Annotated in this window: 104 protein-coding genes and 1 tRNA gene (2 of these 105 running past the window's edge); 38 read left to right on the top strand and 67 right to left on the bottom strand. The window is 62.7% G+C overall.

From position 1 onward, the window contains the following. Nucleotides 1-994, bottom strand: partial view of a cadmium-translocating P-type ATPase gene (gene cadA, locus KF821_01695; protein MBX3004524.1) — the beginning only. It extends 1421 nt beyond the left edge of the window; the window shows 994 of its 2415 coding nt (coding positions 1-994); the start codon lies at nt 992-994; its stop codon lies off the left edge, out of view. A gap of 66 nt (nt 995-1060) precedes the next feature. Further along, complete coding sequence (locus tag KF821_01690) at nt 1061-1441, bottom strand: winged helix-turn-helix transcriptional regulator (protein MBX3004523.1); 381 nt, start codon at nt 1439-1441, stop codon at nt 1061-1063. A 58-nt stretch (nt 1442-1499) separates the two neighbouring features. On the opposite strand from KF821_01690, the gene KF821_01685 reads away from it, so the two are divergent. Then, the gene (locus KF821_01685; protein ID MBX3004522.1) at nt 1500-2294 is read left to right on the top strand and encodes a YaaA family protein; all 795 of its coding nucleotides are present in this window, start codon (nt 1500-1502) and stop codon (nt 2292-2294) included. A gap of 216 nt (nt 2295-2510) precedes the next feature. Next, entirely contained in the window at nt 2511-4898 is a 2388-nt protein-coding gene (locus KF821_01680; protein ID MBX3004521.1) for a hypothetical protein, read from the top strand. On the opposite strand, the gene KF821_01675 is transcribed toward KF821_01680, so the two are convergent. Genes KF821_01675 through KF821_01660 form a run of 4 tightly spaced genes read right to left on the bottom strand, consistent with a single transcriptional unit; the run spans nt 4895 to nt 11783 of the window. Beyond that, nucleotides 4895-7210 (bottom strand): GAF domain-containing protein, encoded by a 2316-nt coding sequence (locus tag KF821_01675; protein MBX3004520.1) that lies wholly within the window; start codon nt 7208-7210, stop codon nt 4895-4897. The two genes, KF821_01680 and KF821_01675, sit on opposite strands and share 4 nt — an antisense overlap. Nucleotides 7211-7263: 53 nt before the next feature. After that, nucleotides 7264-8445: a sigma-54-dependent Fis family transcriptional regulator gene (locus tag KF821_01670; GenBank protein ID MBX3004519.1), complete on the bottom strand. Its 1182-nt coding sequence runs from the start codon at nt 8443-8445 to the stop codon at nt 7264-7266. Between the two features lie 18 nt (nt 8446-8463). Then, nucleotides 8464-10371 carry a PAS domain S-box protein gene (locus KF821_01665; GenBank protein ID MBX3004518.1) on the bottom strand — a complete coding sequence of 636 codons (1908 nt, stop codon included), beginning with the start codon at nt 10369-10371 and terminating at the stop codon, nt 8464-8466. Further along, nucleotides 10368-11783 (bottom strand): hypothetical protein, encoded by a 1416-nt coding sequence (locus tag KF821_01660; protein ID MBX3004517.1) that lies wholly within the window; start codon nt 11781-11783, stop codon nt 10368-10370. Before KF821_01660 ends, KF821_01665 begins: the two co-directional genes overlap by 4 nt. A gap of 265 nt (nt 11784-12048) precedes the next feature. On the opposite strand from KF821_01660, the gene trmFO reads away from it, so the two are divergent. The 7 genes from trmFO to KF821_01625 all read left to right on the top strand — a co-directional run bounded on the left by trmFO (nt 12049) and on the right by KF821_01625 (nt 21081). Continuing rightward, nucleotides 12049-13425: a methylenetetrahydrofolate--tRNA-(uracil(54)-C(5))-methyltransferase (FADH(2)-oxidizing) TrmFO gene (trmFO, locus tag KF821_01655; protein MBX3004516.1), complete on the top strand. Its 1377-nt coding sequence runs from the start codon at nt 12049-12051 to the stop codon at nt 13423-13425. After that, nucleotides 13403-14335: a M28 family peptidase gene (locus KF821_01650; GenBank protein MBX3004515.1), complete on the top strand. Its 933-nt coding sequence runs from the start codon at nt 13403-13405 to the stop codon at nt 14333-14335. The genes trmFO and KF821_01650 overlap by 23 nt, the downstream gene beginning before the upstream one ends. A 144-nt stretch (nt 14336-14479) precedes the next feature. Then, a complete protein-coding gene (locus KF821_01645; protein ID MBX3004514.1) occupies nt 14480-15073 on the top strand; it encodes a cupin domain-containing protein in 594 nt (197 codons plus the stop codon). Between the two features lie 227 nt (nt 15074-15300). Then, entirely contained in the window at nt 15301-16473 is a 1173-nt protein-coding gene (locus tag KF821_01640) for an aminotransferase class I/II-fold pyridoxal phosphate-dependent enzyme (GenBank protein ID MBX3004513.1), read from the top strand. Beyond that, complete coding sequence (gene hflX, locus KF821_01635; protein ID MBX3004512.1) at nt 16473-17825, top strand: GTPase HflX; 1353 nt, start codon at nt 16473-16475, stop codon at nt 17823-17825. The genes KF821_01640 and hflX overlap by 1 nt, the downstream gene beginning before the upstream one ends. Then, nucleotides 17825-20761, top strand: a complete 2937-nt coding sequence (locus tag KF821_01630) for an FAD-binding protein (protein ID MBX3004511.1) — start codon at nt 17825-17827, stop codon at nt 20759-20761. The genes hflX and KF821_01630 overlap by 1 nt, the downstream gene beginning before the upstream one ends. A gap of 107 nt (nt 20762-20868) precedes the next feature. After that, nucleotides 20869-21081 (top strand): hypothetical protein, encoded by a 213-nt coding sequence (locus tag KF821_01625; GenBank protein MBX3004510.1) that lies wholly within the window; start codon nt 20869-20871, stop codon nt 21079-21081. Here KF821_01625 and pgl read toward each other — a convergent pair. The 3 genes from pgl to KF821_01610 are packed head-to-tail and all read right to left on the bottom strand — an operon-like array spanning nt 21078 to nt 24118. Further along, nucleotides 21078-21800: a 6-phosphogluconolactonase gene (pgl, locus tag KF821_01620; GenBank protein MBX3004509.1), complete on the bottom strand. Its 723-nt coding sequence runs from the start codon at nt 21798-21800 to the stop codon at nt 21078-21080. The genes KF821_01625 and pgl overlap by 4 nt on opposite strands. Beyond that, the gene (rpiA, locus tag KF821_01615; protein MBX3004508.1) at nt 21801-22487 is read right to left on the bottom strand and encodes a ribose-5-phosphate isomerase RpiA; all 687 of its coding nucleotides are present in this window, start codon (nt 22485-22487) and stop codon (nt 21801-21803) included. Further along, nucleotides 22484-24118, bottom strand: a complete 1635-nt coding sequence (locus KF821_01610; protein MBX3004507.1) for a hypothetical protein — start codon at nt 24116-24118, stop codon at nt 22484-22486. Before KF821_01610 ends, rpiA begins: the two co-directional genes overlap by 4 nt. 60 nt (nt 24119-24178) lie before the next feature. Here KF821_01610 and KF821_01605 point away from each other — a divergent pair, with 60 nt between their 5' ends. Next, the gene (locus KF821_01605) at nt 24179-24883 is read left to right on the top strand and encodes a hypothetical protein (protein MBX3004506.1); all 705 of its coding nucleotides are present in this window, start codon (nt 24179-24181) and stop codon (nt 24881-24883) included. Here the strand turns inward: KF821_01605 and KF821_01600 are convergent. The 8 genes from KF821_01600 to KF821_01565 form a co-directional block, all read right to left on the bottom strand. Beyond that, nucleotides 24876-26906 carry a thioredoxin domain-containing protein gene (locus tag KF821_01600; GenBank protein ID MBX3004505.1) on the bottom strand — a complete coding sequence of 677 codons (2031 nt, stop codon included), beginning with the start codon at nt 26904-26906 and terminating at the stop codon, nt 24876-24878. The genes KF821_01605 and KF821_01600 overlap by 8 nt on opposite strands. After that, nucleotides 26906-27331 (bottom strand): EamA family transporter, encoded by a 426-nt coding sequence (locus KF821_01595; protein ID MBX3004504.1) that lies wholly within the window; start codon nt 27329-27331, stop codon nt 26906-26908. Before KF821_01595 ends, KF821_01600 begins: the two co-directional genes overlap by 1 nt. A gap of 1 nt (nt 27332) precedes the next feature. After that, nucleotides 27333-28109, bottom strand: a complete 777-nt coding sequence (locus tag KF821_01590; GenBank protein ID MBX3004503.1) for an aldo/keto reductase — start codon at nt 28107-28109, stop codon at nt 27333-27335. 9 nt (nt 28110-28118) lie between these two features. Then, nucleotides 28119-28886, bottom strand: a complete 768-nt coding sequence (locus tag KF821_01585) for an aldo/keto reductase (GenBank protein MBX3004502.1) — start codon at nt 28884-28886, stop codon at nt 28119-28121. A gap of 37 nt (nt 28887-28923) precedes the next feature. Beyond that, entirely contained in the window at nt 28924-29505 is a 582-nt protein-coding gene (locus tag KF821_01580; GenBank protein ID MBX3004501.1) for a HEAT repeat domain-containing protein, read from the bottom strand. Between the two features lie 49 nt (nt 29506-29554). Beyond that, nucleotides 29555-29782, bottom strand: a complete 228-nt coding sequence (locus KF821_01575) for a hypothetical protein (GenBank protein MBX3004500.1) — start codon at nt 29780-29782, stop codon at nt 29555-29557. 156 nt (nt 29783-29938) lie between these two features. Further along, on the bottom strand, nt 29939-31240 hold the full coding sequence (murA, locus tag KF821_01570; GenBank protein MBX3004499.1) for a UDP-N-acetylglucosamine 1-carboxyvinyltransferase: 1302 nt from the start codon (nt 31238-31240) through the stop codon (nt 29939-29941). Further along, nucleotides 31237-33117, bottom strand: a complete 1881-nt coding sequence (locus tag KF821_01565; GenBank protein MBX3004498.1) for a VanW family protein — start codon at nt 33115-33117, stop codon at nt 31237-31239. The genes murA and KF821_01565 overlap by 4 nt, the downstream gene beginning before the upstream one ends. A 60-nt stretch (nt 33118-33177) precedes the next feature. On the opposite strand from KF821_01565, the gene KF821_01560 reads away from it, so the two are divergent. Both KF821_01560 and rsmD read left to right on the top strand, forming a co-directional pair. Next, nucleotides 33178-33669: an acyl-CoA thioesterase gene (locus tag KF821_01560; GenBank protein ID MBX3004497.1), complete on the top strand. Its 492-nt coding sequence runs from the start codon at nt 33178-33180 to the stop codon at nt 33667-33669. Nucleotides 33670-33674: 5 nt separating this feature from the next. After that, nucleotides 33675-34250, top strand: a complete 576-nt coding sequence (gene rsmD / locus KF821_01555; GenBank protein ID MBX3004496.1) for a 16S rRNA (guanine(966)-N(2))-methyltransferase RsmD — start codon at nt 33675-33677, stop codon at nt 34248-34250. Between the two features lie 83 nt (nt 34251-34333). On the opposite strand, the gene KF821_01550 is transcribed toward rsmD, so the two are convergent. Next, on the bottom strand, nt 34334-34921 hold the full coding sequence (locus KF821_01550; protein ID MBX3004495.1) for a zinc ribbon domain-containing protein: 588 nt from the start codon (nt 34919-34921) through the stop codon (nt 34334-34336). A 41-nt stretch (nt 34922-34962) separates the two neighbouring features. On the opposite strand from KF821_01550, the gene KF821_01545 reads away from it, so the two are divergent. Both KF821_01545 and KF821_01540 read left to right on the top strand, forming a co-directional pair. Next, complete coding sequence (locus KF821_01545) at nt 34963-35595, top strand: SH3 domain-containing protein (GenBank protein ID MBX3004494.1); 633 nt, start codon at nt 34963-34965, stop codon at nt 35593-35595. A 33-nt stretch (nt 35596-35628) separates the two neighbouring features. Beyond that, nucleotides 35629-35949, top strand: a complete 321-nt coding sequence (locus KF821_01540) for a hypothetical protein (GenBank protein ID MBX3004493.1) — start codon at nt 35629-35631, stop codon at nt 35947-35949. Between the two features lie 87 nt (nt 35950-36036). Here the strand turns inward: KF821_01540 and erpA are convergent, their stop codons facing one another. From erpA to KF821_01505, 7 genes are all read right to left on the bottom strand, one after another. Further along, on the bottom strand, nt 36037-36468 hold the full coding sequence (gene erpA / locus KF821_01535; GenBank protein MBX3004492.1) for an iron-sulfur cluster insertion protein ErpA: 432 nt from the start codon (nt 36466-36468) through the stop codon (nt 36037-36039). Nucleotides 36469-36614: 146 nt separating this feature from the next. Beyond that, a complete protein-coding gene (locus tag KF821_01530; protein MBX3004491.1) occupies nt 36615-37151 on the bottom strand; it encodes a hypothetical protein in 537 nt (178 codons plus the stop codon). A gap of 38 nt (nt 37152-37189) precedes the next feature. Then, complete coding sequence (locus tag KF821_01525; protein MBX3004490.1) at nt 37190-38749, bottom strand: histidine ammonia-lyase; 1560 nt, start codon at nt 38747-38749, stop codon at nt 37190-37192. Nucleotides 38750-38763: 14 nt separating this feature from the next. After that, on the bottom strand, nt 38764-39216 hold the full coding sequence (smpB, locus tag KF821_01520) for an SsrA-binding protein SmpB (protein MBX3004489.1): 453 nt from the start codon (nt 39214-39216) through the stop codon (nt 38764-38766). 901 nt (nt 39217-40117) lie between these two features. Further along, complete coding sequence (locus tag KF821_01515) at nt 40118-43027, bottom strand: hypothetical protein (GenBank protein ID MBX3004488.1); 2910 nt, start codon at nt 43025-43027, stop codon at nt 40118-40120. Then, the gene (locus tag KF821_01510) at nt 43024-48141 is read right to left on the bottom strand and encodes a tetratricopeptide repeat protein (protein ID MBX3004487.1); all 5118 of its coding nucleotides are present in this window, start codon (nt 48139-48141) and stop codon (nt 43024-43026) included. Before KF821_01510 ends, KF821_01515 begins: the two co-directional genes overlap by 4 nt. 21 nt (nt 48142-48162) lie before the next feature. Further along, a complete protein-coding gene (locus tag KF821_01505) occupies nt 48163-48492 on the bottom strand; it encodes a hypothetical protein (GenBank protein MBX3004486.1) in 330 nt (109 codons plus the stop codon). Nucleotides 48493-48729: 237 nt separating this feature from the next. On the opposite strand from KF821_01505, the gene KF821_01500 reads away from it, so the two are divergent. Then, on the top strand, nt 48730-49359 hold the full coding sequence (locus KF821_01500; GenBank protein ID MBX3004485.1) for a 50S ribosomal protein L25: 630 nt from the start codon (nt 48730-48732) through the stop codon (nt 49357-49359). 65 nt (nt 49360-49424) lie between these two features. Here KF821_01500 and KF821_01495 read toward each other — a convergent pair whose 3' ends face one another. Together KF821_01495 and KF821_01490 are read right to left on the bottom strand one after the other, a co-directional pair. Beyond that, nucleotides 49425-50117 (bottom strand): peptidase E, encoded by a 693-nt coding sequence (locus KF821_01495; protein ID MBX3004484.1) that lies wholly within the window; start codon nt 50115-50117, stop codon nt 49425-49427. A 5-nt stretch (nt 50118-50122) separates the two neighbouring features. Next, a complete protein-coding gene (locus KF821_01490) occupies nt 50123-50908 on the bottom strand; it encodes a hypothetical protein (GenBank protein ID MBX3004483.1) in 786 nt (261 codons plus the stop codon). A 91-nt stretch (nt 50909-50999) separates the two neighbouring features. Between KF821_01490 and tkt the strand changes: the two genes are divergently transcribed. The 4 genes from tkt to KF821_01470 all read left to right on the top strand — a co-directional run bounded on the left by tkt (nt 51000) and on the right by KF821_01470 (nt 55898). After that, nucleotides 51000-53027 (top strand): transketolase, encoded by a 2028-nt coding sequence (gene tkt, locus KF821_01485; GenBank protein MBX3004482.1) that lies wholly within the window; start codon nt 51000-51002, stop codon nt 53025-53027. A 1-nt stretch (nt 53028) separates the two neighbouring features. Next, nucleotides 53029-53886, top strand: coding sequence for a site-specific DNA-methyltransferase (locus KF821_01480; protein MBX3004481.1), 858 nt, complete (start codon nt 53029-53031; stop codon nt 53884-53886). Between the two features lie 63 nt (nt 53887-53949). Then, the gene (gene tal, locus KF821_01475; GenBank protein ID MBX3004480.1) at nt 53950-55071 is read left to right on the top strand and encodes a transaldolase; all 1122 of its coding nucleotides are present in this window, start codon (nt 53950-53952) and stop codon (nt 55069-55071) included. Nucleotides 55072-55139: 68 nt separating this feature from the next. Continuing rightward, nucleotides 55140-55898, top strand: a complete 759-nt coding sequence (locus KF821_01470; protein MBX3004479.1) for an enoyl-CoA hydratase/isomerase family protein — start codon at nt 55140-55142, stop codon at nt 55896-55898. A 70-nt stretch (nt 55899-55968) separates the two neighbouring features. Here KF821_01470 and KF821_01465 read toward each other — a convergent pair whose 3' ends face one another. The 3 genes from KF821_01465 to KF821_01455 all read right to left on the bottom strand — a co-directional run bounded on the left by KF821_01465 (nt 55969) and on the right by KF821_01455 (nt 59281). After that, entirely contained in the window at nt 55969-57147 is a 1179-nt protein-coding gene (locus KF821_01465) for a radical SAM protein (protein MBX3004478.1), read from the bottom strand. Between the two features lie 22 nt (nt 57148-57169). Further along, the gene (locus KF821_01460; protein MBX3004477.1) at nt 57170-58858 is read right to left on the bottom strand and encodes a hypothetical protein; all 1689 of its coding nucleotides are present in this window, start codon (nt 58856-58858) and stop codon (nt 57170-57172) included. Between the two features lie 69 nt (nt 58859-58927). Next, a complete protein-coding gene (locus tag KF821_01455) occupies nt 58928-59281 on the bottom strand; it encodes a hypothetical protein (protein MBX3004476.1) in 354 nt (117 codons plus the stop codon). Nucleotides 59282-59530: 249 nt separating this feature from the next. On the opposite strand from KF821_01455, the gene KF821_01450 reads away from it, so the two are divergent. Both KF821_01450 and KF821_01445 read left to right on the top strand, forming a co-directional pair. After that, nucleotides 59531-60283, top strand: coding sequence for a TIGR00266 family protein (locus KF821_01450; GenBank protein ID MBX3004475.1), 753 nt, complete (start codon nt 59531-59533; stop codon nt 60281-60283). A 44-nt stretch (nt 60284-60327) separates the two neighbouring features. Then, on the top strand, nt 60328-60705 hold the full coding sequence (locus KF821_01445) for a DUF2200 domain-containing protein (protein ID MBX3004474.1): 378 nt from the start codon (nt 60328-60330) through the stop codon (nt 60703-60705). Between the two features lie 136 nt (nt 60706-60841). Here KF821_01445 and KF821_01440 read toward each other — a convergent pair whose 3' ends face one another. Continuing rightward, nucleotides 60842-61972, bottom strand: a complete 1131-nt coding sequence (locus KF821_01440) for a citrate synthase/methylcitrate synthase (GenBank protein MBX3004473.1) — start codon at nt 61970-61972, stop codon at nt 60842-60844. A 122-nt stretch (nt 61973-62094) separates the two neighbouring features. Between KF821_01440 and KF821_01435 the strand changes: the two genes are divergently transcribed. After that, nucleotides 62095-63354, top strand: a complete 1260-nt coding sequence (locus KF821_01435) for an MFS transporter (protein MBX3004472.1) — start codon at nt 62095-62097, stop codon at nt 63352-63354. A gap of 51 nt (nt 63355-63405) precedes the next feature. Here the strand turns inward: KF821_01435 and KF821_01430 are convergent, their stop codons facing one another. The 6 genes from KF821_01430 to KF821_01405 all read right to left on the bottom strand — a co-directional run bounded on the left by KF821_01430 (nt 63406) and on the right by KF821_01405 (nt 70419). Beyond that, nucleotides 63406-64272, bottom strand: a complete 867-nt coding sequence (locus KF821_01430; protein MBX3004471.1) for a neutral zinc metallopeptidase — start codon at nt 64270-64272, stop codon at nt 63406-63408. Between the two features lie 115 nt (nt 64273-64387). Then, nucleotides 64388-65830 carry a hypothetical protein gene (locus KF821_01425; protein MBX3004470.1) on the bottom strand — a complete coding sequence of 481 codons (1443 nt, stop codon included), beginning with the start codon at nt 65828-65830 and terminating at the stop codon, nt 64388-64390. Nucleotide 65831: 1 nt separating this feature from the next. After that, on the bottom strand, nt 65832-67403 hold the full coding sequence (locus KF821_01420) for an NAD(P)/FAD-dependent oxidoreductase (protein ID MBX3004469.1): 1572 nt from the start codon (nt 67401-67403) through the stop codon (nt 65832-65834). Next, nucleotides 67400-68998: an NAD(P)/FAD-dependent oxidoreductase gene (locus tag KF821_01415; protein MBX3004468.1), complete on the bottom strand. Its 1599-nt coding sequence runs from the start codon at nt 68996-68998 to the stop codon at nt 67400-67402. The genes KF821_01420 and KF821_01415 overlap by 4 nt, the downstream gene beginning before the upstream one ends. After that, nucleotides 68991-70193 carry an aminomethyltransferase family protein gene (locus KF821_01410; protein ID MBX3004467.1) on the bottom strand — a complete coding sequence of 401 codons (1203 nt, stop codon included), beginning with the start codon at nt 70191-70193 and terminating at the stop codon, nt 68991-68993. Before KF821_01410 ends, KF821_01415 begins: the two co-directional genes overlap by 8 nt. Nucleotides 70194-70343: 150 nt before the next feature. Continuing rightward, a tRNA-Asp gene (locus KF821_01405) sits at nt 70344-70419 on the bottom strand. A gap of 81 nt (nt 70420-70500) precedes the next feature. On the opposite strand from KF821_01405, the gene KF821_01400 reads away from it, so the two are divergent. Further along, complete coding sequence (locus KF821_01400) at nt 70501-72117, top strand: hypothetical protein (protein ID MBX3004466.1); 1617 nt, start codon at nt 70501-70503, stop codon at nt 72115-72117. Nucleotides 72118-72151: 34 nt separating this feature from the next. Here KF821_01400 and fabD read toward each other — a convergent pair whose 3' ends face one another. From fabD to prfB, 5 genes are all read right to left on the bottom strand, one after another. Continuing rightward, nucleotides 72152-73099 carry an ACP S-malonyltransferase gene (gene fabD, locus KF821_01395; GenBank protein MBX3004465.1) on the bottom strand — a complete coding sequence of 316 codons (948 nt, stop codon included), beginning with the start codon at nt 73097-73099 and terminating at the stop codon, nt 72152-72154. Between the two features lie 146 nt (nt 73100-73245). Further along, nucleotides 73246-73431: a 50S ribosomal protein L32 gene (gene rpmF, locus KF821_01390; protein MBX3004464.1), complete on the bottom strand. Its 186-nt coding sequence runs from the start codon at nt 73429-73431 to the stop codon at nt 73246-73248. A gap of 47 nt (nt 73432-73478) precedes the next feature. Then, on the bottom strand, nt 73479-73958 hold the full coding sequence (locus tag KF821_01385; protein ID MBX3004463.1) for a hypothetical protein: 480 nt from the start codon (nt 73956-73958) through the stop codon (nt 73479-73481). Next, nucleotides 73958-74869 carry a cation transporter gene (locus tag KF821_01380; GenBank protein MBX3004462.1) on the bottom strand — a complete coding sequence of 304 codons (912 nt, stop codon included), beginning with the start codon at nt 74867-74869 and terminating at the stop codon, nt 73958-73960. Before KF821_01380 ends, KF821_01385 begins: the two co-directional genes overlap by 1 nt. Nucleotides 74870-74929: 60 nt before the next feature. Continuing rightward, nucleotides 74930-76027 (bottom strand): peptide chain release factor 2, encoded by a 1098-nt coding sequence (gene prfB, locus KF821_01375; GenBank protein ID MBX3004461.1) that lies wholly within the window; start codon nt 76025-76027, stop codon nt 74930-74932. Nucleotides 76028-76109: 82 nt separating this feature from the next. On the opposite strand from prfB, the gene moaC reads away from it, so the two are divergent. From moaC to KF821_01335, 8 genes are all read left to right on the top strand, one after another. Then, the gene (gene moaC / locus KF821_01370; GenBank protein MBX3004460.1) at nt 76110-76604 is read left to right on the top strand and encodes a cyclic pyranopterin monophosphate synthase MoaC; all 495 of its coding nucleotides are present in this window, start codon (nt 76110-76112) and stop codon (nt 76602-76604) included. Between the two features lie 121 nt (nt 76605-76725). Continuing rightward, entirely contained in the window at nt 76726-76905 is a 180-nt protein-coding gene (locus KF821_01365) for a hypothetical protein (GenBank protein MBX3004459.1), read from the top strand. Continuing rightward, on the top strand, nt 76902-77624 hold the full coding sequence (moaD, locus tag KF821_01360) for a molybdopterin converting factor subunit 1 (protein ID MBX3004458.1): 723 nt from the start codon (nt 76902-76904) through the stop codon (nt 77622-77624). Before KF821_01365 ends, moaD begins: the two co-directional genes overlap by 4 nt. A 66-nt stretch (nt 77625-77690) precedes the next feature. Then, nucleotides 77691-78797 carry a pyridoxal-phosphate dependent enzyme gene (locus KF821_01355; protein ID MBX3004457.1) on the top strand — a complete coding sequence of 369 codons (1107 nt, stop codon included), beginning with the start codon at nt 77691-77693 and terminating at the stop codon, nt 78795-78797. Between the two features lie 20 nt (nt 78798-78817). Next, nucleotides 78818-80050 carry a beta-ketoacyl-ACP synthase II gene (gene fabF, locus KF821_01350; protein MBX3004456.1) on the top strand — a complete coding sequence of 411 codons (1233 nt, stop codon included), beginning with the start codon at nt 78818-78820 and terminating at the stop codon, nt 80048-80050. A 96-nt stretch (nt 80051-80146) separates the two neighbouring features. Next, nucleotides 80147-80878 (top strand): ribonuclease III, encoded by a 732-nt coding sequence (gene rnc / locus KF821_01345; GenBank protein MBX3004455.1) that lies wholly within the window; start codon nt 80147-80149, stop codon nt 80876-80878. A 4-nt stretch (nt 80879-80882) separates the two neighbouring features. After that, nucleotides 80883-84476 carry a chromosome segregation protein SMC gene (gene smc / locus KF821_01340; GenBank protein ID MBX3004454.1) on the top strand — a complete coding sequence of 1198 codons (3594 nt, stop codon included), beginning with the start codon at nt 80883-80885 and terminating at the stop codon, nt 84474-84476. A gap of 83 nt (nt 84477-84559) precedes the next feature. Further along, on the top strand, nt 84560-84757 hold the full coding sequence (locus tag KF821_01335) for a PspC domain-containing protein (GenBank protein MBX3004453.1): 198 nt from the start codon (nt 84560-84562) through the stop codon (nt 84755-84757). Nucleotides 84758-84820: 63 nt separating this feature from the next. On the opposite strand, the gene KF821_01330 is transcribed toward KF821_01335, so the two are convergent. The 8 genes from KF821_01330 to KF821_01295 all read right to left on the bottom strand — a co-directional run bounded on the left by KF821_01330 (nt 84821) and on the right by KF821_01295 (nt 93439). Beyond that, nucleotides 84821-86062, bottom strand: coding sequence for a peptidylprolyl isomerase (locus KF821_01330; GenBank protein ID MBX3004452.1), 1242 nt, complete (start codon nt 86060-86062; stop codon nt 84821-84823). A gap of 25 nt (nt 86063-86087) precedes the next feature. After that, nucleotides 86088-86504 carry a single-stranded DNA-binding protein gene (locus KF821_01325; GenBank protein ID MBX3004451.1) on the bottom strand — a complete coding sequence of 139 codons (417 nt, stop codon included), beginning with the start codon at nt 86502-86504 and terminating at the stop codon, nt 86088-86090. An 18-nt stretch (nt 86505-86522) separates the two neighbouring features. After that, on the bottom strand, nt 86523-86813 hold the full coding sequence (gene rpsF / locus KF821_01320; GenBank protein ID MBX3004450.1) for a 30S ribosomal protein S6: 291 nt from the start codon (nt 86811-86813) through the stop codon (nt 86523-86525). A gap of 511 nt (nt 86814-87324) precedes the next feature. After that, nucleotides 87325-89571, bottom strand: a complete 2247-nt coding sequence (locus KF821_01315; GenBank protein MBX3004449.1) for a right-handed parallel beta-helix repeat-containing protein — start codon at nt 89569-89571, stop codon at nt 87325-87327. A 42-nt stretch (nt 89572-89613) separates the two neighbouring features. Next, nucleotides 89614-90000 carry a cytochrome c gene (locus tag KF821_01310; GenBank protein ID MBX3004448.1) on the bottom strand — a complete coding sequence of 129 codons (387 nt, stop codon included), beginning with the start codon at nt 89998-90000 and terminating at the stop codon, nt 89614-89616. After that, entirely contained in the window at nt 89994-92084 is a 2091-nt protein-coding gene (locus KF821_01305) for a hypothetical protein (GenBank protein MBX3004447.1), read from the bottom strand. The genes KF821_01310 and KF821_01305 overlap by 7 nt, the downstream gene beginning before the upstream one ends. After that, nucleotides 92062-92367, bottom strand: coding sequence for a GIY-YIG nuclease family protein (locus KF821_01300; protein ID MBX3004446.1), 306 nt, complete (start codon nt 92365-92367; stop codon nt 92062-92064). The genes KF821_01305 and KF821_01300 overlap by 23 nt, the downstream gene beginning before the upstream one ends. 292 nt (nt 92368-92659) lie before the next feature. Then, entirely contained in the window at nt 92660-93439 is a 780-nt protein-coding gene (locus KF821_01295) for a segregation/condensation protein A (protein ID MBX3004445.1), read from the bottom strand. Nucleotides 93440-93648: 209 nt separating this feature from the next. Between KF821_01295 and trxA the strand changes: the two genes are divergently transcribed. Both trxA and KF821_01285 read left to right on the top strand, forming a co-directional pair. After that, entirely contained in the window at nt 93649-94008 is a 360-nt protein-coding gene (trxA, locus tag KF821_01290) for a thioredoxin (GenBank protein ID MBX3004444.1), read from the top strand. Between the two features lie 256 nt (nt 94009-94264). Further along, nucleotides 94265-94972 carry a prepilin peptidase gene (locus tag KF821_01285; protein ID MBX3004443.1) on the top strand — a complete coding sequence of 236 codons (708 nt, stop codon included), beginning with the start codon at nt 94265-94267 and terminating at the stop codon, nt 94970-94972. Here the strand turns inward: KF821_01285 and KF821_01280 are convergent. The 10 genes from KF821_01280 to tig all read right to left on the bottom strand — a co-directional run bounded on the left by KF821_01280 (nt 94969) and on the right by tig (nt 103944). Then, a complete protein-coding gene (locus KF821_01280) occupies nt 94969-95325 on the bottom strand; it encodes a hypothetical protein (protein ID MBX3004442.1) in 357 nt (118 codons plus the stop codon). The two genes, KF821_01285 and KF821_01280, sit on opposite strands and share 4 nt — an antisense overlap. Before the next feature lie 9 nt (nt 95326-95334). Then, nucleotides 95335-96045 (bottom strand): SpoIIE family protein phosphatase, encoded by a 711-nt coding sequence (locus tag KF821_01275; GenBank protein ID MBX3004441.1) that lies wholly within the window; start codon nt 96043-96045, stop codon nt 95335-95337. A 359-nt stretch (nt 96046-96404) separates the two neighbouring features. Next, the gene (locus KF821_01270; GenBank protein ID MBX3004440.1) at nt 96405-97064 is read right to left on the bottom strand and encodes a hypothetical protein; all 660 of its coding nucleotides are present in this window, start codon (nt 97062-97064) and stop codon (nt 96405-96407) included. Beyond that, complete coding sequence (locus tag KF821_01265) at nt 97061-97684, bottom strand: class I SAM-dependent methyltransferase (GenBank protein MBX3004439.1); 624 nt, start codon at nt 97682-97684, stop codon at nt 97061-97063. The genes KF821_01270 and KF821_01265 overlap by 4 nt, the downstream gene beginning before the upstream one ends. 7 nt (nt 97685-97691) lie before the next feature. Further along, nucleotides 97692-99059 carry a magnesium transporter gene (mgtE, locus tag KF821_01260; protein ID MBX3004438.1) on the bottom strand — a complete coding sequence of 456 codons (1368 nt, stop codon included), beginning with the start codon at nt 99057-99059 and terminating at the stop codon, nt 97692-97694. Between the two features lie 24 nt (nt 99060-99083). Then, nucleotides 99084-99314, bottom strand: a complete 231-nt coding sequence (locus KF821_01255) for an NIL domain-containing protein (protein MBX3004437.1) — start codon at nt 99312-99314, stop codon at nt 99084-99086. A 23-nt stretch (nt 99315-99337) separates the two neighbouring features. Then, nucleotides 99338-100420, bottom strand: a complete 1083-nt coding sequence (rlmN, locus tag KF821_01250) for a 23S rRNA (adenine(2503)-C(2))-methyltransferase RlmN (protein ID MBX3004436.1) — start codon at nt 100418-100420, stop codon at nt 99338-99340. Nucleotides 100421-100441: 21 nt separating this feature from the next. After that, nucleotides 100442-101218 carry an HAD-IIA family hydrolase gene (locus KF821_01245; GenBank protein MBX3004435.1) on the bottom strand — a complete coding sequence of 259 codons (777 nt, stop codon included), beginning with the start codon at nt 101216-101218 and terminating at the stop codon, nt 100442-100444. Nucleotides 101219-101807: 589 nt separating this feature from the next. Next, nucleotides 101808-102467, bottom strand: coding sequence for an ATP-dependent Clp protease proteolytic subunit (locus KF821_01240; GenBank protein ID MBX3004434.1), 660 nt, complete (start codon nt 102465-102467; stop codon nt 101808-101810). Then, a complete protein-coding gene (tig, locus tag KF821_01235) occupies nt 102460-103944 on the bottom strand; it encodes a trigger factor (protein ID MBX3004433.1) in 1485 nt (494 codons plus the stop codon). The genes KF821_01240 and tig overlap by 8 nt, the downstream gene beginning before the upstream one ends. Before the next feature lie 163 nt (nt 103945-104107). On the opposite strand from tig, the gene KF821_01230 reads away from it, so the two are divergent. The 4 genes from KF821_01230 (at nt 104108) to zwf (ending at nt 107507) form a co-directional block, all read left to right on the top strand. Next, a complete protein-coding gene (locus KF821_01230; protein ID MBX3004432.1) occupies nt 104108-104602 on the top strand; it encodes a hypothetical protein in 495 nt (164 codons plus the stop codon). Nucleotides 104603-104645: 43 nt separating this feature from the next. Then, the gene (locus tag KF821_01225) at nt 104646-105011 is read left to right on the top strand and encodes a DUF1801 domain-containing protein (GenBank protein MBX3004431.1); all 366 of its coding nucleotides are present in this window, start codon (nt 104646-104648) and stop codon (nt 105009-105011) included. Nucleotides 105012-105078: 67 nt separating this feature from the next. Continuing rightward, on the top strand, nt 105079-105990 hold the full coding sequence (gnd, locus tag KF821_01220) for a decarboxylating 6-phosphogluconate dehydrogenase (protein ID MBX3004430.1): 912 nt from the start codon (nt 105079-105081) through the stop codon (nt 105988-105990). Further along, nucleotides 105987-107507 (top strand): glucose-6-phosphate dehydrogenase, encoded by a 1521-nt coding sequence (zwf, locus tag KF821_01215; GenBank protein ID MBX3004429.1) that lies wholly within the window; start codon nt 105987-105989, stop codon nt 107505-107507. Before gnd ends, zwf begins: the two co-directional genes overlap by 4 nt. Before the next feature lie 2 nt (nt 107508-107509). Here the strand turns inward: zwf and KF821_01210 are convergent, their stop codons facing one another. From KF821_01210 to KF821_01180, 7 genes are all read right to left on the bottom strand, one after another. Then, on the bottom strand, nt 107510-108118 hold the full coding sequence (locus KF821_01210) for a CoA pyrophosphatase (protein MBX3004428.1): 609 nt from the start codon (nt 108116-108118) through the stop codon (nt 107510-107512). Next, on the bottom strand, nt 108115-108723 hold the full coding sequence (locus tag KF821_01205; protein ID MBX3004427.1) for a hypothetical protein: 609 nt from the start codon (nt 108721-108723) through the stop codon (nt 108115-108117). The genes KF821_01210 and KF821_01205 overlap by 4 nt, the downstream gene beginning before the upstream one ends. Beyond that, nucleotides 108723-109523 (bottom strand): tRNA (adenine-N1)-methyltransferase, encoded by an 801-nt coding sequence (locus KF821_01200; GenBank protein MBX3004426.1) that lies wholly within the window; start codon nt 109521-109523, stop codon nt 108723-108725. The genes KF821_01205 and KF821_01200 overlap by 1 nt, the downstream gene beginning before the upstream one ends. Beyond that, nucleotides 109516-109782 (bottom strand): hypothetical protein, encoded by a 267-nt coding sequence (locus KF821_01195; GenBank protein ID MBX3004425.1) that lies wholly within the window; start codon nt 109780-109782, stop codon nt 109516-109518. Before KF821_01195 ends, KF821_01200 begins: the two co-directional genes overlap by 8 nt. A gap of 40 nt (nt 109783-109822) precedes the next feature. After that, entirely contained in the window at nt 109823-110935 is a 1113-nt protein-coding gene (mnmA, locus tag KF821_01190; GenBank protein MBX3004424.1) for a tRNA 2-thiouridine(34) synthase MnmA, read from the bottom strand. Between the two features lie 69 nt (nt 110936-111004). After that, a complete protein-coding gene (locus KF821_01185; GenBank protein MBX3004423.1) occupies nt 111005-112189 on the bottom strand; it encodes a cysteine desulfurase in 1185 nt (394 codons plus the stop codon). Between the two features lie 25 nt (nt 112190-112214). Next, on the bottom strand, nt 112215-114260 hold the full coding sequence (locus KF821_01180) for a glycosyltransferase family 39 protein (protein MBX3004422.1): 2046 nt from the start codon (nt 114258-114260) through the stop codon (nt 112215-112217). A gap of 193 nt (nt 114261-114453) precedes the next feature. Between KF821_01180 and KF821_01175 the strand changes: the two genes are divergently transcribed. Next, on the top strand, nt 114454-115343 hold the 5' end (the start) of the coding sequence (locus tag KF821_01175) for a hypothetical protein (GenBank protein MBX3004421.1). Its footprint extends 1066 nt past the window's final position; 890 of the gene's 1956 nt are visible here — the first part of the coding sequence; the start codon lies at nt 114454-114456; the stop codon falls past the right edge of the window.

Raw genomic sequence — 115343 nt, 5'->3', positions numbered from 1 at the left:
GGCCATCCACAGCAATGCGGTCACCCGGGCGCGCCACCACCACATCGCCCAGGCGTAGTTGCTCCACCGGCGTTTCAATCAAGGTGTCCCCGCGCTTGAGCTGCGCGGTTTTGGGCATCAGCTCGCCCAGCGCGTTGATCGCATTGCGCGCCCGGTCGAGGGCATAGTGTTCGCCGGCGTGACCGATGGCGAACAGTAACAGCAGGAAGGCGCCCTCGCTCCACTCGCCGAGAATGGCCGCGCCAGCGGCGGCCGCCAGCATCAGGATATCGGTATCCAGCTTGCCTTTGAAAAGCGCGGGCAGGGCGTGGGTGGCAACATCGTAGCCGCCGGCGATATAGGCCAGGATGTACAGCGTGGTGCTCAGGGCGGTGGGGAAGCCAAAGAAACGGGCGCCCAGCCAGCCGGTGAGGAAGCAGGCCGCCGCCAGCGCCACCAGCAGCAGCGTCCAGCGCTCTTGCATCCAGTGTGGCAGGAATGTGGGGGCGCTGCCGTGGCTGTGGCCGTGTTCACCGGCGTGGGCATGCTCGTGGGAGGCGTCAGCAGCGGGTGGCGGCAGCACGCGCACGCCCATGCTGTGGATCGTTGCCAGAATCTCGGTGCGCAGCAGTTGGCGGCTGTCGTAGGCAATGAAGATCAGCCCGGCGGCATAGTTCACGTTGGCATGCAACATGCCGGGCAGGGCCGCCAGCTGGCGTTCAAGGCTGAGGGCGGCATCGGCTACGTTGAGGCCGGCGAAGGCCAGTTGCTCGTGGCGAAACTGGCTGGTGACCGCCGCGCCGGTCTCGCGGGCCAGGCGCTCTACGCCAGCCAGCGAGATCAGGTTCGGGTCGAAGTGCAGGCACAGCTCGGCATGTGTGCCCGCGCTGACGATGTGCGCCTGCGAGATGCCGCGTTGCGCGCCTAGCCGGGTGGTGAGGTGCTGGGCGCAATCATCACCGGCTTCCATCTCAGGCAAGATCAACTCAAGTTCCAGCTTAACTTTGTGTTGCATGCATCCTCGGATAATGAAATCTGTTTTCAATACATGAGCAGTTGTTCATGTGTTTTTGCAAAAAAATCAGCCGCGATGTTGCGCGTGCAGCAGGCCTTGTTCGAACAGCTTGCGCACATGCTCATCATCCAGGGCGTAGTAGACGTGGCGCCCTTCTTTGCGGAAGCGCACCAACTTCAATAGGCGCAGGTGGCGTAACTGGTGCGAGATGGCTGATTGGCTCATGCCCAGCACGTCTTGCAGATTGTGCACGCAGGCTTCATTCTCCAGCAGGAGTGAGATCAGGCGCAAACGCGTCGGATCGCTGAGCGCTTTGAAGATCTCGGCCAGGCGCTCGGCGGAGCGCTGCGGCAGCAGGTCTTGCTCAAGGCGGGCCAGCTCGCGGGCGTCGCTGTGGCTGCGGGGTAGGGCTTTGGTGGCCGGCATGATATATGAATAACTGCTCATATATTACAGCTACTGGGCTCATGCGTCAAGGCTACGGCTTGTTTGCTAAAATCAGGACATGCTGATCTTGCTACATTCTTCGAAAGCGATGCGCAGCGCCCCGCAGGCGGGGTTGGCCCAGCCTGCCTTGCTGGCGCAGGCGCGCCAGTTGGCCGCCTACCTGCAGGCGCTCAGCGCCGAGGAGTTGGCGCGCATGATGAAGCTTTCGGCGCCCTTGGCGCTCAAGACCCAGGCGCTGCTGGCGGCCTGGACGGATGCGCCGGCGGCGCAGACCGCTGCGCTGGACAGTTTCATCGGGGACATCTACAGCGGCATGCAAGCCCCCAGCCTGAGCGCCGCCGAACGCAATTACGCCAACAAGACCTTGCGTATTCTCTCCGGCTTGTATGGGGTGCTGCGCCCGCTGGATGGCATCGCACCGTATCGCCTGGAGATGGGCTACAAGCTGCCCGGGTTGCCCGCCAAGAACCTATATGCGTATTGGGGCGCGCAGGTGGCGCAGCAGTTGCCGCAGGCTGGCCCCGTGGTGAACCTGGCGGCGAAGGAATATTCGGATGTGGTCACCGCGTATATCGATGCAGCTCGCCTGGTGACGCCAAAATTCCTGACGATCAACCGTAAGACCGGCGAGCCGGCTTTCGTTACTGTGCATGCCAAGGTGGCGCGCGGCGCTTTTGCGCACTGGTTGCTGGTGAATCGCGTTGAGGCGCCGGATGAGCTGGCCGGGTTCAATGCGATCGGCTATCGCTACGACAAAAAGCGCAGCACGCCGCAGGCGCCGGTTTTCGTGTGCAAAGACTTTGGCGGCACTGGGCTAAGCATTCGCTTGCAAGACAAACAGGGGCTGAGCTGACCCTCAGCGCACACAATTGCAAACCCATTAATCTGTCACTTAGCGGATTTTTAACTTCATTTTTGTCAATTCGCTTGACATTAGCACCCCAGTCGCTATACTTGCAATCGATAAGCGCCTGGGTGCCCCCCTCACCTAGGCGTTTGTCGCTTTAAAAGGGCAGGTGAGGGGCTATGATAAACTAGCCAAGTCCCGCTTTTCCCCAAAGGATTTGGTATGGCCCAAACAGCAAATTCCAATTTTGTGCGTGAAGACATTCTCGCCGACTATCGGCTGGCGTATCGCAGCCGCCAGGCTAGCTTGATCGGCCGCCGCGAAGTGCTGAGTGGCAAGGCCAAGTTTGGCATCTTTGGTGATGGCAAAGAGCTGGCGCAGATCGCCATGGCGCGTGCGTTCCAACCCGGCGATTTTCGCTCAGGCTATTACCGTGATCAAACCTTCATGTTCGCCATCGGCCAGCACACCCTGGATGAATTCTTTGCCCAACTGTTTGCCAATACGGATCTGAACGCTGAGCCGGCCACCGCTGGCCGCGCCATGAACGCGCACTTTGCCACGCGCAGCCTCAACCCAGACGGCTCGTGGAAGGCGCTCAGCGAGATCAAAAACTCCTCATCGGATATCTCGCCCACTGCGGCACAGATGCCGCGCCTGGTGGGCCTGGCCCATGCTTCCAAACTCTATCGTGAGGTCGAGGCGCTGCACGCGTTCACCCAGTTCTCGCGCCGGGGCAATGAAGTTGCCTTCGGCACGATTGGCAATGCCAGCAGCGCCGAGGGCGTCTTCTGGGAGGCGGTGAATGCCATCGGCGTCTTGCAGGCGCCCGCGGTGCTCTCGATCTGGGATGATGGCTACGGCATTTCGGTGCCCAACCAGCACCAACTCACCGCCGATCTCTCGCGCCTGCTCTCCGGCTTCCAACGCAGCCCCGGCGGCCGCGATGGGTATGACATTTACACTGTGCCCGGCTGGGATTACCCCGCCTTGCTCGCGGCCTACGCGCAGGCGGCCGCCAACGCCCGCCAGCAGCACACCCCGGCGATCCTGCACATCACCGAGCTCACCCAGCCCCAGGGGCACTCCACCTCAGGCAGCCACGAGCGCTACAAGAGCGCCGAGCGCCTGCAATGGGAGCAGGAGTATGACTGCCTGCCGCGCTTCCGCCAGTGGATCGTGGCGCAGGGCATGGCTACCGAGGCCGAACTGGACGCCTGGGAGCAGGCGGATAAACACGAAGTCGAGACGATCCGGGCGCGCGCCTGGGATGCCTATACCCGGCCGATCCTGCAGGAGATGCAAACCTTTGGCGATATGCTCACCGAGGTGGCCGGCGCTTCGGCGCACGCTGCCGAGCTGAACCAAATGCTGGCCGCCATGCAAGCGGCCGCCACGCCGCTGCGCCAGGATATGCATGTGGCCTATCGCAAGGCGATGACGCTGCTCAAGGATGAGCCGCTGCCTGGCAAGCCGCTGTTGGTGCGCTGGAAGCAGGAGCAAGAGGCGCAGGCCGCCGAGCGCTACGCTTCGGCGCTGTATTCGCACAGCGCCGAACGCGTCCCCGAGGTTAAGCCCGTGTATAGCGAGCAATCGCCAGCCTTGAATGGCTTCGAAATTGTCAACCGCGGCTTCAATGCCATTCTGGCGCGTGATCCGCGCGTGGTGGCATTTGGCGAAGATCTCGGCCTGCTGGGGGATGTGAATCAAGGCTTCGCCGGCCTGCAAGGACTGTACGGCGCGCAACGCGTCGCCGACACCGGCATTCGCGAGGCTACCATCATGGGCCAGGCCATCGGCCTGGCGCTACGCGGCCTGCGCCCGATCGCTGAGATCCAATACCTCGATTATCTGCTGTATGGCCTGCAAATTCTTTCGGATGATGTCGCCACCCTGCATTGGCGCACGCGCGGCGGCCAGAAGGCACCGCTGATCGTGCGCACGCGCGGCCACCGCCTGGAGGGCATCTGGCACTCTGGCTCGCTGATGGCCGGGGCGCTGCACCTGCTGCGCGGCATGCTGGTGCTGGTGCCCCGCAACATGACCCAGGCGGTGGGCTTCTACAATACCTTGCTGGCGGCCGACGAGCCGGCGCTGGTGGTGGAGGTGCTCAACGGCTACCGCTTGAAAGAGCGCCTGCCGGATAACCTGGCCGAGTTCACCGTGCCGGTAGGCGTGCCGGAAGTATTGCGCGAGGGCGATGACGTGACTGTGGTGACTTATGGCCCGTTGTGCCGCATCGCCGCGGAGGCCGCCGAGGCCCTGGCGGCGCACGGCATCCAGATGGAACTGATCGATGTGCAATCGCTAATGCCGTTTGATTTGCACGGCCGCATCGTCGAATCGCTCAAGAAGACCAATCGCATTCTCTTTCTGGATGAGGACGTGCCCGGTGGCACCAGTGCGTTTATGCTGCAAGAAGTGTTGGAGAGGCAGGGCGGCTACCAATGGCTGGACGCCGCGCCGCGTACGCTGAGTGCCGCGGCCCATCGCCCGGCCTATGGCAGCGATGGCAATTACTGGTCGAAGCCCAATGTGGAAGATATCTTCTACACGGTGTACCGCATGCTGCACGAGGCGCAGCCACAGCGCTACCCGATTTTCTTTTAGGCTTCAGGGGGAAGCAGCGGCAGGCGCACCTCAAAGGTGGTGCCTTGCTCGGGCTGGCTATCCAGGCGGATCTCGCCGCCGTGCAGCTCCACGATCTCTTTCACTAGCGCCAGGCCCAGGCCAGTGCCGCCGAAGCGGCGTGAGCTGCTGCCATCCACCTGATAGAAGCGCTCGAACACGCGGCTTTGCTGCTCGGGCGGGATGCCAATGCCACTATCGTGGATGCGCAGGCAGATCGACGCGCCTTCCACGTTGGCCCGCAGGCTGACGCGGCCCGCGCTGGGGGTGAATTTGATCGCATTGTCCAGCAGGTTATTCAGCATGGTGCGCAGCAGCGTTTCCTCGCCACGAATGGGGGGTAGGCTGGCCGGCACCTCCCACTCCAGCACGATCTGGCTGGCGAGTGCCTGGGTGCGCTGGTGCGGATAGAGTGTATTGAGCAGATCGCCCAGATAGAGGGTTACAAAATCATTGCGTTGGTCCTGTACGTTCAGCAATGAGGTCAGATCCTCCACCAGGCGGGTGAGCATTTGCGTGCGGCGGGCGATGATCTCTACCGGTTCGTGGTATTCGGCGGGCAGGGGGCCAAGGTCACCACTGCTGAGGATTTCGATATAGCCACTGACGATCGCCAGCGGGGTACGGAATTCGTGCGAAACGTTCTGCACGAACTGGTCGCGCAGGCGCGCCAGCTCCTCCTGCTGTTTGAGCGTCTCGGCTAATTCTTCGGCGCGGCGCTCGGTATCGCTCAACAGGCGAATGCGCTCCAGTGAGAGCGCGATCTGCCCGGCCAAGGCTTCGAGGAGCTGCAAATCGTTCTGGCTGAAGGCGTGCGGTGCGTGGTTCTCCGTATCGAGCACACCGATGACCTCATTCTTCACGCGCAACGGCACGCACAGCTCCGAACGCACGCGCTCATCCACCATCAGGTAATCCGGGTCACGTTTTACGTCACCCACCAGCAGAGGTTTGCCAGTTTGCGCCACCACGCCAGTGATGCCACGCCCCAGCGGGATGGCCGGGGCACGATAGGCGCCATCCTGATGGTAGGCCTTGTGTTCCAGCACCTTGCGCTTGGGGTCTATCAGCAGGATGCCAAAATTCTCGGAGAACAGGGATCTGCCGATGACGTTGGCGGCTTGGCGCAGGAACTCCTCTTCGTCGGAGGCCTCCATGCCAGCCAGGGCGATGGCGTGCAGGGCGCGGGTCTCTTCCAGGTGGCGGCGCGAGAGTTGCAGCAGACGCTTGTTGTAGATCACCGTGCCCAGCTGCGTGCACAGCACTTGCAAGGCGTTGAGGTCGTCCATATCCAGCGAGGTTTGGTTGCTGATCACATCCAGCACGCCGAACAACCGCGTGCCTTCCATAATTGGCACGGCAATCTCCGAACGTGCCTCGCCCAGATCGGGGTGATGCAGATACAACGCGTCGCTGTGCACATCGCTGGCCAGGTACGGCCTGCGCGTGCGGGCGACGTGGGCAATGATGCTGCGCGTGGCGTTGGCCTCGCCGAGCGAGAAGCTGGGCATGGCGCTATACACCTGGCCGCCCTGGCTGAGTGGGTTGAGCGAGAGTTCGCTGGTGCCCTGGCTGAGGGTGAGGATGGATACGTGATGCAGCGCAAAGCGCTCGGCGATGACTTGCGTCACTGCTTTGAGAAAATCGTCCACATCGTCGCTGGCCGTGGCCGCCAGGCCAATATCGGCGGTGGCCTGTAGCTGCGCGCTGCGCTGGCTCAGCAAAGAGTGGCTGTGCGCCGCGCTGGATAATGACGTGCGGATGGCGTGCTCGCCAATGATCACCATCAGCGCCACCAGCCCGAAGTTAAGCACGATGGTGATGATCGGGGCCCAATCCGGCGTGCTGGCGCCGGCCGCGCTCCAGGTCATGTACACCACCGCCAGCCCGCTGAGCGCCGCCACGCTGAGGCCGCCGGCGCGCCCGAGGAGCACGCCGGCCACCAGGATCACGGTGTACAGCGTGCTCACCCCGGCGCTGGTCACCTGGCCCAGCTCCATCGCGGAGGCGGTGACCACCAGCCAGAGGCCGAGCACATAGCCGCCTGCGGCCAGGCGCGGTTGGCGCAGGTGCAGCAATAGCAAGCAGGTGCCCATGAGCAGGGCCACCAGCAACTCAAAATAGGGATTCAGAAAGGGGGTGCGCGGCAGCACCAGGGTGAGTACCAGGTGCACGGCCATGATGAACAGGCCGACCCACAGCATAAAGTTGAGGATGCCGGCAAATCGGCGAGTGTGCGGATCTGTGAAGTGGGGGGCGCGCAGGAACTTTGGCCAGCGCACGCGTGGAAGCAAAGACCCCCCCTGAGCTGGACCCGGTGCAGGCTTCATGGCTATGGCGGCGTCAGCTACTTTTTCTTGGCCGGCTTCGGGCTGGCAAGTTCGACGGGCAGGTGGCGCAGATCAATGGCAGCTTCGTCGCACAGCAGCATAGCACGCTCTAAAACGTTGCGCAACTCACGGATATTCCCCGGCCAGTCATACTCATTCAAGGCCTGCATGGCCTGCGGAGTAATGTCTTGAATGTTGCGGCCCATGCGCATATTGAAGTGGCGCACGAAGAAGCCCACCAATTCGGGGATGTCTGGCTTGCGCTCGCGCAGCGGCGGCACGTTCAGCTCCAGCACGTTGAGGCGATAGAACAGGTCTTCGCGGAAATCGCCTTTTTCGATCAGCGCCTGCAGGTTGCGATTGGAGGCGGCCAGCACCTGCACATCGACTTTGATGAGGGTGGTGCCGCCCATGCGGTGAAAGCTGCGCTCCTCGAGGGCGCGCAACAGCTTGGCCTGCATATCCAGCGGCATCGAAGCGATCTCGTCGAGGAACAGCACGCCATCGTTGGCCAGCTCAAACAGGCCCAGCTTGCGCTTCTCGGCGCCGGTGTAGGCGCCCGCTTCGTGCCCGAACAATTCGGATTCGATCATGGTGCTTTGGAAGGCGGCACAGTTGATCGCCATGAAGGGCTTGTCTTTGCGCGCCCCCAGCTCGTGGATCGCCTTGGCCACCACTTCCTTGCCGGTGCCGGTTTCGCCGCTGATCAAGACTGAAACGGAGGATTGCGCCACGCGCTCGGCCAGCTCCATCATCGTCTTCATTGCCTGGCTGCTGCCCAGCACAAAATCATCGTACTGGGTTTGGCGCAGTTGCTGCAGCTCGCGGCGCATGGCAACGATCTCGCCAGCGCGCTGCACTGATTTTTCTACCTGCTTCAGATCGACCGGTTTCTGTAAAAAGTCGTGCGCGCCGCTCTTCATCGCTTCGACGGCCATTTCAATGTTGCCGTGGCCGGTGACTACGATCATCAGTGGGCGCATCACCATTGAGACGGTTTCCTCGAGTAGGGAGGTGCCTAGCCCGTCGGGCAACTGCACATCCAGCAACACAATATCCACCAGCCCCTGCTGGATGAACTCACGGCCGGTCTTCAGGTCTCCGGCTTCCAGCACCTCGTAATCCTTCTTCTTGAGGAAGGTAGCCACGTTGGTGCGGGCGGCTTTTTCGTCTTCAATGAGGAGTAACGTCATGCTCATGGGTGGGCAAATTCCTTTTTAGTTTTGTACCACGGGCAGGCGCAGCTTGAATAAGGTGCCGCCGGGGAAGCTTTCCAGGGTGATCTCGCCTTTGTGCGCCATCACGATGCGGCGCGTGATCGAGAGCCCCAGGCCGGTACCTTCGCCGCCTTTAGTGGTGAAGAAGGCTTCGAAGATGCGCGAGCGCAGTTCCTCCGGCACGCCGGGGCCATTGTCCGAGATGACCACTTCAACCATGCCATCGCCACTGGCGCTGACGTTGAGCGCCAGCAAGCCGCGCTCCTGGCCGCTCATCGCCTGCATGGCGTTGGTGAACAGATTAGTGAAGACTTGCTCCAAAGCGTGAGCATCGCCCATGATGAGTGGAATGTGCTCGCCTATATGCAAATGATCCTGAATGTTCTTGCGCTGCAGGCGCACGCGCCAGCGCGCCATCTGCTGGCGGCAGAATTCGGCGATGTCCATTGGCTCGGGCTGGTGGGCGCGGCCACGTGCCACGCCCAGCATTGAATGCATGTAGCGCGCCAGGCGCTCGCAATCCTCCAGCATGCTTTGCAATTGGGCATGGCTGGGATCGTTCTCGCTCAACCCCATTTGCATCACTTGCAAGCCGGTGCTGATGTTGTTGAGTGGGTTTTGCATTTCGTGGGCAAAGATGGCGGCCACATCGCCCAGCCAGGCGCGGTCGCTCATTTGCAGGGTCTGCAGGTGGAAGGCTTCGTGCTCGCTGAGATCACTGATCAGGATCGCCAGGCGGGCTAGCTTGCCCTGCGGCGCGATCGGGGCGATGCGTACCAACGCCAGAAATTCCTGCCCATCGCGGCGCAGTAGCTTGCGCTTGCCCACCTCCATCACCTGGTTGTTCTGCAGGGCCATCTCCAGCTCGGGCAGCAGCGTGCGCGTGCCGATCAGCACTTCTTGCACCGGGCGCTGCAAAACCTCATTCTGGGAATAGCCCAGCATGGCTTCGGCGGCCATGTTGAGCTCAGTCAATTGCAGGCTGGCGTCCACAAACAACACGCCATCTTGCATATGCTCGCGCAGCACGGCGGTGACCTGTTCGTGCTCGGCCAGGCGGGCGGCATCCCTGCGCCAGGCGTGCTGCACCTCGGCGTTGAGGGCCGCGGCGCTGGCGCTGGCACCCAGGATCTGCAGCAGGGTCAGCAGCACTTCGCTGGGCGCGGCGGTCTCGTCGGCGGCGGCCAGCAGGCCAGCCTCCGGATGGGTCAGGTCGAGCGGAGTGCTGGCCAGGTAGCTGAGCTTGCTGGCGTGAGCGGCGCGTTGCAATTGCGATTCGATCGGCCGCCCGGATTGCCATACTTTGGGCACGCGCAGCGTCGCCACGTCTTTGGCTTCCAGCGTGGCGGGGAAATCCATGCCGCTGCCGTGCACGGCTTGCACTTGCAGGGCGCCACTGGCGCTGGGCGTGTAGAGCACCAGATGCTGGGCGCCGGTGAGCAGCGCGCCGGCTTGCAGGATCTGGCGGTAAGCGGAGGAGAGCTCGGGCTGCTGGGCGGCCAGGCTGAGCATGTGCAAGGCTTCCCAGCGCTGGGCGGTATCCGTGGCGGCCGGAGCGCTGGCCGCGGTTTCCAGCATGATCGCCACCCAGTGCTCATTCCCATTCAGGTGGGTGAGGCTGGCCTGCACGGAAACCGGCTGGCTGTTGCGTTTGATCAGCGTGCTGGCCTGCTTGCCGCGCGCACTGGGCGCCAGGCCGGGCAGCAAGGTGGCAAGGTCCAGCTCGCTGAGTTCTTTGCGCGTATAGGCGCTCAACTCTGTGGCCGGGCCATTGGCAAACAAAATGCGCCCCGTGCGGGCGCTGGCAATCAATGCCGGGTGAGGGAGCAGATCCAGCAGGGCGTGGATCTCCTCGCTGCCGGCGCTGCGGCGTTTGAAGGGCGATAGATTGCTGATCGTCAGGGTCATGAGTAGGCAACCGCCTGCGGCTTGCGCAGATGCGCTGGCAGGATGCCCTCCATTGTGCGATATTTTGCCACCGTGCGCCGGGCTACATCGTAGCCTTCTTTCGCCAGCAATTTGGCCAACGCAGTATCGCTCAGCGGCTTGGGCTCATCTTTGACGATCTTCTTGAGTGCGGTGCGGATGTGCAGGCTGCGATCAAAGAATTGCGCCAGCGGCACGATCTTGCCCGAGGGCAACTCAACGGATTTGCCCGCCACGGCGCGCGACACAGTCGACTCGTGTACGCCCAACTCATCGGCAATCGTGGCGCGGGTGAAGGGGCGCAGGTGCGCATCGCCCCCCAGGATGAATTCGCGCTGCACCACCGCCAGCACCTGCATCAGGCGCACGATGGCTTGATTGCGCTGGGCCAGGCACTTGATCAGCAAGTTGGCCTGCTCCAAGTCGATCTTCCATTGCTCAGACTTGTCTTCCGGCGCTTCCTGCAGCGCCTGCTGGAAGAGCGGGTTCACGCGCAGCACGCCGCGCAGCGGCCAGGTGACTTCCACCACCATGCGCCCATCTTCCTGCATCTTGATGATCAGGTCAGGGCGCTGGTAGACCGGCGGCGTGTCGGTGGTCTGCGTGCGCAGGCTGCCCCAGTGGGCGCGGGCCGGGAACGGGTTCAGGTTGGCGGCGATGAATTCGGCCACTTGCTGGGCTTTGGCTTTGCTCACACCCAGCAGGCTGCCGAGCTCAGCATATTGTTTTTTGCTGAGTGCGTTAAGCCCATCGGTGATGGCACGCGCGCACAATTCGAGATTGGGCACTTTGTCGCCCAGGGAGCGCAATTGGATCAGCATGGCCTCGCTGGTGGAGGCCGCGCCAACGCCAACCGGGTCAGCCAGCATAATCATTTGCGCTACGTCTTCAACATCGGTAACAGGCACGTGGTAGTAGCGCGCCACTTCCAATAGGGGTACCGTGCGCAGGCCGTCATCATCCAGCGTGCTGAGCAGGTGAGCGGCGATGAGCTGCTCCTGCTCGTTGAGCTCGCTGGCAATTTGGCGCAGCACATAGCTCGCCAGGTCTTCCGGTTGTGAAGCATTGAAATCTTCAGGGATCTCTTCGCCACTGCGCGTGCCACGGCCATAGCCGTCTTCCGGCGGGGCAATGAACACGACGGGCTCATCGCCCTTGGCGGTATCGGTGGCGGCGCAGGCGCCGCAGTAGGCGCCGGGACGCAGCAGCCGGCCGCAGCCCGGGCAGTGGCGTCCCTCGAGCAGCTCCAGGGCGGGGTTTGCGGCCAGCGCCGATTCGATCTTCTGGTTCAATTCTTGCAAGTTAAGCCCCAACAGGCTCATGGTTTGAGCCAGGTGGGCGGTAGCTTGCGGGCGCTGGGACGGACCCTGGCGCAGAATAGGAGTGAAGGCCATTTTTGAGCTCCTGAAGCGAGTGGATTATAGATACGCACCCCTAAAGATGCAAGTTCTGTGCCAGGCGAGTTTGGACCAGGCAAGCAGATATCGTCATTCCGAAGCGGCAGAGCCGCAAGGAATCCTTTAGGGCATTCGAAATTCAGCTTGGTGTATCTTGCCCTAAAGGATTCCTCCTCGCCCTTAATGCTGGCTCGTCGGAATGACTTTGCAGACAGATAGAGCGAGAATGATGGGGTTGATTGCTTTTGATAAAATTGTTGCAATGACCCCCAAACCTGATCTCATCGTCGTTGGCGGCGGGCTGGCCGGTAGCGAAGCCGCCTGGCAGGCTGCCCAAGCGGGCTTGCGCGTAGCCTTGTATGAAATGCGCCCCTCGGTACCTACGGGGGCGCACGTCAGCCTGCACCTGGCGGAGCTGGTGTGCTCCAACTCGCTCGGCTCTGACCTGCCAGACCGCGCCGGTGGCCTGCTCAAGAATGAGCTGCGCCGCATGGGCAGCCTGCTGATCGAGGTGGCGCAGGAGACGGCGCTGCCGGCGGGTGGGGCGCTGGCGGTGGACCGTGACGGCTTTGCCGCGGCGGTGACCCAGCGCATCCAGGCGCACCCCAACATCACCCTGCTGCGCGAGGAAATGCCGCAGGTGCCGGATGGGCTCACCATCATCGCCTCCGGCCCGCTCACATCTTCTAGCTTGTCGCAATCCATCGCCAAATTAAGCGGCGAGCAGCACTTGTTTTTCTTCGATGCCATCTCGCCCATCATCAGCCTAGAGTCGATTGACATGAGCATTGCCTTCCGCGCCTCGCGCTATGACCGTGGAGAGGAAGAGCAAGGTGATTACATCAACTGTCCGATGACGCGCGAGGAGTACGATGCCTTCCTGGCGGCGCTGTTGGCCGCCGAGCGCATTGAGCTGCGTGAGTTTGAGAGCCAATTGCAGACGGATGACGGCGCAGGTGTGCGCACCGGCGCGCACGAATTCTTCGAAGGCTGTTTGCCGGTCGAGATCATCGCCGAGCGCGGCGAGCGTGCCCTGGCCTTCGGCCCGATGCGCCCGGTGGGCCTGCGTGACCCGCGTACCGGAAAACGGCCGCATGCGGTGCTGCAGCTACGCCAGGATAACTTGGCCGGCACGCTCTACAACATGGTCGGCTTCCAGACCAATCTCAAATTCCCTGACCAGAAGCGCGTCTTCCGCATGATCCCGGGCTTACAAAATGCCGTGTTTGAACGCTACGGCCAGATGCACCGCAATACGTTTGTTTCATCACCGCGTCTGCTCGACCCTACGCTGCAATTCCGCACGCGTGAGGATTTGTTCTTCGCCGGGCAGATCACCGGGGTAGAGGGGTATGTCGGCAACATTGCCACTGGCTTGCTGGCTGGACTCAATGCTGCACGCTTGCACGCTGGGCAGCCGTTGCTGCAGTTGCCGCCCACCACGATGCTGGGCGCGTTGTGCCACTATGTGACGCATGCAGACGAAGCAGACTTCCAGCCGATGAAGGCCAACTACGGCATTATGCCTGCGCTAGAAATTACCGGCCGCATGGGCCGCCGTGACCGCGCCAAGGCCTATTCGGCGCGCGCGCTACAAGACCTCGACGAGTATTTGCATGGCCAACTCCAAACTGCCTAAACCCGCTACGCCGCGCCGGCCCGACCCGCGCGCCGTGTTGTTCTTTTTGTTCATCATCGTCTTTGGCGTAGCGCTGACCCTGTACAGCACGCGTGCCCTGAAGGCCACCGCCAATTTCAACGGGCAGAGCGCCTTTGCCCACGCCGAGGCGCAGATGGCCTATGGCCCGCGCACCCCGGGCAGCCAAGCGCATGAGCAAACACGCTCCTATATTGCCGATACGCTGGAGCGCTACGGTTGGACGCCGGAGCAGCCTGATGGCGAGCTACTCGGCCAGCCGGTACATAACATCCTGGCCACCTGGCCGGGCAGCGAAGATGCGCCGTGGATCATTCTCGGCGCGCATTATGACAGCCGCTTCTTTGCAGACCATGACCCTGAACCTGCCAACCACAGCCAGCCGGTGCAGGGCGCCAACGACGGCGCCTCTGGCGTAGCCGTACTGCTGGAGCTGGCGCGCGTGCTGCCGCTGAATAACCCGGATGCCACGGTGACGCTGGCCTTCTTCGATGCCGAGGACAACGGCAGCATCGAGGGTTGGGATTGGATCATGGGCAGCCGCCTGATGGCCGACTCGCTGGCCGAACTGCCCGACGCAGTCATCATCCTCGACATGATCGGCGATGCCGATTTGCAAATCTACCTGGAGCGCAATTCGGATCCGCGCCTGGCCGCCGAGATCTGGGCGCAGGCCGCCGAGCTGGGCTACGCCGACATCTTCATCAACGATCCCAAGCACACCATGCTGGATGACCACACGCCGTTTCTGGCGCGTGAAATTCCCGCGGTAGATATCATCGACTTCGACTATCCCTACTGGCACACCGTGCAAGACACGCTGGACAAGATCTCGCCGCGCAGCCTGGGGGTAGTGGGTGAGGTGGTGCTGGCCTGGGTGCTGGCGCAGTAAGGGCAAGTGGCTCAAACTTCTTAGGCCTTCAAAAGGATAGTAGGATAAAGGGATTGAATCAGGGCTGATGAGGTTTGCTATGAAGCGCTTCCTCTGTTGTTAACGCAGCTTCATCGGCTAGCTTGCACAAGGAGAGGGTGAAACATGATTGAAGCAGGGTTTGTAGCTGAGAACCCGCAGGCTGGTGTTCGGGCTGTGGTTCGTAAGACACAAAAAGAAACCCAAGGGAATGGCTTTCAGATTGAGTATTTTTATCGAGCTCACTCCGGGCAAGACTTGCCTGCCCATTTACATATGTGGTGGGAAGAAAAATTCGAAATTCTTTCGGGATCCTGTACGTATCAACTTGACAGTAAGCAATATGTAGCCAAGGCCGGTGATACGGTGATCTTGCCTGCCAAGAAAGCCCACATTCACCCGTGGAACACTGGTGACGAAGAGCTGCACATGATCCAAACCGATACATTTGAGCACGCCAGCCCTGAAGCGGTGATTGACACGCTCAACACGATTGCTACTCAGTATGGGCTGGCGCGGGATGGCAAGGTGGATGCCAAGGGCAACCCCAGTCCATTGCAATTGGCCGTGTCGATGCAGAGCTTGCTCAAGCACGGCGGCTACCTGGCGGGGCCACCACCAGTGGCGCAGAAAGTACTGTTCGGTTTGCTGGGCGGAATTGGCTACGCTTTAGGCTACCGCTCAAGTTATCCAGAATATCTTAATTCTGTTAGTGGCTAGGCTCGCCTGTCAACTTCCAATTAGCTTCGAAGCTATACACGATTGCACGCCTTGTCATTCCAAATGAGGCCAAAGGCCTCCATGTTGCGGGGTCTCAGGGGATTCCTCGCTTCGCTCGGAATGACAGCTAGTCTCCATGGACCAATCGACCAGTCAACCAAACGACTGAGCAATTGACCGATTAACAGAGATTTTGATTGTCGCGTTCAGAGGTAAACTACGCTCTTATGGAACTTCAACCCGCACATCGCATTGCATCACTTAAACCGTACTTCTTTGCAGACCTTGCCAAGCGTATTGCTGCCCTGCGTGCCAAGGGCACCGACGTGGTGCGCTTGGATATTGGTAGCCCGGATCTGCCGCCGCCGGGCTTCATCCTCGAAGCCATGTTCGAGTCCGCCCAGCGCGCCGACACCCACGGTTACACCCTGGGCATGACGCAGAAGTTCCGCAAGGCGGTATCCGAGTATTACCAGGCGCGCTTCGGCGTGGAGATTGACCCGGCCACTGAGGCCATCGATCTGCTCGGCTCCAAAGAGGGCTTGTTCATCCTCAGCCAGGCCGTGCTCAACCCGGGCGATATTGCCCTGGTGCCAGACCCCAGCTATGCCGTGTACGCCAAGAGCACCGAGATCGCTGGCGGCCAGGTGCACCTCATGCCGCTGCTGGAGGAGAACGCCTTCCTGCCGGACCTCACCGCCATCCCTGCGGATGTGCTGCGCCGCGCCAAGATTCTGTGGCTCAACTATCCCAACAATCCCACCGGCGCCATTGCCGATATTGCCTTCTTCGAGAAGGTGATCGACTTTGCCCACCAGCACAATATTCTGGTGGCGCATGACAATCCATATTGCGATGTAGGCTTCAACGGTTACCGCGCCCCCAGCATCATGCAGGTGCCAGGCGCCAAAGAAGTGGCGGTGGAGTTCAACTCACTCTCCAAGACTTACAACATGGCTGGCTGGCGCGTGGGTATGGCCGTTGGTCACCCGCAGGCGCTCAAATTCATTGAGACTTACAAGAGCCAGCAAGACTCGGCGATTTTTGCGCCGTTGATGGCGGCTGGCGAGATGGCCATGCTGGGTGACCAGACTTGGCTCAACGAACGCAATCGCATTTACCAAGAGCGCCGTGATGCCGTAGTAGACGGCCTGCACCGCGCCGGTTTGCGCGTCGCTCCGCCGCAAGCGGCTCTCTACGTCTGGGCCCCCGTGCCCGCCGGCGAGAACAGTATGGAGTTCTGTGCGGCGATGCTCAACGAATGTGGCGTGAGCACCACCCCGGGCGTGGTCTTTGGCCAGCACGGCGAAGGCTACTTCCGTGTCTCGCTGGTCACCGATGTGGCTCGCTTGCGCGAGGGCGCCGAGCGCATTTCTGACTGGTTGCAAAGAAGGCGCTAATGGCTAAAGGCAAACTGCACAACACCGAGCGCGTACCTGAACGCGCTATTTTGGTGGGCGTGCAGCTGGCCTCTGAGCCTGGGCTGCTCCCACTTGAAGACTCGCTGGATGAGTTGGCCCTGCTGGCAGATACTGCCGGGCTGGAAGTAGCCACGCAGACCTATCAACGCATCAACGCGCCTAATCCCAAAACTCTGATCGGCAAAGGCAAGGTGCAGGAGATCAAGGCCCTGGCCGATGAGCTGGATGCCCAGGTCGTGCTGTTTGACGATGAGTTGCAGCCACGCCACCAGCGCGAGCTGGAAGAAGAGTTTGGCGCTAAGCGCCGCGTCATTGACCGCACCGCCCTCATTCTGGATATCTTTGCCCAGCACGCCAGCACGCACGAAGGTGCGCTGCAAGTGGAGCTGGCGCAGTACGAGTACCGCATGCCGCGCCTGACGCGCGCCTGGACGCACCTGGCGCGCCAATCCGGCGGTGGCGGTGGGCGCTCTGGGGTGGGTGGCGTGGGTCTGCGTGGCCCGGGTGAAACCCAACTGGAATCTGACCGCCGTGAGATCAGCAAGCGTATCTCACGCTTGCGCGACGATTTGGAAAAAGTGCGTGCCCACCGCGGCCGCTACCGTGCCCAACGTAAACGCTCGCGTATTCCTATCATTGCGCTGGTGGGCTACACCAACGCGGGCAAGTCCACCTTGCTCAATGCGCTCACCCAGGCGGATGTGTACGTGGCGGATAAGCTCTTCGCCACGCTTGACCCCACCACGCGCAAAGTGCGTCTGCCCGGTGGCCGCGAGGCGCTCTTTACCGACACGGTAGGCTTCATCCAAAAGCTGCCGCATACGCTGGTGAAGGCTTTTCAAGCTACGCTCGAGGAAGTAAAAGAGGCGGATCTACTCTTGCATGTCTTGGATGTAACCCATCCCAATGTGCATGAGCATGCCGAAGCTGTGATGCAAACACTGGACGAGATTGACGCCCGCCATGTGCCTATGCTGACGGTGCTGAACAAGATTGACCGTTTAGAGGACCCGGCCTGGGCGCAAGAAGCGCTGGCCGAGTTTGAGGGCGCGGTGGCTGTGTCTGCGCTCACCGGCCAAGGTTTAGAAGAGTTGCTGGCTGCGGTGAGCAATAAGCTGTACGAGACGCTGACGCCAGTTGAGGTGACGTTGCCCTATGATCAAGGCGCGCTGATTGCCTTGTTCCACGAACAAGGTCAGGTAGATTTAGTAGAGCACACGCGCAGCGGCGTCAAGCTATGTGGCCGCTTGCCCGGCCGTTTGCTGGCGCGCTACAACGAATACACGAAGGGCAACCGCAAGGCTGCCGCATCTGCATCAAAGGTGGAGTAATGGCCCCAGAACTGTTGAAGAATTTCGCCGCTGAGGTGCACAAACGCACGGTCAGTGAATTGCGGCTGGATGCTACCAATCGCCGCCTGTACAGTACGGATGCCTCGATATACCAGATCGAACCCCTTGGCGTAGCTCTGCCGCGTCATGAAGAAGACCTCGAAGCCATCGTGGAGCTGGCGGCACAATACAACGTGCCCATCCTGCCGCGCGGCTCTGGCACCAGCCTGGCGGGCCAGACCATCGGCCCGGCCATCATTCTGGATTTCACGCGTTACCTCAACCAGGTGCTGGAGATTGACCCCCAACAGCGCACCGCCTGGGTGCAACCCGGCATGGTGCTAAATGCATTCAACAAGGTGGCCAATAGCCACGGCCTGATGTTCGGGCCAGACCCGGCTTCCTCAGACCGGGCCACCTTGGGGGGCATGGCCGGCAACAACTCCACCGGCGCGCATTCCATCAGTTACGGCATGACCTCAGACAATCTCATCGCTGCGGATGTGCTGCTGGCGGATGGTTCACAGGCGCGCCTGGAGCAGATGGCGCTGCAAGAAGCCTTTAACCGCGCTGAGGGCGATACGGTCGAGGGCAGCTTGTACCGCCAGGCGCTCAGTATTCGTGAACAACACGGTGAGCGCATCCGCCAGAGCTGGCCGCGCACCTGGCGGCGTGCCTCCGGCTACAGCCTGAACTATTTGCTGCCCTGGTCGCCCAGCCAACCACCCATGTGGTCGCGGGCTGGGGCGGGGGACGTGTATCCACCGATTGCTGACGGGCACATCAACCTGGCGCCCGCAATCGTTGGCTCTGAAGGAACGCTGGTGGTGCTCAAGCGTATGCTGGTGCGCCTGGTGCCTAAGCCCAAGCGCACCGTGCTAGGCGTGCTGTCATACCCCAGCATCGCTGAGGCCTGTGATGCCGCTCCCGGCCTTCTCAAGCTGGAGCCCTCGGCCATCGAACTTATTCCGCGTGCCATGATCAATCTGGCGCGCAGCGTGCCGGCCTATGCCGATCGTCTAGGCTTTGTCAAAGGCGACCCGGCGGCCATCCTCATCATTGAGTTTGCTGGCGACAGCGAAGATGAGCTGCTCAAGCGACTCGATACTCTTGGCGTGGATGCTGTGCGCGCCATCTCGCAAACGGAGCAAGACAACGTGTGGGGCGTGCGCAAGGTGGGCCTTGGCCTGCTGATGTCGCGCCCCGGCGATGCCAAGCCGCTACCCTTTATTGAAGATGTGGCCGTGCCGGTGGAGAACCTCGGCCAGTTTGTGCGCGCCTTCATGCGCATTCTGGAGGGGTACGGCACCGGCGGCGATTTTTACGCTCACGCTTCGGCGGGCTGCTTGCACGTGCGCCCACTGATCAATCTCAAGACCTTGCGTGGCATTGAGCAGATGCGCGGCATCACGCAAGATGTGATGGCCGCTGCTAAGCAATACAACGGCTCGATGAGCGGCGAGCACGGCGATGGCCTCTCGCACGGCGAGTGGCTGGAAGAAACCTTTGGGCCGGAGATCAATAATGCTTTCCGTGACCTCAAGCGCGCCGCGGACCCCAGCTCGCGCCTCAACCCGGGCAAAATTCTCGAGCCGCAGCCGATGCATCTCAACTTGCGCTACGGCACAGAGTACACATCAGACCCGTGGCTGCCCATACTCGATTTTTCGAGCCAAGGTGGGCTGGGCGGCGCCATCGAGATGTGCAACGGCGCGGGCGTGTGCCGCAAAGACGGCGGCGTAATGTGCCCATCGTTCCAAGCCACGCGTGAAGAAGAACACAGCACACGCGGCCGCGGCAACCTGCTACGCGCCATGATCTCGACGGGCATGCCGGGGCAGGGCGCACCCGCTGCCAACGCGCAGAAGGCGGTGCACGCTGCGCTGGACCTGTGCTTGGAGTGCAAGGGCTGCAAAGCCGAATGCCCCTCCGGCGTGGATATGGCCAAGATCAAGTACGACTTCCTGAACGATTATTACAAGACGCACCGCCGCCCGCTGCGTGACTACTTGTTCGGCTACATTGGCGTGCTCGGCAAGCTCGGCCGTGCTGTAGCACCTGTTAGCAACCTGATGTTGCAAAGCGGCATCGGCAAAATGCTGGGGGAGAAGCTCTTTGGCCTCTCGGCCAAGCGCGGGCTGCCCAAGTTTGCCAGCAGCATCAAGCTGCCTTCGGTCTCCGTGGCTGAAGCGGATGTACTCTTCCTGCGTGATCCCTTCATCGAGCTGTTTTACCCCCAGGTCACAGCCGACGCGTTGCGCGTGCTGGCTGCCGCGGGCGTCAAGGCCGCCGTGCTGCCGTTTGAAGGCGCCGGCCGCACGCTGATCTCCAAGGGTCTGCTACCGCAGGCGAAAGACTATGCCGCCAAGGTTGTGCGCTTGATCGAAGCGTGGGACCCTGAGCGCAGGCTGCCTGTCATCGGCATCGAGCCGTCTGAAATCTACACGTTCAAGGACGAGTATCTTGACCTGCTGCCAGGCGCCGAAGGCGTGAGCGCACTGGCCAAGCGCTGCTACATGCTGGATGAGTTCCTGCTGCGCCGCGGAGTAGATGGCTTGCGCGCCGCATTATCCACGCCAGCACAACCATCTGTATTGATGCACGGCCACTGTTACCAGAAGGCGCAGGCGCCCGCCGATGATGGCGTGCCCTCAGGCCAGCAGGCCAGCGCCGCGCTGCTGCGCGAGTTGGGCTACGAGGTCGAGCTGATCAATTCTGGCTGCTGCGGCATGGCCGGCTCCTTTGGCTACGAAGCCGAGCATTACGATCTCTCCATGCAAATTGGCGAGATTGCCGTGTTCCCCGCGGTGCGCAACGCGCCGGCTGGGCAGCATGTCGTGGCAGTGGGCGCCTCGTGCCGCTCGCAAATTGCCAGCGGCACCCAGCGCGAAGCGCTGCATCCAGTTTCGCTGCTCGCCGCCCAACTCAAAAACTAGCTTAGTTGCAGATAAGCCTTTCAGCTAGCCCAAATGGGGCATAACCTGTGCGTGCCTGCTGCCGTTGGCTTGGCTACAGGGGCCATGACCTATCTATGGAGGCTACGATGACAAGGAAAGTGGTACTACTGAGCTTGATCCTGGTAATTGTCTTTGGTGTTTTGCTTGCTGCCTGCGGTTCAATCAGCGCCGGGGGCCAAATCGATCTCACCGGCTCGGATGGCGGTGGCGGCAACTCAGCGGGCGGCTTGGACAGCAACGCCATCATTCTTCTGGTTATTCTTGTTGTTCTGGTCGTCGCCGCGGTGGGGCGGGGCTAGCTAGGCAAACTCGCCGCTGCATCTGTATCCAGTAACCAAGTCAACCCGCCTGAGTGCGGGTTGACTGCTTTTGCGGGCAGGGGGCGCCCCCCGGGGGTGAGCACTTCGCTCACCATGGCGGCTTTGCCCGCGCCGGAGACTAAGAAGGCTACCTTGCGCGCCGAATTGATCAGCGGTAAGGTAAAGGTCAGCCGCCAGCTTTCCAGGCTGCTAACGTAATTTTCGGTCACTGGCACTTCGCCGGTGCGTAGTGCCGCACTGCCAGGGAAGAGCGAGGCGGTGTGCCCGTCAGTACCCAAGCCAAGCAGAATCAGATCAAATATAGGAAACGCGGGCGTGTGGAAGTGTTCTGCAAGCTGCTGGCGATAGTCTTCGGCAGCCTGGGCTGGCGGCAGCTCGCCGCGCATGCGGTGGATGTTGGCCTGTGGAATGGCCACATGGTCGAGCAGGGCCGCTTTGGCGGCGGCGTAGTTGCTCTGCGCGTCATCGGGCGGTACGCAGCGCTCATCGCTCCAAAAGATGTGCACCTGCTGCCAGTCTACGCTGTCACGCAGCGGCGGCGCGGCGAGTTGTGCATAGGCGCTCAGCGGCGTGCTGCCGCCGGAGAGGGCTACATCGAAGCGGCCACGAGTGGCGATGGCTTCTTGGGCGCGGGCGGCGACAAAGCCAGCCGCGCCTGTAGCCAGCTCGCTGGCATTGGCAAAGATCAAGGTTTCCATCTAGCCCCTGCGCTGGTGGCGCACGCCTGCGGCGCCGGCCACGAATAAATCTGTGGTCAATCCTAAAAATAGCCCATGTTCAACAATACCAGCGCGCCCTTCAAGCTGGCGCGCTAAGGTGTGCACGTCTTCAATCGGGCCAAAGTGACAGTCAAGCAGGTAGTTGCCCTGGTCGCTCAGCACGGGCTGTCCATCACGCTGGCGCAGGCGCGGCTCAGCGCCCAGGCTGGTGATGAAGTCTTGCGCCTGGCGGATGGCAAAGGGCAGCACCTCGACGGGCAAGGCGAAATTACGCCCAAGCGCATCGGAAAGTTTGCCCTCATCCACCATGATGACTTCACGCTGGCTGATTTGCGCCACAATCTTTTCGCGTAGCAACGCGCCGCCGCCACCTTTGATGAGGTTGAGCGCCGGGTCTACTTCGTCGGCGCCATCCAGCGTCAGGTCGATGCTAGCATAGTCTTCGATAGTGCCGAGGGGGATGCCCAGGCGCGTGGCTTCGGCTTCGGTGTGCTTGGAGCAAGGGATGCCGGTGATGTCATGCAGCGCGCCTGTTTGCACGCGGGCGGCCAGCGCTTCGAGTGCAAACTGCACCGTGCTACCGTGCCCCAGCCCGACCACCATGCCACTTTCGACCAACTGAACCGCCGCTTCGGCCGCGGCTTGCTTGTACGCGTTTGTGCTCATGCCCAGTCTTTCAAAATGGTGTCCAGCTGCTCAGCCAGATCGCCGGACACCGCAAAGCTGGTTACGCAGCGGCCAGCTGCCCGCAGCGCAGCTGCATCGCCGAGCGCTTGGGCCGCCTTGAGCACGCCAAAGCTCAGGCTGCTGGTGGCGCTGCCGGCCGCATCGGGAATCGGCAAATCCGCCGCGCTGGGCTGGGTCACAAACTGGATGAAGACGCCATGCCCGCCATCGCCTTTATGCAATTGGCCCGTAGAGTGCAAGAAGCGCGGCCCGTAGCCCAGCGTGCTGGCCACCTGTTGCGTGCTGAGAATGTGCCCACGCAGGGCTTGCAACGCCTGGGTCAGGGCTTGGCTGGGTGCGGCATAGGCTTGCAGGGCGATGTAGTCGCCGGGCTTGGCCAGCGCCAGCGCAGCGTGCAAGGCTTCAGCGTTCAGCGGCTGCTGTTCGCCAGAGGGCAGGTTGCCCGTGCGCGTGTACTCGTCCACAAAGGCGCGCCCCTGCACCTTGGCCGATTCGACGTCTGGCTGGTCGTAGGGTTGGATACCGAGCACCTGCCCAGCGACCGCGGTGGCAAACTCCCACAGGAAGTATTGTGCGCCCAGGCTGTATTCATCATCCCAACTAAGCTCAAGGACCGGATGCCTGGCTGATCTCAGTTGCGCTATGAGTTCAGCGGCTTCGCCAGCCTGCTCACCCAGAGTTACAAACACGCGGTCATTGCCGTACTCGTCAAGGCTGCCCAGCGGCTCGGCCACCACGGGCAGGACGCCCTGGCCGTGCTTGCCGGTGCTCTCGGCGATGAGCTGCTCAGCCCAATCTCCAAAGGGTTGCAGGGCGGGGGGCGTAATGAAGGTCAGCTTGTCGCGGCCAGCCTGGGCCAGCACGCCCATGGCAACACCTAGCTGCAAGCCAGGGTTGCTGGCATCTGGCACCTGGCAGCTGGCTGCAGCGCGCTGCGCCTGTGCCAGCAAGCGGCCGAGGTCAATATTGAGCAGCGCCGCGGGTACCAAGCCAAAATGTGACAGTGCCGAATAGCGGCCGCCGATGTTGGCATCCGCCAGGAAGGTGCTGCGGAAGTGATACTGCTCGGCCAGTGTGGCTAGGCTGCTACCGGGGTCAGTGATGGCGATGAAATGGCCGCCAGCGTGCTGACCTACGCTGGCTAGCGCCTGATTATAAAAATACTTGAACAACGAAAGCGTCTCCACTGTGCCGCCGGATTTGGTAGAGACGATGTAAACGGTGTGCGCCGGATCGTAGGCTGTAGCGAACGTGCGGATGTAATCAGGGTCAGTGCTGTCCACCACGCCGAGCTTTACGCCACCTTGGCCGCCCAGCAGCAGGCTGTACACCTCGGGCGCCAGACTGCTGCCGCCCATGCCAAGTAGCAGTGCATGCGTGATGCCTTCACTGTGTAGCTGGCGCGCGTACAGCGTCAGGGCGGCGGCTTCGGGCTGCATGCGCTCGGCAATATCCAGCCAGCCGAGGCGATTGCTGATCTCGCTGGGGCTGGGATTCCACACGGTATGGTCACGCTGCCAGATGCGCTCCACCAGCTTGTTGCTGGCCGCGTGCTGCAGTGCGGTTTCGAACGCAGTAGCCGATGTGCCCAGATGCATTGAGATATTCATAGAGCCTAGTAAACCACAAGTGCCCCTAAGCACCAACTCCTCTGCGGGTATAGTACCTGAATGGCTAATGAGCGCACCTATCCCTGTTTGCCTTGCCGAGATGTAGATGAGTCCATCGCCTTCTATGAAAATCTTGGTTTTAGGCGTACCTATCGTCAACTGCGGCCCAATCCCTATGCCGTTGTCCAGTACGAGGATATCCACCTACATATATTCGGCATGGATGGATTTGAGCCTGAGAATTCATATGGCATGGCGATCGTTGTCGTGCCGGATACGGATGCACTCTATCGCCACTTTGCCGAGCGGCTGAGGGCGGCTTTTGGTAAGTTGCCGGTGACGGGGTTGCCACGCGTGACCCGCCCACGCAAGAAGTTTGGCACGGTGAGCGGCTTCAGCCTGGTGGACCCCGGCGGCAACTGGCTGCGAATTTCGCAGATGGGTGATTCTGAAGAAGACGAAGAGCAGGCGGAATGTTTAGAGCACCTCATCGAGGTGGCTACGCGTTTGGGTGACGCCGCTGGTCGTGAGGCGGATGCAATGCGCACGCTGCAGAACGCGCTGGCGCGGCATCCGGAATCAGAGCCAGTAGTGTTGGCACGCGCCTATCTCTACCGTGCTGAGTTGGCCGTGCGTCTAGGGGACGAACCCTTGGCTAAGGAATCGTTATCTGCGCTGGCTGGGCTAACCCTGTCCGCCGAGGCACAAGAGCAAATTGCCGATGAGCTGGCGCATGTCACTGCGCTGGTGAACGAGTTCAGCTAGCGGCTAGCTGGCTGGCCAGTTCGCCAGCTGTATTCACTGGCAGTTGGCAGGCAAAATTGCGGCACACATAGGCTGTTGCCCTGCCATCCTTGAGCGGGCGTTGGTCTAGCAACGCCGGGCTGCCCGCTGGCGCCGGGCTGCTGACCGCAATGGCGGCCACATCAAACGGACGCCATGCACTCCACAGTGTACTGGTGAGCGCCTCGGCGTCCTCGCCCAGGATGGCGATCTCGCGGCCGCCAGCTAAAAGCCAGTTGCTTGCGTGTAGCCACTGGGCAAACGCGGTGGGGTAGCGTGCTGCGCTGGCCTGCATCGCCGCCAGCATACGGCTGGCGCTTTCGTACCAGGCCGAGTTGCCACTATAGGCGTGTAGCTGCAGCAAGGCCAGTGCAGCCAGTGAATTGCCGCTGGGGGTGGCATTGTCTTGCTGATCCTTGGGGCGTGCTATCAGCGCTTCATGGTCATCCCGCGTGTCGAAGAAGCCGCCCGCCGGGTCAGCGAAGTGCTGCGTGAATTCCCCGGCCAGCTTTTCGGCAGCGGCATACCAGCGCACATCGCCATCGCTTTGATACAGGGCCAGCAAGCCCAGCGTGAGCGCGGCGTAATCTTCCAAATAGGCATTGTGGGCTGCCTGGCCGGCACGCCACGAGCGCAGCAGACGGCTGCCCTCATACAGTTCGCGCAGCAGAAAATCTGCATTGGCCTGGGCAATCTGCAAATAGTCGGGCCTCTTCAGGTAGCGGGCTGCCTCGGCGTAGGCGATTAGCATCAAGCCGTTCCAGGCGGTGAGCACCTTGTCGTCCGTGCCTGGGCGTACCCGCGGGCTGCGTGCCGCCAGCAGCGTGCTGTGCGCGCTATCCAGTTGTGCGCGCACCGCGGCAGCCTCCAGCCCAAATTGCTGGGCTAGCTCGGCATCGCTCTTGACGCGTTGCAGCACGTTGTGGCCCTCAAAGTTGCCGGCGGCGCTCACGCCGTAGGCGGCGATGACCAGCTCGGCCAGCGGCGTACCCAGGCTGGCCGTGATCTCCGCCAAACTCCATACATAGAACTTACCTTCTTCGCCTTCGGAGTCAGCATCCAGGCTGCTGTAGAAGCCGCCGCCAGCATCCCGCAATTCACGCGCCACAAAATCCAGCGTGCGCTCGCACACCCGGCGCATGTCTTCATCCTGCGTGACCAGATAGCCGTGCAAGTAGGCGCGTGCTAACAAGGCGTTGTCATATAGCATTTTTTCAAAGTGGGGCACACGCCAGTAATTGTCTACGCTGTAGCGGGCAAAGCCGCCACCGACCACATCGTACATGCCGCCCAGCGCCATGCTTTGCAGGGCGTGGCGCGCCATATCCAGTGCTAACTGGTCGCCATGGGTGGCACGCGCCAGCAGGAAGTCAATCGTCATCGGCTGCGGAAACTTGGGCGCCTGGCCCCAGCCGCCATGCCGCCAGTCGTAGGCTTGGGCCAGCGCCATCACGGCCTGGCTAAGCGCATCCGCGCTCACGCTGTGCTCTTCGGCGGCGGCGCTGCTGGGGGGCTGCAGATGCTGGGTAATGATGCGCCCGTTCTCGATCACCTTGTCGCGCTCCTCGCTCCAGATGCGCTGCACGTGGCGCAAGGCGTCCATGAAGGAGGGTAGGTTGTGGCGCGCCACCGGTGGGAAGTAGGTGCCGCCCAGGAAGGGTTCGCCATCCGGCGTTAGGAATACGCTCATCGGCCAGCCGCCGGAGCCAGTCATCGCCACCACCGCGCCCATATAGATGCCGTCAATATCGGGGCGCTCTTCGCGATCCACTTTGATATTCACAAAGTGTTCGTTCATGAAGGCAGCTACCGCCGGGTCCTCGAAGGATTCATGCGCCATCACATGGCACCAGTGGCAGGCGGCATAGCCAATGCTCAGGAAGATGGGCTTGTCTTCTGCCTTGGCGCGCGTCAGCGCCTCAGCGCCCCAGGGATACCAATCCACTGGGTTGTCTTTGTGCTGCAGCAGGTAGGGCGAGTTGGCGTGGGCGAGTCGGTTTGTCATTAGCGGAATGCGATCAGGAAAGTGCCTGCAGCTACGAGCACAATGCCGAGCCAGTTTAGGGTAGTGAGCTTTTCGCCCAGCAGCACAACACCGAAGAGGGCCACGAAGACAACACTCAGCTTGTCGACAGAGACGACTTGGGCGGCTTGCCCAGTGCTGAGGGCGCGGTAGAAGGCCAACCAGGAAGCCGCCGTGGCCAGGCCGGACAAGGCCAGCAGGATGAGATTGCGCGGTGTCCACTCTTGCGTTTGCGAAAACTGGCCGGTGGCCCACAGCACCATGGCCATGGCGGGCACCACGACCAGAGTGCGCACAAAGGCGCCCACATCGGAGCTGATGCCGCTGATACCGAGCTTGCCCAGCAAGCTGGTGGCCGCGGCAAACAACGCCGAGAGGAAGGCCCAGAAGACCCACGACTGGCTCATGCTATGCTGCCGCATCCAGTGAAGCAATGTCTTCGGCGCTGAGGGTGATGTCTTGGGCGGCGAAGTTGGCTTCAATGTTCTCAGGCTTAGTCGAGCGTGGGATGGGAATAAGGCCCTTGGCCAGCAGCCAGGCCAAAGCTAGCTGCTGCGGGCTGCAGCCGTACTGGCTGCTTAGCGCCTGTACCGTTTGCTGTGTTTTCTCATCCCCTAAGGCCTTGATGGGGCTGTAAGCAGTGACGGTGATGCCGTTGGCTTTGCAAAACGCCACTACATCGTCTGGGCGGGTCTCCAGGTTGTACTTAATTTGATTGTTGACCACCTGCACCCCGGTAGCCAGGGCACGCTGCAGCAGGTCCACGCCGTAGTTGGAAACTCCTAATGCGCGCGCTTTGCCCGCCGCCAGCACGGCTTGCATGGCGGGCAGGGTCTCTTCAGGCTCGGCTTCTTCGCTGGGCCAGTGGATGAGCAGCAAGTCTACATAGTCCATCTGCAACTCATCGAGGAAGCGATCGACGGCGGGGGCAACTTTGTCTACGGCGACCGAGTGGCTCCATAGTTTCGTAGTGATGAACACCTCGCTGCGCGGCACGCCGCTCTCGCGCAATGCCGCGCCCACCGCAGCGTGCGTGCCGTACATGTCGGCGGTATCGATGTGGCGGTAGCCGCTGTGCAGCGCATGCAGGATACTGGCCTGGGCGGCCTCCTTGAGCTGCGAGGTGCCGAAGCCGAGCTGCGGAATTTGGATATCCGCGGTGAGTGCAATGGTTTTGAGCATCATGATGCTGGGCTAGGCGCTGGCATTCAGCGCGGCCACATCCTCCTTGGTGAGGGTCACTTGCAGTGAGCGGAAGTTGCTTTCAATGTGTTTGGGATTGTTGGAACGCGGGATGACGATAAAGCCTTTGGCCATCAGCCAGGCGAGAATGACTTGCTCGGCGGTGCAGCGGTATTGCTCTGCCAGCTTGGTTACCAGCGCGCGCGTTTTGGCGCCACCGCTTACCCTTATAGGGCTATAGGCAGTGACGGTGACGTCATTGGCCAGACAGAAATCAGCCACATCGTCCGGGCGTACTTCCAAGTTGTATTCGATTTGGTTGTTGCACACCGGCAACCCAGTAGCCAGCGCGGCTTGCATATCGTCCACTTCGAAGTTCGAGACGCCGAGGGTACGCACTTTGCCGGCGGCGTGGGCTTTGTCCATCGCCAGCAAGCTGTCTTCGGCGGGTACGCCAGCCAGCCAGTGAACGAGCAGCAGGTCGATCTGCTCGGCGTCCAGCTCTTTGAGGAAGCGATCGATCGCCGGCGCAACGTTCTTCGGTTCCAGCGTACGGCCGTATAGCTTGGTGACTAAGAAAATCTCGTCACGCGGCACGCCGCTGGCCTTCATCGCCAGGCCTACTTCGACGTGATTGTGATAATAGTCGGCGGTGTCAATATGGCGGTAGCCAACCTTGAGGGCATCTAGCGTGGCCTGGTAAGGGTCTTTGAGTTCCCAGGTGCCAAAGCCCATTTGTGGAATGTGAATGTCATCCACTAAGCGCAGCAGCGTATTCATGGCTCTATTGTAGCGGGTGAAGTAGCACGACTTGCTGCTACGGCGTGAAGAAGGCTATGCCTACGCCCATCTTTTGCAGGCCTTCGCTGGCCCAGTGCTCTAGCAACGCAGATTCGCTGTCGAGCAGTTTGAACAGCGCGGGGATGGCGCGCGTATCGCCAATTAGCGCCAGGGCGCGGGCGGCCTCCACGCGGGCGGATGGGCTGCTCTGGCCCTCCAGCACAGCAATGAGGGCTGGCACGGCTTCGCCAGCCTGCGCTACTAGCGCGTCGCCTGCGATGCGTGCCAGCAGGCCATCTCGGCTGGCGAGCAAGGCGGCCAGCGGCGCTACGCAAGCAGGCCAGATGCGTTGGCTGAGTGCTAGCGCGGCACACTGTTGCACGCTGGGGCTGGCATCGCCCAACGCGGCAGTGAGCTGCTCACTGGCGGCAGGCGTATTGAAGCCCGCCAAGCCGCGTACGGCCCACCAGCGCGTGTCTTCGTTTTTGTCTTGAAGTAGTGGGAGCAGGGCGGTGAAGGCCGCCTCTGCATTATCAGCGGGCAAGGCCGCGGCGGCTGCCTCGGCGCGCTCAACATCACCGCTCAGGAGGTCAGCCATCCGCTCTGCCAGCGTGGTCACAGTAAAAGGCTCCGACCTTAGTCGGCCCCGACTTTAGTCGGCCCCGACGTCAGTCGGCAGCGCTCTTGGGGGCGGGGACTTCCAGCTTGTCCTTGGCGGTGCTGACCCATTTGTCGCCAACTTCGATCAGCATCACGGGGATATCATCGATCACCGGGTACTTGCGGCCGCAATCATTGCACACGAACCAGGCCTCTTTATAAAATTCCAGCTCGCCTTTGCCGCTTTGTACACACTGCGGGCAGCGCAAAATCTCAATCAGTTCAGTGCTCACCATGTCAGTTCTCCTATCTTCGTTTGTCATTGCGAGGCCAGCTCCGTCAGGAGCTGCGCACGAAGCAACTGGTTTTTAAGCTTGGTGCGCAAGGCCAGATTGCTTCGTCCGTTGCCGCTGCTGCGCAGCGCCTACTCCTCGCAATGACGAAATGTGCGCCTATTGTACAGCCTGAATGCGCGCCCCAAGATTGCGCAGGCTGCTTTCCAAATTCTCGTAGCCGCGCGTGATGTGCTCAATACCGTGCACGCGCGATTGGCCTGCGGCCATAATGGCGGCAATCAGATAGGTGAAGCCGGCGCGCAGATCAGGCACGGTCACCTCTGCCGAGCGTAGCTTGCTGGGGCCTTTGATCACCGCGCTGTGCTTGTAGCTACTTGCGGCAAAGCGGCAACGGTGGCCCATGCAGCTGTCGTACAGCGCAATCTCAGCGCCCATATCTTGCAGCGCTTTGACGTAGCCGAAGCGATCTTCGAATACGGTTTCGTGCACTACGGACATGCCCTCCGCTTGAGTGAGCAGCAACAGGAAGGGTGATTGCCAATCGGTCATGAAGCCGGGATGTACGCTGGTTTCCAGGTGGATGGCTTTGAGCGGCCCATCCGCATAGAAGCGAATGCCGTCTTCCTGTACTTCAAACTTGCCGCCTACGCGGCGCAGCGTGTTCAGGAAGGTGAGCATATCTGGCTGGCTGGCGTTGCGCACGAACACATCGCCGCCAGTGGCCACGGCTGCCGCGCCCAGCGAGGCGGCCACGATGCGGTCTGGCAGCAGGCGGTGGCTGGCGCCACTGAGCGTGTCTACCCCCTCGACAACGAAGGTGCGGTCAACCTGATAATCAATAATGGCGCCCATCTTTTGCAGATAGCTCACCAAGTCCACCACTTCCGGCTCGATGGCAGCGTTTTGGATGATGGTGCGCCCTTTGGCCATGCTGGCCGCCATCAGCAGATTTTCGGTGCTGGTCACGCTGGGGTAATCGAGCGTGATCTCGGCGCCGCGCAGGCGATCCGCCTGGATGATGTAGTTGCCATCCTTGGTTTCCACGCTGGCGCCCATCTGTTGCACGCCCTGCAGGTGAAAATCCACCGGGCGCGGGCCGATCTGGTCGCCGCCGGCGGCCGCCGGAATGATCGCCTTGCCAGTGCGGTGCAGCAGCGGGCCCATCAGCATGATTGCCAGGCGGTTGCGCCCGCCCAGCTCCTTGCTGATATGGTTGGTGCTGATCGTGGGCGTGCTGACCTGCAGGCTGTGGCCGTTGGTGCTGCTGAAGGTCGCGCCTACCGCCGCGCACATCTCTTGCGTAATGTCACGGTCGCCAATGTTCGGCACGTTGCTGAAGTGGCTGGGCTGCTCACTGAGCAGCGAAGCCACCAGCAACTTGGTAATCGAATTCTTAGCGCCGCTGACCTTGATCTCGCCGCGCAGCGGTTCGCCACCTTCAATCACCCAGGTGTTCATTCGTCTCCGTTATCCGCGTCGGGCGGCATGCCCGGCGTGCCGGGGCCGTATTGGTAGACGGCCGCCCAGGGCTGGTACTTGGTGGTGATGACATCTTCGTCAATGATTTCTCCGTTGCGATACACCGTGCGGGTGACGCGCACAGTCGCCCCGTCTGCTGCATAGTCTACTTGCTTAATCTGTCCGGCAGAGAACTCGCCGTTCTCTTCATACTTATCATCCGGAGCAGGCACGATGTCACGCGGGCCGCTCGTATCCCATTCAATGCTGCGGCCATCCGCAGTGGAATAGAACTTCCAGGTGATCGTGCGCACCGTTGGATTGACGTAGGTTTCCATCAGCAGCCAGCTATCCGTATCGTTCTGGAACTTGAAGTCCACCACCGGTGCATACACGGTGGCGTCCAGCCCGACCAGCTTGGGATCGCGCTGCACGGCGGCATTGTACTCGTAGTAGCTCACGCGGTAGGCATGCGCCCAGCGCTCGACGATCGGGAAGCCGCCAAAGAACACCGTGCGAAACAGGGTGGTGCTCACCTGGCACACCCCGCCGCCCACGCCTTGGATCGTGCGCCCACCAAAAATGATCAGCGCCTCGGCAAAGCCCGAATCGAGGCTGATATCGCCGATGTTATCGACCATGGAGAAGATCGCGCCGGGCGGCACCAGCAGGCCGTGAAAGCGCTCGGCGGCGGTGACGATGTTTTGAATACGCTCCGGGCTGGAGCCATAGAAGTAGGTGGTCTGCTCGGCCACCAACTCGCGCAGCCCGAGATCGGCGGCCTTGGCATCGTCTTGCACCTCGGGCTGGGTCAGGGTGTATTGCAGCTCGATCTCGTGTGCGCCTTCGGCCAGCTTGGCGTTGATGTAATCGATGCTATTTTGCACATGCAGGTTGCGGCCGATGATGGCGGATTTGTATAGCTCTATTTCGCGGGTCTCATCATTGAAGACGAAGCGCGCGTTGCGCGGGCTGGCGGCAACATCCGCCGAGAGTGGCAGCAGGATCGAGGCCAGCTCGCTCGATTCGAGGCCCACTTGGTAGTGGGCGCCCTCTGCGCTTTCGACGCGCTCGATGCTGAGCATGCCGGCCAACTGCTCCGGCGCCAGCGTCCACGGGCCGGGGTTCTTCTCGTATTGGCCGCCGGCGGACAGCACGAGCGGCTGGCTGAGAATGTTGCGGGCGATCTCGGCCTGCTGGCTGACATCAAGAATGCGCGGTGGGCTTTCCACCACGGCCAGCGGCACGCTCACGTTGCGCATGTCCAGCAGCGTCGCCGCCAGGAAGGCGGCGGTGCGTTCGGTATCCAGCGTCAGGCCCACCTGGCCGGGCTGCACCTGCACATCCAGCCCGTTCACGCTGAGCTGTGCTTCCAGGGTGGGGCGGTTGAATTGCGCTGCCAGGCTTTGCAGGGTGCTTTGCGCCTGATCGCCGCTGAAGATCAGCCGCGGCGCTAACTGCGCCCCAGCCCGCAGCGATTGCACTTTCTCGGCAACGTTCTCCCAGGGCAGCCAACTGCGGCCAAAGGCGTAGGCCGCCTGGGCGCTGGCTTCGGCGTCCAGCACTAGGCCCAGTTGTGCCGGGCTATAGGTCCAGCTTTGGTCGCCATAGGTCAGCGTCACCTGGCCGCTCAGCGGGTAGCTGAGTTGTTGCGCCAGGTAGCCGGTTGCCTCGGTGCGGCGCATGCCGCCGATGTCCACACCGCCCACGCTCACGCCGGGGTACACGCGGCCCAGGTACATGAGCCCAAACACCGCCGAGAACACGAAGGCAGTCAGCGCCAGTAGCCCGGCGGCCAGCGCCAAAGCGGCGGCCGCCTGCGCTACGAAGCGCGGCGGGGCAGGGCTGTACGACTGCGGGAAGGTAGCGCTGGACATGGGGAGATTGTATCGGAAATGGATTAGCTAGACATAGGTGCACAGATATAATCTCAGCCTATGACTAATCCCCAACCCGTCTCCGCCTCGCGCATCACCATCTCCCAGCTCATGCAGCCGGACGATGCCAATATCCTCGGCAACGTGCACGGTGGCCATATCATGAAGCTGGTGGACGAGGCCGGCGCCCTGGCCTGCATGAAGCACAGCCGCCAGCGCGTCGTCACCGTGGCGGTGGACCGCATGACCTTCCAGCACCCCATCCGCATCGGGGATCTCATCATCATCCATGCCGAGGTCAGTTACGTCGGCAGCACCTCAATGGAAGCCGAGGTCTCCGTCTATGCCGAGAACCCCACCACGGGCGAGAGCTGGCACACCAACACCGCCTACCTTGTATATGTAGCGCTGGATGAGCAGGGCAAGCCGGTGCGCGTGCCGCCCCTCGAGGCCGAGACCGACTTTCAGCGCCAGCGCATGCAGCAGGGCGCCGCCCGCCAGACCTACCGCCTGGAGCAGGCCAAGCAAGAACGCTCCAACTTCGGCAAGTAGCGCGCATGGCCGCGCCGCGCATCATCGCTGGCAGCGCCCGGGGCGTGCGCCTCAAGTCTGTGCCCGGCGATGGCACCCGCCCGATCACCGATCGCGCCAAAGAGTCGCTCTTCAACATCCTGCGCCCCGATCTAGCCGGCGGAGCGTTCTTGGATCTGTTTGCTGGCACGGGTTCCGTAGGCATCGAGGCGCTCAGCCAGGGCGCCGGGTTTGCGCGCCTGCTCGATAACAGCCGCGCCGCCGTCGAAACCATCTACAGCAATCTGATCACCACCAAACTGCAAGCGCGCGGCGAAGTGCGCCAGACGGATAGCTTCGCCTACCTGGCCATGCCGCCCGATCGCCCGTTTGACTATGCCTTCATTGCTCCGCCGCAATTTCATGACCTGTGGACGCGTGCGCTGCTGGCGCTGGATGCGAATCCAGGTTGGCTGGTGGAAGATGCCTGGGTGATCGTACAGATCGACCCTACCGAATATGCCGCAGTTGAGTTGCAAAACCTGGCAGAGTTTGACCAGCGCAAGTATGGGAATGTGCTGTTGGTCTTCTACGAAAAGCTGCAATCAGAAACAGTCGATTAATTAGTCGATTGGTCAATTAGTTGCTTGGTCGACTAAACAACTAATTGACCACGCGACGAATTAGATTAATCCATTGCCTTTGATTATCTGAGCTTCTGCCCGCAATTCGGGCATTGCTTTTCCCCCGCCAACACCACAAAACCGCACTGCGGGCAGCCGCTGGGCTGCACGTCGCCCAGGGGGGCGCCGCACGCCACGCAGCGGCCCGCGCCCACTGCGTTGGCGGTGTTGCAGTAGCTGCACGCCATGCGCTGCAGCCGCCGCGCCAACTGCGTGCTGGCGCCGCCGTTGGCAGCCATGCGGTCGAGCAGCTTCCATACCTGGTCTTCCAGGGTCAGGTTCTCAATATCCGCGGCGATGTCATCCAGGCGGCCGAGCAAGTTCAGCGGGTTCAGCCAGGCCAGCAAGGCGCTGGCGCCCAGGCTGCCGGCCAGCCCCAGCATCGACTGCTCGCCCACACTGGCTTCGACGCGCTCGCCGCGTTGCGCCAGCGCCACTGCCAGGCTGGTGCGCCCGCCGCTGCCACGTGCCTCACGCGTAGTGATGCGCACATAGGCCGTTTCACCGCGCACGGAAGACTGCGCCGTCAGCCCGCCGCGGTTGAAGAAATTGGCCAGGGTTACCGCCATTTCTTCGGCATCCAAATCGCCGTGATAAAGTTTTGTTTTCATCGCAAGCTCATGCGGGCGTGATTATAATCTTTGAGCTTGCTATGAAACCCTCGCGTATCTTTTCGATCAGTTGTGCCATCGTGCTGGCCGGGCTGTTCAGCCTGCTGCTGGCGCCCTTGGCGGCGCAAGCAGCGCCGCTCGCGCAGCAGCCTACCGTCTCCATGGCTACCGTTACCGGCACCCCGGTGGGCGCATACATCATCGTTGATTCCTCGCATGTCCAGGTGAATGTGCGCAGCGGCCCGGGCACCGATTACCCCACCGTCGGCGTGCTGATTGGCGGGGAGCGCGTGGCGGCCAAAGGCCGCTCGGTTGCCGGCGAATGGATCCAGGTCTTCTACCCCGCCGTCCCCGAGGGCGTAGCCTGGGTGTATGCCCCGCTGGTGAGCTTGTTCCGCCCGGATCCGCAGCAGGAGCTGTCGATCATCGAGCCGCCGCCGACGCCCACGCCGCGCGTCACCCCCACGGTGGATCCAACCCTGGCGGCGCAGTTCATCCTGGAGATCCCGGCCACGCGCATGCCCACCTTCACGCCAGCCGAGCCTTTGGAGATTCCGCAGTTTGAACAGTCTGGCACTGGCCGCGTGGGGGGCGTGCCCGTCGGCATGCTCATTACCGGCGTGGGGTTAATGGGGCTGTTTGCTGCTGCGATTAGCTATGTGCGTGAGCGCTAACTCACCGTCGTCATCATTGAGGAGAGCAAAAGAATGAAGAGTGCCAAGACTTTGACCAGTCTATTGTTGCTGGTGCAAGCTGCGGATATTTTGCTGCATGTCAGCACGGGCCAGGTGGAGTGGGTACGCATCCTGGCCAGCCTGATCCTGGCTGGCTGGGCACTAGTAGCCATGCGCCAGCCAACCGGGCGCGGCTGGCTGGCTTTGCTAGCCTACCTGGGCTTGAATGGTTGGTTTGTTGTGCAGAACGGGATCACTAACCCCGAGCAGGGCGGGGCGCTGCGCATTACGTTGCTGGTACTGGTGTTGATCTCCAGCCTGCTGGCCGTTGCGCTCATCAAGCGCCGCAAATAAGCACCCGTCAGCGTAATAAAAAAAGGCTGCTCATTGAGCAGCCTTTTTGTTGCATATGGTCACGTTAGTGTGCGCCGCACGTTTACGTTAGTGTGCGCCGCAGCCACAGCTGCCGCCGCCCGCATGGCTGTGGGCGTGCTCGCCGTGGCCACCGCAGCCGCAACCGGCTTCGCCGTGATGCTCGGGGGCGTCCTGCCCATCGGTGCGGAAGGAGTGACCACAACCGCAGGCCGAGCTGGCATTCGGGTTATCGATCTTGAAGCCGCTGGCCATCACGTCATTAACATAGTCAATGCTGGCGCCACGCAGGTAGCCGATCGAAACTTCGTCCACCACCACGCGCACGCCGTGCTGCTCCAGCACAAAATCGCTATCGCGCACAGTCGATTCCAGCGCCATGCCATATTGGTAGCCACTGCAGCCGCCACCCTGCACGAAGACACGCAAAGCGTGGTCTTCCAGGTTGCGTTGGGTCATCAAACCGCGCACGGCATCTGCCGCCGCAGGGGAAACGGACAAAACGGGGGTCTCAACCATCGGTTGTGACTGGATTTGAGTCTCAGCAAGTGCCATGAAAGCTCCTTTTCAAAGTGACGCGTATCTATTTTATCAATACTGGCAGAAAAGGCAAGTAGGAGCTGGCCGTTTGCCGCCGGCGCAAGCCTTTACAGTTCGCTCGGGTCGATGGCGACTTCCTGGCTATTCGGGTCATAGCGCACGCGCACGCTACTGCCCTTTTGCAGGCGTGGCAGGTTCACGATATCCACCAATTGCTCGGTTTCAGCGAAGAACGCTGGGCTGCCATCGGCAGGCTTGACTTCCAGCGTGAAATGCACCATTGGGTTGTTGTTCACGCGCGTGCCGGTGCTGGCCAGGTGCGTGATCGTGGCGCTGGCTTCCTTGCCTTGGGCGCGCACGCGGCTGTTGGCGGCCGAGGAGAACCCCAGGCTGCCAAAGGTAAGCAGCATCGCCAGCACGGCCATGACGAGCGTCAGCACCAGTGACACTTGGCTAAGGATCGAGAGTTCTTCGCCGCTGGTGCCTAGCAGGCCGGGGATATAGCGGTTAACGTCCTGCGCAATGCGCACGCCTGCCGACCCAAAGATCTCGCCGATGTTGCCAAGGAAGATGCACAAAAACGGGATCCACATAAACAGGAACAGCCATTGGCCGATGCGTTGCATGCGTTGGGCGGTCTTCATAGCCAGATTATATAGTGCAAGCGTGGGCTAGGTCTATGTTAGCCCGCGGTGAGTTCACCCGCCAGCAGCATCGCCTTCACCATCTCGACCCCGGGGGCCCACAAAGCATCCCCGGCCTCGAACGGCACGCGCTGGCGGATGGCCGCCAACGCTGCGGCGGTGCCGTGCCCGGCCTGCAGTCTGGGGTGCGCCTGCAAGCGCAGCTCCAGGGCGCGCGCCGCCAGGGTCAGCTCGATGGCCAGCACATGCGCACAGTTATGGGCGATCTGCCAGCCGTGGCGTGCGGCCGTCATGGCGTTGGCGTTGTGATCCTCCTGGCCGGCGCTGGTGGGCAACGAGCGCACCGAATCAGGCGCGGCGAGCGTTTGGTTCTCGAGCACCAGCGAGGCGGCCGTGTATTGCAGCATCATCATGCCTGAATTCAAGCCGGCGGCTTCGGGCGTCGCCACCAGCATCGCCGGCAGGCCGCCGCTCATCTTGCTATCCAGCAGCAGGAAGCTGCGCCGCTCGGATACGGCGGCAATTTCACTCAGCGCGATCTTTAGGAAATCGAGCGCCATGCCCACCGGTTCCCCGTGGAAGTTGCCGCCCGAAATGCTATCGGCTCCCGCACCAGCCTGGCTGGCGAACAAGAGCGGGTTGTCTGTGGCGGCGTTGATCTCGCGCAGGATCACGGTGCGCACGTATTCGAGGGCCTCGTAGGCTGGCCCCTGTACTTGCGGCGCGCAGCGCAGCGAATACACGTCCTGTACGCGGCCGGCGGTATCCAGCAGGGTGCTGCCAGCAGTCAGCGTGCGCAGTTGTTCGGCGACCGCCATCTGGCCGGGTTGTTTGCGGGCGGCGTGCAGGCGCGCATCCAGCGCGGCGCGGGCGCCTTGCATCGCTTCCAGCGACATTGCCGCGCTGAGTGAGGCGCCGGCCAGCAGGGTTCCGGCCAGCGCCACCGTCAGCGCGCCCAGCGCTGCGGAGAAGGTGGCGCCGTTGGTGACGGCCAAGCCTTCCTTCGGGCCCAGCACCAGGCGCGGGATGCCCGCCGCGGCCATGGCGGCCTTGCCGCGCAGGCGTTCACCGCGGTACCAGGCCCAGCCCGAGTCTTCCTCGCGGTCATTGGCATCCGTGCTCAGCACCAGCGCCAGTTGCGCCAGCGGTGCCAGATCGCCGGAGGAGCCTAGCGAGCCTTGCGCAGGGATGATCGGCGTGACGCCCTGGTTTAGCATCGCCAGCAGGGTTTCGATCAGCTCCGGCCGCGCCCCGGAGTGCCCCGCCGCCAGCGTATTGGCGCGGATCAGCATCGCCGCCCGCACCACCTCAGCAGGCAGCTCCGCGCCGGTGCCTGTGGCGTGGCTCAGGATCAGATTGCGATTGAGCGCGCGGGCATCCGCGGGGGTGATCTGCTTATCGGCAAAGATGCCAAAGCCGGTATTGATGCCATATACCGGCTTTTCCTGCTGGATGATCTCTTCCACCCAGGCTTGTGCCTGGGCCACCCTTTGGCGGGCGTTGGCGGCCAGTTGCACGTGCGCCTGGCCGTGGGCCACCTGCACTACTGCGTGCAGGCTAAGATGTTCGCCATCAATTTCGATGTGCGTGTTTGACATGCGGCTCCCTGTGGCTAGTCACGGTTCTTCATGGCGCGCGCCATTTCGCGTTCCGCGTCGCGCTTGGCAATATCCTGGCGTTTATCCCACTTCTTCTTCCCCTTGGCTACCGAGATCTCCAGTTTGGCGCGGCCCTTTTTGAGATAGATCTGTAGCGGCACGATCGTGCTGCCGTTGCGCTTGACTTCTTCGTAGAGCTCGGCGATTTCTTTGGCGTGCAGCAGCAGCTTACGCTCCCGGCGCGGCTCGTGCCCGCTCTTGCCCGATTGGCTGTAGGGTGCGATGTGCGCATTCACCAAGAACGCCTCGCGCCCGTTGGTGCGCACATAGGCTTCTTTCAGGCTCACCTGGCCGGCGCGGATGGATTTGATCTCACTGCCCAGCAAGGCCAGGCCGGCCTCGTATTTCTCTTGCAAGAAGAAATCATGGCTGGCCTTACGGTTGCGGGCGACTACTTTTTCTGCCATCGCGTGATTCTACTAGACAGTTGACAGTCTACAGTTGACAGTTGACAGCATATTGCGTTGGATAGGGGGCAGCATGCTGCGCCTCTACCCCAGGTCGTCATTACGAGGCCGTGAAGCGGCGTAGCCGCTGAACAACGAAGCAATCCCCAAGTGCAGACGCAAATGGGCTTTAGGGAAGCTCCGTTCAGGCTTTTATTCCAAACCAGCGGCAACCCTACGAACTTATTGTGTATCCCGAGCGTAGCGAGGGATCCTTGCAGCGCGTAGGAATTACTCAGGCTATGCATAGAAGACTTGGCAGCAAGGATTCTTCCCTGGTCAGGCACCGGCGATTCTGGTGTGGATGTACAAACCCGGTCAGAATGACACGCGGTTGTTATAAGCGCAGTCTACAAAACAGATTGCTTCGTCGGTTGCCACTGCTGCGCAGCGCCTCCTCGCAAATGCCGGATGCGTAACGTAGGGGGTGCAGTGTGCTGCACCTCTACCCCAAGTCGTCATTGCGTAGCCGCTGAACAACGAAGCAATCCCCGCGTGCAGGCGCAAACAGGCTTACTGTGCTATGCCCTAAAGGATTCCTCGCTACGCCCGGAATGACGGCTTGGCTGTGTAGGGGCGCAGCATGTGCGCCCCTACAGCTACCTGTCATCCTGAGCGGGTAGAGATGGCTACACCAGACTGCTGGTGTGCTCCAGCGAAGGATCCTTGCTGGCACGTCTTCTTTGCTGGGCTTGTATCACCCATACGCGTAGCGAGGATCCCTCGCTACGCTCGGGATGCACGGCACAGCATGCTACGCTCTGTAGGCTGGGTTTCAGATGTGCCAATCGTTGTCTAAAAAAAAAAGGAGTGGCGATTTTTGCCGCCACTCCTTAGTCTCTAATCTCCAATCTGAAATTTCCTATCTGCTCACCGCCAGCTTGACCACTTTGCCCTGCGCGTTCATGGTGATGCGCGCATACTGCGGGTGCATGCGTCCGGCGCCGGGCACCTTCTTGCTCAGCGTCACCAGGCTGCGGCTGGGCGCCAGAATGGCGCGCTTGGCGCCGCTGTGCGCGTGGGGTAGCGGGCAATTGTGGTTCTGGCAGTTGGTGTGCTCGTGGCTCACGCTCACTTCACTCCCCTGCATGCCCGGCAAGTATTCCTTCACCACCGCCTTCACTGTAGCCAGAGTCTCCTCAGGCAGGGCATCCAGGCTGGCCTGGCGCCCGAAGCTATGCGCCTCGGGCAGATCGCAGACTGTGTTGAGATCGCTCGGCTCGGCGCGCAAGATGCGCTTGGGCAGGCTAGCATCGGCATTGACTTGCGCCAGCGGATCGCCATACAGCACGAAGGAGATCAGCGTCTTCTGGTCTTCGCCATCCAAATACCCCTGGCGGCGGTGCATGGTTTGCGCCATGGCGATCTTGGCGCGGCGCAGCGCTTCGCCCACCGGGTGGCCTTCATTCAGCAAGCGCCAGAAGGTTTGCCCTAGCAGGTCCGCTGCGATCAGCGGCGTGGATACCGCGCCGTAGGAGGTGACGGTGGAGCCGACCACGGCCTTGCTGCCCGAATCGATGAACTTCAAGGCCAGCGCGCTATCTACGGTTTTGTTGAATACGTTGGCGCCGAAGCAGGCCTCGCTAAACACCACCTGCGGGGCGCGCCCGTGGTTGACCACATCACTGGGGCTGAGCGCCACCGGGTAATCCGGCCCACTGGGGGTCAACAGCGGGTCACGCTGGCCGTACCAGTCTGGCCCATCTTCTACCCCATGCAGATTGAAATAGGCCACTTGCAAAGCCTTGCTGGCTTCTTTAGGCAGCCGGCCGGTCTCCGTCGGCGGGCTCAGGCTGAGGCGCTTCGGCTCGCCGATCGTGCGGTATACCGAGTGCGAGGCACGTTGCCATACCTGCGCGGTATAGCCGAAGCTGTTGCGCTTGGGCTTCCACAGCCCCAATAGCATCAGCAGGCGCGTGATCAACTGGCGCAGCGGGTCATTCTGGGCGGCGGTGGTTGTCTCGCGGCTGGCCTCGATGCGGTTCAGCGCTTTGAGCAGCGCACTGGGCTCCGTTTCGGTGCCAGTGGGTAGGCGCCCGGCGGGCCAGGTGGGCACGAAATAGTTTTCGTCCAGGCTGGCATACGGATTGTCTGAGGGCACGTCTTTGTCGTCATCATCCACCGGGTTGGGCAGGTGATGGAAGGGCACGATCTTGGGGCCGCCGACGATCAGCAGCGCGCCGATCATCTCTCCGTTTTGGCGCAGGGCCTCGTCCAGATCGGCCAGTAGGTTTTTGATCGCCCACGGGTCGTTGGGGCTGACTGCACTCAAGCCGAAGCTGGCCATGCACTGCGGGTCATCCACATAGATGACATACGCGCCCCATTTGGGCAGACTGTCTGTGGCAGTCGCCACGGCACGCAAGCTTGCATCCACGCTGGCGAAGCCGGCCGCGCCGTATTGGCGCACCAGGTTCTCCTTGGAGCTCAGCAGGATATAGGCCGGATAGCGGCCGTCGGCTCGCAGCCGCAGCGACTCGGCCGTGGCCGTATTCACCTCTTCCAGGTCGATCAGGGTTTCGGGCAAGGCCGAGACGGCTTGCTGCAGCGCCTGGTCGAGTTCGGCATCATTGGGCACGCTGGCGGCGTGGCTGTGCGCCGGTTCGCTGGGCCGCGCTGCTTCGGGCGTGGCCCACTCCGGCGCCAGTGGCGGCGCATCGGCAGCCGGGGCGGCCGTGCCCTCAGCGCGCCCGCCACGCGCGAACTGCCATTTCACTTTTAGGTTCTTCAGCGCATCATCGCTCAGCATGGGTACATGGGCGGCGGCACCCGAAGTCTCTGCATCGGGCACGTATTTGCTTTTGGCGCGCTTGCCCTCTAGCTTGATCGACTTGGCGAAATCTTTCTTCACCTCGCGGCTGAGCAAGGCGGTTTCGTCCAGCAATGGCATGTGTACGGCCTCAATCGCCGGGGCCTCGATGGCTTTAGCTCCGCCGTCCGGCATGGGCGTGGCCAACAGATCGATCTGGTTCCATCCCAAGCCGGCGGCCACCTTGGCCGGTACCGGCAGGCTGAGCACCTGGGTCAGCGCACTGGGCCACAGGGCGCCAAAGCGGTGGCCGGCGCCCCACAGGCGGCGGGCCACCTGGCCGCTCACGTCTTCGGCGGCACAATCATGCAAGAGATCCACCGCGGCGTTCTCTTGCCCACTTTCCATAAAGAAATTGGCTTGCAGCAAGCGCAGTTGCAAGCACTGCGGCCACTGGCTGCGATACAGCTCGACCAGATTCTCCACCGCCAGCCAGCTCAGGCCCTGGGCGTGCGCCAACTGAATGTGGAGCAGCGCGGGCAACGGGGAGGGCGGCTCGGCCAGCAAGGCGGCCTGAATGTGCTGCTCGGCCTGCTCCAGATCACCGGCCTTGAATGCCAATTGGGCTTGCACCAGATGCTGCGCCCAGGGCTGAATGTCGCCGGGCGCCTGGTAAGGCGCACGCAGCACCACCGCCGCGGCACGGGCGGCCTCGGCCATCTGCGGCTTCACTCGCCGTGCCAGCTTGGCCAATTGCTCCTGCGCTTCCACGAATTGCGGGTCCAATTCGCATAGCCTACGCAGTACCTTGAAGGCAACATCGTTCTTGCCCTCTTTGGCCAGCGCTTGGGCACGCAGCAGCTCGATGTGCAGATCATAGGGATAGGCATCCAGCCATTCTTCGGCTACCTGGCGCACAAAGCGCATTTCACCGGCGTTGAGACCGACCTGTAGCAGGGTCAGTACCGCGGCGCGGTCAATTGCTTTCCCGTTACGAATTTGCTGTTTGATGTTCTCGTTCATAGCGCACTCACTTCCTGTGGCTGGCGGATCAGATTGAGGGCGATCACCGCGGCCAGTTGGCGTTGGATACTGCGGTCGCGCGGCGCCAGCGTGGCGGCCTGCCGCAACGCAGCCTCGGCGGCGGGGTAGTCTTTGGCTTCCTTCAGCGCCAGCGCGGCTTCCAAATGCGGCTGGGCGCTGTGCGGGGCGGCCAGTGCGGCCTGCTCAAAAGCCTGCAGGGCGGGCTTCATCTGCCGCCGGCTGAGGAACACCCGGCCACGTTCAATATGCGCTTCGCTGAGGTGGGGTGCCAGCGCGGTGGCCTCATCCAGATGATGCAAGGATTGGTCCAACTGGCCATCTGCCTGCAGCAGCTTGCCGAGGTGCAGGTGCAAGCGCGCCTGCTGTGGCAACGGCAGGCTCTCGGCCTTCTTGGCGGCGCGCTGGGCCGCCTGGATGGCGTCCTGGCGCTCGCCGTTGGCGGCCAACATCTCGGAGAGCGCCAGGTAGACATCGGCGCGCTCGCTGTTGGCCTTGCTGAGCGCTACGATCTCGCTCAGGCCTTTTTCGAGCGGCAGCAACTGGGCGCGGCGCAGCTGGATCGGCAACTTGTCAGCGCTGTAATGCTCGGCACGCTGCAACACGGCCAGGGCATCCGCTACCTCGCCGCTGGCGTGCAAGCACTCCGCATACACCGTCAGGCTATGGCTATCGGTCGGTGCCAGGCGCAGCGCGGCTTCGGCCAGGCCCTTGGCCTGCGCCGCCTGGCTGTTGCGCAAAGCGATCTCGGCTTGCAGCAGCAAGGGCGCGTGCGATTTGGGAGCCAGTTGCTGGGCTGCTTGGGCGTGCTGGGCGGCTTGCTTGTCATCGCCGGCCAGCCAGCAGGCCTTGGCCAGCGCCAGGGGGTAGCTGGCATTGGCGGGCTGCAGCTCATGCGCTTGCGCAAAATTCTGCTGGGCCAGCGGGTATTGCTCTGCGGCCATTTGGGCCTCACCCAGTTCAAAATAACGTTGCGCGTCACTGGGTTGCATCGCCACAGCGTGTTCGAAATAATCGATGGCCTCGCCCAAGGCGCCGGCCTGTTGCAGCAGGCGGCCGGCGAAGGCGTGCCAGGCGGCTTGCATCGGTGCCAAGGCCAGGGCCTGGCGAACCTGCTCCAGCGCGGTTTGCAGTTGCCCGGCTTGCTGGGCGTAGTGGGCGGCCAGGGCATGGTAGGGGGCCAGTTGCGGTTTTTGCTCCAGCGCACCCAGCATCCACTTGAGCGCGTTGGGCGCGTCGGCCTCGGCATAGGCCAAGGCGCGTTCGGCGAGCACTTCAGGCGCACGCCAGAAGCTCTTGGCGCGTGCTTCGCGTGCCGGTAGCTCGCCCTGCGTGCGCCCGGCGTAGACCAAGGCAGCGGCTTCGCCCGCGTTGCTGGGGAAGCCGTGCGGCAGGGCGTCCTCTGCCGGCGCGGCGCCAAAGCGCAGGCTGGCGCGCGCCAGCCAGTTTTCGATCTGGCTGCGTGCGGCCGCCAGCGGCGCCTGGCTGCGCGCTGCACTGAAGGCGGCCCGTGCGCTGGCCAGCGCAGCACCGGCGCTGACTTCGGCGGGGCTGCTGGCCTGCATCTGGCTAGCGGCGCACAGTTGCTGCCATTCGGCGCGCAGCACGATGGCCTTGCCCAGCGCAAACTGGGCCAGTGCCATCGCCGGGCTGAGTTTGGTGGCCAATTGCAGCAGGTGTACCGCGGCTTCGTAGGTGTGCACGGCTTGCGCGGCGCGTGCCAGACTGATCAACGTAAAGACGTCTTGCGTATCACTGAGTTGCGTATCGACCAAGGCCAGCGCCTGGCTGAACAATTGCTCCGCCTGGCGGCTATCGCCGCGGCGCGCTGCCAAACGCGCTTGAATGGCCAATACGCGCGGGTGCTGCTCGCCGGCTTCCAGCGCCGGGGCCAGCGCCTGGGCGGCGGCCAGCTCTTCGTTGCTCTCCAGCGCCAGTTCGGCTTGCAAGCAGGCCAGCTCCAGCGAAGGCGCGCCGGCCCACTCGGCGGCGGCCAGCAGGCTGCGTGCCCGTTCCGGCTGCAGGGTGGCCAACGCCAACTCTACCGCCAGTTGCAGCAGCGGCATATGGCTGGGATCAAGCTGGAAGGCTTTTTCGGCGGCGCTCAGCGCTGCGCTCCATTCGCCGGCGGCACGCAGCAAGCGTGCCTTGTTAGCCAACAGGCCCAGGTCGGCCGGCATGCGCTCCAAGGCTTGCTCCAGCGTTTCCAGGGCGGCTTGCGGCCGCCCGGCGGCCTGCAGGATGCGCGCTTTGCGCGCCAGCAAGTTGCCCTGGCCGGGCTCGGCGGCCAGGCTCTTCTCCACCGTCTCCAGCGCTTCGTTCCATTGCTGGCTGTGTTCGTATGCTTCGGTCAGCGCATCGAGCAGGCTGGGCAACGGCTCCAGCTCCAGCGCACGCTTGAAATACGACACACTGGTAGCGGCGGCGCGGCGCTCCAGCAGGAAGCGCCCCGCCTGCGCCAGTGCCTGGCTGTTCGCGCTGCGCAGCAGGCTGGCCAGCGTATCCACTGCTTTCTCGTGGGCGCCGTCTTGCCATTCCATCTCAGCCAGGCGCAGGATGTGCGCCGGGTTGTTGTGCTGGCGAATGCTCTTATCCAGGGCGCGGCGGGCATCTTCGCCCTGGCCGAGCGCCTGGGCTTGTTCGGCGAACCACAGCACCGTATCTTCATCCTTGGCGCTGGTCATATACACTTTGCTGGCGATCTGGAAGGCTTCTGCCGCGCGGCCGGCCTGGCTATAGGCGCGGCACAGCGCCTGCAACACGTGCAAATCTCCGGGGGTCTGGGCATCCAGCGCTTCCAGTTGGGCGATCGCCTCGGCATGCTGGCCCAACTGGGCCTGCGCCACGGCTTTGCCCAGTGCTAGGCGCGGCTGCCACTCTGCGTCCTGTGCCAGCTCGCTGCGCAGCGCGGCTTCGTATTCGCGCAGCGCCTCGGCCGGCTTCTCCTGCGCGGCCAGCGCCTCGGCCAGGCGGGCGATGGCCACCGGGCTGGGGGCCAACTCCAGCGCGCGGCGCAGGCAGGCTTCGGCATCCGCCGCCGCCTGGTTGCGCATGTGCGCCGCCGCCGCGTCGAGCAGGGCATCTACATTTTGTGGCTCGGCCTGCAAGGTGACGGCCAGTGCGGCGAGTGCGGCAACGGGCTCATCCACTTCTAGAAGTAGTTGGCCCAGCGCGTGCTGCAAGCCGGGGTGTGTGGGGTAGGTGTGCACGGCGCGCTCCAGCGTGTGGCGCGCCTGGTTGCGGTGGCCGAGCTGGCGTTGCAAGCGGCCCAGCTGCAGCGCGATGCGCTGTGCCAAGGCCGGGCTGTGCGTTTCGGTGAGCAATTCCGCCGCGCGGGTCAGCGCGCCGAGCGCGGCTTCATATTCCTCAAGTGCTACATACACTTCGGCGAGCAGTTGCTGCAGTTCCGCGCTGGGCGGGGTGTACTGCTGCGCATTGAACAGCGTATCGCGCGCCGCTTGCCAATCGCCTTGGCCGCGCAACAGATCCGCCAGCACGATCCAGGCTTCGCTCTGTGCCGGCGCCAGCTCGGTAGCGCGGCGCAGGTGCTCGATGGCGCTGTTGCTATCGTCCTGGGCCAGCAAAGCTTTGCCCAGCAAGGCGTGCGCGCCACCGTGGGTGGCTTGCACGGCCAGCACGCGCTGGCAGGCCTGAATGCATTCGCTCAATTCATCAGCGGCCAGCGCGGCCTGCGCCAGGCCAAAAATATCTTCCAGAGTGGGCTCGGCGTCCTGCGCCATCACCGCTTGCCACTCGGCATATGCCGCCGGGCCGTGCTGGCTGCTTTGCAGCGCTTTGGCCAACTGGCGGCGCAGGTCGCTGCGCTCGGGCGCCAGAGCGGCGGCCAGGTGAGCGGCCTGCAGGGCTTGCTCCGGCTGGTTGCACAGGCTCCAAACGCGGCTCAGGAAGGCGGCACTATCGGCATCGTTGGGGCTGTGCTGGGTAGCCAACTCGGCGGCCTGGCGTGCCGCTTCGGGCAGCTTCAGCTCAATAAAGATCTCGCCCAGTTGGCGCATCAGCGGCGCGTTTTCGCCGGCGCTGGAATTTTGCGCCGCGCCCAGCGCCGCGGCGGCCATGCGCTGCGCTTCCTGCGTGTCGTTCGACTTTAGCGCTACGCGGGCGGCGGCCACCAGCGCGGCGGGGTGCTTGCTGCCCGCCGATTTCGCCACGGCCAGCGCGGGCTCGCTTAGGCTCTGTGCCGCTTCACCGTTGGCCACTGCGGTCTCCGCCAGCTTGCTGGCCAATTCCGCTTGGATGCGCTGGGCCGCGCCCCAGGCGGCCTGCAGCAACGGCAGGGCCTCACCGGCCTGGCCGCTCAGTTGGCGAATTTCCGCTTGCAGTGACAAGCGTTCAATTTGCGACAGATCGCTGGAGCCTGCCGCCGGTTCTTCAGCCAGTTTCTCCAATGCGTAGTTGGCTAGCTGCTGCGCCAATGCCAAATGCAGATGGGCCAAGGGGCGCAGCACGGCCAGTAAATGCGGCAGCGAGTGATTGGCCACCACCGCCAGCAATAACTGGCTTTGCTCCTCCACGCTGAGCGGGTTGCTCACCAGCGCATGCAAACCTAACGACTGCATATCAGGGGACTGCGTTTCGGCCAACAAGGTTGCCAGCAGCTCCTGTGGCTGCGGCAGCAGGCCGAACAGGATCGCCAGCGGCAGCTTCCACTCGTTGCTGGGTGCGATGCTTAACTCTTCGGCCAAGTGCTGCCAGTCGCCCAGCACGCGGCGGCGCTCACGCAGCGCCAGGGCCAGCAGGGTGGCTTGCTCCAGGCTGGGCATAGCCGGGCGCTCCTGCCCGGTGGCGAGCTGCTCATACGCACTGGCGGATTGGTAGCGCAATTTCTCGGCGGCCGGCTCAAAGGCCGCCGCGCGCAGTTCCTCGTAGACCGTGGCCGGCTGCTCCAGGCTGAGCAAGCCCAGAAAGGCCGGCGACCAGGCCTGGCGTTCGGCGCCGGCCGCCGCCAGCGCTTGCTCGCCAAACGGCGCCTGCTGCAAAGCCGCCCAGAGGCTGGGCTCGTTGCGCAAGGCGGCCACCACCAGCGGCCACTCCGCCTGCGGCAGGCATTGCTTGAGGTCTGCGATGAATGTGCTCATGCTACCGATCCGTTCTGCGGCTTAAGCCCAGTTGACTTGCAATACCACCCAGAAGCCGCCCGCCATCAAGGCCAGGCCCAGCGAAGTCAAAAAGATGCCGACGCCAGTAGCCGTCTTGACCAATTGCTGCACGCCTTCCAGCAAGGCGCTGGCGCCGCTAACTAATTGGGCCACGTCTTCGGCAATGCCTTTTTGCACCAGTTGGGCGGCATGGCTGCTCAGGTTCTTGACATCCTTGCTGTGCGTGCGCGTCACCAGCACAAACAGGCCCATCGCCAGGGTGCACATCCCCAAGAAAAACAGGGCAGCCGCCATCAGCAACAAAGTGTCAGCTTGATTCAATACGTACATGATTTCCTCCGCGGTAAAGACCAAAGTAAAGCCCTTGTTGCAAGAAGCGTGCCTATTGGCGGGCGGGTGGTTTGACGTGGGACGGGGGATGGGCTAAAATTCCGCTCGCATTCCACTCAGCGTGCATGGGCAAGCTGGCGTCTCCGTTGCGGAGACGTTTTCGCGGAATGGTCTAGCGGGATGATTGGTAATGGCGCGGCCTGGCCGCGTCGTGAGAGGCATCCCAAGGATGGAAGAATGGAACGGGTAACCCTTAAAGCTTCACGCCGTGACCTGGTAGGCAAGAAGGTCTCCAAACTGCGCCGTGAAGGCAAGCTGCCGGCCGTGCTGTATGGCCGCCATGTAGAAAAGCCAATTGCGATCACGCTGGATCGCGGTGAAGCCTCGAAAGTGATGCGCCGCATCAACTACTCCACCTTGGTGCAGATTGACCTGGATGGTGAGGAGCATAACGCCCTGGTGCGTGATTTCCAGGTCGATGCGATCTTGCGCGAGCTGACCCATGTGGACTTGCTGGCCGTCTCGCTGAGCGAAACTGTGCGTGCGGAAGTGCGCGTGGTGCTGGAAGGCAAGGCCCCGGTGGTCTCCAACCTTGGTGGTCTGCTGGTCAACGGCCTCGAGTACGTTGAGGTGGAAGCGCTGCCACAAGACCTGCCGGATAACTTCACTGTCGATGTATCCAGCCTGGAGAACTTCGGTGATGGCATCTTCGTGCGCGATCTCGTGGTGCCGGCCAACGTCACCGTGTTGAGCGATGGCGACGAGTTGCTGGTAGTGGCCTCCGCCCCGGTGGCCGAAGCCGAAAGCACCAACGGCCAGCAGGGCGGCGAAGCTGCTGCCCCCGCCGCCGACGGCGACAAGAAGTAGCTGCTAGCTACACACACAAAAACAGCCCACCACCGGTGGGCTGTTTTTTTTTAACCTTGGGCCTGCTAGGGTAGTGGCTGCGCGAGCAGCACCTGCTCTTGCACGCGGCCAGCCGCCACGCTGACTTGATAGGCCTGCGCCCCGGGCGCGAAGCTCAGCACCTTGGCCAACTGGCCATCTATGTAGTGCGCCGCGGCGAAATCATCCAGCGCCAGGCCTGCCGGCAGCCCAGCGAGCAATTGTTTGCGGTAGCTGGGGCGGCGCTTAGGCTCGCTGTCATAATGCGGGCAGCAACTGCCGGGCAGCCAACCCAGGCACTCCATCGGCTGCAGGCGGCCGGGTACCGAATCGGTGATGCCATACTCGAACCAGCAGATCGCCCCGGCGCTGCCGCCGGCTAATACAGTGCCACGTTGGTAGGCTTTGTGCAGGGCGGCGTCCACGTCCCAGGCGCGCCACAGCGCCAGCATGTTGCGCGTGTTGCCGCCGCCCACCCAGATCAGATCCTGAGCCAGCAAGAGCTTGGCTACATCAGCGGTATTGGGCTCCAATAAATTGAGGTGCGTGACGCGTGCGCCGAGGGCGCTGAAGATGCGCGCAACCCGGCGAATATGGGCAGGCGGGTCACCGGCGGCGGTGGGCAGGTAGCACAGCCGCGGCCGGCGCGTGCGCGTGGCCGCCAGCAGGTAACGCTCCAAATGGCTACCACGCCGCCCAATGGCGTGATACCCGGAGCCAACGGCAATGATCTGGGGCATTGGGGCTAGGGCGCGGCGAGGGCGGTCACGGCCTGCAGGAAAGCGAGCAGGCGCTCGGCGCCATCTGGCTTGCCTTCCACTGCGGTGTAAGGCAGCAGGGCGCCGTGCCAGCCCTCGCTATGCCAGCGCGCCTCGGCGGGCAGCGCCTGCTGGGTCAGCGTGGCGGCGAAGGGCTGCGGGCTGGCATAGAAATATTCGTTGCCTGGCGGGGTGGCGAAGCCAAAGGTCAGCGTGCCATCTTCGCCGTTCGGCGCCGCGAAGGCCAGATCAAATTGGCGCGGCCACATTTGCACCACGCCGCAATCGGCGCCCAGTTGCTTGCGCAACTGATCAAAGATTTGCTGGCTGCGCATCAGCGCGGCAAAAAAACGTTCGGCGTCATCCAAGGCATATTCGCGCCGCGCGTCACTTTGGTAACTCTTCTTGTTCACCTTGCCCTGCACGCCGAGCTCAGCCAGCCGCGCCACCAGCTCATCACCCAGTTGGCTGGCGCTCAGGCCCTCGCTCAGGCGAATTTGCTGCACCTGGCCGCCGCTGGTGCTCAGGATCAGGTAATGGTTGCGTAGATCCAAGCTCAAGGCGAAAGTCTGCGCCGGGTCCTCGGGGAAGGAGATCGGCGTAGTGGTTAGCCCGGAGGTGTAGACACGCAAGCTGAGGTGCGCGTGGTGCGGCTGCTCCGGCGTGAATGCGGCACGGATCGCGCTGAGCACTTTGCAATAGGCATGCAAGGTGTCACGCGTGCCGCGCCATTCGCCTAACGTGGGAAAGAGAGTTTTATCTTCGCGTGCCATAGGGTTAACCGCAATCTTACTATAGCTGGGGGCGCGTTTCTTCACCTAGGTATAGCTTATGGTTGGCAGGTAGAGTAGAATCGCCTATATCATGGATACCTCCAAAGACCTTCAACAACGTGCGATCAATACCATTCGCTTTCTCTCGGCGGATGCGATTCAAAAGGCCAATTCCGGGCACCCCGGCCTGCCGATGGGGGCGGCAGCGATGGCCTATGCTTTGTGGGCGCGCCATCTGCGCCACAACCCGCAGGACCCTGCCTGGGGCAATCGAGACCGCTTTGTGCTCTCCGGCGGGCATGGCTCCATGCTGCTCTACTCGCTGCTGCACCTCACTGGCTACCCGCTTACACTCGAAGATATCCAGCAATTCCGCCAATGGGAGAGCAAGACCCCCGGCCACCCTGAATACTGGGTCACCCCTGGCGTAGAAACCAGCACCGGCCCGCTGGGGCAGGGCTTTGCCAATGCAGTTGGCATGGCCATCGGCCAGCAGCACCTGGCGGCGCGCTTTAACCGCCCCGGGCACACCATCTTCGATTACTTTACCTATGCGATTGTTACCGATGGCGATCTGATGGAGGGCATCACCTCCGAGGCCGCCTCGCTGGCCGGCCATCTTCAACTCAGCAAGCTGATCTTCCTGTATGACGATAACAATATCTCGATCGATGGCAGCACGCAGCTCGCCTTCACCGAGAACGTGCCCGAGCGCTTCGCGGCCTATGGCTGGCAGGTGCTGCAGGTGGCCGATGGCAACGATGTAGACGCGGTGGATGCCGCGCTACGCGCCGCCCAGGCCGAGAGCCAGCGCCCTTCGATCATTTGCGTCAAAACCGTGATCGGCTTCGGCATGCCCAAGCGCCAAGGCACCGCCAAGGCGCACGGCGAGCCGCCCGGCGACGAGGAGCTCAACGCCGCCAAGCAGGCCCTCGGTTGGCCGCTTGAGCCGCGCTTCCTCATCCCCGGCGAGGTGCTCGAGCACTTCCGCAGCGCGGTGGAGCAGGGCGCGGCGCACCAGGCGGCTTGGCAGGCCATGCTTACGGCGTACCAGGCCGCCTACCCGCAGGAACACGCCGAGTTGCAGCGCATCCTGGCGGGCGAGCTGCCCGCCGGCTGGGAGCAAGGCCTGCCGGAGTTTCCGGCAGATGCCAAGGGCATGGCCACGCGGGTGTCCTCCGGCAAGGTGATCAACGCCATCGCCGGCCAACTGCCCGATCTGCTGGGTGGCTCCGCCGATTTGCATCCTTCCACCAAAACCTTCATTGACTCGGCGCCAGATTTTCAGCCCAGCACGCCGCAGGGCCGTAGTATTCACTACGGCATTCGCGAGCATGCCATGGGCGGTATCGTCAACGGCCTGAGCGTGACGCCGGGCATCATTCCCTTTGGCGCTACGTTCTTAGTATTCTCGGATTACATGCGTCCCTCGATGCGTCTCTCGGCGCTCTCGCCGTATCCCAGCATTTGGGTCTTCACGCATGACAGCGTCGGCGTAGGCGAAGACGGGCCGACCCACCAGCCGGTTGAGCATCTGGCCGCGCTGCGCGCCATCCCCAATCTGCGCGTCATCCGCCCGGCGGATGCCAACGAAGTGCGCGAAGCCTGGATCGCCGCCATCCGCGATCGCAAGAATCCCACCACGCTGATCTTCTCGCGCCAGGATCTGCCCACCCTGGATCGCCGCCGTGGTGGCGAGTTCGCCGCCGCCAGCGGGCTGCACAAGGGCGCCTATGTGCTGGCGCAGTGGGGCAAGAAGGCCAAGCCGGATATCATCCTGATGGCCTCCGGCTCTGAAGTGGCGCTGATCGTTGAAGCCGGCCGCAAGCTGGCCAAGGATGGCGTTACCGTGCGCCTAGTGTCCTTCCCCAGTTGGGAGCTGTTTGCAGCCCAGTCCAAGAGCTACCGCGAGAAGGTGCTGCCGCCCGAAGTGAAGGCGCGCCTCTCGGTGGAGGCGGGCGTGGCGCAGGGCTGGCAGCAGTGGGCCAGCGCGCACGTCAGCCTGGAGCGCTTCGGGGCCTCGGCCCCCGGCGAGGAAGCCATGCACAAGCTGGGCTTCAGCGTTGCCAACGTGCTCAAGCGCGCCCGCGCCTTGCTGCCCAAAACCAAGAAGCGTTAGCATGTCGCGCGCCAAGCTGGCCCTTCAAGCCCGCGTGGTTCATGGCGATAACCTGGCCGTGCTGCGCGGCCTGCCGGATGGCTGCGTGGATTTGATCTACATCGATCCGCCCTTCAACACTGGCAAGTTGCAGGCGCGCACGCAACTGCGCACCGATCGCGATGCGCATGGCGATCGCACCGGCTTTGGCGGGCGGCGCTACAGCACCACGCGCCTGGCGCGCCGCGCCTTCGCCGATGCCTTCGACGATTATCTGGAATTCCTGGCGCCGCGTTTGCAAGAGGCCTATCGCGTCCTGGCGCCGCAGGGCAGTTTTTACTTCCATGTTGATTATCGCGAGGTGCACTACTGCAAGCTCTTGTTGGATGAGATCTTTGGCCGGGCGAATTTTCTCAACGAGATCATCTGGGCCTATGATTACGGCGGGCGCGCCAAGAACCGTTGGCCCGCCAAACACGATAACATCTTGCTGTATGTGAAGGATCGCAAGCACTACACCTTCAATACCGAAGCGATCGAGCGCATCCCCTACATGGCGCCGGCCCTGGCGGGCGAAGCCAAAGCCGCCCGCGGCAAGCTGCCCACGGATACCTGGTGGCACACCATCGTCAGCCCGACCGGCAAAGAGAAGACCGGCTATCCGACGCAAAAGCCGCTGGGCATCCTGCGCCGCATCCTCAGCGCTTCCTCCAACCCCGCTGACCTGGTGCTCGATTTCTTTGCCGGCAGCGGCACCACCGGCGCCGCTGCGCTGGAGCTTGGCCGCCGTTTCCTGCTGGTGGATAGCAATGCCGAAGCGATTGAGGTGATGCGCAACCGCTTCAAAGGAAAGGATGTTGAATTTATTCAAAGTCAGTAATCGGTGAGCCGTACGCTGGTTGCCAATTGCTATTTGTTCAACTTCAGCCATACAAGGAGTCTTATGACCACAACCCCTCAAAAACTCTATGCCCTGGGCCAGTCCCTGTGGTATGACAACATCGAACGCCGTTTGCTCGAGAATGGCGAGCTGGCGGCAATGATCGCGCGTGGCGATATCTACGGTGTCACCTCTAACCCGAGCATTTTCAACAATGCCATCGGCAAATCCAGGGATTATGACGGCCAACTGGCCGAGCTGGCCCGCGCCGGCCACACCACCGCTGAAATTTACGATGCGCTCACCGTGGCTGACATCCAGGCGGCCTGTGATCTGTTCCGCTCCCTGTATGACAGCACGCGCGGCGGCGATGGCTATGTGAGCATTGAGGTGCATCCGGACCTGGCCGCTGACACGCAGGCCACCGCCGCCGAGGCGCAGCGCCTGTGGGCGCTGGTAGACCGGCCCAACCTGATGGTCAAGATCCCTGCCACCCAGGCGGGCATCGCCGCCATCCAGTCCTCGATCGCCCACGGCATTAACATCAATATCACCCTGATCTTCTCGCGCCAGCGCTATGCGCAAGTGATCGAAGCGTACATCGCCGGTTTGGAAGAGCGCATTGCCAACAACCTGCCCATCGCGCAGATCGCCTCGGTGGCTTCGTTTTTTGTTTCGCGCATTGACAGCAAGGTGGATGCCTGGCTGGATGCGCTGGCTGAGCAGGGCGGCGAAAACGCCGCCAGGGCGCAGGCGCTCAAGGGCAAGGTGGCTGTGGCCAATGCCAAGCTGGCCTATCAGCTCTTCAAAGAGAGCTTCGCCACGCCGCGCTTTGCCGCCATCGCCCAGAAGGGCGGCCGCGTGCAGCGCCCGCTGTGGGCTTCCACCAGCACCAAGAACCCCGCCTATCCGGATCTTTTGTATGTGGATACCCTGGTGGGTAAAGACACGGTGAACACGGTGCCGCCTGCCACGCTGGAGGCGGTCAAGGATCACGGCGCCACCCAACTGAGCATCGAAGCAGAGCTGGCCGAGGCGCAGGCCCAACTGGACGAGCTGGCCGCCCTGGGCCTCTCGCTGGACAAAGCCACCGATGAAGTTGAGCACGAAGGTGTGGCCGCGTTCAGTAAGGCGATTGCCGATCTGTTTACTACGATCGAACAGCGCGCGGTTGAGTTTCGCTAACCTTCCCAGCAATCTGCCAATGCGGCGCAACCGAATGCGCCGCATTGGGTTTAAGCCACCAATTGCATATGAGCGGAATTGAATTCGTAGTCGACACAGCATCGATCGCCACGCTGACGGTCAACCGGCCGCAGGTGCGCAACGGCCTGGACTGGGCAGCGATGCGCGCCTTTGCCGCCGCGGTAGATGCCGCCGCGGCCATGCCGCAGCTGCGCGCCCTGATCGTCACCGGCGCGGGGGCCACCTTTGTCTCCGGCGGCGATCTGCGCGCCCTGGCGCCATACACCAAGCGCCGCGACGGGATGCGCCTGGCCACCATCATGGGCAAGGCGCTGGGCAAGCTGCGCGGGCTGCATTGCCCTACTATCGCCGCGATCAACGGGCCGGCACGCGGCGGCGGGGCGGAGATCGCCGTAGCCTGTGACCAGCGCGTGATGGCCGAGGATGCCGATATTGGCTTCGTGCATGCCCGTCTGGGTATCACCACCGCCTGGGGCGGGGCGCGTTATCTATTACAACTCGTCGGGTATCCAACCGCGCTGGAGCTGCTCAGCACGGCGCGCGTACTGAGCGCGGCGGAAGCGCGCCGCATCGGCCTGGTGGGGCAGGTGTGCCCGCCCGGCGGCGCACTGCCCGCGGCGCAGACCCTGGCGGCGGAGATGGCGCAGCACCCACGCCAAGCAGTGCAGGCGGCGAAGCGCCTGCTGCGCTTCGCCGTTGCCAGCCCGCTAGTGGCGCGCCACGCCGAGCGGCGACTGTTCTCGTTCTTGTGGGACAGCGAGTTTCGCCGCCAAGCCGTAGAGCGATTTTTGAATCGCAGCAAGTAACTGATTCAAGGAAAACAAAAGAGCCGCATTCAACGAATGCGGCTCTTTTTTGTTGACTATCGCTATTGGCTTAGTTGCTGGCTGTGCTCCAGATCGCGTCCCAGGCATCCTTCGCAAAATTGCCCAGCACGCGCTGGATACCTTGGCCAGGCAGCACATCGCCATCAGGCTCCACATACAACCAAGCACTCCCTGCGCCCTGGGGCGCCGGGCTGGCGCCGTCTGTGAGCTCCAGCGCCACCGGGTTGAGCGCCGAATAAGGCACCGGCAAATCCCACACCAGCGGCAGGTTCAGCGCGCCGGCATGGTCACGGGCGGTTTGCAGCACTGCGTTGAGCGCCGGGTCACTGGCGCTCAACGACAGGGCGCGGATGCCGCTGCCGGAGAGCTTGTCGATCAGGGCGTTGGCTTGGCCCACATTGTCCGGCGTCAGCGTCAGGTGTGCGGCGATGAAGATGTCATCGTTGAGCACCTCGCGCCAGTAGGCAAAGCTGGCCAGCGAATCCCAGGTTTGCGTGCCGCTGGGTTGCAGCACGATCATGGCATGGTCTAGCCCCGCGTCCAGCAGGGTCTTCAGGTAGCGCGTGTCGGCCAGCTTGTGGCCATCGGTGATCAGACCGCTCACCAGGCCGCGCTCCTCGGCGTGCTCCAACAAGCTGGCCAGATCGTCGCGCAGGGTGGGCTCGCCGCCGGTAAAGGTCACATGCGGGATGCCGGCTGCGTACGCCTTGTCGATCACTTGCTTCCACTCTTCGGTGCTCAGCTCGCGGTCTACGCGCTTGGTGGGGGCGGCTTCCGCCGGCGCCCCGGCGGGCAGGCGATAGGTGAGGGCGATGTCCAGGCGATACGGCGCGCTGAGGTTCTCATACGGCACGGCGCGCTCAAGGTCAAGGTAGGTGATCGGGTCCAGATCTGGCGTTTCGATCAAGGTCTGGATCGTTTGGGCAAACTCGCGGTAATCATTTTCGGCTTGCTGCGCCTTGATGCGATAGCGTTTGGATACTTGCTGGGCTACCTGCTCCGGCGGGGTGAGGCGAATAAAGTGCCAGGCCATTTCCGTGGCGGTTTGGTTGAGGTGCAGCACCGTGCTGGCATTGACCACCAGCAAACCCTCGCCATCCGGCTCAATGCGCAGGTGCAAACGGTAATGGGTGGGGTGGCTGGGGGGCGAGGTGTAGGAGAACAGGCCCGGCTCCAGTGGTTTGGCCCGTTCGCCGCCGCGCAATCCCAATCGCTCAAGTAAGCTCATCGCGTTCCCGTTCCTGTTGTAGCTAGCGGCCGCCGCCAGCGCAGGCGCAGGCACAGCCCGCACACGCGCAGGCGCACGAAGAGCCGCCGCCGCTGAAGCCGCCACCGCCACCACTGGACGTGCTCGGCGGCGGGGGTGGGTTGGTGACCTTGGTGACGCCGCCCGTAAAGTCAGACAGGCTGCCGATCACACTGCCGGCAAAGTTCTGGGCGCCGCCTACCATCGAGGCGGCGAAGTCGCCGCCGGGCAAGGTGGGTAGCGAGGCGCCGCCAGTGGTGCGCGTGGGGCTGCCGCCGCCGCTCTTGCCTACGCTACTGCTGCCGCTGCCGGCGGTGGTGTAGGTGGGGTTGTAGCCGCCGTACCAGCGCGGCAGGATCACCGGCCCGCTGCTGAAGACATCGCGGGTGCGCCGCTCGTAGTTCGGGTCGAGCATTGTCCATTCCAAATTCTCGTCGAAGGCGGCGCTCTTCACCTTGGGAGTGTCGGCGGCTTCTACTTCAGCCCAGGCGTCAGCGGTGATCTTCTTGTAAAAGGTTACCGTCTCGCCCTTGCTAAAGCCACGCATCTTATTGGCCACCCGGCGCACCAGGCCGATCATCATCTGTTGCAGAGCACGGCGGCGCTTGGCCTTATCGTCCTCGGCGAAGGCGTTAAGGAAATCATTCTCATATTCGTGCAGCCCGGTAACTTCCTTGGTGCTACGGGCGACATCCAGCGGGTCGCGGCTCACCACTTCGGCCGCGCCCTTCTTGACTACGGAAAACAAGATCATCGAGAGGATCTTGTCCATTGGCTGTTCGAGCAGAATGGCGGCTTCGGGTGCGGTGAGGCCGCGTTTGATGCCGTGTCCCTCAACCGAGATCTTGGGCGGCAAGTATTTCAAGCGGCGCGATTTTTCGGCGCGCACACTCACAACAATGATCAGAATAAAAGTGGCGGCGAAACACAGGCACACCATCAGGGTTACCAGCGCGCCGGGGTCGATCCCGTAGCGTTGCCAGAAGCTGGGCGTGGTAACGCTGCTGGCAGGCACGTAGCTGCGCGGGAACGAGGCGCCAAACAAGTAGTCCTCGCTGGCGCTGGCGCTGCTGCTGCGCCAGGTGTAGGTGATGCGGCCGGAGTTATCCACGCCGGTGACTGGCGCCTCGGGGAAGCCCGCGTGCCCGGCCGTGTGCCAGCGCGGCTCGCTGGGCTGTACGCCCGGCGGGAGGTGGAACACCACGGTGATGTCGCTGCGGCCGTTCACGAATTCCGAGCCGAAATAGTTGGGCATGAACAGCGCGCTGGCGTAGGCATCGTCTTGGTTGTCTTCGTACAAGACATCGCTAATGCCGCTGGCGGTCATGCGCAGCGTGCCGCTGGTGCCCGGCGGGATCGCCGCACCGCCCAGGCCCAGCTCCACGCCGCTATCTACATAGGGAGAATAGGCAATGTGGCGGATCGGCTCGCCGTCGATCGAGGCGCTGATGTTGGAGATGGAGTACGAATCATTGGGCAGGCCCACATCTACATAATCGATCGGGTCGGCGTAGGACTCGTTGAGGAACAAGATCTCATAGCTAACGGTGAGTGTGCCGTTGCTCTGCCAGTACACATCCACGCGCTGGCGCGGCACTTGAAAGGCATAGGTTTGCGCGTACACCACACCCAGCGGCACCAACGCAATGAGCAGGGTGAGTGCGAAAAGCAGAATTCGGCGTCGTAGTTTCATCGGTCAACCCGGTCGTTTAGTAACTGCAAGGCTGAAGCTGTTGGCTGTCAACTGTGGACTGTAGGCTGTTTACCACTTGGGCGCTTCTTCGATCTGGTAGACCGCGCCGCAGTAGGGGCAGGTGACGGTGAGCGCACCGCCCACCAGGGCCACGTTCTTGTCGCTCAGCGCGCCGCCACATTGCTGGCATTGAAACTTCTCTAACTTAACGTCACCGGTGAGATCGACGTTATAGGTTACCTTTTGCTCGCCGGGGGCGGCCAGCTTTTGCCCGGCGTACCACATCAAGCCGAAGCCGATCGCCACGGTGATGCCGCCGATGAGCAGCCAACTGGGCTGGCCTTCAGCGCTAAAGGCGCCCCAGATGAAGAGCACGCCAAAGAAGATCAAGATCCATGAAGCTACTTTTGCAATAGATTTCATGTTTTTTCGGGCTCCTGAACAGCAAGTTTAGCCGATTTTGAGCCCTAGTACTACAACCACAAAGGCACAAAGGACACAAAGAAAATCTTAAGGGGTTGCTTTGTGTTCTTTGTGGTTCAGCTTTTGTGCGAAACCTACACGCAAACCGCCCGTATATAATCAGATGTGCTAGCGTGCATTAGGCCGTGGCTTGGCATGAGTCACCCACGCGCGGCGCCGCCCAGTGATTCGGAGTGAGGAGTTTCACCAATGGCAAATGAGATTGCGTACAAGATCTATGGTGACGATTTGCAGTTGCTCGAGATCGAGCTGGACCCAAGCGAGGCGGTGCGCGGCGAAGCCGGCACCATGGCCTATATGGAACCCGGTATCGATATGCAGACCGGCGTGGGTGGCCTGTTCAGAGGCCTCAAGCGTATGTTCACCGGCGAGAGCTTCTTCATCTCCACGTTTAGCAATGTCAGCGCGGCCGTTTCGCATGTCGCCTTCGCCGCACCGTACCCGGGCAGCATCCTGCCGATCAACCTGGGCGCTGAAGGCGGCAAGTTCATCTGCCAGAAGGATTCGTTCCTGTGCGCCGACAGCAGCGTCGAGATCGAGGTCGAATTCACCCGGCGCATGGGCGCCGGCCTCTTCGGCGGTGAGGGTTTTATCCTCCAGCGCCTTGAAGGTAACGGCATGGCCTGGGTGCACGCCGGCGGCACGCTCATCGAAAAGACTCTGGCGGTGGGCGAGACCCTGCGGGTGGATACCGGCTGCCTGGTGGCCTTTGCGCCCACGGTGGATTACAACATCAAGATGATGAAGGGTGTGCGCAACGCCTTGTTCGCTGGCGAAGGCCTGTTTCTGACCCAGCTTACCGGCCCCGGCAAGGTGTACCTGCAGAGCCTGCCGCTCTCGCGACTGGCGGGCCGCATCATCGCCGCCAACACCCGCGCCCGCGTCAAGCGCAACGGTGGCGTGCTGGCCGACTTGTTCACCACCTTCATGGGCGGCAACTAGCCAAGCGGAGCCGTAAGGTAGAATTTGCATAACGGAGTAGCCTGATGGCCAAAACCTTAAACCCGCGTATCTACAAGCTCACCTTTGCCAGCGTGTACCCTATGTACGTGCAGAAGGCCGAGAAAAAAGGCCGCACCCAGGCTGAGGTGGACACCATCGTGCACTGGCTGACGGGCTACAACAAGAAGCAGATGGACGCGCAGATCAAGAAGGAAGTTACTTTCGAAACCTTTTTCGCTGAAGCGCCCAAGATGAACCCGGCGCGCCAGCTCATCACCGGTGTGATCTGCGGTATCCGCCTCGAAGAGATCGAAGACCCGTTGATGAAAGAGATGCGCTACCTGGATAAGCTGGTAGACGAACTAGCCAAGGGCAAGGCAATGGAAAAGATCCTGCGCCAGCCGGCTGAGGCTGTAAGCTAAGAATAAAAAGAGCCGCTGCAAAGCGGCTCTTTTTGTTTATTCTGAGTGCACCCCGAGCGAAGCAAGCGACAACGCGGTGTGCTGACCAAAAGACCAACAGACGAATCGATTAATTGATTAATCAATTAATCGATTGCTATCGTTGTTCTACTGGCACCCATTTTCTATCATCCACGCCGGTGTACTCAGACTGCGGGCGGATGATGCGGCCCTCGGCGCGCTGCTCGAAGCAGTGCGCCAGCCAGCCGCCCACGCGGCTCACCGCGAAGGTGGGCGTGAACAGCGGAATGGGGAAGTCCAGCCCGTGCAGCAGCAGGGCGGTGTAAAACTCCACGTTGGTTTGCAAGTTGCGGCCGGGCTTGTACTCTTCCAGCAGGCGGATAGCGGTCTGCTCCACATCCTGCACCAGGTTATAGAGCGCCATGTCGCCGTCGGCTTCGTAGAATTCACGTGCCGCCTTGGAGAGCACATCGGCACGCGGGTCACGCACTTTGTAGACGCGGTGGCCGAAGCCCATCAGCAGCTCGCCCGCCTCCAGCTTTTTGCGCAGCACCGGCTCGGCGTTCTCCGCCGTGCCGATCTCGAAGACCATGTCCAGCGCCGGGCCGGGCGCGCCGCCGTGCAGCGGGCCCTTGAGCGCGCCGATGGCGCCCACGATGGCCGAGACGAAATCCGTACCGGTGGACATGATCACGCGTGCCGTGAAGGTGGATGCGTTCGAACCGTGGTCGATCACGGTGTTGAGGTAGGTCTCCAGCCCGCGCACGCGTGCCGCACTGGGCGCCTTGCCCTCCAGCATGTAGAGGTAGTTGGCCGCGTGGCCCAAGCTAGCGTCCGGCGCAATCGGCTCCTTGCCGTTGGCTAGGCGCCAGGCCGCAGCCACAATGGTGGGGAAGGTGGCAAGCAGGCGCTTGGCCAGCCAGTCATCCGTGTCATCCGCGGGCGCATCGAGGCCCAGCGTGCCGGTAGCCATGCGCAGCGCGTCCATCAAGTCCAGCTGGGGGCTGGCGCTAGCTTTTAGCAAGGCCAGTGTGGCCTCGGGCAGCGCGCGCAGCGCCGCCAGCGACTGCGTGAAGGCAGCCAGCTCGCTGGCGCTGGGCAAGCGGTCATGCCATAGCAGATAGACCATCTCTTCGAAACTGGCGCGGCTGGCGATCTCTTCCAGCTTGAAACCAGCGATGACCAGCTCGCCTGCCTGGCCATCCACTTTGCTTTTATTCGTCTGCACGGCAACGATGCCCTGCAAACCGGGTACGTAGTTAGACATTTGGGGATTGCTCCTGTGAAAGTAAAGACCGGTAGTGTGCGTGTATTCTAGCGCACTTGAATAGCACCCCAATCGATTAATTGATTAATCAATTAATCGATTGGCTTACAATCGCTGCTGGTATGCAAAAGTTACCTTTGCTAAAACTGCTCGCCATCGCCTCGTTTGGCTTCGCTCTGACGCTGTTCACCAACACGCTCGACCCGGCGCTGTACGGCTTCAAGGTCTTGCAGCTCGCCCCCCAGAATCCGAATACGCTGCTGGGTTTCAGCACTGCCGCCGGTTCGCTGCTGGTGCTGCTGATGGGGCCGCTGGTAGGCCTGCTGTCTGACCGCACGCGCTCCCCGCTCGGCCGCCGCTTGCCATACTTCATCGCTGGCGTGCCGCTAATGATCGCTGGCCTGCTGCTGGTCGGCCTGGCGCCCTCGGTAGCGGCCTTTGTGCTCGGCGTGCTGCTGTGGCGCTTTGGTGACAACATCATCTTCGCCCCCTGGGAGGCGCTATATGCCGACCGCGTGCCGGCGGCCCAGCGCGGCCTGGCCTCGGGGCTCAAATCGCTCACTGAGATCCTGGCCGTGCTGGTGGGGCGCTTGGCCGCCGGTGAGCTGATGGCGGCTGTGCCGCTGCACGGCCAAGTCGCCTTGCTGGCTGCCATGGCCGTGCCCTCACTGGGTTTGCTGCTGGCACTGCTGTTCACCTGGCTGGTTATGCGTGATGAGCCCTTCGAGCAAGGCGAGCCGGTGCGCGAGCCGCTGCTCAACACCTACATAGATAGCTTTCGCTTTGATTGGCGCACCCAGCACGCCTTTCGCTGGTGGTTCCTCAACCGCTTCTTGTTCTGGGTTGCCTTCGTGACGCTCAGCCAGTTCCTGCTGCTCTTCGTGGTGGGTGTGGTGGGCCTACCCGAAGCCGACGCGCAGCGCTACCTGGCGCGCCTATCCATCGTGCTGGGGGGCGCGATCCTGGCGGTGGCCGTGCCCTCTGGCCGCCTGGCCGACCGTATTGGCCGTGCACCCGTGGTCATCGCCGCCTGCCTGATGGCCGCGGCGGGCACGCTGCTGGTGCTGGTGGTGCGTGACCTCAACTGGCTGATGGTGGCCGCGGGTCTTATCGGCTGCGGGGCGGGCATTTATCTCTCAGCCAATTTTGCCCAACTGACTGACATCGTGCCCAAGCCGGAGGCCGGGCGCTACATTGGCCTGGCTGGCATCGCCGGGGCGGCGGGTGGCACGCTGGCGCGGCTGCTGGGCGGCCTGCTGATCGACCCGCTCAATCAGCTCACCCCGGCGGGTACGCTGGGCTATCTGACGCTGTATGGGGTAGCGGCGCTGTTATTTGTTGCCGCGGCTTGGGTGGCGAGCTTTACGACGAAAGAAGTGTGAATAAAAAAGCCCTTTCTGCTGAAAGGGCTTTTTTTGTTTGAGTTGTCTTGCTTACCAGCCAGGGGTGTTGCAGCTTTCGATATCACCCGAGTTCAGCCCGTCTTGCAGCGCATCCAAACGCTGTTGCGATGAGCCGTGCGTCCACGCATCCGGCACGATGTAGCCTTGTGTCTGCTGCTGGATGCGATCGTCGCCCACCGAGACGGCTGCGTCCAGCGCCTGCAGAATTTCGTCGCGCGTCAGGCTGCTGAGGTAACCGGTCTCCGTGGCGTGGCTCATCCAAATGCCGGCCAGGCAATCGGCCTGCAACTCGGTGAAAACGATGTCGCTCTCTGGCCCGGTGTCCTGGATCGCCCCCGAGGTGTTGAGCACGCCGAACAGGTTCTGCACATGGTGGCCGTACTCGTGCGCGATCACATAGGCAGTCGCCAATGGGCCGCCGCGCGCCCCAAGCCGGGTGAGGATGGTGTCGAAGAACGAGAGATCGACGTACACCGTGCGATCCCGCTGGCAGTAGAACGGGCCACTGGCACTGGACGCAAAGCCACAGGCCGCTTCGGTAGAGCCGGAGAAGAGCACGGTTTGTGCCGGCACGTAGTTCACGCCATATTGCGGCAACTCGTCTGCCCAGAAAGCCTGGATGCTGTTGACGAAGCCAACCAGTTGGCAATCCTCGCGGCTGTTGGCATCCGCCCCGGTGCGGCATTCGCTGGCCAATGCGGCCGGCTCTTGCGCATAGCCAGTCTGCGGCTCGGCCGCGCCCAGCAAGGCGGAGGGGTCGATCCCCAGGAACATCGAGACCAACAGCAGGATCAGGCCCAGCCCGCCGCCGCCCACCAGCACGGTGCGCCCAGTGCTGCGGCCGCGCCGGTCTTGCACCTGGGAGGGATCGAGTCGTTTTTGATCGTTAAATGACATGCGTAAATCTCCAAAAAACTAAAAAGTAATGCTCAGCCCACCGGGCGCAAGCGGTTTCTGATTCTAGCCGGAATTTTCAGATTTAGTGCGCTTGTGTTCGTTTGGCCGCGTGTGTTTACGGCGTGGGTACGATGCTTTCCAAGCCGTAATACTCGGCCATGCAGGCGTTCACCCAGAAGTTGGCCTCTTCGTGCAGGTCTTCCAAGCCATCTACGATCTCACGGGCCGCCACGCTGACCGTGTGCGCGCCCTGTGCCCGCGCCGCGAGCAGCTGTGCATGGCGCGCATCCCAATTCTGGGCGCGCTGCTGCAGGCCAGCTTCAAAGCTCAAAGGATGATCGAGACTGCTGGGGATGTAAGCACTAGCGCCCAGCAGCAGCGCGAGCGCCAGCCAACCAAGCAGCCAGCGTGCGGGCAGCCCGCCTGCGGGCAGCACGCCTGCGGGCAGCACGCCTGCGGATAGCACGCTGCGCGCCGCATTGCCTAGCCATATCGCGCCCGCAACCAACCCGCTCAGCAAGGCGAACAGGGCGATCGATTGGGCGCGTTCGGCTGGGTACTGCAAACCGGCGTACACACTGGGGGCGATGGCGCACGCCACCAGGCCGAAGGTGAGGAAGGCCCCCAGAACCAGCCCGCGGGTGGTAGCCGCCAGGTTGCGCGGCCTCAGTGGCAGCACGGGCAGCGCCCCGAACGCGAACGCCGTGGCACTCAGCACCAAGCTGGGCAGCGGGCGTGAGCCTAGAGTGGCACGGATGAAATCATAGCTAAAGCGCAGCGTATACAGCAGCAGGTCGGCCAGGCTATCGGGCGGAGGCAACTCGGCCTGGCGCCAGGCATTGGCCGGCGCGGTGGCCATCAACGCCATCGCCGCCAGCGAGCCCAGCAGGCTGCCGAGCAACACCGGGCGCACGGCACGCTGCGCAAAAATGAAGCTGGCACCCAGCGCCAGCAGCAGCGCGCCGGTCTGGAAGGCAGCATAGGTTTCAGAGAGCCCAGCGGCCAGGAAACTCAGCAGCGTTGCGCCAGCCAGCCACAGCGCTGGCCGGCGTGGCGTGCCGCCGCGCCAGATCCAGCCCACCAGGCTCAGTAGCAGCAAGCCGGGAATGATCGGGAAGGTGTAGTGCAGGGTGCCCATGCGCCAGAACAAGGCTTGCATCAGGCTGGGGAGCATGAGCACATAAAAGAATACGAACAGTAGCGCCGCCAGCCAGCGAGCCCTGCCCGCGCCCGGCCACAGCGTGCGCAACGCCACATAGCTGGCCAGTACCAGCAGGGCGATGGTGATGCCCGGCAGCCAGGCCGGGCCGTATGGTCCGAGCACAGTGTCGCTGAGGCGCACCAGCAGCAAGGTAGCGAAGCGGTTGCCGCTGGTCTCGCGCCAGAACAGCATGTCTTGCGGAATGGGGTGGGCTTGCACCGCGGCCGAGTAGCAGAAATCATCGGCCCACAGCCGGGCCGAGCGGCCCACCCAGGCGAAGACCGCCAGCGAGGCCAGGGTCAGGATGGCTAACAGGGCTAGTACAAAGCTGACGCTACGGCGGCTGGGGCCAGCCATCTTATTCGCCCAGTGCCTGGCGGGCTGCCAGCAGCCCCGGCAAGCCAGTCAGCCCGCCGCCGGGGTGGGCGCCCGCGCCGCAGAGGTACAGGCCCTGCGGTGCCGGCGTGCCGAGGCGGTAGCCGATGGTGCCCGGAATGGGGCGCTGCAGCAGCAATTGGTCCAAGCCCATCTGGCCGTGCATCTCGCTGCCGCCCGCCAAGCCGTAGTCGCTCTCATAGTCCAACGGCGTGATCACGCGGCGCGCTTCTACTAATGTGCGCAGGTTGGGGGCGTATTCGGCCAGCGTGTCCAGCGCCAGGTCGCCCAGGCGCTCACGTTGTGCATCCCAATCGCTTTCTGCCAGCGAATAGGGCGCATAGCGCACGGTGACGGAGAGGGTGTGCTTGTGGGCGGGCGCCAAGCTGCTATCCAAGAGCGTGGGGATGCGCGCCATCAGCACGGGCTTGGCTGAGAGGCGGCCATGCTTGGCATTGTCATAGGCTTGCTCGGCGTAATCCAAACTGGGGCTGATGAGGATGTCGCCCTGCAGCCGTTCCGGCTGGCCGGCGGCTGCCAGGAACTGCGGCAGGCCGCTGAGCGCAAAGTGCACTGTGGCGCTGCTGCCGCGCAGCTTAAGGCTGCGCAAGCGGCGGTACATACGCGGCTGCAGTTGTGCCGCGCCCAATAGTTTCAGATAAGTAGTATGCGGGTCGGCATTGGAGAGCACCTGGGGTGCGGTGAGCTGCTCGCCGCCTTCAAGCTCCACGCCGTACACGCGGCCATCTTTCAACAGAATGCGCATTACGCTGGCATCCGTGCGGATCTCGGCGCCATGCTCCTGCGCCTCGGCGGCCAGCCCAGCGCTCACTGCGCCCACGCCGCCCACCACCGCGCGTTGCTGCAAACCGCCCATGTGCTGGTACAGCAGCATGAAGGCAGTGCCGCTGGCGCGTGGGCCTTGCATTACGCCGGTGGTGGCATAGGCCGCATACAAGCCCTTGATGGCTTCAGTTTCAAAGTGTTCGTTCAGCCAGGTAGCCGCGCCCATCGGCAGCACGCGCATGAAATCCATCATGTCGCCGCCGCCCAAGCGGCGCAGCTCCAGCGCCAGCCGCGCCCAGCCCCACAGCACACGCGCCGGGTTCTCGGTCAGGCTGGGCGGGCGCAAGTGCGCCATCTTGGAGAGCACGCCGGAAAAGCGTTCCAGTTGGCGGGCGTACTCCCAGTAGGCGCGCGCATCGTTGGCAGAATGGGTAGCCAGCTCCATGGCGGTGCGCTCGGTGCTGCGCCAGATGGTGACGGCGCTCTCGTCTAGTTGCGGCGCAAAGGCGCGCACCTCAGGCTCCACGAAGTGCAGCGCGTCTTTGCCTAGCAGCGCCAACACATCCGCCGGCAGCAGGTTGGCATTCGGTGCGCCAGTGTTGAAGTGGAAGCCGGGAATCAACTCCTCAGTGCTGGCGGCGCCGCCCAATTGGCCGCGGCGTTCCAGCACCAGCACGCGGCGGCCAGCACGCGCCAGCACCAGCGCCGAGACCAAGCCGTTGTGCCCGCCGCCGATGATGATTGCATCGTAGTTGGCTTGCGCGCTCATACCAACACCTTGCCGGCGTCTTTGAGGATCTCAATGGCGGCCAGGCGCCCCGGTGCGCCGGTGATGCCGCCGCCCGGGTGCGTGCCGGAGCCGCACTGGTAGTAGTTGGCGATGGGTGTGCGGTATTGCGCCCAGCCGGGGGCGGGCCGCAGGAAGAACAGCTGCGACAAACTGAGCTCGCCCTGGAAGATGTTGCCGCCGCTCATGCCGATGGTCTGCTCAATATCCCACGGCGAAAGCACCTGGCGGTGCAAGATCATGTTCTTCAAGTTGGGCATGTACTCACTCAGCGTATTCACCACCGCATCGCCAAAGGCTTCGCGCTGGCTGTTCCAGTCACCCTCAGCCAGTTGGTAGGGGGCGTATTGTACGAAGCACGACATGACGTGCTTGCCCGGAGGGGCCATGCCGGGGTCAATGGCAGAGGGCAGGATGATGTCAATATACGGCTTCTGCGCAAAGCGGCCGTACTTGGCTTCGTCGTAGGCACGCTCAATGTAATTCACGCTGGGGCTGATCGAGATGGCGCCGCGCATGTGCTCGCCGAAACCAGGCAGGCAACTCAACTCTGGCATGCCGTCCAAGGCTAAGTTCACCTTGCCAGACGAGCCATACGAGTCGAACTTACTCACACGCTGCACCAAATCGCTGGGCAGCTCATTTTGGTTTACCAGCTTGAGGAAGGTGAGTTTGGGGTCCAGGCTGGAGATAATGCGTTTGGCATAGATCTCCTCGCCGTTTTGCAGCGCGACGCCCACGGCGCGCCCATTGCGCGTGATGACCTGCGCCACGCGTGCTTCAGTACGTAACTCCGCACCGAGCGCACGCGCCGAGCTGGCGATGGCCTCGGCCACGCCGCCCGTGCCGCCGCGGGCAAAGCCCCAGGCGCGGAACACGCCATCGATCTCGCCCATGTAGTGATGCAGCAGCACATAGGCGCTGCCCGGTGAGCGCGGGCCGAGGAAGGTGCCGATGATGCCACTCGCCGATAGCGTGGCCACCAGCGGGTCCGTCTCAAACCACTCCTCAAGGAAATCGGCCGAGCTCATCGTCATCAACTTGGCCAGCGTATAGATGTTCTCTTCGCCCAGGCCGAGGAAATGCTTGCCCAGCTTGAGCAGCGCCATCAGCTCGCGCGGATGGAACGAGGTCGGGTCGGGTGGGCGGATGCCAAGAATGTACTTGACCGCCTTGGCCATGTGATACATGGCGTAGCTGTACTCGCGGTAGGCCTCCGCATCGCGGGTGGAGAATTGGCTGATGCTGCGGAAGGTGGCTGCCGAGTCCGGCCCGCGGTAAATGTAGCGGCCATCCGGCAGCGGCGTGATCGTCGATTCCAGCGGCAGCATGGTCAACCCGTGGCGCACCAGTTGCAGCTCACGGATGATCTCCGGGCGCATCAAGCTGACCACATACGAGAACACGCTGAACTTGAAGCCTGGGTAGATCTCTTCGCTCACCGTGGCGCCGCCCAATACGTGGCGTTGTTCCAATACCAGCGTTTTCAGCCCGGCACGTGAGAGGTAGGCGGCGTTGACCAAGCCGTTGTGCCCACCGCCAATGACGATGGCATCGTACTGTGCTTGCTTAGCCATTGGGCAGCGCTCGTTTCTGTGCTGGGTTGTAGAAAGGCATCTTGCTTACCGTGGCGCCGGCGCGCTTGCGCTCGTACTCTACGGTGATTTCAAATTCAAGCGGAGTGCCCAGCGCGGCGTATTCGCTGCGCACGGTGGCGAGGGCGATGTATTTTTTGAGGATGGGCGAGAACACCATGCTGGTGGCTTGGCCCACATGCTGGCCGCCGGCGTACACGGGCACCGCCGTGCGGCTGGCGCGGCCCGCCACCTGCGGCGGCAGGTTGGCCTCGCCGAACAGGCGCTCTAGGTCATACCAATCCACTTCCAGGCCAACCAAACTGCGCGGCGTGCCTGCGGCGTGCTCGGCCAGCAGTGCCTGCTTGCCGATGAAGTCACCCTTGTCCAGGTCTACCGCCCAGCCCAGGCCAATCTCATACGGGCTGCTCTGCTGCTCTGGGATGCGGGCGTGCAGGGTACTGCTGTAGTCCACCTCGATCAACAGCAAGCCAGCCTCCACGCGCAGAATATCCAGCGCGGCCAGCCCCAACGGCATGATGCCGTAGCCGGCGCCGGCCTGCATCACTGCGTCCCACAGGGCGGGGGCGTGCTCGGCAGGCGTCCACAACTCATAGCCCAGGTCACCGGTGTAGCCGGTGCGCGTGATGGTGAGTGGGGCGCCGTTGAACTCCGTTTGGCGCAGGTTGTAATAACGTAGGGTTTCTAGTTTGAGATTCGAGAATAGAGATTTGAGAATGGGGTAGCTGTTTGGTCCTTGCAGCGCTAACGCGGCCAGCTCGGTCGAGACATCGCGCAGCTCAACATCCAGCCCGTAGCCTACATCCTGCAACCAGCGCAGGCTTGGGTCGGCCGCCGTCAGACGGAAGTGGTCCTTGCCTAGGCGAGCCAGCGTGCCATCGTCGATGACCTTACCGTCCTCATCGCACCACGGCGTGTACAGCACTTGGCCCACGCGGCTCTTGGCCACGTTGCGCGTGACCATGCGGTCAAGCAAGCGCTCAGCGTCTGCACCACGGATTTCGTATTTATAGAGGGGCGAAGCATCCATCAGCCCCGCGGCATTGCGCACGGCGTAGTACTCCACTTCGTGGCTGGGGCCGTAGGTGATGGCGGAGAAGTAGCCGGACCAGTCTCGCCATTCTTGCGTAGTGCACAGGGCGGCGGTGCGGCTATAGAGTGGTGAGGGGATCGGCATGGGCGGATTATAAATCGAGTAACTCGTGAGCAGTCAACCAGGTATCAAGAGTGATTGAGGAGTAATCGTCATCGCATTTTTCTTGATCTCCGTACCCTGCTTATCCCCTTACAAAAAAAAGCCTCCGCATGTGCGGAGGCTTTTTTTGAGCGGTCTCGACGGGATTCGAACCCGCGGTCTCTGCCTTGACAGGGCAGCGTGTTGAACCAGGCTACACCACGAGACCGTTAACGGCAGGAGTTTATCACATGCCTACGCGCACAGTCAAGCACATCCGCGCCAATCGCAGATGATAAGATTCGGGCCTATGCCCGCTCGCCAAAAGATCATCATCGCGTTGTTGCTCATGCTCTCGCTGGCGCTGCTGGCGGCCTTCTGGCGGCCCAACCAAGCCGCCTCGCAAGACCTCGCCATGGTGTTGGCGTTCGAAGCCGACGAGGCCGTGCCGTTTCCCTATGTGCGCGATATGCTCCAACCGCGCGACACGCTTAAGCACACCGTCGCCAATTTCTTCGCCTACGATTATTACTTCTACGGCTTTCCCCATTTTGCCTATTCCGCGCTGGCGCTCCTGCCGCTGCAGCTCACCCAGCAGATCGACAGCATTCCGCTGGCAATGGGGGTGCTGCGCACCGTAGTCAGCACCTTGCCCATGCTGGCGGCGATCGCCGTGCTGGTCTATTTGCAAACCGGTTTCCGCGATGCCCGCGCTTTGCTGCTGTTTGCGCTGCTGGCGGCGGTGCCCGCGGTGGTGCAGAACAACTTCTGGTGGCACCCCGATAGTTTGGCGATCTTGTTAGCCACGCTCACGCTGTTCTTCCTGGTGCGCGACGATCTGCGCCTGGGCGGCAACTTTTATCTGGCCGCGCTGGCTTGTGGCGTGTGTGCTCAAACCAAGCTGATCGGCGTGTACTTCTTTTTAGCCATAGCGCTGTACCTATGGTGGAGCTGGCGTGCTGGCCTGCCGCTGCGCCGCGTGCTGCTGGCTGCGCTCGGCTTCTTAGCCGTGATGGTGCTGGCCTTCTTCGCCAGCAACCCGATCCTCATCTACCCTGGGGCGCGGGCGCAGTACTGGCAAACTCTGCAGGCCCAAAGCCGCCTGCTCGCCGATGGCTACGAGGTGTTTTACGCCCCCAGCCTGGCGCACAACCTGGAGATTCTGCGCCAGTACTACGGCGGCTGGCTGCTGCTGGCGGCCACGCTGGCTACTAGCGTCTGGGCGGCCTGGCGCGGGCCGCGCCCGCTGCTGCACCGCCTGATCCTGGCCTGGGTGCTGCCGCTCTCCATATTTGTCTTTGGCTTCTCGTTCCTCAAGTACCAGTACTGGCTGCCCGCCGCCTTGCCGCTGCTTTCCAGCTTGGTGATCGTGCTGCCTGGTGGGTGGGGCGAGCTGCGCAGTTGGTGGCGGGAACGCCGGCCCTGGGCGCTGGCGGCGTTGGTGCTCGCGCTCTTCGCGGCCTATTCGCTGGTTGGCTTTGTGCAAAACTCGGCCCAGCGCTACCAGTTGCAAATGGCGCGTGAGGCGCGCAATCCGGCACTGGCCTTCTTCGCCGAAGCCGAGGCGGCCTTGAGCGCCTTGCCAGCTTCCAGCTATCGCGTGTATGCCGATGTGAACCTATATATTCCTGACCGGCTAGGCTGGCGGCGTACCGGACGCTTTGAAACTCTCGATCATGCTTATTTTGAAGACAATGAGTTCGATCTGGCGTTCATCAGCCAAACGCGCATTTGGGATTACCTGAATGAGGACGTGGTGGGCATTGACCCCGTGGGTTTTGCCGCCAGCCAGGCCTTTTACCGCCAGGTCGATCGAGGAGAGTTGGAAGGCTACACCTTGCTGCTGCGTAGCGCGCCGATGGGGATGGTGTTTGTGCGCGATGCACTCTATGCCCAATTTTTCGCCAGCAACCTGCCAGCGCAATAAAAAAGCGGGCTTTTAGCCCGCTTTTTGTCTTCTACTAACTTGCTGCCAGCTTCTCAAAATCTTCTGGCGTGCCCAAGGCGATGCCAACCGCGTCAGGGTCGATGCGCTTAAGCAAGCCAGTGAGCACATTGCCTGTACCCAACTCAACGAACGTATTCACGCCCGCGGCACGCAGCGCCTGGATGGTTTCCGTCCAGCGCACGCGGCTGGTCAGCTGCGCTTCCAGGTCGGCACGCAGGGCGGCCGCATCCGCCAGCGGCGCGGCGCTCACGTTGCCGATCAGCGGGGTGGTGGGGTTGGTGATGTGCGCCGCCGCCACCGCCGCATTGAAGCCGGCTTGCGCCGTGGCCATCAACGCCGAATGAGCAGCGATGCTCACCGGCAGGGGCAGGGCGCGCTTGGCACCGGCTGCCTTGGCGGCCAGCATGGCGCGTTCCACCGCGGCCGCATGGCCACTGATCACCACCTGGCCTGGGCAGTTGTCGTTGGCCACTTGTACCGTCTCGTCAGCTGTGCTGGCTTCGGCACAAATTGCATCTAGCGAGGGGATATCCAGTCCTAAAATCGCCGCCATGCCACCGGGTGCCAGAGTGCCAGCTTCCTTCATCAGCTCACCGCGGCGGCGCACCAACTGCACGCCTGCGGCATAGTCCAGCGCCCCGGCGGCCACCGCCGCGCTCAGTTCGCCCAGGCTGTGCCCGGCGACATAGGCGGGCACAAAGCCGGGCTGCTGCGCCTGCAGTACGCGCAGGGCCGCCAGCGAGTGCACAAACAGCGCCGGCTGCGTGTTCACCGTGTCGTTAAGTTCGGCCTCGGGACCGTCCCAGGCCAGCGCAGACAGCGCCAGGCCGAGCGTGGCATCGGCTTCCTCGAAGACCTGCTTGGCTTCTGGGTAGGCGTCGGCCAGTTCTTTGCCCATGCCCACTTTTTGTGAGCCTTGGCCGGGGAACAGGAATGCGGTGGTGTTAGCGTCTAGGATCATGGGCAAATTGTAGACGAAAATCTGCTGCGTCACTTGGTCCGATGGTCTGCTGGTCAACCAATCGACCAACAGACTAAATGACAAGCAATCTAGGTCAAATAAAAAGACCCACCGAATGGCGGGTCTCTTTGATTGCTTGCGTGCGCTTACTCGCGCTCGACCTTTACGACTTCGCGGCCCTTGTAGTAGCCGCAGTTGGCGCAGACCTGATGGGGCAGGCGCATCTGGCCGCAGTTGGAGCAGGTCACCGTCTGGCGGGCCTGCAGGGCGTCATGGGCGCGGCGGCGGTCACGGCGGCCCTTGGAATGCTTGCGTTTCGGAAGCGGTGTCATTTCAGCTAATCTCTCTTGGCTAGTAAACTCACAAAAGCGCCTGCGGTTTAGGCAGGCAAGTTGGGATTATACAGGGGCGGGGGTAGGGTGTCAAGAAGGCTGCTCTGCCAATTCTCGGCCTCAAGCTTTATATAATAGTGGTTGCCGTTTCCGTCCGAGGGCCGCCGCGCGGCAATAATTTCATAGATATCTCGGTCATCAAAGTAGATGAGCTTTTTGCTTGGGTGGATTGGGCTGTTTACAGGCCATGAAATCTCATCTATTGGAGTCTTGCCATCTGCTGCCATCAGGCCATCGCAAATCCCTGTGATGAAATTGTCTAAATCTCCATTTGTATTGCTGTCTGAATAGAGAATGAGCGTGAGTTTTAGCCTTCCGGTGAAGGAGCTGTGGCCGCCTAGCGCTTCATAGGCTTTTTCGCGTAGGGCAATTAGACGTGGAATTTCAGTAGCTTTACGCCACATTGAGTTTGCACCGTATTTCTTTGGTGGTAAGCCTTCCACAGTGAACTCAATCATGGCAGACATTACCGATCCAGCCCCTCGTCCTCGTAGCTCGCCACGTCGCCAATCGACTCCAGGTGCGTGAACACGGTGACGTCGCCGCTGAGCGCGGCGCGTACCGCTGCCTCCACACGCTCCAGTAGGCGGTGGCCGCGCGCCACCGTCCAGCCGCCCGGCACCAGCACGTGCAGCGAGACGAAGCTGCGTGCCCCGGATTGCCGCGTGCGCAAGGCGTGATACTGCACGCCCGCCGGTAGCTCGCCTGCGATGGCGCTGCGCACCGCCGCCAACTGCTCCGGCGGCAGCGCCGCATCCAGCAGCCCGGCGGCTGAGCTGCGCACGATCTTGACCCCGCTGTAGGTGATGTTAGCCGCCACCACCAGCGCAATAATGGGGTCGAGCACTTGCCAGCCGCTCAGTGCCACCAGGCCCACCGCCGCCAGCACGCCGGCCGAGGTCCACACATCGGTGAGCAAGTGCTGGGCGTTGGCCTCCAGGCTCGCAGAGTGGTGCGTGCGGGCGGCCCGACGCAGCACCAACGCCACCGCCAAGTTGATCAGCGAGGCCAATACCGAAACCGCCAGGCCGAGGCCAAAGGCTTCGATCGGGCGCGGGTTCATCAGGCCACGCACGGCGGTGTAGCCAATGCTGCCGGCCGCCAGCAGGATCAGCACACCTTCCACCACACTGGAGAAGTACTCGGCCTTGGTGTGGCCGTAGGCGTGCTCTTCATCGGGTGGGGCGGCGGCCAAGCTGAGCATGCCCAGCGCCAGCACCGCGCCGGCCAGGTTCACCAGCGATTCGAGCGCATCCGACAGCAGACCCACCGAGCCGGTAACCCAGTAGGCGGCGGCCTTGAGCCCAATCGTCACCAAGGCGGCGGCGATTGAGAGCCAGGCGTACTTAGTTAAGTTTGCGCGCGTTTCGCTTTGCATGGTCTGCGTCGACTAATTGACTAACTGACCAGTCGACTGGTCTGCTAGTCGCTTGGTTGTCTAGTTGTTCCCCACTTGGCTCTTCAAGTACGCCTCAATAAACCCGTTCAGCCGCCCATCCAGCACCGCCTGGCTGTTGCCTTCTTCGTACTCGGTGCGGTGGTCTTTCACCAGTTGGTAGGGGTGCAGCACGTACGAGCGAATTTGGCTGCCCCATTCGGCCTTCTGGTACGCACCGCGCAGCTCGGCCAATTCTTTGGCTTGCTCCCCTTCCAGCACTTCCAGCAAACGTGCCTTCAGCACGCGCATCGCATTCTCGCGGTTTTGCGTCTGCGAGCGTTCGTTCTGACAACTGGCCACAATGCCAGTTGGGATGTGGGTGATGCGCACGGCGGTATCGTTCTTCTGCACGTTCTGGCCGCCCGCGCCGCCGGAGCGGAAGGTGTCGATGCGCAGATCGTTAGGATTGATATCCAGGTCCACATCCTCCACCTGCGGCAGCACTTCCACCTGTGCAAAGGAGGTATGGCGGCGCTTGGCCGAGTCGAACGGCGAGAGGCGCACCAGGCGGTGCACGCCCTTCTCCGAGCGTAAGTAGCCATAGGCGTAAGGCCCGCTCACTGCGATAGTAACGCTCTTAATGCCGGCTTCTTCGCCCGGCGTGGTGTCGAGGATCTCGGTCTTGTAGCCCGCCTCTTCGGCCCAGCGCAGGTACATGCGCTGCAGCATCTCGGCCCAGTCTTGCGAGTCGGTGCCGCCGGCGCCGGCGTTGATGCTCAGCAGCGCTTCGCCTTCGTCGTAGTCGCCTGCCAGCAAGGTGCGCAGCTCGCGCTGCTCCACCTCGCGCGCGATGGCGCTGGCTTCGCTGTCCAGTTCACCGCGCAGGCTCTCATCGCCCAGCTCGGCCAGCTCGCGGTTATCGGCGATGCGTTGTTCCAGGCTGCGCCAGCTTTGGATGTTTTCACGCAGGCTGGCCACGCGTTTCATCAGTTGCTGCGCCTGGCTCGGGGTATCCCACAGATCCGGCGCAGCGGATTGCTCTTCAAGCTTGGCTAGTTCGGCTTCTTGTCTGGGTAAGTCAAAGACGCTCCAGCAGGGATTGGATGCGGGCCTGAGCGTCAGATAAGCGGTCGATGATGTCTTGCATGGGGTAATTATAGCGTTCAGCGATTAGCTTTCAGCGCTCAGCTGTCTGCGAGAATTTGGCTGATTGCTGAGTGCTGATAGCTATAATTAACTCATGCCCAAGCAATCAAGCGCACTCTCACACCTCGACCCCTCCGGCAACGCCCGCATGGTCGATGTTGGCGACAAAAGCATCACCGAGCGCACCGCGGTGGCCGCGGGCGAGGTACGCATGCGGCCAGACACGCTGGCGCTAGTGCGTACTGGGCAGCTCAAGAAGGGCGATGTGCTCACCGTGGCCCAGGTAGCCGGCATCCAGGCCGCCAAGCGCACCGCTGAACTGATCCCCTTCTGCCATCCGTTGCCGCTGGAGCACATCTCACTGGAGTTTGAGCTCGACGATGCGCTGCCGGGCATCCGCATCCGCGCCACGGCGCGCACCCGCGGCAAGACCGGCGTCGAGATGGAAGCGCTCACCGCCGTTTCCGTAGCGGCCCTCACCATCTACGATATGGCCAAGGCCGCCGAGAAGAGCATGTACATTGAGAACATCCGCCTGGTCAGCAAGACGGGTGGGGCAGGTGGGGAGTATCGAGAGGCGAGTGAGTAGTGAATAGTAAGCAGTGAACAGTGAACAGTGAACAGTAGTACTGATTACAGCTCACTGATTACAACTCACTGATTACTGCTCACTCATCACTCATCACGGAGTACTCTTCACTGAATGTGCCATGAACGAAAAATGGGAACGCCGCGAGGCCAAACTTGAAAAGAAGAAGCACGGCATGCGCGTAACAGGCCGCAGCGTATTCACCTTACAGGAGATGCAGCGCAAGCGTGCCGAGGTGGCACAAGCACAGCCGCCGGCTAAACTCGCGCTTACCCTGCACCGTAAAAAGAAGCGCCCATGATCACCGTCACTGTATTGTTCTTCGCCACATTGCGGGAACGCGCCGGGGTGTTGCAAGCCAGCTTGCAACTGCCCGCAGGTAGCGATGTGGCGGCCTTCAAACAGGCCCTCTTCGCTGCCTATCCGCAGTTGGCGCCGCACGCCAAGGCCATCTTGGTGGCGATCAACAAGGAATTTGCCTTCGATGCCGACCCGGTGCCAGACGGCGCTGAGATAGCCCTGTTCCCGCCGGTGAGCGGCGGCTCTGGCGCGCCGCCCACGCAGCTCACCATCACCGAAGACGCGCTGGATCTCAACGCCATGCTGGCCAGCATCACGCTGCCCAGCACCGGCGCCGCCTGCTTCTTCAGCGGCATGGTGCGCGCCGAAACCACGCGCGGCGAGCCGCACAGCACGCAGCACCTCGTGACACAGCATCTTGTGTACGAGGCCTACGTTCCGATGGCCGAGGCCAAGCTGGCCCAGGTAGCTGCCGAAATTCGCCTGCGCTGGCCCGCCGTCGAGGGCATCGCCATCGCTCAGCGCATCGGCACGCTGCAGCCCGGCACACCCACCGTGCTCATCGCCTGCACCGCCGCCCACCGTGACAGTGGTGTCTTCGAAGCCGCTCGCTATGGCATCGACCGCCTCAAAGAAATTGTGCCCATCTGGAAAAAAGAGGTCGGCCCGCACGGTGAAGAGTGGGTGGAAGGGGAATACCTTCCAACGGAAAGTGATTAGCAGTTGACTAGTCAACTAGTCGACTAGTCAACTGACCCAAGCAAGCGATTGCCATTACTATTCATCATGATGACGACCTACTCCTGCACCAACTGCCGCCGCCCATACCCCGAGACTGGCGCCCCGCATCGCTGCCTGCACTGTGGCGGCGTGTTCAGCCTGCAGGGTGAGCTAGCCTACGCGCCACCCGAGAGCAGCCAGCCCGGGCTATGGCGCTACCGCGCCAGCTTCGGGCCGCCCGCCTCGGCCGAGGCGGTCTATCTCGGCGAGGGCAACACCCCGCTGGTGCCGGGCGCCGCCTTCGGCAAGCGCCTGGCCTTCAAGCTGGAGTATCTCAATCCCACCGGCTCCTACAAGGATCGCGGTTCAGCGCCGCTGCTCAGCTTCCTGCGCGCCCGCGGCGTCACCTCCGCTATCGAAGATTCCTCCGGCAACGCCGGCGCCTCCTTCGCCGCCTATGCCGCCCGCGCCGCCATTGCTGCGCGCGTCTTCGTGCCAGACTCAGCCTCCGGCCCCAAGCGCGCCCAGATCGAAGCCTATGGCGCTGAACTGGTCAGCATCCTTGGCCCGCGCTCCGCGGCGGCCCTCGCCGTTCAGCGCGCCGCCGAGGACGGCGAAACCTATGCCAGCCACGCCTACATGCCCTTCGGGCTGCCGGGCATCGCCACCATCGCCTATGAGCTCTATGAGCAGCTCGGCGGCCAGGCACCGGGCTGCGTGATCGCCCCGGTGGGCCACGGCAGCCTGCTGCTCGGCATTGCGCGCGGCTTCGCCGCTCTCCAAGCCGCCGGCCTCATTCAACGCCTGCCTGTACTCATCGGCGTGCAAGCGCGTGCCTGCGCGCCGCTGTGGGCGCTCAGCACGCAAGGCCCCGCCGGCCTGGCCTGGGTCACCGAGGGCCAAACCCTGGCCGAAGGCGTGCGCGTGCACCAGCCTGTGCGCGGCGATGAGTTGCTGCGCGCCGTACAGGTCAGCGGCGGCCAGTTCCTCGCCGTAGACGAAGGCGAGATCCAACCCGCCCGCGACGCACTGGCTCGTGCAGGGTTATTTGTAGAGCCAACCTCTGCGATTGTGTGGGCAGGGTTGGGGCAGCTATCCACCTTGGCACACTTTGCCGATCTCCCCGGCCCGATCGCACTGATTCTCAGCGGGTCTGGTTTGAAAGCGCCGTAAGAGAGGAATTGAGGTATCACATGGAAAAAGTCGTCATCACGGGTTTGGGCACGGTCAACCCCTTGGGCAACACCGTAGAGCAGACGTGGAAAAATGTCACCAACGGAGTGTCTGGCGTAGGCCCGATCACCTGCTTTGATGCGTCCGACTTTTTGGTCAAGATCGCCTGCGAAGTCAAGGACTTCGATGCCAGCCAATACATGGATGTGCGCGAAACCCGCCGCCGTGATCGCTACCAGCTCTTCGGCGCGGGTGCCGCCGCCCAGGCCATGCACAGCTCCGGCCTGGAGATTACCGAGAGCAACGCGCCGCGCGTCGGCAGCATCATCTCTGCCGCCATCGGCGGCATTGGGGCGTTGGAATCCGGTGTGCTCGATATCGCCGCCGGCGGCCCGCGCCGCGTCAGCCCCTTCCTCATCCCCATGCTCATGCCCAACGGAGCCGCTGGCTTGGCCAGCATTGATCACGGCCCCAAGGGGCCGGCACTCTCGGTGGCCTCCGCCTGTGCCTCCGGCCAGGATGGTATTGGCATGGCCTGGACGCTGATCCGCGCCGGGGTCATCGACGCCGCTTTTGCTGGCGCCGCCGAGGCCACCATCACCAGCGTGGCCATCGCTTCGTTTGACCGCATGCAGGCTATGTCGCGCAAGGCGCCCAGCGAGGCCACCCCGCGCCCCTTCGATAAAAATCGTGACGGCTTCGTAATGGGCGAGGGCGCCGCGGTAATGATGATCGAAAGCGAAAGCCACGCCAAACGCCGCGGCGCCAACATCATCGCCGAGCTGGCCGGCTACGCCTCCTCGGCCGATGCCAGCCACATCACCGCGCCGTCACCCACCGGGGCAGGCGGGGCGCAAGCCATCAAGGCTGCGCTCAACATTGCCGGCGTCAATCCCGATGAGGTTGGCTACATTAGTGCTCACGGCACGGGTACGCCGCTCAACGATGCCTCCGAAACCGCCGCGATCAAATCGGCCTTTGGCCAGCAGGCCTACAACATCCCCATCTCCTCCACCAAGTCGATGACCGGGCACATGATGGGCGCCACCGGAGCGCTGGAGACGATCTTCTGCGCCCTGGCCGTGCGCGAGGGCGTCTTGCCGCCCACCATCAACTACGAAGAGCCCGATCCGGAATGCGATCTGGATTACATCCCCAACCAGGCTCGCCAGGCCAACATCAAAGTGGCCATCACCAATGCCTTCGGCTTTGGCGGCCACAATGCCGTCCTCGTTTTACGAAAATACGAATAAAATACTCCCCGGTTAGGAACTAGCGGATCGCCAGCCACCCACATCGCGTTGTGGGGTGGCTAGCGTTCCTTCAGTTCCGGAAGGAAGGTGTAGGGTATGCACAACGGCCCTCAACAAGCCCCGGAGCGGGAAGATCCCCACGGCTTTGCCGCGCGGGTGGGGCTGCATTTCACTGATTCACGTTTGCTGGTCAGCGCGCTGACCCATCGCTCATACCTCAACGAGAATCCCGACGCGCTGGTGGATAACGAGCGCCTCGAGTTTCTCGGCGATGCCGTGCTCGATTTCATCGTCGGCGCCTGGCTCTTTCAGCAGTTCCCGGTGATGCCCGAAGGCGAGATGACCCGCCTGCGGGCCAGCCTGGTGAGCACCGAACGCCTGGGCGAATTCGGCCGCCAGATCCAGATCAACCGTGCCCTGCGCATTGGCCATGGGGAAGAAGAAGGCGGCGGGCGCACGCGCACCTCGATGCTGTGCAATGCGTTTGAAGCCCTGGTCGGTGCGCTGTACCTGGATGGCAACATCCCCGCCGTGGAGCGCTTTCTGGCACCCATGCTCAGTGAGGCGATCGAGACCATCCTGGCCACCGAGGGCGACCGTGACCCGAAGAGCCTCTTGCAGGAATGGGTGCAGGCGCGCGGCCTGGGCGCACCGCGCTATGAGATTGTGGCCGAGCACGGGCCAGACCATGCCAAAGATTTTGAAGTAGACGTGCGCGTGCAAGGCCGTAGCCTGGCCACCGGCAAAGGCCGCAGCAAGCAGGCCGCCAGCAAAGCCGCCGCCCGCGCCGCCCTACGATTGCTTGAAACGGAAGAGATGGATCGCTAAGCGCGTGAAGACACTACGACTAAAGTCCCTGGAACTTAACGGCTACAAAACCTTTGCCAGCGCGCAAAATTTTGAATTTGGCGCCCCGATCACGGCCGTCGTCGGCCCCAACGGCTCCGGCAAATCCAACATTGCTGATTCGCTGCGCTGGGTGCTGGGCGAGCAGTCCTATGCCCTGCTGCGCGGCCGCAAAACCGAAGACATGATCTTCGCCGGCTCCGAATCGCGCCCCAAATCGGGCATGGCCAGCGTCACCATCACCTTCGATAACAGCGAGGGCTGGCTGCCCGTCGATTTTGCCGAAGTGGCCGTTACCCGCCGCGCCTATCGCGACGGGCAGAATGAATACCTCATCAACAACCAGAAGGTGCGCCTCAAAGATGTCAGCGAACTGCTCGCCGCCAGCGGCCTGTCGGAGCGCACCTATACCGTCATCGGCCAGGGCCTGGTGGATGCCGCGCTGACCCTGAAGTCAGATGAGCGCCGCCGCCTCTTCGAGGAGGCCGCCGGTATCGGCTTGTACCGTGACCGCAAGGAGCAATCGCTGCGCCGCCTGGATACCACCTTGCGCAACCTCGAGCGCGTCGAAGATATCCTCGCCGAGCTCAAGCCGCGCTTGCGCAGCTTGCAGCGCCAGGCCGAGCGCGCCGAAGAGTTTGCCACCCTGCGCGCCGATCTGCGCAACACCCTGCGCGAGTGGTACGGCTACCACTGGAACAAAGCCCAGGCCGAAATTCGCAATCTACGCCAGGATGCCGATCTGCATGAGCAAAATCTGGCCCAGGCCCGCCAAAAACAATTGCAACATAGCGAAGAAGTGAGCGGGCTGCGCACCAAAACTCAGGAGCTGCGCGTGCAGCTCAATGAATGGCACCGCAAACTGGCCGAGCTGCACGCCGGCCGCCAGGGCGCCAGCCGCGATCTGGCGGTGGCCGATGAGCGCGAACGCGCCCTTGGCGAGCGCCGCAAGGCCCTGGAAGAAGAGCGCCAGCGCGTCGAGAGCGAGCTGGGTGGCCTGCGCGCGCGCCTGAAGGAAGCCGAGCAGGACGCGGCGCGCTACGAAGAAGAGAGCGCCGAGGCCCAAAAGAAGCTCGATGAAGCCCGTGCCGTGCTGCAAAGCAAGCAGGGCGCCAAGCAAGAGCAGGAAGCCAAAACCCGTGCCGCCCGCGAGCGCGTCGTCGAGCTCCAGGCGCAAATTGCCAATTCACGCGCCCAGCGCGAGATGCTGCTCTCCAGCCTCGAACGCCGCAAGGTCGAGCTAGCCGAGTTGGCTGGCACGATCGCCAAAGTGCACAATGATATTGCCGAGCAGCAGGAAGCGACCCACAAACTGCAAGCCAAGGTTAGCGCCGCCGAAGCACGCTATCAGGAAGAGCAGCAGCGCGTCGAACAAGCTACGGCCCAACTGGCCCAGGCGCAGGAGCAGCTCAAGCAGCAAGAAGCCGCCCGCAACCAGTTGCAAACCCGCCAGGCACGCTTGACCGCCGAACTGGCCGGCCTGGAAGAAGCCAGCGCCGCGGGCTTCGCCGAAGGCGCCAAGCTGCTGTTGCAGGCCGCCAAAGAGCGCGGCCTGCAACTGGGCAAGGGTACCTTGGGCCGCGAGCTGCGCGTAGAGCCGCGCTACGAAGCTGCCATCGCCGCCGCCCTGGGCGCCTATGCCGATGGCGTATTGGTGGATGATCCCGAAGCCGCTCTCGGTTTGCTCGAGGGCGGCGAAACCTCGGCCGCCTTGCTACCACTCAGTGGCTTGGCGCCGGGGGCCCGCTTGCAGGCCAGCCCTGGCAATGGCCTGGTGGGCGTGGCGGCTGATCTGGTAGACGCGCCCGGCGAATTGCGCCGCGCCGTAGACGTTTTGCTCGGCCGGGTACTGGTGGCCGAGAGCCGCCAGGCCGCACCACGCCTGCTGGCGCAACACGCCGAAGCCACCCAGGCGGTTACGCTGCGCGGCGAAGTGTTCCACCGCAGCGGACCGATCGAGGTGCGCTCCGCCAAGGCGGCTGCCGCCGCGCTGGCGCGCCCGCGCCAGGCCCGTGAGCTGCGTGCCGAACTGGAGCAAACCGCCACCCAGTTAGCCCAGGCCGAGAGCGAAGCCAACCGCCTGGCCGAGCGCCAGGCCGAGCTTGACCTATCGCGTCAGGCCGCCCAACGCGAGCTGGAACTGGCCCAAACCGCCCTGGATCTGGCGCGGCGCGAAGGCCAAGGCCAACAAATGGAAGCGGATCAATTGCAGCGCCAGTTGGATTGGTTCCTCACCCAGCAGCGCACGCTGCAGGGTGAGCAAGCCACGGGCGAAGAAGCCGTGGCTACCCTGGCTGCCAAGGAAACCGAAATCGCCGCCCATGTGGATGCCGCCGAAGCGGAATTTGAAAGTGAGATGGCGGTAGCCGTCGAAGAGCCGGCCGAGGAACTGCACGCCCAGGTGGCGCATTGGGAAATGCGCCAGGCCGTCGGCCAGCGCGCCCAGCAGGAGGCGCAGCGTCGCGTCAGCGAGCGCCTGCAACTGCTGCAGCGTGCCGAAGCGCAGTTGGCCTCGCATCACGAGCGCGTGGCCGAGCTGGAGCAGCAGGTACAGGCGATCAGCGCCGAGAAACAGCACCTCAGCCAGCAAGAAGGCGTGGTTGGCGCGGAGATCGAAGCGTTGCAGGTGCAGATCGCTCCCACGGAAACCGAGCTGGCCGCGGCGGATGCCGCCCAGCTGGAGGCTCAAAAGAACGAAACCGGCGCATTGCAAGCCCTCAGCAGCGCTGAGCGCAACAACACCCAGGCGCAAATTTTGCTGGCCCGCCAACAGGAGGCGCTGGAAACCCTGCGCGGCCGCATCGAAGACGATTTTGGCCTGGTGAACTTTCAATACGATGAGATCGTCTCCGGTCCTACGCCGTTGCCGCTGGGCGAGCTGGTGGAGAAGCTACCGCTGGTGCAGGAGCTCTCGCCCGAGCTGGAGGAGATCCTCAAGCAGCAACGCAACCAGATCCGCCGCCTGGGCGCAGTGAACCCCGAGGCGCAAAAAGAGTACCTCGAGATCAAAGCCCGCGTCGAGAACATGGAGACTCAGGTCACCGATCTGCGCGCTGCCGAGGCGGATCTGAAGCAAGTCATCGCTGAGTTGGATGTGATGATGGAGAAGGAATTCCAGGTCACTTTCGAAAAGGTGGCCGCTGAATTCAAAGTCATCTTCAGCCGCTTGTTCAACGGTGGCTCGGCCAGCTTGCTGCTCACCGAGGCCGGCGAAGGCGGCCAGACCGGCATTGACATCGAGGCGCGCCTGCCCGGCAAGCGCACCCAGCGCCTGGCGCTGCTCTCCGGCGGCGAACGCAGCCTCACGGCCGCCGCGCTGGTCTTCGCGCTGCTCAAGGCTTCGCCTACGCCCTTCTGCGTGATGGATGAAGTGGACGCGATGTTGGATGAAGCCAACGTCGGCCGCTTTACCGAAGTGCTCAAGGAGCTGAGCCAGGAAACCCAGTTTGTGGTCATCACCCACAACCGCAACACGGTGCAGGCCGCTGACGTGATCTACGGCATCACCATGGGGCGCGATACCGCCAGCCAGGTGATCAGCCTGCGCCTCGACGAAGTAGACGAGCGCTATTCGCGCTAACCTTGCCGTGCAACCACCGCGGCGGCGCAACGTATAGTGATAGATGGGCGCTTTCGCTCAAGGTGATTGAAACGAGGTGAATGATGACTAATGCTTCAGGGCGGCCGCTGCGCCGCTTGCGTAACGACCGTGTTTTTGCTGGGGTGTGTGGCGGCTTAGGCGCCTTCTTCGGCATCAGCCCGTTCTGGTTCCGCCTGGCATTTGTGATCGCCTTCCTGCCGGGCGGTGTACCGGGCTTGCTGCTCTACATCATCGGCTGGGCGGTCATTCCGGTCGAGTAAGCGCGATGTGCACAAAAAAAGCCGCTCCTTATGGAGCGGCTTTTTTGTTCGTGTGCTTACTGGCTAGCCGTTCAGATCCGGCTTGTCTGGGGTGGCTGCTTTCCAGCGCTCCCCGATGATCTCCCAGTCGTATTGCTCACGCAATTCGGCCAGGTAGGCGTTCAGCGCATCTTCTACGCGCTGGTTGAAGTCGGTCTCGCTCATCGGCTGCTCCTGGTGGCCGAGCACCTGGATCACATGCCAGCCGAAGTCGGTCTGCACCACTTCGCTGGTGCTGCCCACTGGCAGAGCGAAAGCGGCTTCCTCGAACGGCTCTACCATGCGCCCCCGCGGGAACCAGCCCAGGTCACCACCGATGTTCTTGCTGCCCGTGTCCAGCGAGACTTCGCTGGCTACGCTAGCGAAGTCTTCGCCCGCGGCCAGGCGGGCCAGCACTTCGATCGCTTCCTGCTGGGTGGCCACCAGAATATGGCGTGCCCACACCTGGTCTTCGCTGTTGGCTACGGTGGGCTCAAATTTTTGGCGATAGGCCTGGCGCAGCAGGTTGGCGTACACCAGCTCGCGGATCGCTTGCTCGTCTACCCCTTCGCCAGCCTGGGTGGTGAAGTACTCGCTTAGTAGCTGGCGGTAGCCTTCTTCGTTCACCGGCGTGGCGCTGGGGACCGGGGTGGCATTGCTGCTGGCGCTCGTGGCGGTTGGCTGCACGGTGGCGGTTGCCGCTTCCTCCGCGCTGGGGGTAATACCCAGCAAGCTTTGCTGCGTGGCGTTCAGCGTAGCGGTGGCGTACGGCGTGCGCGTCGGCTGGCTGGTTGGCGTTCCCTGGGGAAAGTAGCCAAAGTAGCTCTGCAGCTCGCGTTCCACGTCGGCTTCGCTGATCTCAATGCCATTGTCGGCGGCGGCCAGCTTAAGCAGCTCGTCATCGATCAGCTCGTTCAGCGTGCTTTCGCCCATCACCAGCGGCTGCAGGTCATACTGCATGCCCATCAACTGGGTAGACAGTTGCTGCTGAAAGCTGGGATCGGTGATCAGGCTCTGCATCTGGTAATACTGCATGAACAGGTTCACCACGCGGGTACGGTTGACGCGTACGCGTTGCTGATATTGCGCACCGCTGATCTCAACGCCTTCCACCCGGGCCAGTGTTTGGCGCGGCACGATGTATTTCTCATGGGCGTAGGCATAGCCCACCAGAGCCAGCACGATCACCACGATGGCGATCGTGCCGATGGTCAGCAGGCGGGTGATGAAACGGTCGCGCTCCGCGCCGATGAGAGTATTGGGGGTGAGGTTAAATGATTTCTTCATCTAGGTTGCTTTCTTGGCGCGTGTACTAAAAGGGAAACTCGTCATCCTCGTTTTGAGGAAGGCTGTCTTCGGGGAAGGGGGCTTCTGAATCCACATCCAGCTTTTCCTGGCGTTCACTCAGCATCAGGATCTCGCGTGCCACCACTTCCACGCTGCTGCGCGTGGTGCCGTGCTCGTCCTGCCAGCGGCGTGTCTTCAGGCGGCCTTCTACGTAGACCTGTTGCCCTTTTTTGAGGTACTGCTTGGCAAATTCAGCCAGCCCCGCCCAGGCCACAATCGTGAACCATTCGGTAGAGCGGCGCTTTTCGCCCTCGGGCGTGCTCCAGCTTTGATTGCTGGCCAGGCTAAAGTTGGCTACCGCCCGGTTACCGGGCGTGTAGCGCAACTCTGGGTCTCGGCCCAAATGGCCGATGAGCATCACTTTGTTGAGGCCGCGGCTCATGGTGCCTCGTTGCCGGGCTTACGCCTCGTCAACCGCCACGATCAGGAAGCGCATGATCGCCTCCTGCAGGCGGAACTGGCGCTCCAGCTCGGCACACTGGGTCGGGTCCATCTCGGTGTGCAGCAGCACATACTGGCCTTCGCCCTGCTTCTTGATCGGGTAAGCCAGCTTGCGCTTGCCCCACACATCGGTCTTTTCGATCGTGCCGCCGGGGGCGGTGATCCAGCCCTGCACCTGCTCGTTGAGCGCTTTGAACGCGTCACCATCGAGGTCAGGGTGAATGATATAGGTCACTTCATACTTGCGCATCGAATCTCCTTCTCATGGGCAAGCCCTTGGCTGCGCGGCCAAGGGCGAGTTGATTTAACCTGGCAATTTTAGCATAAATGCGGGAGAAGGGTGGCGGTGAGCAGGGCAGCAGCGCTTCCCTGAATCTTGTTGTCATCCCGAACGAGGCCGCTAGGCCGAGGAGGGATCCTTTAGGTCATACAAAAAGCCACCTTACAGTGCCTAAACCTGTAGGCACGCGTTGTCATTCCGAGCGAGGCCGTAAAGCCGAGCAGGGATCCGTGAAGTTGCTTCAAAAGATGCTTATCTTTTGCTGTGACCTAAAGGATCCCTCGCTACGCTCGGGATGACACTAAGTTGGGCTTATGCCAAAACCCAGCTTGCCGCTAGCTCAGACTTGCAGGAGCGTGGAATGTATAGACTCACAAACGTAGGGGCGGTCTCAGACCCGCCCCAGTATTGCGCTAAGCACAAAAAACGGCAGCCGCAGCATATGCTGCGGCTGCCGTTTTTGTATTACTTGCCTTTATTTCTAGCTCACCAGCCCTATCACGAAGTTGAGCGCATGCCAGTACATACGATAGGCCCAGTCGCCCCAGCTGGAGCTGGGCAGCAGCGGCGGGAAGACGTTGAGGCCCTCTTCGGGCTGGTCTACCCGCAGCCCGGCGCCGCTCACATCCCACAGGATGTCGGAGCCCGGCACGCCCAGTTGCGCCAGGAACGGATCCGGCTGCTGGCCGTTGTTGATCAACTGGTTGTCGTGGATGTAGATATCCTCGGGGCGGTCACCCACATCGATCTCATCCTTGGCGTAGGCGATCGTCAGGCTGAAGATACCGATGCCGCCGGTGTTGTTGTCCTTCACCGTGTTGCCATAGACTTCCACCTTGTCCGAGGCGATCAGGGCGATGCCCGTGCCCGGCGGCATGATCGCCGCGGCGGTGCCATCTTTGGCAAAGTTGCTGTGGTTGTTGGCTTCAATCAGGTTGTCGTACACCTGCGTGTTCAACGAAATGCGTGAGGTGAGATGTGGCAGCAGCACCACCAGGATGCCACAGGTATTGTTGTAGGCATGGTTGCCGTACAGCTCGGCGTTCACCGTGTTCTCCGCCTCAATGCCCAGCACGTTGCCGTGCACGATATTGTTGCGGATCACCACGTCTTCGCTCTGCCCGGCGTAGATGCCGGCATCATCGGCGCCGGTCACTTCGCTGTCTTCGATCAAAACGCCAGTGCTCTGCACCGGGTAGAGGCCGTAGGTGCCGGTCTTCTCGGCGTAGATGTGGTGCATGTGCACATTGGTCACGCCCTCCACGATCACGCCGTTATCGGTGTAGTTCTTCACATCCAGGTAGCCGATCTCGAAGTTGTTGCCGGAAGCGATCACCGCTTCGGTCAGCTTGTCTTCGCCATCCAGCACGGGGTTCTCGCCGGCGGCGTTGGGCACACCCAGAATGGTGATGTCGTTCAGGTCCACCACCACGCGTTCGTGATACAGGCCATAGGGGATCAGCACCGTATCGCCCGGGCGGGCGCGGTCCACCGCGGCCTGGATGGTTTCATCCGGCTGCACCACGATCTCCGCCCCGCTGCCATTGCTCACCGTCTCGCCGCTGCCGGGCGCATTGATCTCGGCAGCATTGTTGCGTTCCGGGTTTTCGATGCGCGTCACCACCGGCAGGCCGGAAGGCACTTCCGTGGGGATCTCGGGCAGTTGGCTCTCGTCCGTCAGGCTGTAGAGGAAGGCGATCAGATCGCTCTTTTCCTGATCAGTGAGCTCAAACGGGCGGATCAGCGGGTCAACGCCTTGCACGCCATCGGCACGGCCACCACCGCCGGCATAGAAGTCGATCACTTCTTCCAGGCTGGCAAAGATGCCGTTGTGCATGTAGGGCGCGCTGAGCACGATGTTGCGCAGCGTGGGCACCTTAAAGGCGCCATCGGGCGCATCGCCCACCGCCGAGCGGCCGGGGTCGTGCTCCTGGCCCTCGAGGTCAGCCACGCCGGTGATGCGGAAGGTGTCGTTGCCGAAGGTGGGCGCGGTGTGGCACTCAAAGCAGCGCGTGGCCGCCGAGCGGAACAGGGCGAAGCCGCGGCGCTGGCTAGCGGTCAGCGCTTGCAGATCGCCGGCGGCGTAGGCATCGAACGGGCTGTTTTGCGAGGTCAGCGTGCGCTCAAAAGCGGCCAGCGCGTGCTGCACCGTCTTTACGCTGATGCGCTGGCCGGGGAAGGCCGCATCGAACAGTTGCACATATTCCGGAATGGCTTCCAGTTCGGCTTCCAGCGCGCCGCGGTCGCTCACTTGCATTTCGTTGGGGTGTTCCAGCGGCACCAGCACCTGCTCTTCCAGCGAGGGGGCGCGCCCATCCCAGAAGAAGTGGGCGCTATAGGCCACGTTCCATAAGCTCAGCGCGTTGCGCTGAGTCTCGCCATCCACCCCTTGGGCGAGCTGGCGCCCATCGGCGAAGCCCAGATCCGGGTGGTGGCAACTGGCACAGCTCATCTCATTGTTGTCAGAGAGCACCGGGTCAAAGAACAGCAGGCGGCCCAGCGCCACCTTCTCGGCAGTCTGCGGGTTATCTACCGGAGAGTTGAGCTCCGGGAAGGCGCGCAGCAAACCGGTGGTGGAGGGCTGCACTGAGCTGGCCCCCGCGCCGTACACGGCCGGCACTTCATCGCGCGGCACGGGGCGGAAGGCGGCGACCAGCAAGGCCAGCGCGAGCAAGCCGAGCAGCGCCGCCAACACGCGCCCAATCCAGGTGAGTATGGTTTTAATCAAGCGAATATCTCCTCTTCTATGTGCTAACACTAACCCCGTGGGCTATTGGAGTGTCAGCAGAAACGCAACAATGGCATCCATTTCTTCGCCGGTGAGCGTGGTACCCCAGGTGCTCGGCATCAGGTTATCGAAGCCTGGCACCAGGTAGGCGCCCGGCGCCAGGATCGACTCCACAATGTAATCCTGGGCGCTCAGCCCCTCAATGCGTGTGCCCGCCCGCGTGGCGATGCCGGCCATCGCCGGGCCAACGATGGCGGCGTCACCCACAATGCTGTGACAGGCGCCGCAGTACTGGCTGAACAGGCGCTTGCCTTGTTCGGCTTGCGCACTGAGCGGCGCGTCGGCCGGCGGGCTGGCGGCCGGCTTTTCGCCGCAGGCGGCCAGCAGCAGGCTGAGTGCCGCCAGGCTGAGCGCGGCGCGGGTTACCACGTGAGCAGTTCGTCTATGCGTGTTCGTAAGGCCTCCACACTTGGAATGATAGTGTTCATCAACGCAATGTTGTATGGGATCAATGCGTCGGGCGTGGTTACCCGCGCCACGGGCGCATCAAGATAGGCAAAGGCTTCTTCGGCTATCGTGGCGGCGATCTCGCCGCCGAAGCCACCGGTGTGCGTGTCCTCGTGGGCGATGAGCACGCGCCCGGTCTTGCGCACCGAGGCCAGCACAGCGTCCTTATCCCACGGGGATACGGTGCGCAGGTCAAGGATCTCTACCTGGCCGGCGAACGGCTCGGCGGCTTCCAGGCAACGGTGCAGCATCTCGCCCCAGCTCACCACGGTGAGCTTAGCGCCGGCTTGCAGTACGGCCGCCTTGCCGAAGGGCAGGGCGTAGTCGTCGCCCGGATAGGGGCGGCGCGAGGGCGGCGTGTCGTATAGCGCACGGTGTTCCAGGAATATCGTCGGGTCTTGGCCGCGTAGCGCGGCACGTAGCAGGCCTACTGCATCGGCAGCGTTGGAGGGCATCGCCACGCGCCAACCCAGGCTGTGCGCGTAGATGGCCTCGCCCGAGACGGAGTGCCACGGATCGCCAGTCTTCTTGCTGTAGCCGACGGGGATGCGGATCACCATCGGCACGGCGAATTTGCCGTGCGTGCGCCAGCGCACCCAGCCTGTGTCATTAATTTGCTCGGTGGCCGGGTCTGCATATTTGCGGAACTGAATTTCTGGCAGGGCGGTCAGCCCGGCCATAGCGATGCCCGCGGCGCGTCCGATGATGCCTTCCTCAGACAGCGAGGTATCGAAGACGCGTGCCGCACCATATTTCTTTTGCAAATCCAGCGTGACGCGATGCACGCCACCGCGCGGGCCAACATCCTCACCGAAGATCAGCAGGCGCGGGTTTTGCTCCAGCTCCACTTCCATCGTGCGCCGGATGGCTTCAGACATGTTGATGCGTGCGCCATCTTCGGCAGGGGCGCTAGCGAAGGTGGCGGCAGGCTTGTTGAGCGCCGGCGGCACCTGCGCGCGGTGCTCGCCCGCCGCGAACAAATGCAGCGTGCCGCTGTAGCTGGCTGGCTGCGGGTTGCCCTCGGCGGCCGCCAGTTGGCTGCGTACGTCCTTCTCAACATCGGCCTGCAGCCCGTCCCAATCAAATTTCGCATCGAGGTGCTTGCGTAGCGCCAGCAACGGATCGCGGCTTTGCTCTTCTTTGAGTTGCTTGGCGCTCTTGTAGGCCGTCTGGTCTTCGCCAAACGTGTGCCCGGTAAGGCGCGGTACGCTGAGTTTGAGCAGCGCCGTGCCCGCGCCGGAGCGTACATAGCTCACCGCGTCGGCGATGCGCTCGGCGGTTTCCTTCGGCTCGGTGCCAGACCCAGTGGTGATGCGCAAGTTCTTAAATGATTTCAAATTGGCGGCAATATCGCCGCCAGGCGTTTGGAAGTGTTTGGGCACTGAGATGCCGTAGCCGTTGTCTTCGATAAAGAACAGCATCGGCAGCTCAAGCGTGGTGGCAATCGTCAGCGCTGCCCAGAAGCCATTGGTGGCCACCGAACCGTCGCCGCCCAGCGCCACGGCGATGGCGCCTTTCCACTCTTTGTCCTTGAGTTCGTTCTGGTAGTAGGTGGCCGCCTGCGCCCAACCCGCCGCAGGGGTGTATTGCGCGCCCACATCGCCGGAGGAGGGCAGCACGGTCACGCCGTGCCGCGGCGGCAGGCTGTACACCACGCCCACATCGCGCCCCTCAGACGGCGAGCCAGTGCGCGCCATGTCGGCGGCGAAGGCTTCCTGCGGCGTGAGCCCGGCGGCCAGCATGAACGGGCGGCTGCGGTAATACACCGTAGCCGCATCATGCCCCTGGGTCAGCTGCAGCCCCAGCAGTATCTGCGAGAGCTCGTGCCCCTTGGAGGAGAACTGGTAGGTTACCTTGCCAGCCGGCGCCAGCTCCTGCTCCTCGATCTCGTCAATCGTGCGCGAGGTGAGCAGCAGCCGGGCCACCTGCTCCCAGTTCACGCTGGGGGCGGCGGCCTTTTTTGTGGTTTTGGCTTTTGTAGTTTTAGCGGTTTTCTTTGGGGGCATTCGGTTCCCAATCCTCAGCTAGGTCTTGCCACTTGGGGTTGAGGGCGTTGATCAGAGCAACCTTCTTTTCTCTTCTGTACGTTTTAACTTGCTTCTCGCGCGCAATCGCTTCCAGCGCGGTTGTGTACTCCTCATAATAAACCAGTTTAGTAATGTCGTATTTTTGAGTGAAGCCTGCCTGTGCTTTGGATCTATGCTGCAATACGCGGCCTTCTAGATTGCTGGTCACGCCGGTATAGATCGTGCGAGTGCGGTTGCACATGATATACACGTAGTAAGGCATAAAATCCGACCCGTCATTCCGAACGAACGAAGTGAGTGAGGAATCCTTTAGGGCAGGAAAAGTCAAGCTTGTACTCGGAATGCCTAAAGGATCCTCGCCATTCGCTTCACTCAGGCTCGGAATGAGGGGGTGCTTGAAGTCTATGTCATTCCGAGGCGGCATTCTTAAGTCTATTTGGGTTGCTATGTACAAAGCCGAGGAATCCTTTGGGCCATTAGGAGTCAAGCTGGTCCTTGCAATGCCCTAAAGGATTCCTCCTCGGGCTTTGCCCTCGTCGGAATGACGGAGGTACTTACTCCGTAAACTCCAACTCAAAGTCGAGCGTCTCATTCCAGTTGTCATCGCGGCGCAGCTCAATATCTTCGAATAGCGCCTCCTGCTTGGCGGCGATGCGGTAACGGCGCACCAGCTCCAGCATTGCCAGGAAGGTAACCACGACGTGCAAACGGTCCGGCGTGCCGGCGACCAGTTCGCGGAAGCTGGTGACCGTCTTCTGGCGCAGCATATCGGCGATCGTTTTGATCTTCTCGCGAATCGTCACGCGCGGCGCGGCCACCACCGTGCGCAGCGGGGCGCGCGCATCCGCACGCGCATGCACCTTCATCGCCGCGCGGTGAATGTCCACCGCGGTCAGCCCGCTCAGGTCCAGGCGGCCCTCCACCTTCGGCGGCGGCGCCATGCGCAGGTAACTGCGCAGCGCGGTGTCCTGGCGCAGCGTCAGCAGGCTGGCCAGCTCCTTGAAGCGCTTATACAGCAGCAACTGCTGCACCAGCGCTTCGGCCGGGTCCTCTTCGTCGGGTTGGCGCACCACCGGGCGCGGCAGCAGCGCCTCAGACTTGATTTGCATCAAACGCGCCGCCACCACCAGGAATTCAGACACGCGCTCGGCCTTCAGCTCCTGCAGCGTGCGCATATAGCCAAGAAACTGATCGGTTACCTGCGCCAACGCCAGCTTGGTAATATCCAGCTCGGCGCGCTCGATCAGCTGCAACAACAGGTCCAGCGGGCCTTGATATACCGGGGTGTCTACCGTATAGGGTTGGGGGGCGTCTCGGTGAAGTAAGGAAACCACGCGGCGATTATACTCCTGGCGTTTACTGTCACTCCGACCGAGTGAAACGAGGGAGGAATCCTTTAGAGCATAGCGAGCCAAGCTAGTTCTTGGAATGCCCTAAGGATTCTTCTTTGCTCGGTACTGTTCGGAATGACGAAATGGGAAACGGGTAAGATTGGCTTGCGACAAGCCATCAGATACCGTAGAACTCAACAACGGAGCGAGACATGATCAACGAACCTGTACATGTAACTGACGAAGCCTTTGAGAAGGCCGTTTTGCAATCCGAAACCCCGGTCGTGGTGGATTTTTGGGCGCCGTGGTGTGGCCCGTGCCGCGCCGTAGCCCCGATCCTGGATAAGTTTGCCCAGGAGTATGCCGGCAAAGTCGTCATCGCCAAGGTCAACACCGACGAGAATCCGCAGTGGGCTGGCCAGTTTGATGTGCGCGGCATCCCCACCATGCTCTTCGTCGCCAACGGCAAGCTGGTGCATCGCCAGGTCGGCGCGCTGCCGGAGCCGATGCTGCGCGAGCTCTTCGACCAGTTCGTCGACGTAGCTTCCCGCCCGGCCGCCGAAGCCAACTAGGCTCTGCATGTAAAGCAAAAAGACCGAGCGTTCGCTCGGTCTTTTTGTTTGTATGCACCCCCGCCGCGCTGCGCTCTTACTGCAATACGCGAACCCTCACCCCCGCAGCTTCGCTGCGTCCCCTCTCCCTTAAGGGAGAGGGGGGTTAGGAGCCAGTCGTGGATCGACGTCAATGGGGTGAGGGGACTAATCAACCAATCAACCAATCAACAATTGACTAACTAATTAATCGATTATTCCCCTCTATAATCCCCGCATGCTCATTGCCGCCATCGCCGCTGGCCTGCTCTCGGCGCTGCTCGTCAACTATCTTGCCGACGTGCTGCCACTCCACCGCCGCCTGGCCCGGCCGGCCTGGTGGCCACTGACCCCTGAGTCCATCGGCGCATACATCCATGCCCCGCGCAAGTTTGTGGTGCACGTGGTCTTGTTGCTGGCCTGTGTATACATCTTCCAAAATCCCCCCGCGGATTTTTCGCCATATCTACTTACCGTGGTACTTGCGTACTTCGCGCTCGTCACTGTCATCGATATTGAGCATCGCCTGGTTCTGCACCCGGTCAGCCTCTTCGGCGCGCTGGCGCTCGGTGCCTTGGGCGCCTGGCGCCACGGCCTGCTGCCCACGCTGGCGGGTGGGGCGGCGGGCTTCCTGCTCATGCTCGGCCTATACTTCTCCGGCGAGCTCATTGGCCGCCTGTTGGCCCGCCTGCGCAAGCAAGCCTGGGAGGAGGTCGCCCTCGGTTTCGGCGATGTGAATTTGGCAGGCGTGATCGGCTTGCTGCTGGGCTGGCCGGCGATACTGCCGGGCCTGATGGCTGGCATCCTGCTGGCCGGTGCTTACAGCCTGGGGTTTGTCTTCGTCAGCTTGATGCGTGGGCGCTATTCGCTGTTTGCTTCGATCCCCTATGCGCCCTTCTTGTGTCTCGGCGCCGTGGCGCTGGTGCTGCTCGGCCTCTACCCTTAAGCTGCCGCGTCCAAAAACGCCAGCACGCGTTGCAGCACCTCTTCCGCGGCGAGCGCATCCGTGCTGATCTCGAAATCGGCATGCTCGCGCGCGTGCGCCAAGCGCCTGAGTTGCTCAGCGTAGTCGCGCTCCAGCCAGTTCAAGCCGCGTGCCACCGTATTGGGGTACTCCGTATGTAGATACAACAAAATATCCGGGGTGGGGGCTAATTGTTGCCACATGCGTGGCGCAAACGAATGTTCTTGGGCGATCTGATTGGCAGGGTAGCCTGCCGCCAACAAGCCGCGCACCAGGGTGGATTTGCCCGATTTGCAGGGCCCAACCACTCCAACGCGCGGCTTGGTACTCGACATGGCGCTATTCTACCCGGGCCACACCGGCAGGCGCACCTGCATGCGCCGCACAGCGTCATCCTGCAGAGTCGAGCGCACACCCACCACCAGAATGCTAATGTCGTCGCCGGGGCGGTTGTGCTCCAGCGTCAGCGCTTCGCTCATCAGCCCATCAGCGATCGCCTGCGGGCTTTCGCCCAGCGTGGCCATGCGATTGAACGCCGAGTGAATATCCATCGGTGTGCCGCTGCGCTCACCGGCAAAGGGCAAGCCATCGGTGAAGACCGCAACGCTCAGCCCGGCGCGGATCTCCAGCGCGGTGAGCACCGGGCGCGTTTCGCGCCGCAAGCCTACCGCGTCGCTGCGCTCGTCCAGGCTGGTGATCTCCCCATCTTGAAAGACCAGCACGGGCAACGGATTGTTGCGCGTTACCAGTAGCTTGCGTGTTTCCATTTCGATCGAAATGATGTTCAACGTGGATTGCACTTGCCCATTGCGATGGGTCAGCAAATAGTCCGAGGCCGCCCGCGCCGCCGCGCCATCACGCACACCCTCGGCCAGCAGGCTGATCACTTTGCGCACCACCATGGTGGAGATGAACTTGGCGCTCTTGCCTGAGCGCTGGCCATCCGCCAGCACCACGGAAAGCCCGCCACTGGGCCGTTCCACCACTTCCAGCGTGTCGCCACTTTCAGACATGGCGTATTTATTGGTCTTGGCTACACCGATGAGGATTTCCATTGCGGCGGGAATTGTAAATGAAACCACCACCGCGTGGAACCACGCGCCTAGCGTCTTGTCCAGTGGCTTGATTTCACCAGCCAGTTTGCGCCCTGCGGCCCAAACTATGCGATAAGCATCCTGAATTTGCTGCCAGAGCAGTGAACCCTTGGCCAAGACCGGGATCCCCAGCGGGATGTGGGGCCCCGCCCGCGGCCCCGGCTTCGCGCCAGGCCAGTAGCTGCACGCAGCAAGTTTCCGTACCTGCCACCGGGCCGCCGCCAACGTGCGCGGCATGCGGCAGGGCGTCCGTCAGGGCGCTGCCTGGCCAGCCGCGGCTGGCCAATCTTTTGCAGGCAAGGGGGTGAATACAAATCAGGCTACAAACGGCGTAGGCTGTTCGCCAGCTCCGGCGGCACGCTGTGGCGTGCTGCTGGCTGCGGCCACAGCGTCGCCTGCCCAGCCTGCCACACCAGAATCGCACTGAGGCGCGGCAGTTGCTTGCGCAGCGCGGCCGGATTGCGGTAGCCCAGTACGGCGTCCTCGGGCGCGGCCTGTGCGCTGAGTTGCCGCAGCGTCTGCAGGCTGGCGGCGATCTCCTCCACGGATACGGGGTATTCGCTGGCCAGCCACAGCAGATTGATCGCGCCGCTGGGCAGTTGGCGTGCCTTTTCGGCCACGATCTGCGCCAGTCGTGGCGCTTGCGCCTGCACGCGGCGCACCTCGATGTGGAATTCGGTGTGGCCCTTGAACCGTACGCTAAAGTCGGGGCCGCGTGTTTTGCGCGCCGCAAAACGCTCGTACTCCACGGCAAAGCTCGGCTGTGCGCTCAACGTGGCCGCTAGCTCCAGCTCGGCGCGCAGGTCCTCGCGGCTGCCGGGGTGCTGAGCGTTATGCACCTTGGCGCGAATTTTGTTGCGGTACTCATAGGCAAACGTGTAGAAGCGCCGCGAACTGCGCAACCAGCCCTCAAATTCGTTGCGCAAGCTGCTGGGCTGGCCGCCGAATATGTCTTCGAGCAAGTTTTGGATAGCGCTCATCGCCGCTCACACAGCAGCAGCAGCACCTCGGATCCGGGCAACGCTACACGCTGTTCGCGCACCACGAAGCCTGCTGCGGCAATCGCCGCAGCCCAGCGCTCGTCCCAGGCCGGCGCTTCGCCGGTGATGCGGAACAGCCAGGCCGCGGCGCGCTCTAGCATACTGCCCCCGGTGATCCAGGCCACGGGCAACAAGACCAGGCGCCCACCCGCAGGCAGCACGCGCCGCGCCTCGCTCAGGCTCTGCGCGCTGAAGACATACTCGGTGGGAAAGGTGGCCACAACGCTGTCAAAAGCCCCAGCGCGGAAGGGCAGCCAGCGCCCATCGGCGCGTACCAACAGGGGCGCATTGCCCGCGGCGGCCAGCCGCCGGGCTGCCAGGTGGCCCATCTGGGCGCTAAGGTCAAGCCCCACTGGCGTATAGCCCGCCTTGCGCATAACCACCTGGAGGTGGCCGGGGCCCTGGCCCAGCTCCAGCACGCGTTGGCCGCGCAGGGCGCTCAGGCTGCTGGCCACCCAGCTACGCCAGCGGCCCAGCGAAACCAGCCAGGCCACCGCATCATAGCTCCACGCCAACGGCTGGTAGAGCAGATAGAAGAATAAGCGCAGCAGCGCGTGCATCGCTCGCTTAGAGCTGTGGCAGGATCCAGGCGGCCAGGCTGAAGTAGATGATCAGCCCGGTGGCATCGATCAAGGTCGACATAAACGGCCCGGAGATGATCGTAGGGTCGATGCCCATCTTATCGGCCAGCATGGGGATCATTGCCGCCACGGAGTTGGCCCAGATGCAGATAATCGCAATCGTCAATGCGACGGTGATGGCCAGATGCCAATCCACCCCCCACAATAGGGCGCGCCCAAAGCCCACCAGCCCCAGGAGCACGCCCAGGGCGATGCCGGTGCGGAACTCCTTCCACAGCACCCACAGCATTTCGTTGCGCTTTACTTCGCCGAGCGCCATGCCGCGAATGATCGTGGCCACGGTTTGTGAGCCGGCGTTACCGCCGGTGCCGATCAGTAGGGGCACAAAGAAGGCCAGCGAGACCACCGTTTTGATCTCCTCATCGTAGTGGCGCATCACCGTGCCGGTCAGCGTCTCGGCCACAAACAGCGTCAGCAGCCAGGTAAAGCGTGAGCGCACCACCTGCGAAATCTTTTGTGACCAATAGGGCACGTCCAGCAAAGGGCCAGGCTCAACACCACCCAATTGCAGAATGTCTTCACCCGCTTCCTCTTTCAGCACGTCGATCACATCGTCAAAGGTGATCACGCCCAGCATGTGGCCATTGTCATCCACCACCGGGATGGCTGAGAGGTTGTTGTTGCTCATCAGGCGCGCCACTTCCTCCTGATGGGTGCCGGCCGTGACGTAGATCACATCCGGGTCCATCAGGTCTTCCACCAGCTTGTCGGGCAGCGCCACCACCAGCTCGCGCATGCCCATTACGCCGCACAGCCGCCGCTCGCGGTCGATGACGAAGACGTAATACGGTACCTCATGATCCGGGTGGATCTCACGCAGGAACTCGATCGCCTGGGCGGCACGCGTATGCCGGCGCATGGCGATGTATTCGGTGGTCATGCGGCCACCGGCGGTTTCATCCGGGTAGGCCAGCAGGGGGATCACATCATCGGGATCCTCCATCTGTTGCAGCGCTTCATTGGCTTGCTCGGGCGGCAGGTCACCCAGGATGTCTGCCACCTGGTCCGGCTGCATCTCATCCAAAATTTCGGAGAGCGTTTCGGCGGTGAGATGCTCGGCCGCGTCCACCGCCTGCGCATCGCTCAGACGGTTAAACAGTTCCGCCACCTCTTCAGGGGGCAGCAAGCGTACGAATTCTTCCTGGCGTTCTTCGGGGAGCTGGTTATACACCTCGACCTGATCGCCGAGGTTGAGGCCCTTAAACACATCGAGTGCCTCGGTTATTCGGTCCTCTCGTAAGAATTCCTGGATGCGCTCCAGTTCGAGTTCGAAATCCGGCACTCGGTCGTTCATAGCAACCTCACTACACGTTAAGATTTAATGCCCCAAGACTTGCACCTCGATCCCTTGTTTGCGCAGCCAATCGATGGCAGCTTCAATGATGGCTGCCGTTCCGGCGAGCTGCACTTCGATCCAGCCATCGCTGGAATTTGTCTCCGCATGCATGATGTTCACAGTGAGCCCGTTGAAGTTGCGAATCAAGTGAGTCACAACCGGCGTGTTCACCGCGGCAGGCGGATAGATAAGGCGCACGACTTGTTCAGTCATTGGTACCCCGCATTTTACACCCTTCAGTTGTCAATGTGCACAAGTTGGCCCTGCGCTTTTTCGGCCAATTGGCCGCAGCCCGCCTGAATATCGATGCCGCGGCGCACGCGCACGGTGCACGAGATCCCGCCTTCTTCGAGGATGCGCTTGAACTCGGCCACGCTCTCGCGGGTGGAGCGCTTGCCGCCGTAGCCCTTGGTGGGGTTGAGCGGGATCACGTTCACGTGGCATAGCAAGCCCTGCAGCAGGTTGGCCAGCTTGCGCGCTTGCTCCGGCGTGTCGTTGACCCCGCTGATCAACGCCCACTCGAAGGTGATGCGCCGCCCGCTGCTGGCCACATAGTCGCGGCACGCCTCGATCAAGTCTTTGATCGGGTAGCGATTGTTGATCGGCAGCATGCTGGCGCGCAGCGCGTCATCGGCGGCATGCAGTGAGATCGCCAGGCCCATTTGGTGGCGCTCTTGGGTGTAGCGCCGGATGGCCGGGATGAGCCCCACGGTGGAGATGGTGAAGTGGCGGTTGCCGAGGCCGAAGCCCTTGGGATCGTTGAGGCGCGCGATCGCTCCCATCACCGCGTTGTAGTTGTGAAAGGGCTCGCCCATGCCCATCAGCACCACATTGGTGACGTGCTCACCATCCTGCTTGAGCTGGCGCGCAAAGTACAGCACCTGCTCCACGATTTGGCCGCTGCTCAGATTGCTGCGGAAGCCCATCTGTCCGGTGGCGCAGAACACGCAGCCCATCGCACAGCCAGCCTGGCTGCTGATGCACAGCGTGCGGCGCCCCTGGCTACCATCCCGATCGTCGTAGCGCATCAGCACGGTTTCGATGGCGTTGTTATCGGGCAACTTGAACAGCGTCTTGTGGGTTTGCTTGTCGCTGGAGTGCTGCGTGAGAATCGCCTTGAGGCTGGCGAAGCTAAAGTGCTCGGCCAGTTGGGCGCGCAGCTCTTTGGGCAGGTTGGTGAACTCTTCAGGCCGTGCCCACAGCTGCTTGTAGAGCCCATCCCAAATTTGCGCGGCGCGGTACGCCGGTTGGCCGAAGCCGCGCAACTGCTCGGCCAGCTCGGCCTGGCTGAAATCGTAAATGAGGGGGTGTGGGTGCATAGCTTTACTAGGGTACTGTGTTTACGGCAAAGCTGCCAGCAATGTGGCCAGGTCGGCGGCGATGTGATCCGGCGCGGGCTGCCAGGCCTGCGCCTCGGCGGCGGTGGTGATGCCGCTCAGCACCAGGCCGGTGCGGCAGCCGGCCGCTTGCGCGCCGGCGATATCGGTATCCACGCGGTCGCCGATCATCATCGTTTCAGCCGGGCTGACGCCCAGGGCATCCATGGCCGCCATGAAGCCCGCGGTGCCGGGCTTGCCGATGATGGTAGGCTGCACGCCGCTGGCGGCTTGGATCGCCGCCAGGATGCTGCCCGCGCCTGGTACCGGGCCATCCGGCGAGGGTAGTGTGCGGTCGGGGTTGGTGCCGATGAATGCAGCACCCTTGGCGATCTGCAGCGTGGCGCTGCGCAGCTTGTCATAGCTGAGCTGGCGATCAAGCCCAGCCACCACGGCTACACAATCGTGATCCGCCAGGGTGAAGCCGCGCGCCAGCATAGCTTGCTGCAGTCCTTCTTCGCCGATGACGAAGACGTTGCCACCTTGGGGGAACTGTTGCTGCAGATAGTGGGCCGAAGCATTGGCCGAGGTGTGGATCTGCCTGGCGTCTACTTCCGCACCGAATTTACGGAACTTTTCCTGGTATTGCTCCACTGTGAGGGTGGAGTTGTTGGTCACGAAGGCGGCTTGCAGCCCCTTGGCGGCAATCGCCGCCAGGTTGTCGGGCACGCTGCCGATCGGCTGCGTGCCGCGCCACAGCACGCCATCCATATCCAAGAGTAGAGCTTTGAGTGCAGTCATGGTGCAGCATTATAAGCTGCAGGATTGTATTGCGAGCGGCACGTAGGGGGTATGACGAAGCAATGACAGAGGGGTGCTGTGTTTTCTGCAAGCCTCGGCATTCCGAGCGAGCGTAGCGAGAGAGGAATCCTTTAGGGCACGCAAAGTCACGCTGTCTAGCAATGCTCGCTTCATCGCTTACTACAGATTGCTTCGTCCGTTTCCAGTGCTGGCGCACTGGAATACTCCTCGCAATGACAGTGAGGTAATGTGTAAGTTTTTAGCATGCCAGGCAATGAGGTATTGCAGTACCTTGCAGATGAAGTGCAAACGTTGATGGAATAAAGACATCATGTCATTGCGAGGAGTATTTGAGGAGCACGAAGTGCTCCTCAAAACGGACGAAGCAATCTGTACTAGTCCTAAGCCTAATGAGCACAAGATTGCTTCGTCCGTTTCCAGTGCTGGCGCACTGGAATACTCCTCTCAATGACAGAGGTGATGTGCTTGCAGTAAGCCCCGCCATTCCTTGGCTAAAACTAATGACTGTGCTTAAAAAACAAGAGCCGAGGCTATGCCTCGGCTCTTATGTGTCGCTGGTTGCGAACGCTTACTTCTTCTTCTCGTTGAGCTGCTTCAACTCGCGCGGCTCCAGTACCTGATCCACCAGGCCGTAGTCCACGGCTTCCTTGGCGGTCATGTAGGTGTCGCGGTCGGTGTCCTTCTCGATCTCCGCCAAAGTGCGGCCGGTGCGCTCCACCAGGATCTCGTTGAGGCGGGCACGCTGGCGCAGAATTTCCTTGGCCTGGATCTCGATGTCGCTGGCCTGGCCGCCGCCGCCTTGCTGCCACGGCTGGTGCATGTGGATGGTGGCGTTGGGCAGTGCATAGCGGTGACCCTTGGCGCCAGCGGTCAGCAAGATCGTGCCGAACGAGGCGGTGAAGCCCACGGCCACCGTGCTGATCTGGTTGGGGATCATTTGCATGGTGTCGTAGATGCCCATGCCCGCGTAGATCGAACCACCGGGGGAGGAGATATACATCTGGATCGGCGCATCCGGATCCTCATTACTGAGGTAGATGAGCTGGGCCACGGCCAGGTTGGCGGTCTGGTCGTCGATCGGCGTGCTCACCAGGATGATGCGGTTCTTGAGCAGCAGCGAGTAGATGTCAAAGGCACGCTCGCCGCGCCCCGTGGATTCGATCACCATCGGGATGACAGCTTGCGGGCTAAACCCGGCCGCGCCGGGGGCGGTATTGAGCTTATTCATTGTCACTTTCCTTTCCTGTGTCTTTGGCCGCCGCTTGGCTGGCCTCGGGGGCCGCTTCGGCCGCAGGCGCTTCGCCTGCAGGCGCCTCGGCGGCGTCTTCCATACTGACGCTGGCCGCCGCCGATTCTTTACGGTGCTCGTCACCCTTGCCCTGGGCAATCGCGCCCAGGCGGGCGAGGGTGCGGCGAATGATCTCTTCGCTCATCGTGCGGCTTACCAAGCCCTGCACGTTGTCACGGTCTTGCAGGAACTTGCGCATATCCTGCGCCGAGACCATTTGTTGCAACTGGCCCAGACGGCGCTGCACGATCTCCTGCATTTCATTTTCAGGGATCTCGATCGTCTCTTTGCGCGAGGCTTCCATGATCACCAGTGATTTCTTCAGGCGCTCTTCCACCACCGGCTCTACCTCTTTTTCCAGGTCGTCCATGCTCATCTGGCGACTCTTGAGGTAGGTGTCCATATCCAGGCCCCGCGCGTTCAAATCCGGCACCATGTCTTCGATGTAATGGTGCACTTCGTGGTGCAGCATCTGCGGCGGGTACTTGATCGTGCTCTCGGCGATCATCTGCGTGACGATCTTGTCTTCGTATGCCTCACGCGCTTCCTGGTTCATGTTCTCGGTGAGCTGGCGCACAATCTCGGCGCGCAGATCGTCCATGGTTTTGTAATCGCCCATGCTCTGAGCCAGCGAATCATCCAGCGCCGGTAGCTCGCGCGCCTTGACCTCTTCCAGCTTCACTTTGAATTCGGCCGTCTCGCCGCGCAGGTCCTCAAATTCAGAGTCCGCCGCGAAGGTGTGCGTGAAGCTCTTGTCTTCTCCGGCGCTCAGGCCGATCAAGGCCCGCGAGAAGCCCGGGAAGGGCCATTCGTTGTTGCCATCCACGTCTTCTTTTTCGATCACCACCGGGTAGCGGCGCTCGGGCAGCAAATCCGCCTCGCCATCCTTGGGTTGCTGGCGTACGGCGCTGAGCAGGATGTAGCCGATATCGCCTTCCTGCGCCGGGCGCTCCGCCGGGGTCAGCGTGGCGTTCTGCTCGCGCAGATTGGTAAAGACTTTTTGGATGTCTTCTTCGCTCGGCTGGCGTTCTTCAAACGGCAGGCGGATCTTGTCATAGTCGCCCAGGGTGACTTCGGGGGTCAGCGGCACGCGGAATTCATATACCGGCGGGTTCTGCTCCTCGTCGATCTTTTCCAGCGTGCCGGGGCCGTAGGGTTTTACGCCGGTCTCTTCGATGAGTTGGGGATATACATCACCCAACATGATGTCGATGGCTTCATCTTTGATGGCGGCTTCGCCAACTTGCTTTTCCACCACGTTGTAGGGCGCTTTGCCGGGGCGAAACCCGGGGATCTTGATCTGCTTGGCGATCTTACGCGCCGCTTTTTGCTTGGCGTTGGCCATCACCTCGGGCTCGATCTCGACCGAGAGCAGCAGTTGATGGTCCTCTGACGTGGATTGACTATTGATCTTCAAGAGTACGCTTCCTTAACGAATTTAGAACGAACGGGCGGGATTATAGCATGCGGCGCCTGGCGGCGACCATCAGAGGAGTGTAAGAAGGGGCGGCGGCCGCGGGTGACCAATATGTTAAACCGAGGGGCTAGATTTCTGCGCCAGCCTGAGCTAGCATGCGGCCATGCCTGAGATTAGTTTGCTTACTGCGGCGCGTTGGGCGCACGTTCTGGCTGGCGCGGCCTGGCTGGGTGAAGTCATCGTCATCGTTTTTGTGCTGGTGCCCGCGGCGCTCAAGATGGAGCTGGCCGCCCGGCTGGAATTCATCGGCCGCGTCTTTCCGCGCATTTTTCAACTCGCTTCGGTGCTGGCCTTCATCACCTTAGTGGCCGGCGCCACGCTCAACTACCAGCTCACCGGCTGGCGCAATTTGGGCGCCTACTTCAGCTCGCCACGCGGCGTATTCATCGCCCTGGGTGGTGGCTTGGGATTGCTGCTGGCGTTGTTTCACTTTTTTGTTGAGCATCGTATCGAGCCGGGGGTAAAGGGCATGGCCGCCGAGGTCACCCCGCGCGAGGCGGAGCGCATCGTTAAGGTGTTGCGCATCCTGCCGCGGGTGGGGCTCAGCGTTATGCTGGTGATCTTCGTATCCATGATGATCGGCGCACGCGGCTTTTAAACGCTATAGTAGTTGGGAGTGCCGTAACCGCAGGAGGTTACCCATGGCCGAATCTCCCAAAACTGTCAGTGAGTACATTCGCACCTTTCCGCCTGCCACCCAGCAATTACTGCAAGCCATCCGCAGCACCATTCAGGACGCCGTGCCGGAGGCACAGGAGGCGATCAGCTATCGCATCGCTGCCTTCACCGTGGGGGGCAAGTATCTGATGTATTTTGCCGGCCACAGCAAGCATGTGGCCGTGTATCCCATCCCGCCGTTGCCGGCCAGCACCCAAAAGCAGATCGAACCGTACCAAGCCTCCAAGGGCACGCTGCGCTTCGCGCTGGATAAGCCCTTGCCGCTGGCCTTGATCCGCAAGCTTGCCCTGGCGCACCGCAAGAGAATTAAAGAAACCGCAAAGAAGTAAGCGGCCACTAGCCAGCCTATTGCGCGCGCGGTTCACGGCGCGCTGATTTGTAATGAGGAGTCGATTGATGAAAATTGCCATGATTGGTCTTGGCCGCATGGGCGGCAACATGAGCCGCCGCTTGCTACAGGCGGGGCACCAGGTGGTGGGCTACAACCTGGACGATGCGGCCACGCGCCAATTGCAGCAAGAGGCTGGGTTGCTGGCGGCCTTCTCGCTGGCGGAGGCGGTGGCGCAACTCGACGCGCCGCGCACCGTGTGGCTGATGTTGCCCGCCGGTGAGGCCACCGAAAGCACGCTGGAAGCGCTGCTGGGCTTGCTCAGCCCCGGCGATGTAGTCGTGGATGGTGGCAACGCCAACTTTCGTGACAGTATGCGCCGCGCCGCTCGCCTGGCCGAGCACGGCATTGACATGCTGGATGTGGGTGTGAGCGGCGGCGTGTGGGGGCTGGAGAATGGCTACGGCCTGATGGTGGGCGGCGCGGCCGCCGCCGCCGAGCGCCTGGCGCCGCTGTTTGCCGCGCTGGCGCCCGAGCCGCAGCGCGGCTGGGGGCGCGTGGGGCCGAGCGGTGCGGGCCATTACGTCAAGATGGTGCACAACGGCATCGAATACGCGCTGATGCAGGCCTATGCCGAAGGCTTTGAGCTGCTGGCCACCAAAGAAGAATTCGCGCTGGACCTGCACCAGGTGGCTGAGATGTGGCGGTATGGCACCGTGATCCGCTCCTGGTTGCTGGATCTGGCAGCGCGTGCCCTCGAATCTGACGCCAAGCTCACCGATATTGCTGGCTACGTACAAGATTCTGGCGAGGGGCGCTGGACGGTGTTCGAGGCGATCAATCAAGATGTGCCCGCCCCGACGATCACGCTGGCGCTGATGCAGCGCTTTGCCAGCCGCCAGCCGGAGAGCTTTGCCAACAAGCTCATCGCCGCACTGCGCAACCAGTTCGGCGGGCACGCCGTCAAGAAGGCCGAATGAGCGCGACACGCAGTAACGGCCGCAGCGATCGCAGCCGCCAGCCGGCGGCGCTGGTGATCTTCGGCATCACTGGCGATCTGGCGCACCGCAAGCTGGTGCCGGCGCTGTACCAGTTGGTGCTGGCCGGGCAACTGCCCGCGGATACCTACATCCTCGGGGTGGGCCGCCGCGAATGGAGCGACGAGACCTTGCGCAGCGAGATGGGCAAGGCCGTGGCCGAGTTCGCCCGCAGCCAGCCGCTGGATGCGGGCGCGCTGGCCGACCTGCAGGCGCGAATGCACTACGTCTACGCAGATTTTGCCGAGAAGCCCGGCTATGGCCGCTTGCAAGCCAAGTTGGATGAGCTGGGCGCGCAAAACCGCTTGTATTACCTGGCCACCCCGCCCAATGTCTACGAGACGATCATCTCCAACCTGGGCGCGGCGGGCTTGGCTCAGCACGAAGCGGGCTGGACGCGTATCATCGTCGAGAAGCCTTACGGGCACGATTTGGCTTCGGCGCAAGAGCTCGAAGCGATGATCCACACCGTCTTCGACGAAGAGCAGATCTATCGTATCGATCATTACCTGGGCAAAGAAACCGTGCAGAACATTTTGTTCTTCCGCTTTGCCAATGGCATTTTTGAACCGTTGTGGAATCGGCGCTACGTCAATTGTGTACAGATCACCGTGGCCGAGACCATCGGCGTGGATGGGCGCGCCGCCTATTTCGATAGTGCCGGCGTGATCCGCGACATCGTGCAGAACCACGCGCTGCAATTGCTCACCCTCACCGCCATGGAGGCCCCGGTGGCCTTCAACGCCGATGCGGTGCGCGATGAGAAGGTAAAGGTGCTGCGCGCCTTGCGCCCGCTCACCGGGGAGGAGGCGCTGCACAACACCTTGCGTGCCCAGTATGCCGCCGGCCAGCAGGACGGCCAGGCAGTGGATGCGTATCTGGAGCACGAAGGCGTGGCCAAGCACTCGCAGACCGAAACTTTTTTGGCGATGCGCGTGGCCATCGATAACTGGCGTTGGGCTGGCGTGCCGTTCTTCATCCGCTCCGGCAAGCATTTGGCGCAACGGGTGACCGAGATCGCCATCCAGTATCGCCAGGTGCCGCTGGCCTTGTTCGGCGCCCACAACATGGCCGGCGATGCGCCCAACCGGCTGGTGCTCAACCTCCAGCCAGACGAAGGCATCACGCTGACCTTTGGCGCCAAAGTACCCGGGCCGGAGAACACGTTGAAATCGGTGAAGATGGATTTCTCCTACGCGGAGGCGTTTGGCAGCAGCACCCCTGAGGCCTACGAGCGCCTGCTGCTCGATTGCCTGCATGGCGATGCGACCTTGTTCACGCGCAGCGATGAAGTGCTGGAAGCATGGAAATTTGTGGATGGGGTTTTGCAGGCCTGGCAGAGCCAGCCGGCGCGCAAGCTGCCGCAGTATGCACCGGGCAGTTGGGGGCCCAAGGAGCACCACAAATTCATCGAAGCGCACGGCCACGCCTGGCGCGAGATGCTCACCCCGCCGGGCTGATGCTACGCCAGGCCCAGCGCCTGCAAGAAGTTCAGCGTGATGCGGGCCGTAATGCCCCACAATACTTCGCGGTCATATTCAGTGAAGTACACCACCTGCACAGCCGCGCCGTTGGGGGCGCTGCGGGCGCGCTCCTCGCGGTGGGCCGGGTCGGCCAGCCAGGCCAGCGGGATGGTGAAGATGCGCTGCACCTCGCCGGGCTGCGGCTGCAGCGCCAGCGGCCAGGGGATCAGGCCCACCACCGGCGTCACGCGGTAGCTACTGATCGTAATAAAGTCTTCTAAATTCCCTAACAATTGCACTTGTTCAGGCCGCAGGCCGATCTCTTCGTGCGCCTCGCGCAAGGCGGCCTGCACAGCATTGTTCTCGTGCGCTTCCCAGCGGCCGCCGGGGAAGGCCACCTGGCCGCTGTGCATATCACCAGCGTGCACGGCGCGCAAGATATAAAGCAGGTGCCATTCATCCGCGTGGCGCAGCAGCGGCAGCAGCACCGCCGCCGGGCGCGGGTCGGCCACCGGGTAGCCTTCGTTGGCGACCCCGATGGCCGGGTCGGCCTGGCGGGCGGCCAGGCGCGCCTGGATCTGGGTGATGCTTAGATCGGCCGGGTTCACGCCGCCTCGTTGTGCCAGATGCTGTCACAGTAGCGGCACAGCTGTGCCTGGCCGCCGCGCGCCGCCAGCGCCTCCAGGCTGCCGTGGGCGCCGCAGTACGGGCACAGGCTGCCGGGAGCCGGGGTGCTGGGCGCCTGGGCGGTCTGCTGGAGTGCCGTATCCAGCCAGGTGCGCAGGGCGGCGCTTTCGGATGCGCTGGCGCTGGCATCCAGCTCGTTAAGGTAGCGCGCAGCGGCGTGGCGCAACTCGGCGGCGCGTTGCTGGCTGGTCAGCAATTCCAGGCCGCGTTGCGCATAGCCAAGCGAGGAAGTGCTGTCTTCGCCGAGCAGGTAGGCATGCGCGGCTTGCAGGAACAGCATCGGCGCCGGATACCAGATGTCGTGATCGAGGGCGCGGCTGGCCATATCGGCAAAGATGCGCCCGGCGTTGGCGTGTGCGCCCACGGCCAGCAAGTGGTTGGCGCGGCGCAGCTCTTTTTGCAGGCGCGGGTTCAGAGCGCGGCCGGGCAGCAGCGGGCCGCGCGGGCGTTGCTGCTTGAACTTTTGCAGGCGCTCGGCCAGTGGGCGGCGCGCATAGCGAAAACGGCGGCGCGGCGAATTTGCCATCAGCCCGGCTCCTGGGGGGCGGCCAGCTTGCGCGCAAAGATCAGGAAGCCGGTGTGCGCCACCATGTTGTCGACGGGGCGCAGGCGGCCGGGGATCGCTTTGTAGTAGCGGTGCAGCAATTCGGATACCTCGACGAAGCCAAAGGCGTGTTGCTCCAGCGCCGCCAGTAGCAGGTTAACTTGATTGGTAGTAGGCAGGATGCAGCCCAGGAAGCCGCCCGGCCGCAGGGCGGCGCGCACCTGTAGCAAATAATCCTCAGGGTTGGGCAGATCGAGGAAGGCGGCAGGCAGCTGGCGCTCGGCAAACCCGCCGCTGATATCCGCCAGGTGCAGGCTGGTGCGTTCCAGCAGGCCGAGGCGCGCCAGGTTCCGTTGCGCCATGGCCTGCGCTTCGGGGCGGCGCTCATAGCTGTACACATGCCCGCTGGGGCCTACCGCATGGGCCAGCGCCACGGTCAGCGCGCCGGAGCCAGTGCCGGCTTCGAGCACTTCGGTGCCCGGGCCGATGCCAAGGTTGAGCAGAATGTAGCCAATATCTTTGGGATAGATCACCTGGCTGGCGCGTTCCATCTCGCGCAGCAGATCGTCCAACGCTGGTTGCAACAGGGTGAACACCACGCCGCGGTGCGTCTGTACCTGCGTGCCCCATTCGCGGCCGATGAGCGCTTCATGGGCGATCACGCCGTGCATGCTCTGCACGCGCTCGCCTGGCGCCAGGCGCACGGTGAGCGCGTGGCCGCGCGGCCCTAATAGATGGGCCAGCTCGCCCGCCTGAGCGTATGAGGAGGCGGGGCTACTCACCGGGCTGCACCACAAAGATCCAGTGGCCGGCGGCCAGGCTGAGCAGGCTGGCCAGCAGTGCCACGCCCAGGTACAGCGGGCCCAGCCGCAATAGCGTCCAGCCCAGTTGCTGGGCAAGCAGGTGGCCGCCCCAGAAGCCGCCCCAGGCTAAGCCCTGATAGAGCAGCAAGCGGCCTAAGCCGCCGCCGCGCCACAGGTGCATGGCGGCGGCGAACAGGGTGGCGAGGGTGGCGCCGAGGATAAAAGCAGGAAAGGTCATTGAGCTATGGTTGCGCCGCGCCGGGCGGCGTGCAGGCAGTTTACTGCACTTGCAGCAAATCAGTGGGCTGCGCGATGCCGGCGCTGTGCTGGATGATACCGCCGCCCAACACTTCGCCATGGCGATAGACCACGGCGGCTTGGCCGGGAGTGATGTCGCGCTGCGGCTCGGCGAAGAGGATCTCAGCGCGGCCATCGGCCAGCGGGCGCACGGTGGCGGCGGCCTTGCGCGCGCTGTAGCGGATCTTCACTTCGGCGGCGAATTCGGATTGCGGTGCCTGGCCGCTGAGCCAGTGCATCGTGTGCGTGTGCAGCTCGTTGCCGCCGAGCTCGACGGCCGTGCCCACTACCAGGCGGTTGTTGGCACTGTCTTTGGCCAGCACATACAGCGGCTGCGCGGCAGGGATGCCGAGACCTTTGCGCTGGCCGATGGTGTAGTTGGCCAGGCCCGTGTGTTGCGCCAGCACTTCGCCGGCGCGGTTCACGATCGGGCCGGGTTGGGCCAGTTCGGGCTGGTGGCGCTGCAAGAATTGGCGATAGTCTTGCCCGGCCAGGAAGCACAGATCCATACTTTCTTTGGAGGTGGCCGCGGGCAGCTTCAACTCTGCGGCAATGGCACGCACTTCGGGCTTGGTCAGCTCACCCAGCGGGAACAGGGCGTGTTGCAACTTGGCCTGGTTGAGCACATGCAGCACGTAGGATTGATCCTTGTGCGCATCGGCGGCTTCGAACAGGCGCACCGGTTCGCCGGGCTGGCGGTGCAGGCGCACATAGTGCCCGGTGGCCATGTAATCGGCGCCCAGGGCCAGGGCGCGCTGCAGCAAATACTCCCAGCGGATCTCGCGGTTGCAGGCCAGGCAGGGGTTGGGCGTGCCGCCGGCGGCGTAACCTTCCAGAAAATTCTGCACCACGATCTCGCGGAAGCTTTCCTGTGCATTGATCGCATAGAAGGGGATGTTGAGCTGGCCGGCCACACGCCGCGCCACGCTCATCGCTGCCGGGGTGCAGCAACGATTGCTCGCCTCGCGCCCGGGTTCGCTCCACAGGCGCAGCATCATACCGGTGACCTCGTAGCCCTGTTGTTGCAACTGGGCCGCCGCCACCGAGCTATCCACGCCGCCGCTCATGGCGACAACGACTTTACCTTTGCTCATGCAACCACCATCCGCCACAGTTGAACGCAGACAACCGAGGCTTCGGGCGCAGCGGGCTGCGGCCCGGCGCTAGCGCGGCTCACGGTGGGCTCCTTCCAGGGCGCGGGCGCGCTCGACCAGGCTGGGCAGCGCCGCCAGCAGCGCGTCTACTTCGGCGGCGCGGCTGTGCTTGCCCAGCGTGATGCGCAGCGAGCCGCCGGCCCACTCGGGGGTCAGCCCAATCGCCAGCAAGACTTCGCTGGGCTGCGGGTCACCGGTTTTGCACGCCGAGCCGGACGAGCAGGCAAAGCCGGCATCGTCCAGCAGCATCAGCAAGGCATTGCCATCCACGCCACGGAAAACGAAGCTGGCATGGTTAGCCAGGCGTTCGCTGGGGTGGCCGGTCAGCTGGCTTTCAGGAATGCTCTCGAGCACCGCGCTGATGATGCGCTCGCGCAGCGCCAGTAGATGAGGCTGCACCTGGCTGCGCTCAGCATCCGCCAGGGCATAGGCGGCGGCCATGCCGGCGATATAGGGTACGTTGGGCGTGCCGGCGCGGCGGCCGGCTTCGTGGCTGCCGCCGGTTTGGATGGGCAGCAGCGGCGTGCCGCGGCGCACGTAGAGCGCGCCGACCCCTTTGGGGCCGTAGAGCTTATGCGCGCCCAGGCTGAGCAGATCGACGCCCAGCTCGGCCAGGTGTAGCGCCAGCATCGCCGGGGCCTGCACCGCATCGCTATGCAGTGGCACGCCATGCTCGCGGCAAATGGCGGCGATCTCGGGAATGGGGTTGAGCGTGCCGATCTCGTTATTGGCCAGGATCACCGAGACCAGGGCGGTCTGCGGGCCGAGCTGGCGGGCGACGGCCTGGGGCGCCACGCGCCCGTAGCGATCCACCGGCAGCCAGACGCATTCGAAGCCGAACTCCGCGGCCAGCTGCTCGGCCGTGCGCGCCACCGCGGGATGCTCCACCGGGCTAACCAGGAGCTGGTGGGCGCCGCGCTGTTGGCGCGCCGCCAGGGCCGCGCCGCGCAGCGCCAGATTGTTGCTCTCGGTGCCGCCGGAGGTGAACAGCAATTCTTCGGGCTCGCAGCCCAACTGGGCGGCCAGTTGGCCGCGGGCATCCTCCAGTGCGGCTTCGGCGCGCTGGCCGTAGCTGTGCACCGAGGCCGGGTTGCCAAACTCTTCAGTGAAGTAGGGCTGCATCGCGGCCCACACCTGCGGATCGAGCGGTGTGGTGGCGGCGTGATCGAAATAGATGCGCGTAGGCGCGGCCATGGCGCTGATTATAGCGGGGTGTGGCTTAGGGCTGCAGCGTCAGCTCACGAACGTGGATGTGGTACCCATTGGTGGGCGGCGGCGCCAGATCGCGAATGGCAAGCTCCACGCGGCTCACCGGGCTTTGGCTGGGCGGCAGGCTCAGCGTCACGCGCGGGTCGGATGGCAGATCGGCGTAGTGCGCTTGTTGCGTATGCTGGCTGCCGTCGGCGTAGGTGAGCGCCAGGTTCACCTCAAACTCGCGCAAGCCGGCCAGGCTGAGCTGCACGGCGCTGAGCGTGCGCGCGGAGTCGAACTCAAAATCCAGGATGAGTGGATTGGCTTCGCGTCCGCGCAGCAACGAATCAAAATTGCCGTCAAAGAGGTCTTCGATGCGGCCACTATCCAGGGCGGAGTGGCGCACCAACACTAGCGCATCCTCCCAGTGCAACCATTGGCTTTCCAAGTTGGGCACGGGCACGATAATAGGCAGGCCCTGGACCGTGGCGGCATAAAACATCGGCAGGCCGGCCGGGCTGGTATAGAGCTGGGCGGGGAAGCGTTCGGCGCAAGCGGCGAGTTGCGGCGCGGGCAGGGGCGTGTGAAAGCTCCAGAAGACCACGGCTGGGCCTTGCAGGCTGGCCTCCAGGGCGCGGCAATCCAAGGCTTCGGCTTGCAAGGGGTGGAAGTTTTCCGGGCGGGCGATCTCATCAGCAATGCTGATCGGCTCAGGCATGCTGCCTTCCCAACAGCAGCCCACCAGATAAACCTGCGTATCAGCGGGCAACAGGTCTGCCAGTTGGGTAATGTGGCGAGCGATCGGTGTATTTTGGTAGGGCAGGCCGTGAATGTAGGCGCCGAAGTAACCCACCAGGTTGAGCACGCTGATTGCGGCCAGCAGCGCGCCCAGCGCCAGGTGGCGCCAGACCAGGGGCCAACGGCGTGGCCACCCGGCGGCCAGTTGCCACAGGCCGCTGGCTACGAAGAGATAGGCCAGCGGCGCGGCGCCCAGCGTGCGCGTGGCACTGGGCACCTCTTGACTGTTGGCCACCACCAGCATTGAGGGGATGTGTAGCATCACGAACAGGATCAGCAGCACGCCGCCCGTGGTGCGGCGCGGCTGGCGCAGCCAGAACAGGATGCCGAGCAGGAAGAGCACGCCACTGAGCGCATCGAGGTGTGGGCGGCCGGCGATGTTGACGCGGCTGATGCTATCGCCTTTGAAGTTATAGGCGGCGAAGGCCTTGATCGCATTCTGCGCCAATTGCCATAAGGCCTGCGCGCTGGTGGCGAATTTGCCACCCAGGTAGCCCTCGGAACTGAACGCCACGGTATTTTGCGACACGATCCAGACGTAGGGCAGCGCCAGCACGAACAGGAGCGCCAGCACGCGCAGCCACAATGCGGCGCTGGGGCGCGGCGTGCGGAAGTGCCAGAGCAGCATGCAGGCCAGCAGCGCCGCCGGTAGCAGGTAGGCGCCCGGATAGGTGTAGAGGCCCAGGATGGAGACGAACGCTGCCCAATACAGCCAGCGCGGCTGCGGCTGCTGCTGGTAGCTGACCAGCAGCCAGCCCAAGGCTGCGGCGAGCAGTGGCACCACGATGGGTACGTTGCCCAGGCGGCTGTGGATCAGCAGCCAGAAGGAGATGCCGGCGATGAAGGTGGCCAACGTGGCGAAACGCGCCCCCAGCAGGCGGCGCGCCAGCAAATAGGTGAAGCCCAGGGCGGCCAGGCTGATCAGCACCGAGCTGATTTTGAGGCTAAGGTAATTGAGGCCCAGCAGCAGGGCCGCGGGCGCAGCCAGATAGTGGAACAGTGGCCCGGTGCTGAGCGGGATGTAAAAGGGCCATGTTCCGCTGAGCACATCGCGCACGTAGATGGTAGCCGTGCTGATATCGCCGAAAACTTCACTTTGTAAGCCGTCTAGGTTCCAAAAGCGCACCGCCACGATTGCGAATAGCATCAGCCCGAAGGCCAGGCGTGCGGCGGCGGGGCCGGCGTAGGCAGTGCGCAGGCGCTGGCCCAAGCTGGGGCGCGGGGCGGAGGGGCGGCGAGGGGCGGCCGGGCGGCGCGGGGCGGGAGCGGCGGGCATGGCGGGGAGTATACGGCAAAGCGTTGCGGCGCGGCGAGCTTGCGTAATTGAAAGCCCAACTGGGGCTGAGAGATGCTAGAGTTTTTAAGCTTCTAGTACATTGTGGGGACGAAGCTGTCCTGGAGGGCCATCGCCATTGTAAATAAGTGAATAGAAGCACCAAGGCTCGATCCGCCATATAGGAGTGCGGAAGGTGTTAAGACCGTCTACGCAGCACGTTTTGCAGCAGACGTTGTTAGGGACCCTGTTGGCAGGGGCGGCTTTGCTGTGGGCGGTGCTGGTGGCCCAGGCCGCCCCGCCGCCGGATCCGTATGCCGACGCGGTGCTTTCTTCTAGTAATTTCAACAATGCCAGCAATGCCCTCGGCGCGCCGGACGGGGTGCGCTCCGCTGCGCCAATAAGCATTTTGGCTTCTTCACAGGTCGTGTTGGATATGGGCGCGGGGGAGGAGGGTAGCGGCCCCTTGCGCATCCACTACAACATTTTGGTCGGCGTGAGCACCACGGTGAGTTTTCTGGATGCCAGCCAGAATGTATTGGCTACCCAGGTGATCTTGCTGGACTTGCTCTCCTCTTCGGTCACGGTGCCGTACAGCGGGGCTACCCCGTACCGTTATGTGCGTATTTCAGTGGGGCTGGGCTTGGGGTTGGGGCTGGATGGGGTGGAAGCGTTGAACTATGTCACTCCCACCTATACGCCGAGCTTAACTTTTACTCCGTCGCTGACGCCTTCGCTGACTCCATCGCCAACGGCTAGCGACACGCCGACGCTGACTCCAAGCGACACACCGACGCTGACGCCGAGCGAAACACCGACACTGACGCCAAGTGAAACTCCAACACTGACTCCGAGCCAGACGCCAACGCTGACGCCAAGTGACACGCCGACGCCCACGCCCAGCGAAACACCGACTTTGACGCCAAGCGACACTCCGACGCTGACGCCAAGCGAAACACCAACATTGACTCCAAGCGACACGCCGACACTGACGCCGAGTGAAACTCCAACACTGACTCCAAGCTACACACCGACGTTGACGCCAAGCGACACGCCCACACTGACCCCGAGCGATACGCCAACACT

The organism is Anaerolineales bacterium (assembly GCA_019637755.1).
In the GTDB taxonomy this organism is placed as follows: domain Bacteria; phylum Chloroflexota; class Anaerolineae; order Anaerolineales; family UBA11579; genus JAMCZK01.
This window is presented reverse-complemented; position numbering and strand designations above follow the sequence as displayed.

Coding starts and splice junctions, on each gene's coding strand:
- KF821_01560 (MBX3004497.1), top strand. CDS start 33,178: ATGACTAATCCCCAACCCGTCTCCGCCTCGCGCATCACCATCTCCCAG.
- KF821_01450 (MBX3004475.1), top strand. CDS start 59,531: ATGGCAAATGAGATTGCGTACAAGATCTATGGTGACGATTTGCAGTTG.
- KF821_01430 (MBX3004471.1), bottom strand. CDS start 64,272: ATGTCATTTAACGATCAAAAACGACTCGATCCCTCCCAGGTGCAAGAC.
- KF821_01185 (MBX3004423.1), bottom strand. CDS start 112,189: ATGGCCGCGCCTACGCGCATCTATTTCGATCACGCCGCCACCACACCG.
- KF821_01685 (MBX3004522.1), top strand. CDS start 1,500: ATGCTGATCTTGCTACATTCTTCGAAAGCGATGCGCAGCGCCCCGCAG.
- KF821_01550 (MBX3004495.1), bottom strand. CDS start 34,921: ATGAAAACAAAACTTTATCACGGCGATTTGGATGCCGAAGAAATGGCG.
- KF821_01575 (MBX3004500.1), bottom strand. CDS start 29,782: ATGGTGAGCACTGAACTGATTGAGATTTTGCGCTGCCCGCAGTGTGTA.
- rpsF (MBX3004450.1), bottom strand. CDS start 86,813: ATGCGCAAGTATGAAGTGACCTATATCATTCACCCTGACCTCGATGGT.
- KF821_01565 (MBX3004498.1), bottom strand. CDS start 33,117: ATGTCCAGCGCTACCTTCCCGCAGTCGTACAGCCCTGCCCCGCCGCGC.
- KF821_01330 (MBX3004452.1), bottom strand. CDS start 86,062: ATGAAGAAATCATTTAACCTCACCCCCAATACTCTCATCGGCGCGGAG.
- KF821_01400 (MBX3004466.1), top strand. CDS start 70,501: ATGCCCGCTCGCCAAAAGATCATCATCGCGTTGTTGCTCATGCTCTCG.
- murA (MBX3004499.1), bottom strand. CDS start 31,240: ATGAACACCTGGGTGATTGAAGGTGGCGAACCGCTGCGCGGCGAGATC.
- rpiA (MBX3004508.1), bottom strand. CDS start 22,487: ATGAGCACAAACGCGTACAAGCAAGCCGCGGCCGAAGCGGCGGTTCAG.
- KF821_01410 (MBX3004467.1), bottom strand. CDS start 70,193: ATGCCGATCCCCTCACCACTCTATAGCCGCACCGCCGCCCTGTGCACT.
- hflX (MBX3004512.1), top strand. CDS start 16,473: ATGGCTAAAGGCAAACTGCACAACACCGAGCGCGTACCTGAACGCGCT.
- KF821_01690 (MBX3004523.1), bottom strand. CDS start 1,441: ATGAGCAGTTATTCATATATCATGCCGGCCACCAAAGCCCTACCCCGC.
- mgtE (MBX3004438.1), bottom strand. CDS start 99,059: ATGAACGACCGAGTGCCGGATTTCGAACTCGAACTGGAGCGCATCCAG.
- KF821_01230 (MBX3004432.1), top strand. CDS start 104,108: ATGCCTGAGATTAGTTTGCTTACTGCGGCGCGTTGGGCGCACGTTCTG.
- KF821_01490 (MBX3004483.1), bottom strand. CDS start 50,908: ATGGCACGCGAAGATAAAACTCTCTTTCCCACGTTAGGCGAATGGCGC.
- KF821_01630 (MBX3004511.1), top strand. CDS start 17,825: ATGGCCCCAGAACTGTTGAAGAATTTCGCCGCTGAGGTGCACAAACGC.
- KF821_01590 (MBX3004503.1), bottom strand. CDS start 28,109: ATGATGCTCAAAACCATTGCACTCACCGCGGATATCCAAATTCCGCAG.
- KF821_01270 (MBX3004440.1), bottom strand. CDS start 97,064: ATGAGCGCTATCCAAAACTTGCTCGAAGACATATTCGGCGGCCAGCCC.
- KF821_01280 (MBX3004442.1), bottom strand. CDS start 95,325: ATGTCGAGTACCAAGCCGCGCGTTGGAGTGGTTGGGCCCTGCAAATCG.
- fabF (MBX3004456.1), top strand. CDS start 78,818: ATGGAAAAAGTCGTCATCACGGGTTTGGGCACGGTCAACCCCTTGGGC.
- KF821_01480 (MBX3004481.1), top strand. CDS start 53,029: ATGTCGCGCGCCAAGCTGGCCCTTCAAGCCCGCGTGGTTCATGGCGAT.
- moaC (MBX3004460.1), top strand. CDS start 76,110: ATGCCCAAGCAATCAAGCGCACTCTCACACCTCGACCCCTCCGGCAAC.
- KF821_01180 (MBX3004422.1), bottom strand. CDS start 114,260: ATGCCCGCCGCTCCCGCCCCGCGCCGCCCGGCCGCCCCTCGCCGCCCC.
- KF821_01455 (MBX3004476.1), bottom strand. CDS start 59,281: ATGAAATCTATTGCAAAAGTAGCTTCATGGATCTTGATCTTCTTTGGC.
- KF821_01600 (MBX3004505.1), bottom strand. CDS start 26,906: ATGACAAACCGACTCGCCCACGCCAACTCGCCCTACCTGCTGCAGCAC.
- KF821_01665 (MBX3004518.1), bottom strand. CDS start 10,371: ATGACCCTGACGATCAGCAATCTATCGCCCTTCAAACGCCGCAGCGCC.
- KF821_01585 (MBX3004502.1), bottom strand. CDS start 28,886: ATGAATACGCTGCTGCGCTTAGTGGATGACATTCACATTCCACAAATG.
- KF821_01510 (MBX3004487.1), bottom strand. CDS start 48,141: ATGAGCACATTCATCGCAGACCTCAAGCAATGCCTGCCGCAGGCGGAG.
- KF821_01365 (MBX3004459.1), top strand. CDS start 76,726: ATGAACGAAAAATGGGAACGCCGCGAGGCCAAACTTGAAAAGAAGAAG.
- smpB (MBX3004489.1), bottom strand. CDS start 39,216: ATGGCAGAAAAAGTAGTCGCCCGCAACCGTAAGGCCAGCCATGATTTC.
- KF821_01645 (MBX3004514.1), top strand. CDS start 14,480: ATGATTGAAGCAGGGTTTGTAGCTGAGAACCCGCAGGCTGGTGTTCGG.
- moaD (MBX3004458.1), top strand. CDS start 76,902: ATGATCACCGTCACTGTATTGTTCTTCGCCACATTGCGGGAACGCGCC.
- KF821_01540 (MBX3004493.1), top strand. CDS start 35,629: ATGAAGAGTGCCAAGACTTTGACCAGTCTATTGTTGCTGGTGCAAGCT.
- KF821_01530 (MBX3004491.1), bottom strand. CDS start 37,151: ATGAAGACCGCCCAACGCATGCAACGCATCGGCCAATGGCTGTTCCTG.
- KF821_01680 (MBX3004521.1), top strand. CDS start 2,511: ATGGCCCAAACAGCAAATTCCAATTTTGTGCGTGAAGACATTCTCGCC.
- KF821_01605 (MBX3004506.1), top strand. CDS start 24,179: ATGGCTAATGAGCGCACCTATCCCTGTTTGCCTTGCCGAGATGTAGAT.
- mnmA (MBX3004424.1), bottom strand. CDS start 110,935: ATGAGCAAAGGTAAAGTCGTTGTCGCCATGAGCGGCGGCGTGGATAGC.
- KF821_01355 (MBX3004457.1), top strand. CDS start 77,691: ATGATGACGACCTACTCCTGCACCAACTGCCGCCGCCCATACCCCGAG.
- KF821_01425 (MBX3004470.1), bottom strand. CDS start 65,830: ATGGCTGGCCCCAGCCGCCGTAGCGTCAGCTTTGTACTAGCCCTGTTA.
- gnd (MBX3004430.1), top strand. CDS start 105,079: ATGAAAATTGCCATGATTGGTCTTGGCCGCATGGGCGGCAACATGAGC.
- KF821_01515 (MBX3004488.1), bottom strand. CDS start 43,027: ATGAACGAGAACATCAAACAGCAAATTCGTAACGGGAAAGCAATTGAC.
- rpmF (MBX3004464.1), bottom strand. CDS start 73,431: ATGACACCGCTTCCGAAACGCAAGCATTCCAAGGGCCGCCGTGACCGC.
- KF821_01385 (MBX3004463.1), bottom strand. CDS start 73,958: ATGTCTGCCATGATTGAGTTCACTGTGGAAGGCTTACCACCAAAGAAA.
- KF821_01245 (MBX3004435.1), bottom strand. CDS start 101,218: ATGACTGCACTCAAAGCTCTACTCTTGGATATGGATGGCGTGCTGTGG.
- KF821_01660 (MBX3004517.1), bottom strand. CDS start 11,783: ATGGCCTTCACTCCTATTCTGCGCCAGGGTCCGTCCCAGCGCCCGCAA.
- trxA (MBX3004444.1), top strand. CDS start 93,649: ATGATCAACGAACCTGTACATGTAACTGACGAAGCCTTTGAGAAGGCC.
- KF821_01195 (MBX3004425.1), bottom strand. CDS start 109,782: ATGACCTTTCCTGCTTTTATCCTCGGCGCCACCCTCGCCACCCTGTTC.
- trmFO (MBX3004516.1), top strand. CDS start 12,049: ATGACCCCCAAACCTGATCTCATCGTCGTTGGCGGCGGGCTGGCCGGT.
- rnc (MBX3004455.1), top strand. CDS start 80,147: ATGCACAACGGCCCTCAACAAGCCCCGGAGCGGGAAGATCCCCACGGC.
- KF821_01545 (MBX3004494.1), top strand. CDS start 34,963: ATGAAACCCTCGCGTATCTTTTCGATCAGTTGTGCCATCGTGCTGGCC.
- KF821_01640 (MBX3004513.1), top strand. CDS start 15,301: ATGGAACTTCAACCCGCACATCGCATTGCATCACTTAAACCGTACTTC.
- KF821_01205 (MBX3004427.1), bottom strand. CDS start 108,723: ATGGCAAATTCGCCGCGCCGCCGTTTTCGCTATGCGCGCCGCCCACTG.
- KF821_01500 (MBX3004485.1), top strand. CDS start 48,730: ATGGAACGGGTAACCCTTAAAGCTTCACGCCGTGACCTGGTAGGCAAG.
- KF821_01470 (MBX3004479.1), top strand. CDS start 55,140: ATGAGCGGAATTGAATTCGTAGTCGACACAGCATCGATCGCCACGCTG.
- KF821_01435 (MBX3004472.1), top strand. CDS start 62,095: ATGCAAAAGTTACCTTTGCTAAAACTGCTCGCCATCGCCTCGTTTGGC.
- KF821_01465 (MBX3004478.1), bottom strand. CDS start 57,147: ATGAGCTTACTTGAGCGATTGGGATTGCGCGGCGGCGAACGGGCCAAA.
- KF821_01650 (MBX3004515.1), top strand. CDS start 13,403: ATGGCCAACTCCAAACTGCCTAAACCCGCTACGCCGCGCCGGCCCGAC.
- KF821_01265 (MBX3004439.1), bottom strand. CDS start 97,684: ATGCACGCGCTGCTGCGCTTATTCTTCTATCTGCTCTACCAGCCGTTG.
- KF821_01595 (MBX3004504.1), bottom strand. CDS start 27,331: ATGAGCCAGTCGTGGGTCTTCTGGGCCTTCCTCTCGGCGTTGTTTGCC.
- KF821_01445 (MBX3004474.1), top strand. CDS start 60,328: ATGGCCAAAACCTTAAACCCGCGTATCTACAAGCTCACCTTTGCCAGC.
- KF821_01305 (MBX3004447.1), bottom strand. CDS start 92,084: ATGCCCCCAAAGAAAACCGCTAAAACTACAAAAGCCAAAACCACAAAA.
- KF821_01625 (MBX3004510.1), top strand. CDS start 20,869: ATGACAAGGAAAGTGGTACTACTGAGCTTGATCCTGGTAATTGTCTTT.
- KF821_01255 (MBX3004437.1), bottom strand. CDS start 99,314: ATGACTGAACAAGTCGTGCGCCTTATCTATCCGCCTGCCGCGGTGAAC.
- KF821_01505 (MBX3004486.1), bottom strand. CDS start 48,492: ATGTACGTATTGAATCAAGCTGACACTTTGTTGCTGATGGCGGCTGCC.
- KF821_01300 (MBX3004446.1), bottom strand. CDS start 92,367: ATGCCTTACTACGTGTATATCATGTGCAACCGCACTCGCACGATCTAT.
- KF821_01415 (MBX3004468.1), bottom strand. CDS start 68,998: ATGGCTAAGCAAGCACAGTACGATGCCATCGTCATTGGCGGTGGGCAC.
- KF821_01610 (MBX3004507.1), bottom strand. CDS start 24,118: ATGAATATCTCAATGCATCTGGGCACATCGGCTACTGCGTTCGAAACC.
- KF821_01460 (MBX3004477.1), bottom strand. CDS start 58,858: ATGAAACTACGACGCCGAATTCTGCTTTTCGCACTCACCCTGCTCATT.
- KF821_01285 (MBX3004443.1), top strand. CDS start 94,265: ATGCTCATTGCCGCCATCGCCGCTGGCCTGCTCTCGGCGCTGCTCGTC.
- rlmN (MBX3004436.1), bottom strand. CDS start 100,420: ATGCACCCACACCCCCTCATTTACGATTTCAGCCAGGCCGAGCTGGCC.
- KF821_01335 (MBX3004453.1), top strand. CDS start 84,560: ATGACTAATGCTTCAGGGCGGCCGCTGCGCCGCTTGCGTAACGACCGT.
- KF821_01440 (MBX3004473.1), bottom strand. CDS start 61,972: ATGTCTAACTACGTACCCGGTTTGCAGGGCATCGTTGCCGTGCAGACG.
- KF821_01225 (MBX3004431.1), top strand. CDS start 104,646: ATGGCCGAATCTCCCAAAACTGTCAGTGAGTACATTCGCACCTTTCCG.
- zwf (MBX3004429.1), top strand. CDS start 105,987: ATGAGCGCGACACGCAGTAACGGCCGCAGCGATCGCAGCCGCCAGCCG.
- KF821_01670 (MBX3004519.1), bottom strand. CDS start 8,445: ATGAGCATGACGTTACTCCTCATTGAAGACGAAAAAGCCGCCCGCACC.
- KF821_01525 (MBX3004490.1), bottom strand. CDS start 38,749: ATGTCAAACACGCACATCGAAATTGATGGCGAACATCTTAGCCTGCAC.
- KF821_01495 (MBX3004484.1), bottom strand. CDS start 50,117: ATGCCCCAGATCATTGCCGTTGGCTCCGGGTATCACGCCATTGGGCGG.
- rsmD (MBX3004496.1), top strand. CDS start 33,675: ATGGCCGCGCCGCGCATCATCGCTGGCAGCGCCCGGGGCGTGCGCCTC.
- fabD (MBX3004465.1), bottom strand. CDS start 73,099: ATGATCCTAGACGCTAACACCACCGCATTCCTGTTCCCCGGCCAAGGC.
- KF821_01420 (MBX3004469.1), bottom strand. CDS start 67,403: ATGAGCGCGCAAGCCAACTACGATGCAATCATCATCGGCGGCGGGCAC.
- pgl (MBX3004509.1), bottom strand. CDS start 21,800: ATGGAAACCTTGATCTTTGCCAATGCCAGCGAGCTGGCTACAGGCGCG.
- tkt (MBX3004482.1), top strand. CDS start 51,000: ATGGATACCTCCAAAGACCTTCAACAACGTGCGATCAATACCATTCGC.
- KF821_01380 (MBX3004462.1), bottom strand. CDS start 74,869: ATGCAAAGCGAAACGCGCGCAAACTTAACTAAGTACGCCTGGCTCTCA.
- tal (MBX3004480.1), top strand. CDS start 53,950: ATGACCACAACCCCTCAAAAACTCTATGCCCTGGGCCAGTCCCTGTGG.
- KF821_01240 (MBX3004434.1), bottom strand. CDS start 102,467: ATGAATAAGCTCAATACCGCCCCCGGCGCGGCCGGGTTTAGCCCGCAA.
- KF821_01325 (MBX3004451.1), bottom strand. CDS start 86,504: ATGAGCCGCGGCCTCAACAAAGTGATGCTCATCGGCCATTTGGGCCGA.
- KF821_01275 (MBX3004441.1), bottom strand. CDS start 96,045: ATGGAAATCCTCATCGGTGTAGCCAAGACCAATAAATACGCCATGTCT.